The sequence below is a fragment of the Burkholderia sp. MSMB1078WGS genome (assembly GCF_001528895.1).
Classification (GTDB): domain Bacteria; phylum Pseudomonadota; class Gammaproteobacteria; order Burkholderiales; family Burkholderiaceae; genus Burkholderia.
Window position 1 is genome coordinate 1 of record NZ_LPDI01000009.1, and the last position, 115343, is coordinate 115343.

Consider the following 115343-nt stretch of genomic DNA (forward strand, 5'->3'; position numbering starts at 1 on the left):
ACCGGTCGAAGTCGAGGTCGACAGCGACGTAATCGAGCTGTTAGCCGTCGACAGGCCTGTCGAGGTCGAGGTCGACAACGACGTGATCGAGCTGTTGGCCGTCGACAGACCCGTCGAGGTCGAGGTCGACAGGGACGTGATCGAGCTGTTGGCCGTCGACAGACCCGTCGAAGTCGAAGTCGACAGCGACGTGATCGAGCTGTTGGCCGTGGACAGGCCGGTCGAGGTCGAAGTCGACAGGGACGTGATGGAGCTATTGGCCGTGGACAGGCCAGTCGAGGTCGAAGTCGACAGCGAGGTGATCGAGCTGTTGGCCGTCGACAAGCCAGTCGAAGTCGACGTGGACAGCGACGAAATGGCGCTGGTCGCAGTACCGACTTGTTGAGCGACCGAATACAGCTGGCTGCCGTTGATCGCATCGGTACTGGTCGGAGTCACCTGGCCTGCGGCAACGTTGGTGACTTGTCGTTCCTTGCCGCTATCACCCACGCTGACGACGCCGACCGGATTGGCGCCAGCGAATCCGCTGAACGTCACGCCGTTGACGGTGGCGCTGCTCGTGGCGGTTGCCGCGGTGGTCTTCGAGTTGGCGCCGAGCGCGACGGAGTTGTCCGTGCTGGCGACAGCGCCGGAGCCAATGGCGACAGCGTCGGCACCCGTTGCGGTGCTGTCGGGGCCGGTAGAGTTCGCGTGGAAGTACTTGATGCCCTGACTGTTGATGTTGTCGATCGCCGAGCCCACGCTGTTGGCGGTCGACGTCGTGCCATTCGCGTTGTACGTGGTGTACGACGGGGCCGAGACCTTGCCCGTCGTCGGGTCGTACGTCGAACCGCCGCCAAGTGCCGAGGCGGTGCTATTACCGAGGTTGTCCGTCTTCGTCGAGACCGAGCTCAGGCCGGTGGACAGCGAGTTGATGCCCGTCGAGGTCGAAGTCGAAAGCGACGTGATGGAGCTGTTGGCCGTGGACAGGCCCGTCGAGGTCGACGTGGACAGCGACGTGATGGAGCTGTTGGCCGTCGACAGACCCGTCGAGGTCGAGGTCGACAACGACGTGATGGAGCTGTTCGCCGTGGACAGGCCAGTCGAAGTCGAGGTCGAGAGCGACGTGATCGAGCTGTTAGCCGTGGACAGACCCGTCGAGGTCGAGGTCGACAACGACGTGATGGAGCTGTTAGCCGTGGACAGACCCGTCGAGGTCGAGGTCGAGAGCGACGTGATCGAGCTGTTAGCCGTGGACAGGCCCGTCGAAGTCGAGGTCGACAGCGACGTGATCGAGCTGTTGGCCGTGGACAGGCCAGTCGAGGTCGAGGTCGAGAGCGACGTGATCGAGCTGTTGGCCGACGAGAGACCCGTCGATGTGGAAGACGAAAGCGACGTGACGGAGCTGTTAGCCGAGCTCAGGCCGGTAGACAGCGAGTTGATGCCGCTCGAGGTCGACGTGGACAGCGACGCGATCGAGCTGTTGGCCGACGAGAGGCCCGTCGACGTGGAAGACGAAAGCGACGTGACGGAGCTGTTAGCCGAGCTCAGACCGGTAGACAGCGAGTTGATGCCGCTCGAGGTCGACGTGGACAGCGACGAGATCGAGCTGTTGGCCGACGAGAGGCCCGTCGACGTGGAAGACGAAAGCGACGTGATGGAGCTGTTAGCCGAGCTGAGGCCGGTGGACAGCGAATTGATACCCGTCGAAGTCGAAGTCGACAACGACGCGATCGAGCTGTTGGCCGACGAGAGACCCGTCGACGCCGAAGTCGACAGGCTGCCGATCGCGCTCGTGGTCGTGCTCATGCCGGTGCTGAGCTGCGCGACGGTGACGGCGTCCTGCGGAGCCGAGCCGTCGGCGACATTCGTGATGCGGCGCAGCGCGCTCGCGCTGCCGACCGACACTTCCGACAGCGGCGCGGCGCTGCCCGTCAGATAGCCCGTTCCGGTCGGCGCAGCCGTCCCGGTGACGCTTCCCGCGCCGAGCGCGACGCTGGACGCATACTTCGCGTTGCTGCCTGCGCCGAGCGCAAGCGCACCGGTACCAGTCGCCGTTGAGCCCGTGCCGAACGTCGTCGCGTTCGTGCCGCTGGCCGTGGAGCCGACGCCGATGACTTGCGCGCCCGTGCCGGTGGCGAGCGTGCCATTGTTGCCGATGGCGATCGAGTTCATGCCGTTGGCGGCAGTTTGGGCGCCGATCGCCGTCGAGTCTTGGCCCGTGGCCGCCGCACTGGTGCCGAGTGCCAGCGAATCGCCGGACCCCGACGGCGACGTCGCGGTTGCGCCGTTCCCGATTGCGATCGTGGTGCCGGAGAAAGCGGTGCCTGCGTTCGCGCTGTTGCCGATCGCGATGCCGCCACCCGTGCCCGTATTCGAACCGGCGGTTGCCGATTGACCCAGGGCGACCGACGAGACGCCGCTTGCCGTCGCGCCATCGCCTTGCGCGATGCCGTACGCACCGTTGACGGTCGCACCACGGCCAACAGCAATACCCGACGTGGCGCCCGACGCGACGGACGACTGCCCGCCGATCGCGATACCGTCCGACGCGGCGGACTGCGCGCCCTTCGTCGCGTTGCTGCCGATGGCGACTGCGCCCGCGCCCGAAGCGATGGTCGAGTTTGCTTGCGACAGCGGCGTCGTTCCGTTGCCGCCCGCGCCGCCGATCGCGACGGAGTTCAGCGCATTTGCAGTCGAGCCGAAGCCGAGTGCGGTCGCACCGGCGCCGCTGGCGGTCGTTTCGAGGCCGGCCGCGACGCCCCAGAGTCCAGCCGACGACTGCATGCCGGTGGCGACGGCGCCGTTGCCGGTCGCCTGCGCGAACGACCCATATACCGTGACGCCCGTCCAGCCGTTGCCGTTGGAGTTACAGCCAGCCACGACCGAGTACGTTCCGGAGCCGTCGCCGGCCTGGTTTTGCGTGCCGCCCGGGTTGACGCGGCCGACCGCGCCGTTGCTTCCCGTGAAGCAGGTTTGCTGTGTGTTGAGCGTATTGGCTTCGGCCAGCCCGGGCAGGCCGATCGCCAGAGCTGCGACGGCGGCGATCACCACGGCCGACTTGTTCGGCTTGCCCCGTGCCGAATCGTTTTCCGATGCCGCGACCCAGGCGCCAAGGGCTTCGTTCCAGATCGAGCGGTATGTGCGGTTCATGTCCTGCTACCTCCAAATGTGCACGCAACACACCGGTCTCTTTCGTTAGAGGATTACTCCGTGCGCTCGCGCGAATCTCAAAATTGATGGACGGAGTTTATTGGAGGTGGATTTTAAAGATTGACAAACAGTGATAAATGAGGTGTTTTTAAAGTTAAAGAATGGTTAATGCATCGTGTTTTGATGCGTCTGGCGTGAATGAATTTGAAAGATGGTCGAACGTTCGATGTAGGGGGCGTAAGTGGCTGCCACGTCAAAAAATTTACCTTTTAAATCAATGACTTAATGGACTTTTGTGCGGTGGGTTACACACCGGATCGCTCAAAAAGTAAGACAAATGAAATAGCAAACGTTTGCGAGGTGCCGAAGTCTTTCATATTTGTAATGTAAGTCGATGTGCCGAGATATAATGCTGCAGGCATTTAATTAACTTGTTAATGTTTTGGTTTTGACGGGATTTGAGTTTGTATTTTGTGGTTATCTGATAATTGAATTTATCCGACTCGGAGGGAATTGAATTATGCCGATATGCGCATCCCGGCCGGCGCAGTGGCCCGCGCGGCGGGCATTCCGGGCCGCCCGGTCGGTGGAAGTTGTAAAAAAGTGCTACGGAGCGCAGAGACGAAACAATTCGCGTCAATTTATCGGATTTGTCCTATTGACGATTGCATCAAAGTCGGCGTCAAGGCGGAATAGGCGCACATGCCGGAGTCGAGCTGGCGCGCTCGCGGCAGGCGTTTCGCGTGATGGCGCCAGGACGTCAGATATCGCGGGTCAGCGTCGGGTCGGCGGCGCCTGAAATGTCAGATCCGGGCGCGGCAATTTGCCGCCCATGCCGTGTGTGTGCTGGCGTGGCGAAGAAAAATAGGGATGGATTGAATGTGTCGGACACGCCACATTCGGTCCCGGGGCGTGGACCGAATCAGGCGCTTGCCGCATGACCGGCGGCAAGCGCCCGACTTTACTTCTTCATGAACCGCAGCGCGAACCGCGCCATCCGCGGCACGAACATCGGGCGCAGCAGGCGCTCGTCGTAACCGGCCATTCGCCGGTCGTTCTCCGCGAGACACAACTCGATCAGTTCGCGCGGATTCAGCGCATCGCCGATGTCGGCGGTGCTCGTTGCCGGGAAGTTCGCGTCGTGCGCGACGCCATCGGCGTCAATGCCGCGCGCAATGCCGATGCGTTCGCGGATCAGGTGCGCCCATACGGCCGCGACACGTACGAAGAACCACGGCCGGCGCCACCACGGCAGGTTGCGCCAGTGCCACGCGAACCAGTTCACGAAGAACAGGATGTGGCGGCCTTCTTCCTGGATCACCGGTTCGAAGGTTTCGACGAGCTCGGGCGGGAAATAGCCGGAGCGCTGCGCGGAACGGAACAGGCCGAACGCGAAGAAGCTGTCGATGCACTCGCTGAAGCCCGTGACCATCCATGCCCATTCGGCATGCTTCGGCGCCGGGTAGGCCGGCTCCGGCGCGAGCGCGATGCCGTACGCCTCGACGAGCTTCGACAGCACGACCTTGTGGCGGGCTTCCTCGCCGCCGTCCATCTCGAGCGCGCGGCGCAGCAGCGGATCGTCGACCGTCGCGGCGTAGGTCGCCACGCGGATCGACGCGCGGCCTTCGGTTTGCACCGCGATGTCCCAGATCGGCAGCGACGTGAGCCGCCTGAGTTCGGCCGGCTGGAGCGCCGGCCAGTCGATCACGGCCGGCTTGTACGGGTTGTGTGTGTCGAGCAGCATCCGACAGAACATCTGCTTGTGCGCATCGGAACCGATTCGGACCGGGCCTTGCCTCTCGAAGGTCCAGTTGCGCATCGCGTGATCTGCGGCTGCATGCTCTTCGTGCAGCGTGTCGGTCATGGCTATTGTTATGCGATTACGGATCGAAAGATTCTTGCACAGCTTCCGTCATCGCGTATTTTCGAGTGGCCATGGGCACGCCGGCCCCGCGCGCGTCGCGGTCACGCGTTCGTGTCGACCCAGAGGCGGCCCCAGCGTGACGCGTAGGCGAGGGCGTGTTCTTCCTCGAAGAAGAAATCGATTGCGTCGAACGACACGGAGCGCGGCGACGGCCCGCCGCTCGCGCGTTCGATCGTCAGGTTGGCGGCGAACAGCCCGTTCGGCAACCGGGCGGCAGCGGGAGCGACTTCGTAGCCCTTGTAGCGGATCGTACGGTTCATGGGGTGGCGCGCAAAAAAGTTCGGACTTTCAGCGTACGAAAACGGGCCGCCTGCGTGAACCAATCTTTCGGCCAATGCAAATTACGCGGGGGGCTGAATCGTTATCGGGGCGGTGCGCGGGAAGAGGGCTTTCGGCAGGGGCGGCGACACGCCCGGCACATCGCCGCGCGTCGGAAGACGCGCCGCGCGACCCCGTCGAATCCTGTCGACCGAAGGCGCGCGGCGGAATGCGGAGGTTACTGGTTGGCGACTTTCAGCACGGGGGCGAGCGCATCGACCGATGCCGCATGCGAGGCCGCACGATGCGACGCGAACGCGAGCGCGAATTCGGCGGCTTGCGCGCCGACCGTCTCGAGTTGTGCGACGACCTTCGGATCCGAGCAGCTATCGGCGCTTTCGAAGCGGGTTTCGAGCGTGTTGACGGTGGCGCCGAACGGCGTCGGCCAGCCGCGCAGCGCATGGACGATCGAGCGCAGCGACGTCAGTACGGTGCCGGCCGCCTGCCAGCCGTACGCGGTGACGATCAGGCCGACCGCACGGCCGTCGAGATACGGGCGATCGTCCGCGCGCAGCTCCTCGAGCGTGTCGAGCGCGTTCTTCACGAGACCGGACACGCCGCCGTGATAGCCGGGCGTGGCGATGATGATCGCGTCGGCCTGGCGCACGGCGTCGATCAGCTCGCGCTGCGCGTCGGTCAGCGTTTTATGTTCGGGCGCGTAGTGCGGCAGCGTATGCAGGAACGGGCCGTCGAACAGGCGCGTGCGCGCGCCGGCGGCTTGCGCGCCGCGCAGTGCGAACGACAGCGCGCGTTCGGTGGACGACGCGGCTCGGGTGGTCCCGCCGATGCCGACGACGAACGGGCGGCGGTGTTGATCGAATGCAGTCAAGGGGCGCTCCTCGGGAATGGCTTGCCCGGCTAAGCACAGGCTTAAAACCAGATGGTAACGACCCGGTCGCCACTCTGAAAACGACTTTTCGTTCTATCGATATGCCGCGCGGCGACGGCAAGCGTGTGCGCGGCCCCGCAGATCGATAGCAGAAATGCTTGGTTGGGACGGTGCGCCACGGTCGATAAGATGGGCTCGTCTCCTCCATGATGTCTCTACTGACATGGGTTGGCCCCGCCGCGCGGATGCTGGCGGGGCTTTTTTTCGTCCTCGGCCGGAAAACGGGGCGCGATGCGCAGGGGCGCGGCCCGTTACTCGAACACCGGCCGGAAGAAGCTGCGTTCGTAGCTGACGATGCACCGCGTTTGCTCCGCGTAGCGGAACGCGGCCTGGCAGGCGGGATCGTCCTTCGAGCGTTCGCGGTAGCGCTCGTAGTCGGCGAGGCTCGGGAACGAGAACATCGCGAGCGCGATGTTGCTCGCGCCTTCGGACGGCAGGAAGTAGCCGTGATGCGTGCCGCCGAACTGCTCGACGAGCGGAATCCACATCTTGCCGTAGGTTTCGAATTCGACGAGTTTGTACGGATCGACGACGTAGCGAAGGAAGCAGGTGATCATGGGCGCTCGCGGGGGTGACGGAGCGGCGAGTCTGGAGCGCGGGGCGGCACGTGTCAACGGCGAGCGCGCCGGACAGGCCCATCATCACGCGACTTCATCGCACGACGCGTTGCTTGCGCGGGCAACGATCGATGCTTCGATGCGCTTGCCGTGATGTGCACGCGGCATCGGCGCGAACGATATTCGTTCCGTCCGCCAGCCGCGTTACCCCGGGATTTACTCGTCGCGGCTGTGCGTCTCGCCGCCGCCTTTCGCGAGGCGCCATGCGATCGCGCCGAGCACGCCGACCGCGACGATCAGCGCGCCCCACAGCACGTAGCGGCGCCCGGCATCCGCATCGGCGGCTGCCGCCGGCACGACCGCCGACGGCAGCGCCGCGCCGACGCGGGCGGGCCGCACTTCCGGCACCATGCCGACCAGCAGTGCGTCGCGGCTCACGGCCGACGATGCGAGCGACGCGTCGCCGACGCCGAGCGTAAACGGCGGCGTGCCACGCGCGACGAAGGTCAGTGCGGCCGGATGCCAGCCGAGCGCGACGGCCGGCTGGCCGCCGCCGAGCCCGCCGTTGCGCATGTCGACGACGATTCGCCATGCGCGATCCGTGTTCGCGACGAACTCGAGCGGCGGATTGCGTTGCTCGCCGCCCTTGCCCTGCAGCCGGAACAGCACGGCGGCCGCGACGTCGCGCCACGGCGCCCGCGCATCGGCGCGGCTTTGCAGCGTCGCGCGCGCGACGGTGTTCGGCTGCGGCAGGTCGATGCGCACGCGGTCGACCGGATACGCGCCGTCGGTGTCGAACAGATACTCGCCCGGCGCAGCGCCGGCGCGTATCCGCACGGCGTCGCGCCACTGGCGCGGCACGGACGCCGTGTCGGTGCCGCGCGCGTCGCGCGGATGCGTCTCGACGTCGACCGACGCGATCGACGGCGCGCCGTCGGGCCAGTCCAGCCGAAGGTAGCGCGGCGCCGCGCCGTCGAGCGCGATGCGCTCCTGCACCAGCATGTCGTTGCCGCGGCCGACCTTCAGCAACTGCGTGCTGCCGAGCGGCCGCCAGGTGCGCAGGTCGTCGCTGGCTTCGACGGACACACGCCCCTGGTAGCTGTCGTCGCCCACGTGTACGAGCAGCGCGTCGATGCTGCCGTCGGCATGCGACAGGTCGACGAGGTCCGCGCCGTGCCGGGTGCGCGAAGGCGTCGCGATGGCCGCGCGCAGCGCGCCGTCCGGGCCGACCGTCACGCCGGGCGGCGCGTTGCCGTTCTCGGCGCGCGCGGGCGGCAGCGGGAACCAATGCACCGGCGTGCGGGACGGCGGCACGGCGGCCGCAGCCGCGGCGGGTGCGTCGAGCGAGTACGGCACCGGCTCGCCCGCGCCGTTGAAGATGCGCACATCGCCGAGATCGTCGCGCCGGCTCGCCGCATACACGGGCTGAGGCACGGTGAGCTGGTAATACGCGGCGCTGCCGTCGAGGTCGAGCGCGAAGCGCTGCATCGCGCGTCCGGCGTTCGGTGCGCCGTCGGCTGCCGCGAACGACGCGAGCAGGCTCAGCCCGAGCAGGGCGGCGCGTCGTTTCATGGCCGGCCGCCTTGTTGCGCGGCGGCCTTCGGCGGCAGCGGCGAGAAATAGCCGATCAACAGCAGCAGCACGCCGATGCCGATGAACGACACGATGCGCTCGATGCCGGTGACGTGCGACAGGTCGAACAGGAACAGTTTGACGACCGTGAGCGCGAGCAGCGCGGCGCCGACGAACCACAGCGGGCGCAGCCCGCGGCGCGTGGCCCAGATCGTGATGGCGAGCGCGCAGACCGTCCAGTACACGGACACCGACGCCTGCACGAGCGTCGATTCGGCCATCGCGCCGAATGCGTACGGCACGCCGGCCCAGTGATGCAGCGTGCGCAGCATCAGCACGTTGAACCACAGGAACACGGTCGCGATCGCCAGATAGCCGACGACGCGCGGATGCCACGCGATGCCGAGCGCTTTCAGGCGACGCAGCCACGCGGCGAACGCGACGAAGACGAGACCCTGCGCGACGTCGAGCGGATTGAGCAGCGGCAGCCAGAAGAGCGGCGCTGCGTCGCCGTCGCTCACCGTGCTGGCGAGGCTCCACAGCCACAGCAGCGCGGCGAGCGGCGCGGCCCCCCACACCTGATAGGCGCGCGGGAATGCCGCGACGGGCCAGCGCAGGCGCGAGCCCGGGCCCGACACGACCAGGAGCAGCGCGCCGAAGCCGTACGCCCATGCGCTCCAGCTCCATGCGCCTTCCGGGACGAACGCGCGCAGGCGCCAGAACCCTTCGAGCGCCAGCAGCCCGCCCAGGGTCCAGAACGTCAGCGTATGCAGCGGCGCGAGCATGCGTGCTGCAACGGAGGGCGTCACACCGCGCGCGTCGGCGGCGTCGGTCGTGCCGCGCGACTGGCGCCACAGCAGCGCAAGTCCCGCGCCGATGGTCACGGGCCACGCGAACGCGCCCATGCCCGACAGCGGCGCTTCGTGCGCATCGAACACACGCAGCGCGAGCAGCGCCAGCACCGGTGCGAGCGCGAGCGCGGGCCATTCGGCGAGCGGCCACGCGAGCCGGCGGCGCGCGGCGTGCGCGAGCCATGCGGTGCCGGCCGCGAACAGCGCGGTCGTATCGACGACGAAGCGCTCGGCATGCAGGTCGACGTGTCGGCTCGCATGGACGAGGATCTCGTGCAGCCCGCCGCTGACCCACCACAGCAGCCCCCACGCGGCGGCCGCGACGCCGATCTCGGGCATCCATGCATGCCATGCGCGCGCTTCGCCGCGCCCGTGCAGCCACCAGCCGGTGAACAGGCCGGCGAGCGCGATCAGCAGCATCGCGATATACGGGCTGTTGAGCACCGGCAGCGCGGCCGTGTCGGCCGGGCCAAGCAGGCTCGTGAAGAACGCGCCGGCCGCGGCGACCTGCATCAGCAGCCCGAAGCCGAACGGCAGCAGGCGTTTCTGGCGCACGCCGAGCCACACGACGGCTGCGCCTTCGATGGCCCACGCGGCGCTGGTCGTCGGCCCCGAGAACGCGAACGGCACCGCGAGCGTCGCGAAGATGACCGCGAGCGCGAGCATCGATTCGAACAGCAGACCGAGGCGATCGCGGCGCCGCGCGAGCCATGCGGCCACCGCGACGTAGAACGCCGACAGCGCGACCGCGCTCCATGCAAGCCCGAACGGCATGCCTTTCACGAGCGACGCCTGCAGCGCGGTCGCGACGATCGGCGTGCCGAACACGAGCGTGCCGTCCACATAGTGTCGCAGCGCGAGTTCGCGTTTCACCGCATACAGCAGCGCGATGCCGACATACATCAGGAAGAACAGGACGAGGAACGGCTCGGTGCTCGCGAACAGCGCGGGGCGATAGGCCGTCACGCCCCACGCGGAGCCGATCGTGAACGTGAACACGAAGCCGAGCAGGTTCAGCGGGCGCCAGGCCTTGAACCACGCGATCGCGAAGATGCCCGCGTTCAGCAGTGCGTAGTAGCCGAACAGCGCGACGTGGTTGCCCTGGCCGGTCGACAGCAGGATCGGTGCGAGGAAGCCGCCCGCACTGCCCATGAACACGAGCGGCAGCGCGTTCTGCCGCACCGCGAGGAATGCGCTCAGCGCGCAGACCGCGACCATCAACGGGAACGCGGCGCCGACGGGCAGCAACGCATCGAGCCTGGTCGCGGCGAAGATCGTCAGGTACAGGATGCCGATGCCGCCGCCTTGCAGCACGAGGCCGTATGCGGCGCGGCGCGCACGCACGCGCCAGCCGATCGCGAGCAGCGCGGCCGCCGCGAGCGCCGTGCCCGCGAGACGGAATTCGATCGGCAGCATGTCGTTGTCGGCCGCGTACTTGAGCAGGAACGCGACGCCGAAGAACAGTACGACGATCCCGACACGCACGACCGTGTTGCCGCCGAGCAGCCAGTCGCGCGCGGCGCCGAACGCGCGTTCGGCGATGCCGGGTGCGCGCGGCGCGGGCGGTTCGGGCGGAGTGGCAGGTGCGCTGGCGGTGGTGTCGGCTTGAACGGACGCAGCCGCGGCGCGTGCCGCGGTGGCCGATGCGGGCGGTGTAGTGGGCGCCGGCGTCGAAGGGGATGCCGGCGTGCCTACGCGTGCGGCGGCAGGTCGTGGCGCGGGCGGTGTCGGGAAGTGCGTCGGCAGCGGCGCGGAGGCGGCGTCGGCCGAAGCCGTTGGCGCGATGCCACCGGATGTCGCCGTCCCGGCTTTCGCGCCCGACAGTTGAGCGCGCAGCGCGTCGAGTTCGCGCGTGAGCGTGTCGACGGTGGCTTCGAGGCGCGCGACGCGATCGGCGAGCGGTAACGGGGTGGGAGGCGGCGCGGAGCTGGCCCATGCGTCGGGCACGGCGCGCCGGCTCTGCAGCTTGCGTTGCCGCAGCGCGTGCCCGACCCAGAACCCGGCGGCGGCCCCGAGCAGCGCGCCGCTCGCGGCCGGGAAATCCCCGATCAGGGCGGCGATGCCGCCCACGACGAAACCGATTACGGCGAATGCCCAGTTCAACGCCTTGCTCCCTCTCACTATCGTTATCGTCCTTCGATCGGGATCGCACCGGATCGAGGCGGTTTCAGCACGGCCGGCAGGCGAACCGGCATGTGCGCGCCGTGCGGCTGGCGCCCTCGTGCGGAAGGCCCGCGGCAACGTCGCGATCGGCGTGTTTGCGGCGAATGTATCACAGCGTGCCTGCCCGGATTTCCGCGGTTGGCGCGGTATCGCGGCGTGCGCCGTTCGGTGTCGCCATACGGCTTTTTGCACGGTCATGCTTTTTATTGACGAATGCGATGCGCGTTTTCGTCTGAGTAGATGCGCGCCGGAACGGACGTCAACTTGTCGGAAAGCGACGCGTGCCGAATGCGGCCTGGCGCAAAATCCCATGTGCCGTTCGCCGCGCTGCTGCGCACAAGTCCGAAGGGCGATGCCCGTCGCAGCAGGCCGAGCGCGTATTGCGCCGCCGCAAAGGGCGGCGCGGCCCGCCGGACGGGGCTGGCGGCCGTGTCGTATTTGCGCAAGCGTTTGTCGTAATTCGTCGGCAGGCCGGGGTTTTTTCTGGCAACTATGTAGGCACGCTATGACAAGCGCGAGTCCCCGCTACACGAGGAGAAGGTTTCGATGGATGCCCCCAAGGTTGTGGTCGAAGGTCTGTGCAAGGTGTTTGGAAGCAATCCGCAGCAGGCGCTCGACATGCTCGCCGCCGGCGCGACGAAGGACGATGTGCTCAAGCGCACCGGTCAGGTCGTCGGCGTGCACAACGTCTCCTTCGATGTGCAGGAAGGCGAAATTTTCGTGCTGATGGGCCTGTCCGGTTCCGGCAAGTCCACGCTGATCCGCCTCGTGAACCGGCTGGTCGATCCGAGCGCCGGCAAGGTGCTGATCGACGGGCTCGACGTCGCGTCGGCGCGCCGCTCGGCGCTGACCGCGCTGCGTCGCAAGGACATGAGCATGGTGTTCCAGTCGTTCGCGCTGATGCCGCATCGCACCGTGGTGTCGAATGCCGCGTTCGGGCTGGAAGTCGCGGGCATGGGCAAGAAGGAGCGCGAGCGCCGTGCGATGGAAGTGCTCGAGCAGGTCGGCCTCGCACCGTTTTCGCACAAGCTGCCGTCCGAGCTGTCGGGCGGCATGCAGCAGCGCGTCGGCCTTGCCCGCGCGCTGGCCGTGAACCCGTCGCTGATGATCATGGACGAGGCGTTCTCCGCGCTCGATCCGCTCAAGCGCCGCGAAATGCAGGACGTGCTGCTGCAACTGCAGAAGGACCAGCGCCGCACGATCATGTTCGTGTCGCACGATCTGGAGGAGGCGCTGCGCATCGGCAACCGCATCGCGATCATGGAAGGCGGCCGCCTCGTGCAGGTCGGCACGCCGCAGGACATCATCGCGAACCCGGCCGACGATTACGTGCGCGCGTTCTTCGACGGCATCGACACCAGCCGCTACCTCACCGCGGGCGACCTGATGCAGACGGGCGCCGTGCCTACCATGTCGAAGTGCGATGCCGCGAACGTCGCCGCGTCGCTGAACGGCAGCGCCGAATACGCGTTCGTGCTCGATGCGCAACGCAAGATCCGCGGTTTCGTCACGCGCGATGCGATCGGTCAGGACACGCCGTCCGTGCGGCCGATCGAAAGCATCCGGCGCGATGCGTCGCTCGAACACGTCGTCGCGCGCGTGGTCGCGAGCCCGAATGCACTGCCCGTCGTCGACGACGACGGCTGCTACTGCGGCTCGGTCGATCGCGCGCTCATCCTGAAGGCCATCACGCGTTCGCGAGGTTCCCATGTCTGAAATGATTCCGCTCGGTACCTGGGTCGACCAGTCCGTTCACTACCTGCTCGACCACGACGCGAAGACGTTCGACGCGATCGGTCGAGCGATCGAGGGGCTCGCGGCATTCGTCGAGCATGGCCTGCAGGCGATCCCGATGTGGCTGATGATGGCGATCTTCATCGGCGTCGGGCTGTGGCGGGTGGGCTGGCGCTTCGCGCTGTTCACCACCGCGTCGCTGCTGCTGATCTTCGCGACCGGCTTCTGGGATCAGACGGTCATCACGCTCGGCCTCACGCTGTCGTCGACGATCATCAGCCTCGTACTCGGCATCCCACTCGGCATCTGGGCCGCGAAGAGCAAGTGGGTCGCCGCGATCGTGCGCCCGATTCTCGACCTGATGCAGACGATGCCCGCCTTCGTCTACCTGATTCCGGCCGCGATGCTGTTCGGTCTCGGCCGCGTGCCGGGGATCCTGTCGACGGTGATCTTCGCGATGCCGCCCGCGGTGCGTCTCACGAGCCTCGGCATCCGCCACGTGAACCGCGAGATCGTCGAAGCCGGGCAGGCGTTCGGCTGCACGCCGTGGCAACTGCTGTACAAGGTGCAGTTCCCGAACGCGCTGCCGTCGATCATGCAGGGCGTGAACCAGACGATCATGATGGCGCTGTCGATGGTGATCATCGCGTCGATGGTCGGCGCGGGCGGCCTCGGCAACGACGTGCTCGCGAGTATCCAGCGCCTCGACATCGGCCTCGGCTTCGAAAGCGGTCTGTCGGTCGTGCTGCTCGCGATCATTCTCGACCGCATCACCGAGAGCTTCGGCCGCGCGCCGGGCACCGCGAAAGCGCCGCTGTTCTCGGGCCTCAAGCAGCTCTTTCGCGTGAAGGCCGAGCCCGCGCAGGCCTGATCCCCGGCGGCCGGGCACGCTCCGGCCGCTCACCCTCGTCGAATAACGGCTCCCGCGGCTTGCGCCGCGGGGCTGGCTCCCTGCAACCTCCTTGCCAGGAGACCGATGTGACGTCCGCCGTCGCTGTCGCGCCCGTTGCCTGCGTTTCACCGGTTTCGTCCCTCGCCCATTTCGGCTTCCTGACGCTGCCGAACTTCTCGATGATCGCGTTCTCGAGCGCGGTCGAAGTACTTCGGATGGCGAACTATGTCGGACGGGCGGAACACTACAAGTGGTCGATCTACTCGCTCGACGGCGCGCCCGCGCATGCCAGCAACGGCATCGCGGTGCGGCCCACGCAGCCGCTCGATTACGACGACCTGCCCGACGTGATGATCGTGTGCGGCGGCATCCGCATCCGCGACATGGTCGACGAACGCGCGCGCGATACGCTCGCGGCGCTTGCCGCACGCGGGCTGCCGCTCGGCGGCATCTGCACCGGCGCCTACGCGCTGATGGCGAGCGGGCTGCTCGACGGCTATCGTTGCACCGTGCACTGGGAGAACCTGTCCGCGCTGCATTCCGAATTTCCGCAGGTCGGGTTCGCCGACGAGTTGTTCGTCGTCGATCGCGACCGGCTGACCTGCACCGGCGGCACCGCGCCGCTCGATCTGATGCTGAACCTCGTCGGCATGCGGTTCGGCCAGCAACTGGCCGCGCAGGTATCCGAGCAGTTCATCCTGGAGCGCATCCGCAGTTCGACCGATACGCAGCCGATTCCGGTCGATGCGCGGGTCGGTTTCTCGCGCGCGGAGCTGATCGAGGTCGTGCGGTTGATGGAGGCGAACATCGAGGAACCGCTGTCGCTCGAGGAGCTCGCGCGGCTCGTGCGGCTGTCGCAGCGGCATCTGCAGCGCATGTTCAAGGTGTACCTGAACGTATCGCCGACCCACTATTACCTGACGTTGCGCCTGAAACGCGCACGCGACCTGCTGCGTACGACCGACGCATCGATCGCGCGCGTGACGACGGTCTGCGGCTTTCACTCGCCGTGTCATTTCAGCAAGGCATACCGCGCGCAGTTCGGCCATGCGCCGAGCTACGAGCGCCGGCTGCCGGGGCGCTGAACGGGGCGATCAATCGGTCCGCGACGTCGCCGGGATCGCGGCGCGCGGCTTCAATAAACGATCCCGCATTCGAGCAAACGACATCACTTTGAGGAGAAGCAAGATGAAGCGCCTATTGATCGCAGCGGTGTGCGGGATCGGGATAACCGCGCCGATGTCGGCCGTTTATGCGGCCGATCCGCCCGTTTGCAAGAACGTGCGCTTCGCCGATGTCGGCTGGTCCGACATCGCGGCGACCACGGGCCTCGCGTCGACGATGCTGCAGGGGCTCGGTTACAACCCGACGAAGACGATCGCGTCGGTGCCGATCACGTTCGCGGGGATCAAGAGCAAGCAGATCGACGTGTTCCTCGGCTACTGGTCGCCGACGATGGACCCGATCATCCAGCCGTTCACGAAAGCCGGCACGATCAAGGTGCTCGCGACGCCCAATCTGACCGGTGCGAAATACACGCTCGCGGTGCCCGACTACGTGTACCAGGGCGGCCTGAAGTCGTTCGCGGACATCCAGAAGTTCGCGGACAAGCTCAACGGCAAGATCTACGGGATCGAGCCGGGCAACGACGGCAACGCGCTGATCAAGAAGATGATCGACGGCAACCAGTTCGGCCTCGGCAAGTTCAAGCTGGTCGAGTCGAGCGAGGCCGGGATGCTGGTCGAGGTGAACCGCGCGGCTCGCGACAAGCAGTGGATCGTGTTCCTCGGCTGGGAACCGCATCCGATGAACGTGCAGATGAAGATCGACTACCTGAGCGGCGGCGACGACGTGTTCGGCCCGAACTACGGCGAAGCGAAAGTGCTGACGGCCACGCCGCCCGACTACGCGCAGCGCTGCCCGAACGTCGCGAAGTTCGTGTCGAACCTGCAGTTCACGACGTCGATCGAGAACCACGTGATGGTGCCGATCATGAACAAGCAGGATCCGAACAAGGCCGCCGCCGAATGGCTGAAGACGAATCCGCAATCGCTCGACAAATGGCTGGCCGGCGTGACGACGATCGACGGCAAGCCGGGCCTGCCGGCGGTGAAGGCATACCTCGGCGTGCATTGAGCGCGACGCGTCGGGCTTTGCGGCCGCGGCACGGAGCCTGGCGTGAATGTCGAGCCGGCGCAAGCAGGGCGACCTGCTTGCGCCGGCTTTTTGCTGCGCGCAGCGCGTAGCGTGCTGCGTACTCGCGCCAACGGCCGGCGGGCGATGCGCTAGACTGCTCGATCCCCGCCAAGGAGACGGCAATGACCCGCAACCCCCTCGATGCATCCCGGCGGCTGTACGCAGCCGGCACGCGGCCGAATGGCGCGATCGCTTCGGTCGACGCAGGCTGCAGCCGGACGATCCGGTACGTCGGCCGTTCATTCGCATGAAGCGCATCGAGCAAGTGGTGCTCGCCGCCGATCTCGCGGGCACGGCGGTGTTCGCGATCGAAGGCGCTAATGCGGCGATCGGCGCCGGACTCGATCTGTTCGGGGTGATGGTGCTGTCGCTCGTCGTCGCGCTCGGCGGCGGCGTGATTCGCGACCTGTTGATCGGCGCCCGCCCGCCGAGCGCCGTGAGCGACTGGCGTTATCCGGCGCTCGCGTTCGCCGCGGGACTGTTCGCGTTCGTGTTTCATGCACGGGTCGCGTCGTTCTCGCCGTCGCTGCTGACGACGCTCGATGCGGCCGGCCTCGCATTGTTCGCGGTCGCGGGCGCGGTGAAGGCGCTCGAATTCCGTGTCCATCCGTTCATTGCGACGCTGATGGGCGCCGTGACCGGCTGCGGGGGTGGCGTCGTGCGCGATCTGCTGCTTGCGCGGATACCGGTCGTGCTGGTCACGGATATCTATGCGAGTGCGGCGCTGCTCGGCGCGGTCGTCGTCGTGTCGTGCCGGCGACTCGGTTGCCCGCCCGTCGTCGCGGCCGTGCTCGGCGGCGCCGCGTGCTTTGCGCTGCGGATGGCGGCGGTGCGCTTCGGCTGGCAGTTGCCGAAAATTGCCGCGGGGGCGTAGAGCCTGTTCACGACCCCTTCGTCGCCGCCGGCACGTCGAACACGCGATCGAACGCCCACTGGAACACGAACGCGTAGCAGAAGAAGAACGCGAACAGCCCGATATCGACGACGAACGCATCGAACCACGTGATGTCGAGCCACCACGACACGACCGGCACGAGGATGAAGATCAGCCCGCCTTCGAATCCGGTGGCATGCAGGATCCGCCGCCCGAGCGTACGCGCCGGCTGCCGCCGCGACGCTTCCCAGCGTTCGAACAGCGCGTTGAAGATCATGTTCCACAGCATCGCGATCGCCGACATCGTCGCCGACAATGCGCCCGAATAGACGAGGTCCTGCTTGAAGATCGCCGCGATCGCGGGCGAAATGCAGGAAATGGCGATCGCTTCGTAGAGCACCGCCTGCGTGATCCTGCGCGGTAGGCCTTGCACGGGGTTCCTCCGGTTCGACGGCGGCGCCATGCCGCAACGTCCCGCAAGGCTAGCCGCGTTGCGCGCCCGTTTCAATTCACCTAATCTCACCCCGATTGAACCGAATTCAACCCGGCCGCATTCGATCCGCGAGGCTCCGTGTTCTCGAAAATCCCCCTGACCGCTTTGCGTGTATTCGAATCGTCGGCACGGCTCGGCACGTTCAAGGCCGCCGCGGACGAGCTGTCCGTGACGCCGGCTGCCGTGTCGCACCAGATCAAGTCGCTGGAGAGCCGCGTCGGCGTGCTGCTGTTCGAGCGCGGCGCAGGCGGCGTGCGGCTGACGGAAGAAGGCGAGCGACTGTTTCGCGCGAGCCACGAAGCGTTGCTGGCATTGAGCCGCGGGCTCGACGCCGTGCGGCCGGACGCGGCCGACGAGCGCCCGCTCGTGCTGACCACCACGCCGGCCTTTGCGGCGATGTGGCTGATTCCCCGGCTCGGTGCGTTTCGCCGTGTCGATCCGCATCTGCACATCAAGGTCGAAACGGGGAACGCGCTCGTCGATCTCGAGCGCGAGGCGCGGATCGATCTCGCGATTCGCGCGACGTCGCGCAAGTTTCCCGCGCTGCACGAGATTGCGTTGATCGACGAGTATTTCGGCGCGTATGCGGCCGCCGGGTTCGATGCGGATCGCACCGACGAGCCGCTCGACCTGATCGAGACCGTGTGGGATACGCCGCTGCCCGTGTCGGTCGACTGGGCGTCGTGGTGTCGTGCGGCGGGCCGGCAAGCATGGCTCGAGCGCGCGGTGTTTCGCCATTACGACGACGAGCACTACGCATTGCAGGCCGTGCTGCACGGGCAGGGTATCGCGTTGCTCAGCTCGGTGCTGGCCGCCGAGCATGTGGAGCGCGGTGCGTTGATGCCGATCGAGCCCGCGGTGCGGCTCGACGGTGCGCGCTTCGTCGCGCTGTGCCGGCCGGGGCGGGAGCGCGAGCCGCAGGTCAGGCGGTTTCTCGACTGGCTCGAAGCGGAAATCGCACGGACGCGCGATGCGGTGGCGCGGATGGCGCCCGGCGCGTCTCGCGCCGCTAACCGAACCTGACGCAATACACCGGCGGCAAATGCGCCGATACCTGTCGCCAATGGTCGCCGCCATCGACGGACGTCCATAACCCGCCCGTCGTCGACGCCATCGCGAGGCGCGTGCCGGAATCGTCGACCGCGAGCCCATGCCGGTACACGAGGTCGTACGCGGGCGCGGTCGGCAACCCGTTCGACAGGCTCTCGAAACTGCGGCCGCCGTCGCGCGTGCGCGTGACGACGAACCGGCCGTTCACCGGAATCCGGCACGCATCCTTCACGGCCGGCACGAACCACGCGGTATCCGGTTCGTGCGGATGCACGGCCACCGCGAAACCGAAGCTCGACGGTTGCGCTTCGATGCGGCGCCAGTGTTCGCCGCCGTCGGTCGAGCGGAAGATCGCGCAGTGATGCTGCGTCCACAGCACGTCGGGATTGGCCGCGCACTGCACGACGCGGTGCGGATCCTGCATGTTCGGCTCGCCGCGTCGCTCGGGCGGCATGTAGTCGGCTTCCATGCCTTCCGCGGTCACACGCCATGTCGCGCCGCCGTCGACGGTCTGCCAGACGCCGCCGCACGAGATGCCGACGGCGACGTGTCGGCTGTCGCGCGGATCGACCATCACCGAATGGATGCCCGGCGCGTCGTACCCGCCGCCGCCCCATTCGGCGCGTTCGGGGCGATCCCACAGCGCGCGGTTGAGTACCCATGAATCGCCGTAGTCGCCGGAGCGGAACAGGCCGCCGGGAATCGTGCCGGCCCACAGTACGCCGGGCTCGTCCGCACCGCCGGCTTCGAGCGACCAGATCTGCTGAAGGGTCCACGGCGGCTGCGGCGCCCCCGCAGGCGCGTCGTCGGCGTCGCCGCTGCCCGTGTGCGTGTCGGTACGGGCGGCCGACGCATCGGCGGGCTGCGGCGGATAAACCGGGGCCGCACATTCCTCCCAGTCGGTGGCGCCCGCGCGCAGCCGGTGGAGCTTCACGCCGAAATGGCCGAGATTGAGCGCCGCATACAGCGTGCCGTCGCGCGGGTCGGCGAGCGCCATGCTGACGGGCTCGCCGATGAAATGCGGTTCGCCGAGCGTCCAGCCGCCGTTACCGTCGGGTTGCAGGACGAACAGGCCCTTGCGGGTGGCGACGAGCAGTCGATCGTTCATATGCGGTGTCTCCGGATGGTCCGCCTTGGCGCGACGGCACTTGGTATGGAGGGATGCGCCCGTGCGTCCCTTTATCCGCCGGTCAGCGCCTGCACGACATACACGCGGCTGGCGTCGCCGAGCGCGTCGGACAGGCGCTGCCGGTCGCGGATCGGCTGGCCGTCGATGAACACCGACAGGTGCTTTCGCAGCGCGCCCTGGTCGTCGACGATGTAGCCGCGCAGCCGCGGTTGCTCGCTGAAAATGGTGTCGAATGCTTCGCCGACCGTGCGCGCGTCGATGTCGCGCTCGGGCGTTTCGACATGCCGCTGGATCGATGCGGCGAAGAAGAGGTGCGCCATGGCGGTAGCTGGCAGGAGCCGCACGAAGGGATGGCTTGTAGTTTAGGCGATCCGGCGGGCGCCGAAAGGGGAAACGGCACTGCCGTGCGCGGCGCGGCTGCTAGACCGGAATCGACCGCCCCCTGATCCGGATCCCGAGCCGCACGACGCCGATCACCGCATTCGACAGCCATGTGAGCCAGCGCGGCATCCCGCGCCGCCGGATATCGAGCAGCAGCACGATCCGCACGGCGTCGCTGTCGTTCCATACCTCGTGCGTGAACGTGTCGTCCCACAGCAGGAAGCGGCCTTCGTCGAGTCGGTATTCGCGGCCGTCGACCTTCAGCACGGCGGCCGGCGTGCCGTCCGCGCGCCTGGGCATCGACAGCACGAGATAGCCGCGCAGGATGCCGCGGAACGGCCCGCGATGCGGCGGGATGTGCTTGCCGGGCGCGAGGAACGACAGCGACGCGGACAGCACGTCCGGCGACGTCGCGACGAGCGACGCGACGGTCGGGCAGCGCGACAGGTTGCGCGCAAACGGCTGGCCGTACGCCTGCATGATGAACATGCGCCAGTCGCGCGCGTCGTTGGCCGAGATGTCGTACTGCTCGCGCATGATGTCGTGAAAGCGCGGGATGCGCGGCATGTCGCGTGCTACGTCGAGCGCCTCCGCGCGGATCGCGGGCCACGCGCGCACGAATCGCTCGGCATCCGGGAATGCGGCCGTGTCGAGCACCGCGCCGCTGTCGATATGGCGGTCGTACAGCGTGCGCAGCAGGGCGGCTGCATGGTCGTAAGCGGCGGACATGGTCGATCGATGGGTGGTCCGGATGAAGTGGTGGTCAGTCTGCCCGAAGCACGACGGGCGTTGCGTTACGTCAGGTTACGCCGGCTGACGAACGAATGACAATTCGATGAAGGTCCGGCAAGGGTGGCCCGGCAGGCCGGGAATAAACATGCCTCCTCCGTCGTCATACGGGTGTAGCACATCGTCTCGTTGACTTCTGAAGGAGTGGAACATGAACAAGCACTGGCTGTTGGCCGCCACGATGGTGGCGATGTCTGTCACAGGTGTCGCGACGCAAGCGTCCGCACAGGCACTCACGCGCGCGCAGGTCCGGCAGGAATTGATCGACGCCGAAAACGGCGGGTTGCGCTTCGTGACCGATACGTCGTATCCGGACGTGAGCCCGTTGTTCCAGAACCAAGCCGAGCGGATGCCGCAGCGGCAGGCCAGCACGGCGGTCGGCAGCGATCCGGCCATGTCGTCCGAAGCGGGCAAGCCGGCGGCGATGTCGCGGCGTCCGGGCGCCGCCGCATGCGTCGGCCCCGCGAGCTTCTGCACGATCTATTTCGGCAGCTGATCCCACCCGCCTGCATGCGCAGGTCACGCCTGTCCCGTGGTTGATCGTTACGTCCCATTGAAGGAGCTCATGATGAAAACATATATCGCACTACTGACGATGATCGGAGCGCTCGTCGGTCAGTCGGCATTCGCGCAAGCGGCCGCGCCGCTGACGCGTGCGCAGGTTCGCGAGGAGTTGATGCGTCTGGAAGCGGCCGGGTACGACCCGGCGAAGGGCGACGACGGCGAGTATCCGGCCGACATCCAGGCCGCGGAAGCGAAGCTCGCCGAGCAGGAACGGGCGCGCATGGCGGCGTCGACGACGCGGGCGGCCGAACCCGGCATGCCGGCGCAGAGCGGCAACTAGGGGCCGATATGTACCCGTGCTGCGAGAGACCGTCGGCATCGCGGCAGACACGCGCGCTGGGGGGCGCACGGATACGAATCGTATGGCGTGGTGGTGCGATGTTGTCCCGGCGCCGATGCGCGCGTCATGCAGGCGCTCGCGTTCGACGTGACGCGTCCGGACAGGCAGGCGGGCGGGACGCAACGCGCGTCGTGGCGCGTCGGAAAATCGGCCGGGCCGCGGCGGTGCAGCCCGGCCCGGCGCACATCAGCGCCGCTCGTCGGCGAGATGGCTGCGGATCACGTCCGCGAACGACGTGTCGCCCTTCAGCCCGAGTGCTTCCGCGCGCGACGTATCCCAGCGGCCCGGCCAGCTGCCGACGATCTTCTCGACGCGTTCGTCGGGCGCATGGCGGATCAGCTTGACGACCGCGTCGCCCGCGACTTCGCGCAGCGCCGCGATCATCTCGTCGACAGATACCGACAGCCCCGGCAGGTTGATCACGCGCTTGTTGCCGAGCTGCGCGGCGTCGATCTCGCAACCGGCGACCAGCGCGTCGATCGCGCCGCGCGGCGACAGCAGCCACAGCCGCGTCGAGCCGGGCACCGGGCACACGCTTTCCTCGCCGTTCAGCGGCTCGCGGATGATGCCGCTCGCGAACGACGACGCGGCCGCGTTCGGGCGGCCGGGCCGCACGCTGATGGTCGGCAGCCGCAGCACGCGGCCGTCGACGAAGCCGCGTCGCGCGTAGTCGCACAGCAGCAGTTCCGCGATGGCCTTCTCGGCGCCGTACGACGATTGCGGGTTCAGCGCGGTGTCGTCCTGCACGACGTCGGGCAGCGCGCCGCCGTACACCGCGACGGAGCTCGTGAACACGACGCGCGGCCGGTGGCCGCGCGCGCGGCACACTTCGAGCAGCGTGCGCGATGCGTCGAGGTTGATCCGCATGCCGAGATCGAAATCGGCTTCGGCTTGCCCGCTGACGATCGCCGCGAGGTGGAAGATCGCGCCCGTGCGCGTGTCGATCGCGCGTTCGAGCACCGCGCGATCGGCGATGTCGCCGACGATCGACGTCACGCGCGCATCGCCGAAATCGTTGCCCTGGACGACGTCGAGCAGCACCAGCTCGTCGATTGTCTCGACACGGCCGTCGGGGCCGGTCAGTTCGCCGCGCTCGAGCAGCTTGCGCGCGAGACGCTGGCCGAGAAAGCCGGCGCCGCCGGTGATCAGTACTTTCATGTTCTTCATCCTTTCGGGAATACGGGAATCACAGGTACGGCCTGAGCCAGCCGAGGCCTTCGGACGTGCCGGCCTTCGGCCGATATTCGCAGCCGATCCAGCCGTCGTAGCCGAGCGCGTCGATCAGCGCGAACAGGTACGGGTAGTTGAGTTCGCCGACGTCCGGCTCGTGGCGTTCCGGCACGCTCGCGATCTGGATATGGCCGATGCCCGCGAAATCGCGCTGGAGTTTCATCGCGAGATCGCCTTCGACGATCTGGCAGTGATAGCAGTCGAACTGCACCTTCAGGTTCGGCGCGCCGACTTCCGCGCAGATCGCCTGCGCGTCGTCCTGGCGATTCAGGAAATAGCCGGGCATGTCGCGCGGGTTGATCGGCTCGATCAGGATCGTGATGCCGTGCGCGGCCCCCGCCTGCGCCGCATGCCGCAGGTTCGACAGATAGGTGTCGCGATGGCGCGCGCGATCGGCGCCCGGCGGCACCATGCCGGCCATCACGTGCAGCTTCCTGTTGCCGATCGTGCGTGCATAGTCGAGCGCCTGGTCGATACCGCGGCGGAACTCGTCCTCGCGGCCCGGCAGCGATGCGATGCCGCGTTCGCCCGCGGCCCAGTCGCCCGGCGGCGCGTTGAACAGCGCCTGTTCGAGGCCGTGCGCGTCGAGACGTGAACGGATGTCCTCGGCGGCGAAGTCGTACGGGAACAGGTACTCGACGGCCTTGAAGCCGTCGCGAGCGGCAGCGGCGAAGCGTTCGAGAAACGCATGCTCGGTGTACATCATCGAGAGGTTGGCGGCGAAGCGTGGCATGACGGAGCGTCCTGTGAATGAATGGCGCGGAGCGCCGTGCGCTCCGCGTCGAATGATGAATCGGCCGGCGGCGTATCAGCGGTTCACGAGTTTCGCGGGCGTGAGCCACACGGCGATCGCGCCGATCACGAGCATCGCGGCCAGCACGTACATGCCGGACGACGTGCTGTGCGTGACGTCCTTCAGGTAGCCGATCACGTACGGGCTCGCGAAACCGGCGAGGTTGCCGACCGAGTTGATGATCGCGATCCCGGCCGCGGCCGCGGAGCCTGCGAGGAACGCGGTCGGCAGCGACCAGAACAGCGGGGCGCAGGTCAGCACGCCGCCTGCCGCGAGCGACAGGAACACGATCGACACGGCCGTATTGTGCGAGTACGACGCGGCGACCGCAAACCCGAGCGCGCCCATCAGCGCCGGCACGATCAGGTGCCAGCGGCGTTCGCGGCGCTTGTCCGCGCTGTGGCCGAACAGGTTCATCACGACGATCGCGACGACGAACGGAATCGCCGACAGCAGGCCGATCTGCAGCGTATCGGTGATGCCGGTCGATTTCACGAGCGTCGGCATCCAGAACGTGAGCCCGTACTGGCCGGTGACGAACGCGAAGTAGATCAGCGACATCCACCACATGCGCGGGTCCGAGAACACGGCCTTCAGCGAATGGCCGTGGTTCTGCTGTTCCTGTGGCTGCGCGGCGATTTCGTCTTCGAGCAGTTGCTTCTCGCGCTCGTCGAGCCATTTCGCGCTGCGGATGCCGTTGTCGAGATACAGGATCGTCGCGATGCCGACGAGCACGGCCGGCACGGCTTCGATCATGAACATCCATTGCCAGCCGTGGAAGCCCGAGCCGCCGTGGAAGCGCTCCATGATCCAGCCCGACAGCGGGTTGCCGAAGATGCCCGACACCGGAATCGCGGACATGAACACCGCGATGATCTTCGCGCGGCGATGGGACGGGAACCAGTACGTGAGGTACAGGATCACGCCCGGATAGAAGCCGGCTTCCGCGAGGCCGAGCAGGAAGCGCAGCACGTAGAACTGCGTCGGCGTCTTCACGAACGCGAACAGCGCGGACAGCACGCCCCACGTGATCATGATCCGCGCGATCCAGATGCGCGCGCCGAGACGGTGCATCAGCAGGTTGCTCGGCAGTTCGAACAGAAAGTAGCCGAGGAAGAAAATCCCCGCGCCGAGCCCGAACACGGTTTCGCTGAACGCGAGATCCTGCGACATCTGCAGCTTGGCAAAGCCGACGTTCACGCGGTCGAGATACGCGACCACGTAGCAGAGCATCAGGAACGGCACGATGCGCCAGAACACTTTCCTGTAGGTGCGGTCGAGTTCGCCCGACTGGGCGGCCGCGGCGGGCGAGCGGCTTGCGGCCGCGTCGAGAGCAGTCATCGTCGTGTCTCCAAGGACGTCGTGTGCCGGCGGCGCGTAGGCTGCCGGTTCGTATGTGTGTGCTGACGGAAGGGCCCGCGCACACAGCGGGCATGTGAATCGGTATCGGATGCGCGGTGCGTCACCAGCGCGCGCCGAAGGTCTGGCGCAATTCGTCGAGCGCGGCGTCGGACAGCGGTTCGGGCTTCGGCTGCGTCATCAGCCACAGCCGCGCCGTTTCCTCGAGTTCCTCGAGCGCATACGACGCGTGCGACACCGACGGCCCCCACATCACGGGGCCGAGGCGATCGAGCAGCACGCCGCGCACCTGGTCGGCCAGCGCCGCGACTTCGGCCGCGACGGCCGGGTCGCCGGGGCGGCGGTAACGGATCAGCGGGATGTGGCCGACCTTCATCACGTAGTACGGCGTGATCGGCGGCAGCACGTCGGTGTCGCGCCACACGCCCGCGAGCGTCAATGCGACGAGATGCGTCGAATGCGTGTGGACGACGCCATGCGCGTCCGCGTTGCGCGCGTAGATGCCGCGATGCAGCGCGAGCGTCTTCGACGGCTTGCCGCCCGATACGGGCTGGCCGTCGGCGCCGACCTTCGCAATGTCGTTCGGGTCGAGCCGGCCGAGGCACGCGTCGGTCGGCGTGATCAGCCAGCCGTCCGCGAGACGCGCGCTGATGTTGCCGGCGCTGCCGACCGCATGGCCGCGCGCATACAGGCTCGCGCCGACCACGCAGATCTCTTCGCGCAGTTTCGCTTCGTCGCTCATCGTGCGGCTCCGTCCAGCGCGCGCAGCGCCTTGTCGAAAAAGTCCGTCGCGCCGAAGTTGCCGGATTTCAGCGCGAGGCCGAGCGGCTGCGCGTCGATGGTGGCCGTGGCCGGCACGCCCGGGTCGATCTGCGCGCCGATCTGCAGCGACTTCACGTCGAGCGCCTGCACGACCGCGCCGGACGTCTCGCCGCCCGCGACGACGAACTTGCGCACGCCGAGTTCGCGCAGCCCGCGGGCAATCGCCGCGAGCGTGCTTTCGACGAGATGGCCGGCCGCGTCGACGCCGAGCGCCTGCTGCACGGCCTTCACTTCGTCGGGCGTGGCCGTTGCATAGATCAGCACGGGTTGCGGCAGGTGCGTGCGCGCAAAGGCGAGCGCCTGCTCGACGACGGGCTCGCCGCGCGATGCCGCGAGCGGATCGATGCGGAAGCTCGGCCGCGTCGCGCGCCACGCGGCGACCTGCGCGTTGGTCGCCTTCGACGCGCTGCCGGCGAGCACGGCCGACAGGCCGTCGATGCGCGGCAGCGACGCCGCGTTGTCGCGCTCGGGCAGTTGCTCCGCGCGGCGGAAATTCGCGGGCAGGCCGAGCGCGATGCCCGAGCCGCCGGTAACGAGCGGCAAGCCCGCGCACGCTTCGCCGAGGACGTAGAGGTCGCGGTCCGACAGCGCGTCTGCGATCGCGAAGCGCACACCTTCCGCGCGCAACTGGTCGATCCGCGCACGCACGGCGGCCGCGCCGAGCGCGATCGTGTCGTAGCGGATCAGGCCGACCGGTGACTTCGTTTGCTGCTGCAGCACGCGTACGAGGTTCGCATCCTTCATCGGCGTGAGCGGATGATGCTCCATCCCCGATTCGTTCAGCAGCACGTCGCCGACGAACAGGTGGCCGCGATAGATCGTGCGGCCGTTCTCGGGGAACGCCGGGCACGCGATCGTGAAGTCGCCGCCGGCCGCATCGAGCAGCGCGTCGGCCACCGGCCCGATGTTGCCTGCGTCGGTCGAATCGAACGTCGAGCAGTACTTGAAGAAGAACTGGCGGCACCCTTGCGCGCGCAACCATTCGTACGCGGCGAGCGATTGCGCGACGGCGTCGGCGGCGGGAATCGTGCGCGATTTCAGCGCGACGACGATCGCGTCGGCGTCGACGATCGTGTCGGCAGCCTCGCCGTCGGCGGGCACGCCGATCGTCTGTACGGTGCGCATGCCGCTCTTGACGAGCATGTTCGCGAGATCGGTCGCGCCGGTGAAATCGTCGGCGATGCAGCCGAGCAGGGGACGGGAAGCGGAAGCGGTCATGGCAGGAACGTCGTTCGAATCAGCGGGCGGGCGGCAGCGTGATGCCGGGGAAAGTCTTGATCACGGCGGAATCGTCCTCGCCGCCGTGGCCGGCGCTCGACGCGCTCATGAACATCTGGTGCGCGGTGGCCGACAGCGGCAGCGGGAATTTGCTGCGGCGCGCGGTGTCGAGCACGAGGCCGAGATCCTTCACGAAGATGTCGACGGCCGACAGCGGCGTGTAGTCGCCGTTCAGGATGTGCGGCACGCGGTTCTCGAACATCCACGAATTGCCGGCGCTGTGCGTGATCACGTCGTACAGCGCGTCGGCATCGACGCCTTCGCGCAGGCCGAGCGCCATCGCTTCGGCCGCCGCCGCGATATGCACGCCGGCCAGCAATTGATTGATGATCTTCACTTTCGAGCCGATGCCGTGTGCGTCGCCGAGGCGGTACACCTTGCCGGCGATCGCCGCGAGCACGTCCTCGCAGCCCGCATACGCGGCGGCCGGGCCGGACGTCATCATCGTCATCTCGCCGGAGGCCGCGCGCGCGGCGCCGCCCGACACGGGCGCGTCGAGCATCTGCAGGCCGGCCGCTTCGATGCGCGCGCCGAGCGCGACCGCGAATTCAGGCGCGACGGTCGCGCTCGCGATCACGATGCCGCCGGGCTTCATCGCCGCGACCGCACCGTGTTCGCCGAACAGCACCGTTTCCGTCTGCGCGGCATTGACGACGAGCGTGACGACGACGTCGCACTGCGCACCGAGTTCGGCCGGCGTCGCGCACGCGATGCCGCCTTCGGCGGCGAATGCCTGCAGCACGGTGTCGCGCACGTCGCATGCATGGACGCGCAGGCCGGCGCGCAGCAGCGAGCGTGCGACGCCGAGGCCCATCGCGCCGAGGCCGATGACTCCAACATTTCTTGACATGGTCAACCTTGATCGATTCGGGAGAGGTTCCGGACAGCGGCGGCGGGCGCCGCCGGCTTCAGCAGATGCCGGCTTCCGCGAGGCGGCGGGCGGCGTTGTACATGTGCGTGCGCGCCGCGTTGCGGGCGGCCATCGGGTCGCGCGCGCGGATCGCATCGGCGATCGCCGCGTGTTCGTCGCGCACCTGCCGCGAGAAATCGTCGCGCGTCGCTTCGTTGCCCCGCGTGACCTTCACGCCGGCTTCGAGGTACTGGTTCAGGAACTGCAGCGTCTTCAGGAAATACGGGTTGCCGGTGACGGCCGCGATCGTGCGGTGGAACGCGACGTCTTCCGCCACGCCGTCGCGCCCTTCGGCCACTGCTGCATCGATCTTGCGCAGCGCGTCGTCGATGTCGGCCATGTCGTCGTCGGTGTGGTGCAGCGCGGCTTCGGCCGCGACTTCGGCCTCGATCGCGCGGCGCACCGCGAGCAGGTGCGGCAGCGAGCTCGCCTCGACGGCTTCCGCGTAGTCGATGCGCAGCGGCCGGATCGCGCCGTGCTGGTTCACGAACACGCCGCTGCCCTGGCGCGGCTCGACCACGCCTTCGTTCTTCAGCCGCGAGATCGCCTCGCGGATCACGGTGCGGCTCACGCCGAATTCCTGCGCGAGCACGGCTTCGGTCGGCAGCTTGCCGGTGGCCGCGAAACTGCCCACTTCGATCTGCTTGAGCAGTTGCTGCGCGACATGGTCGCTCATCGCGCGGGCCGGAATTTTTTCGAACATGATGCTCAAGTTTGTAGGGTGATGTGGTCATCATACAAATTTGAGTGCGCATCAGCATCCGGGATAACCCTCGTTTTATGGAGGACAACGTCGGTTAAATTGATTGGAACCGGTTCCAAAAGCGCCGAAACCGATGCGAACGTGTGCGGTTCTGCCATCGGCCAACGAAGAGGGCGGACGCCTCTGGGCCGTCAGTCGGCGAGGTCCTCGACGGCGTCGGCCGACGCATCGGGCATCGCATCGACTTCGGCCACGTCGCCGCCGCGCTCGCGATACGTCGCCGGCGGCACGCCGAACTGCTTGCGGAATTCGCGCCCGAGGTGCGATGCATCGGCGAATCCGCAACTCGACGCGATATCGGCGACGGTGCGGTCCGAGCTCGTCAGCAGCCACGCGGCCGTGCGCAGCCGCACCTGTTTCGCGAAGGCCTGCGGGCTCTTGCCGGTCTCGGCCTTGAAGAGCCGCTCGAGCTGCCGCGTCGACAGGTCGAGCTTGCACGCCAGTTCCTCGAGCGGCAGCGCGCGCCCCACGTGCTGTTCCATCAGAAGAATCGCGCGCTTGACCTTCGGATGCGTCGCCGGTTCGAGGCCCGGCGGATGCGGCTGTGGCGCGTTGCCTTTCTGCATCTCGCCGACGAGCAGGATGCGTAGCGCCTTCTGCACGGTGGCGTGATCGAAATGGCGCAGCAGGATCGCGGCGGCGACGTCGATCGACGCGCGGCCGCCCGAACACGTGATCCGGCGCCGGTCGATCACGAACAGCCGGTCGGCGATCAGCAGGTCGGGATCGGCGGACGGAAAGCGCTCGATGAAGTCCCAGTAATGGAACCAGCTCACGCAGGTGCGGTAGCCGTCGAGCACGCCGGCGCGCATCAGCGTGAACACGCCGGTGCAGATGCCGACGACCGTCGCGCCGCCCGTCGCCGCGCGGCGGATGAAGTCGAGCGTTTCAGGGCCGGCCTGCGGCCCCGAATGCAGCAGCCCGCCAACCACCACCACATAGTCGAACGGCTCGGCCGCGTCGAACGTCTCCCACGGCGTGATCTGGATCCCGCAGCTCGCGCGCACCGGCGCGAGCGTCTCGCCGATCACGCTCCATGCGCAGCGCACGGGCTTGCTGTAGTCGCCGTCGTCGGCCGACAGCCGCAGCATGTCGACGAAGCCCGAGAAGGCCGTCAGCGTGAAGTTCGGCAGCAGCACGATGCCGAAGCGGATGCGCCGCGGCGCGGGTTCTGCGAGGGGGGAAGCGGGTACGTCGGGGGTCATCGCGGCCAATCTCGTCACGCCGGTAAGGCGGTCTCACTCGTTTCACTCTGTTTGCGGGCTACGGCTGCCGGAGGGCGGCACGGATGCAGCCAGCGTCGCCGATCGGCCGTGGCCGGACTTGTGGTTTTTCGTCGCGAACCATCGCCAAAACGCACTTTCCGGGCGGCCGGCGCGGCGCTTGGCGGCGCTATCCCACGCCGATGCCGTTTTTGTTCTATCGGCCGATTTTACGCCCTGATGTACTGAGGCCCAACGACATTTCACGCATGCAACCCAAAGGAAGCCAGATGAACGTCAGCGCGTTCGACCTGTTCAAGATCGGCATCGGCCCGTCCAGTTCGCATACGGTCGGCCCGATGATCGCCGCGTGCCGCTTCGCGTCGCACGTCGAGGACGCGAACCTGCTCGGCTTCGTGCGCCGCGTGCGGGTCGAGCTGTACGGCTCGCTCGGCGCGACCGGCAAGGGCCACGGCACCGACAAGGCCGTGCTGCTCGGCCTCGAGGGCCACCTGCCCGACACGATCGATCCCGACCTGATCGAGCCGCGGCTCGCCGCGATCCGTGCGGAGAAGTCGCTGACGCTGCTCGGCAAGCAGACGGTCCGCTTCGACGAGAAGGAACACATCGGCTTCTATCGCAAGCTGATGAGCGGCACCGGCATCGTGCACCCGAACGGGATGCGCTTCCAGGCATTCGACGAACACGGCCAGTTGCTCGTCGAGAAAGAGTATTACTCGGTCGGCGGCGGCTTCGTCGTGAATCGCGACGGCGATCGCGTGAACGGCGTGCGCGCGGCGGTCGACGTGCCGTATCCGTTCCGCACCGGCGACGACCTGATGCGCCAGTGCCGCGAACACGGGCTGTCGATCGCCGAGCTGATGCTGCGCAACGAATCCGCGCTGCGTCCGGCCGACGAAGTGCGCGCCGGGCTGATGGCGATCTGGCGCACGATGGCCGCGTGCGTCGAGCGCGGCTGCAAGGTCGAGGGCGACCTGCCGGGCCCGATGCGCGTGAAGCGCCGCGCGGCCGAACTGAACGGCCGCCTGCGCGCGCGTTCGGAAGAGTCGCTGCGCGACCCGCTGTCGATGCTCGACTGGGTCAACCTGTATGCGATGGCCGTGAACGAAGAGAACGCGGCCGGCGGCCGGGTGGTCACCGCACCCACCAACGGCGCGGCCGGCGTGATCCCCGCGGTGCTGCACTACTACGTGAAGTTCGTGCCGGGCTCGAACGAAGCCGGCATCGTCGAATTCCTGCTGACGGCCGCGGCGATCGGGATCATCTACAAGGAAACCGCGTCGATCTCCGGCGCGGAAGTCGGTTGCCAGGGCGAAGTGGGCGTCGCGTGCTCGATGGCCGCCGCCGCGCTCGCCGCCGTGATGGGCGGCACGCCCGACCAGGTCGAGAACGCGGCCGAGATCGGCATGGAGCACAACCTCGGGATGACCTGCGATCCCGTGGGCGGGCTCGTGCAGATCCCGTGCATCGAGCGCAACGCGATGGGTGCGATCAAGGCGCTGAACGCGTCGCGCATGGCGCTCAAGGGCAACGGCCAGCACTACGTATCGCTCGATTCCGTGATCAAGACGATGCGCGAAACCGGCGCTGACATGAAGACGAAATACAAGGAAACGTCGCGCGGCGGCCTCGCCGTGAACGTCATCGAATGCTAACGAAGGATCCAAACATGAGCCGCTACTCGATATTCAGCCTGTTCCGCAACGGCCTCTCGTATCACGAGAACTGGGAGAAGCAGTGGAAGAGCCCGGAGCCGAAGAAGGAATACGACGTCGTGATCGTCGGCGGCGGCGGCCACGGCCTCGCGACCGCGTACTACCTCGCGAAGGAGCACGGGATCACGAACGTCGCGATCCTGGAGAAGGGCTGGATCGGCGGCGGCAACACCGCGCGCAACACGACGATCGTGCGCTCGAACTACCTGTGGGACGAATCGGCCGCGCTGTACGAGAAGGCGATGAAGCTGTGGGAAGGGCTGTCGCAGGACCTGAACTACAACGTGATGTTCAGCCAGCGCGGCGTGATGAACCTCGCGCACACGCTGCAGGACGTGCGCGACACCGAGCGCCGCGTGAACGCGAACCGGCTGAACGGCGTCGACGCCGAATTCCTGACGCCCGCGCAGATCAAGGAAATCGAGCCGACGATCAACCTGAACAGTCGCTACCCGGTGCTCGGCGCATCGATCCAGCGCCGTGCGGGCGTCGCGCGTCACGATGCGGTGGCCTGGGGCTTCGCACGCGGCGCGGACCGCGCCGGCGTCGACATCATCCAGAACTGCCAGGTGACGGGCATTCGCCGCGAAGGCGGCGCGGTGGTCGGCGTCGACACGGTGAAGGGGTTCATCAAGGCGAAGAAGGTCGCGGTGGTGGCCGCCGGCAACACGACGACGCTCGCCGACATGGCCGGCATCCGCCTGCCGATCGAAAGCCACCCGCTGCAGGCGCTGGTGTCCGAGCCGATCAAGCCGGTGGTGAACTCGGTGATCATGTCGAACGCGGTGCACGCGTACATCAGCCAGTCCGACAAGGGCGACCTCGTGATCGGCGCCGGTATCGACCAGTACACGGGCTTCGGCCAGCGCGGCAGCTTCCATATCATCGAAAGCACGCTGCAGGCGATCGTCGAGATGTTCCCGGTGTTCTCGCGCGTGCGGATGAACCGCCAGTGGGGCGGCATCGTCGACGTGTCGCCGGACGCGTGCCCGATCATCACCAAGACCGACGTGAAGGGCCTGTATTTCAACTGCGGCTGGGGCACCGGCGGCTTCAAGGCGACGCCAGGCTCGGGCTGGGTGTTCGCGCACACGATCGCCCGCGACGAACCGCATCCGCTGAACGCACCGTTCGCGCTCGACCGCTTCTACACGGGCCATCTGATCGACGAGCACGGCGCCGCCGCCGTCGCGCACTAACCCCCGCATTGAAGGAGAAACAAACATGTTGCTGATCGAATGTCCGTGGTGCGGGCCGCGCGCCGAATCCGAATTCACGTGCGGCGGCGAAGCCGACATCGTGCGCCCGGTGGCGAACGAGACCATGACCGACCGCGAATGGGGCGAATACGTGTTCATGCGCGAGAACAAGCGCGGGCTGCACAAGGAGCAATGGCTTCACACGCAGGGTTGCCGCCGCTGGTTCAAGGTCACGCGCGACACGGTGACCTACGATATCAAGGGCTACGAAAAGTTCGGCGGGGCTGCCATCAGTGGCGCGGCCGCCGGCAACGCAAACGAAGAGGGCACGAGCAAATGAGCCAGAAAGACCGCCTCGGCACCGGTGGCCGGATCAATCGCGCGATTCCGTTGACGTTCACGTTCAACGGCCGCACGTACCAGGGCTTCCAGGGCGACACGCTCGCGTCCGCGCTGCTCGCGAACGGCGTGCATTTCGTCGCGCGCAGTTTCAAGTATCACCGTCCGCGCGGGATCGTGACGGCGGACGTGGCGGAACCGAATGCCGTCGTGCAGCTCGAAACCGGTCCGTACACCGTGCCGAACGCACGCGCGACCGAGATCGAGCTGTACCAGGGGCTCGTCGCGACGAGCGTGAACGCCGAGCCGACGCTCGAGAACGACAAGTACGCGATCAACCAGAAGTTCTCGCGCTTCATGCCGGCCGGGTTCTACTACAAGACGTTCATGTGGCCGCGCAAGATGTGGCCGAAGTACGAAGAGAAGATCCGCGAAGCGGCCGGCCTCGGCAAGGCGCCCGAAGTGCTCGACGCCGATCGCTACGACAAGTGCTACGCGCACTGCGACGTGCTCGTGGTCGGCGGTGGCCCGTCGGGCCTCGCCGCCGCGCATGCGGCCGCCACGGCCGGCGCGCGCGTGACCCTCGTCGACGACCAGCGCGAACTCGGCGGCAGCCTGCTGTCGTGCCGCGCGGAGATCGACGCGAAGCCCGCGCTGCAATGGGTCGAGAAGATCGAGGCGGAACTGCGCAAGCTGCCCGACGTGACGATCCTGTCGCGGAGCACCGCGTTCGGTTATCAGGACCACAACCTCGTGACGGTCACGCAGCGCCTGACCGATCATCTGCCGGTGTCGATGCGCAAGGGCACGCGCGAGCTGCTGTGGAAGATCCGCGCGAAGCGCGTGATCCTCGCGACCGGCGCGCACGAGCGGCCGATCGTATTCGGCAACAACGACCTGCCGGGCGTGATGCTGGCGGGCGCGGTGTCCACCTACGTGCATCGCTTCGGCGTGCTGCCGGGCCGCAACGTGGTCGTGTTCACGAACAACGACCGTGCATACCAGACCGCGCTCGACCTGAAGGCATGCGGGGCGAAGGTGACGGTCGTCGATTCGCGCGCGTCGTCGAACGGCGCGCTGCCGGCCGCGGCCAAGCGGCAGGGCGTGACGGTGATGAGCGGCGCGGTCGTCACGGCCGCATCGGGCAAGTGGCGCGTATCGTCGGTCGACGTCGCGTCCTACTCGAACGGCCAGACCGGCGGCAAGCTGCAGACGCTGCCGTGCGACCTCGTCGCGATGTCGGGCGGCTTCAGCCCGGTGCTGCACCTGTTCGCGCAATCGGGCGGCAAGGCGTGCTGGAACGACGAGAAGGCGTGCTTCCTGCCGGGCAAGCCCGTGCAGGCGGAAGCGAGCATCGGTGCGGCGGCCGGCGAATTGGGGCTGGCCCGTGCGCTGCGGCTCGCGGTCGATGCGGGCGTGGAAGCGGCGAAGGCCGCCGGCTTCACCGCCGCGCAGCGCCCGGCCGTACCGCAGGTCGCCGAAGCCGTCGAAGGCGCGCTGCAGCCGTTGTGGCTCGTCGGCAGCCGCGAGGCGGCCGCGCGCGGCCCCAAGCAGTTCGTCGACTTCCAGAACGACGTGGCGGCCGCCGACATCCTGCTCGCCGCGCGCGAAGGCTTCGAGTCGGTCGAGCACGTGAAGCGCTATACGGCGATGGGCTTCGGCACCGACCAGGGCAAGCTCGGCAACATCAACGGGATGGCGATCCTCGCGGGCGCGCTCGGCAAGACGATTCCGGAAACGGGTACGACGACGTTCCGCCCGAACTACACGCCCGTGTCGTTCGGCACGTTCGCGGGCCGCGAGACGGGCGATTTCCTCGACCCGATCCGCAAGACGGCCGTGCACGAATGGCACGTCGAGCACGGCGCGATGTTCGAGGACGTCGGCAACTGGAAGCGGCCGTGGTATTTCCCGAAGAACGGCGAGGATCTCCATGCGGCCGTGAAGCGCGAATGCCTCGCGGTGCGTAATGGCGTCGGCATTCTCGACGCGTCGACGCTCGGCAAGATCGACATCCAGGGCCCGGACGCGGTGAAGCTGCTGAACTGGATGTACACGAATCCGTGGAACAAGCTCGAAATCGGCAAATGCCGCTACGGGTTGATGCTCGACGAAAACGGGATGGTGTTCGACGACGGCGTGACCGTGCGCCTCGCCGACCAGCATTTCATGATGACGACCACCACCGGCGGCGCGGCGCGCGTGCTGACGTGGCTCGAGCGCTGGCTGCAGACCGAATGGCCCGACATGAAGGTGCGGCTCGCGTCCGTCACCGATCACTGGGCGACGTTTGCGGTGGTCGGCCCGAAGAGCCGCAAGGTCGTGCAGAAGGTGTGCCAGGACATCGACTTCGGCAACGAAGCGTTCCCGTTCATGAGCTACCGCAACGGCACCGTCGCCGGCGCGAAGGCGCGCGTGATGCGGATCAGCTTCTCGGGCGAGCTGGCCTACGAAGTGAACGTGCCGGCGAATGCGGGCCGCGCGGTGTGGGAAGCTCTGATGGCGGCCGGCGCCGAGTTCGACATCACGCCGTACGGCACCGAGACGATGCACGTGCTGCGCGCGGAGAAGGGCTACATCATCGTCGGCCAGGATACCGACGGCTCGATCACGCCGTACGACCTCGGGATGGGCGGGCTCGTCGCGAAGTCGAAGGACTTCCTCGGCAAGCGTTCGCTGACGCGCTCGGATACCGCGAAGGAAGGCCGCAAGCAGTTCGTCGGCCTGCTGACCGAGGACGAACAGTTCGTGCTGCCGGAAGGCGCGCAGATCATCGCGAAGGACACGCAGGTGTCGGCGGTCGATCCGACGCCGATGATCGGCCACGTGACGTCGAGCTACTACAGCCCGATCCTGAAGCGCTCGATCGCGCTCGCGGTGGTGAAGGGCGGCCTGAACAAGATGGGCGAGAGCGTCGTGATTCCGCTGGCCAACGGCAAGCGTGTCACCGCGAAGATCTCGAGCCCGGTTTTCTACGATACCGAAGGGGTGCGTCAGCATGTGGAATGAAACGAGAAACCAGACGCAGGTGGCGGGTGCGGGCGGCGTGACGCTCGAGTCGCCGTTCGTCGGCGCGGCCGACGTGCTGAAGGCGCACCAGGCGCGCGCATCGAAGAAGTTCGCGCTGCGCGAGCGGCCGTTCCTCGATCTCGTCAACGTGCGCGGCGAGTTGAGCGACCCGGCATTCGTCGCCGCGTTCGAGCGTGTGGTCGGCTGCCGGCCGCCCGCGGAGCCGAACACGGTGGCGCGCGGCGCCGAGTACGACGTGCTGTGGCTCGGCCCTGACGAATGGCTCGTGCGGTCGAACGGGCCGGTTCAGGCCGGCGTGCTCGAAGCGAAGCTGGCGGAGGCCGTGCAGGGCTCGTATGCGGCGGCCGTCGACGTCGGCAGCGGCTACACGGTCGTCGAGGTCAGCGGCGAACGCGTGCGCGACGTGATCGCGCGCGGCTGCCCGCTCGATCTGCATCCGCGCGTGTTCAAGCCGGGCCAGTGCGCGCAGTCGCACTACTTCAAGTCGCCGATCACGCTGATCCCGACCGGCGACGCGTCGTTCGAGATCGTCCTGCGTCGCAGCTTCGCCGACTATTTCGCGCGCATCATGCTCGACGCCGCGGCGCCGCTCGCATCATGAAGCCGTTCGACGAACCGTTCGTGGCGATCGACGCGCCGCGCCTGCGCGGGTGCGGCTGGAGCGTGTTCGTCGACGAACTGAAGGTGCCCGCACGCATCGGCATCCATGCGCACGAGCATGAAGCGCCGCAGCCGATCGTGATCGATGCGCGGCTCGGGTATCGCTGCGAGCCGAGCGAGCAGGGCGAGTGGATCGATTACGACGGCTATTGCGCGCGTGTCGCGTCGTTCCTGTCGCACAAGCCGCATACGCGGCTGCTGGAGACGCTCGTCGCCGATCTCGCGGTGCTGTCGTTTCGCGAATGGCCGGCGCTGGAATCGCTGACGCTGTCGGTGCACAAGCCGAAGATCCGGCCGGGGACGAAGCGCGTGGGCGTGTCGCTCGACTGGACGCGCGGCGATTATCTGCGGTGGACGGGGGCGGCGGGGCAGCTTTGATCGGAGGGGGCTGGATCGAGGCACGAGGGAGGTGATCCGGCGACTCCATGGGACGGCGGCGCGAATGCGCCGCCGTACTCGTCTATAGTTCCTGAAATATGAGAATAATGATTCAATGGCGGCCTTTGGTGTGTTTATTCCTGAAATAACAGAACAATTGGCCATCTGGCCGACGAATCGCTATAATTCCGATATTCTCGTAACTATGCTGTCGATCGACCTCGATGGCGCGTTGTTCCTGAAATTTCGGAATTATGGCCCGCACCCTACCGCGACCCGTCGCGATACCTGACCCGCTCGCACTGGATCTCGCCGCCTTGGGGGCGCTCGTGCGCAACCGGCGCGCGCAGACCCAGATGCGGATTGACGATGCTGCCGACATGCTTGGCGTCTCCAAGGACGTGCTGTCACGCCTCGAAAACGGGCGCGCGGTGAGTCTCGACAAGCTGTTCAAGGTGCTCGACGGTTTTGGCCTGAATTTGCTCGTCGTGCCGAAACGCGACGTTCAGGTGGCGCGCAAGGCAGTGCGCGATCACGCGACGATACGTGCCGCTTCGCCCGGTTCGCCCGAGGGCACATGATGATCCATCGCCTGCGAATTTCGGCTGACGGCTCGCCGGTCGGGGAACTGACTTACGATGCCCGCCGCGACGACTACGGTTTTTCCTACGATCCGGCGTGGCTCGCACGATCAGACGCGTTTGCGTTGTCGCCGTGCATTCCGCTCGATGGCAAGCTGACGACGGGCGCGATCCAGCGCTTCGTGGGCAATCTGCTTCCCGAGGGCCGCGCACTCGATGTGGCCGCATCGATGTATCAGATATCGAAGGACAACGTTTTCGGCCTGATCCGGATGCTCGGCAAGGAGCCCGTCGGTGCGTTGAGCTTCGTTCCGGACGACGAGGCAGGGCAGCCGACTGAACCTCTCGAACCCGTGCGCCGACCGATCTCAGCGGAGGAACTGGCCGACCGTATTCGCAAGCGCGATGCGATCCCGTTTCCCGTCTGGGACGATCGGGTGCGCCTATCGATCGCCGGCCATCAGGACAAGCTGCAGGTGCTTGTCGAAGGCGAGCAGTTCGCGCTCGTGGACGGGGCGCTGAGCAGCTCGCATATTCTGAAGCCCGACTCGCGCAGCCCGAACGCGCCGTGCATGGTCGCCAACGAGCATTTCTGCATGACGCTGGCGGCCCGCATGGGTTTGCCGGTCGCGCATGTCGAGATTCGACGTATCCCCGAGCCCATTCTGCTGATCGAACGATTCGACCGGCTCGTGACGACCGACCCGGACGATCCGCGGCGCGTGAGCGCTGTGCGGCGGCTTCATGTCATCGATGGATGTCAGGCCCTCGATTTGCCGGCGACGCTCAAATACGAACGCAATCTCGGCAACAACGCGGACGTGCGCAATATTCGCGAAGGCGTGAGCTTCGAGAAGCTGTTTTCGCTGACATCGTCGCTGGAGACACCGGTCGCCGCGCGCACGATCATGCTGCGCTGGGCGTTGCTGCAACTGCTGATCGGCAACAGCGACGCGCATGGCAAGAACATTTCGTTTTTCGTCAGCAGCACCGGGCTCGAGCCGGCGCCGTTTTACGATCTGGTCTGTGTGAACGTGTACGGCGACGCTTATGTGCAGGACATGGCGATGGCGTACGGAGATGTGTTCCGCACCGAGGAACTGACCGCTTTCGCGCTCGCGGACTTCGCGCATCGCGTGCGGATCCGGCCGGCGCTCGTTGCGCGTGAAATGGCGCGGATGGCCACGCTGGCTGCGAAACTGGCTCCTGGGCTGGCGGAGTCGGCCGTCTATGTGGGCGACGAGCGCGCGTGGGTGCATCGTATCGCCGAGTACGTGCGAGCGCAGGCCGAACGCGTCAGGCGTATTGCGCCTATGGTGCCAAAGGTCGACGCTGCGCTGCTCTGAGCGTGTGCTTCATCGACCGTCGGCACGCCACGTCTGCGCGCGCGTTGCGCGCAGGAATGACGGGCGCCACGGAATGGGCGACAGTTCAGTTCGGCAGTGTCAACTGGGCTTCCCACTTCTTCAGGATGCGCACGCGTGCCTGACTGAAATCCACCCAACAGTTGAGCCAAGCGTCATTCGGAATCGTCTGCTGCGGATTGGCGATCTTCACGTAGTTACAAGTATCGCCGGCAAAGCCGGCCCAACTCGTCTGCGATTTCGCGAGTTGGGCGGCAGCGTCGGGGTTGCGTTGGCGTAGCTTGCGAGCGAGCGACCGGTATGCGCTGTCGACTTGCTGCTGCTGCTGATCGAGCACGCAGCGTCGCACGGCGTCCATCGTCGGCCCTGCCTGTTCGCAGTCGACGACAGCGAAAGCCGATACAGGGGCGGCCGACAGCGCGACAATGGCGAACAGCCGGGCCGCGCAGCGTCGGGCCGGAGCCGTGCGAACGCGGGTGCCCATTACTTACTTCGCGTTGCGGTTCGCGGCGTGCGCCGGGCCGGACGGATCGCCGACCGGCACCATGTGCGCCTTCCCGTCGTTCGCGGTACTCGCGCTTTTCGCGTCGTCCTCGGGTTCGAGCACGAACCGGAACGAATCGACCCGCTGCATCACCTTCGCCGCATATGCACTGGATCCGCCGCTGTAGCTCTTCAGCCCGGCCTGCACGTTGCCGCCGGCCGCTTTCACGTAGCCCGACAGAATGCGCGAGCCGGCATCGACGTTCGCATTCGGCTCGGTGAGATCCTTCACGTTGCGCAGCATGCCGCGGTGCGCGGACGGCACGACCTGCATCAACCCGGTCGCGCCGTGCTGGCCGCGTGCCTTTTCCTGGAAGCGCGATTCGATCGAAATGATCGCGTAAACGAGTGCCGGCGGCAGCGAATATTTCGTCGCAGTCACGCTCACGATATCGGCGAGCTTCGCAGCCTTTTCTCTTGCGACGCCGAATTTCTTCGTCAGGTAGGACGTGATGCGGCGGTTTGCTTCGTTCGGCTGATCGTTGGCGTTCGCGAGCGGCGCGGACGCGACAGTCGGCGCGGATGCCGGTACGTCGGGCGCGGAGGCGGGCAATGCGGGCGCCTGCTGCGCCGCGGCCTGTTGCGCAATGCCGAGCGAAAGCACGATCAGCCAGAAGAACCGTCGTCGCATGGTCGAGTGCGGGAAAATGGGAGGCGCATAGTATATCGACCAATCGAGGAAGACGGTCGAGCGCCCGCTCGAATGAAAGCGACGTGTAGGCTTGTGACGTCCACAACGATCGACGCGCCGATCGTTGCGCGGACACGCATCGGAGTCCGGACGAAACGCTAGTTGATGATCTCGCCGATGCCGGTTTCGATGCGGCTTCTGAGTTGCTGGATGAACTCGGGATCGTAGGGTTCCCAGCTATCGAGTTCGCCGACGATTTTCAACGGCAGTGTGCTTCGATACGATCGCGTCGGATTGCCGGGGAATTTCTTGTCCGTGACGTTCGGGTCGTTTTCGAATTCGCCGGTGGGCTCGACGATGTAGACGCGCGGTCGGCCCTCGCCTTTGGCCATTTCGGCAGCCAGGCCCGCGCCTTTGGGCAGCGCCGTGAAATAAACATGATTCATGACGACGTCGTCCCGATAATTCGATCTGAAGCCCGCCGTCAGCAAATCGCCGATCCGCAAATTCGCTTTCGTGCCATGAAAAAACGGGCCGGCGTCCAGGACTGGCATGGTGGCTCCTTCGAAAAAATTGCGTGACCGATGCTAAGCGCGCCGCGCGCTCGCCACCCGCGCAATCGCGCCGATCGCGTCGCTGACGAGTACTGCGAGCAAGCCGACGATCACGCCGCCTTGCAGCACGAACGCGGTGTTCGACGTCTGCAGGCCCGCGATGATCACGTCGCCGAGCCCGCGCGCGGCGACCGTCGAGCCGATCGTCGCGGTGCCGAGATTGATCACGACCGCAAGGCGGACGCCGTTGACGATCACCGGGAACGCGAGCGGCAGCTCGACGGACACCAGTTGCTGCCAGCCGCTCATGCCCATCCCCCGCGCGGCATCGACGACGTCGCGCGGCACGTCCTCGAGCCCGGCGATCGTGCTTTCGAAAATCGGCAGGAGCCCGTACAGCACGAGCGCGATCAGCACGGGTTTCAATCCGAAGCCGACTGCCGGCACGGCAAGCGCGAGCACGGCGACCGGCGGGAAGGTCTGGCCGATATCGACGACGCTGCGCGCGACCGGCAGGAAATCCGCGCCGAACCGCCGCGTGACCGCGATGCCGGCCGCGACCGCGACGATCGTGCCGATCAGGCTCGACAGCGCGACCGTGCCGAGATGCGCGAGCGTGAGATCGAGCAGGCTCGCGCGATCGTAGATCACCGGCGCGCCGTTGTCCGCGAACGGCGCGAACAGGCCGTGCAGCCACGCGGGGCGCAACAGCAGCACGAGCAGCAGCGCGAGCGCGGCCGCGCGGGCGACGTACGCGGCAAGCGAAGACCGCCTGGGCCGCACGCTGCTGCGCGTCGTCATGCGGGCTGCCTCGCGTGCGAACGGATCGCGTCGAGCGTGATGCGGCGGGGGCCGTGCGCGTTGCCGCTGGCCGTATCGTCGACGGGCAGCGCGTCGACACCGCGCCACAATAATTCGGACACCGCATCGCGCAGCGTGCGTGTCGCCGCGATCGGCTCGCCGTCGGCGCGGCCGGCTTCGGCCACTGCATCGATCGGCGTCAGCGCGAGCAGGCGCAGCGGCCGGTCGACGCCCGCGACGAGCTGCTCGACGACACCCGCTGCCGGCTTGCCGAGAATTTCGGCGGGCGGCGCGACCTGCAACAGCCGGCCGCCGTCCATCACCGCGATCGTGTCGCCGAGCTTCAGCGCTTCCTCGATATCGTGCGTGACGATCACGACCGTGATGCCGAGGCGGCGCTGCAGCGCGAACAGGTCGTCCTGCGCCTTGTTGCGGATGATCGGATCGAGCGCGCCGAACGGTTCGTCCATCAGCAGCATCGCGGGCTCGGCCGCGAGCGCGCGCGCAACGCCGACGCGCTGCTGCTGGCCGCCCGACAGTTCGTGCGGCAGCTTGCCCGCGAATTCGGCCGGCGCGAGATGGAACAGGTCGAGCAGTTCGTTTACGCGCGCGTCGATACGGGCGGCCGGCCAGCCGAGCAGGCGCGGCACGGTCGCGATGTTGCGCGCGACGCTCCAGTGCGGAAACAGCCCGTGCCCCTGGATCGCGTAGCCGATGCCGCGGCGCAGTTGCTCGGGCGCGACGGTCGCCGTATCGACGCCGTCGATGCGGATCGTGCCGCTGGTCGGCGCGATCAGCCGGTTGATCATGCGCAAGAGCGTCGACTTGCCGCTGCCCGATGCGCCCACGAGCGCGGTGATCGTGCCGCGCTGTATCGTCAGCGATACGTCGTCGACGGCGACCACGTCGCCGAAGCGTTTGCCGATCCGTTCGATCTCGATCATCCTGCACGCCCCTTCGCGAGCGACGTCGCGGCTTCGAACACGACGGCGGCCGCCAGTGCGAGCGCGATCGTCGGGATCGCGCCGAGCAGCACGAGATCGGCGGCCGATTGCCCGATCCCCTGGAAGATGAACGTGCCGAATCCGCCGCCGCCGATCAGCGCGGCAACCGCGGTCAGGCCGATGTTCTGCACGAGCACGATGCGCACGCCGCTCAGGATCACCGGCAGCGCGAGCACGAGATCGACGCGCAGCAGCCGCTGCGCGCGTGTCATGCCCATCGCGCGCGCCGCTTCGGTCACGTGCGGCGGCACCTGTCCGAGCCCGACCACGACGCTCGATGCGATCGGCAGCAGCGAGTAGAGGAACAGCGCGAGCGCGGCCGGCGCGACGCCGATGCCGCGGATGCCGAGTGCGGCCGCGAGCGGCACGTGCGCGGCGAGCAGGCCGAGCGGCGCCATCATCAGCCCGTACATCGCGATGCTGGGGATCGTCTGCACGATATTGAGCACGGGCATCGCGACGGTGCGCACCGCCGCGATGCGCGCGCACGCGATGCCGAGCGGCACGCCCGCGACGAGCGCGGCGGCGACCGAGCCGCCCGCGAGCGACACGTGACGGATCGCTTCGCGCCAGAAATCGTCGCTGCGCACCGCGTATTCGCGCATCACGGAGAGGCCGTCCCACCAGCCGCTCGCGAGCGGCACGGAAACCGCCGCTATCGCGACGGCGAGCGCGGCGAGGCGCCGCCACGGGCCGAACGCGAGGCGTGCGAGCGCGTCGGCGATGAGCACCGTCCACGCGAACAGCAGCAGCCAGACGCCGGCGTCGGGCGACACGCGGGCCAGCATGTCGTCGGGTGCGACGACGTGCGTCGCGGCCGCGCCGACGGCATACGCGAGCGTCGCGAGCCCCGTGCAGCCGGCCGCGAGCCGCCACGCGGGACGGCTCGCGGTCATCGCCCACAGCGCGCCGGCGGTCCATAGCGCGGCGAGCGCGGCGCCCTGCATCGCGGGCAGCGCGGCGAACACCGATAGCCCGGTGCCGGCCGCGATCCGGTTCGGCCGCAGCACCGCGAACGACAGGCCGAACACGGCGACGATCGTCAGTACGCCGATCAGGATGCCGACCTTGTCGAGCGTGACGCGCCGCGCGGACGCCGCCGCGCCCTCCGTCATTTCACGAAACCCTTCGATTTCAGATAGCTTTTCGCGACGCCGGCAGCCGGCTCGCCGTTGAGCTGGATGCGCGCGTTCAGCGATTGCAGCGTCTTCAGGTCGAGGCTCGCGAACACGGGCTTCAAATACTCGGCGATTTGCGGATGCGCTTTCAGCGCGGCTTCGCGGATCACCGGCGCCGGCGCATAGACGGGCTGCACGTGCTTGTCGTCGTCGAGCACCGCGAGGCCGCTCGATGCGATACCGCCGTCGGTGCCGTAGACCATCGCGGCGTTCACGCCGTCGGTCTGGTTCGCGGCGGCCTTGATCGTCGCGGCCGTGTCGCCGCCGGACAGCACGACGAGCTGCTCGGGCTTCAGCTTGAAGCCGTACGCTTTCTCGAACGACGGTAGCGCGGACGCGCTGTTCACGAATTCGGCCGACGCCGCGAGCTTCACCTTGCCGCCGCCGGCCACCCACTTGCCGAAGTCGGAGAAGGTCTTCAGGTGCTGCGACTGCGCGATGGGCGCGAGCAGCGCGACGCCCCACGTGTTGTTCGCGGGCGCCGGTGCGAGCCACACGAGATGGTTCGCCGCGTAGTCGAGCTTCTTCGCGGTGTCGTAGCCCTGGCTCGAGTTCTTCCACAACGGGTCGTCGGCCTTGTTGAAGAAGAACGCGGCGTTGCCCGTGTATTCGGGGTAGATGTCGATCTCGCCGCTCGTGAGCGCCTTGCGCACGATCGGCGTCGTGCCGAGCGCGATCTTTTCGGTGACGGGAATGCCGTGGGCCTTCAGCACCTGTGAAATGAGGTTGCCGAGCAGGTTGCCTTCGGTGTCGATCTTCGACGACACCACGACGGGCGTGTCGGCGTGCGCGCCGGGCGCCGCGATGGCGGCGGCGAACGCGAGGCCCAGAATCCGGGCGGGCAGGGCGAGCTTCATCGGGGCCAATCTCCAGGACGGGGGCGTACGCCGAAAGTTACTTGACTGAGCCGGCTTTGGCAAACCGCGTGCGGCGGCGTGCCCACAGCCGGTGTGGGGATAACCCGCACCCGTCATACGGGCTTGTTACACTGAAATTCGTTCCCGCCTGCGGACATTTGCTGACATGAAGCCCGAGCTGCTGGTCCTCATCGCGCTGCGCGCCGACGCGCATCGCGAGATCGCCGCGTCGTTCGACGTGCACTACGCCCCGACGCCCGACGAGCGCGAACGCGCGATCGCCGCACACGGCAGCACGATTCGCGCGGTGCTGACCAACGGCAGCACGGGGTTGACCGCCGCCGAAATCGATCGGCTGCCGCGGCTCACGTTCGTCAGCGCGCTCGGCGCGGGCTACGAGCACATCGACGTCGCGCACGCGAAGGCGCGCGGCATTACCGTGGTCACGGGCGCCGGCACCAACGACGACTGCGTCGCCGATCACGCGTTCGCGCTGCTGCTCGCGGCGGTGCGCAACGTCGTGCAACTCGATGCGAAAACCCGCGCGGGCGTGTGGCGCGACGGGCTGTCGACGCCGCCGAACGTGTCGGGCAAGAAGCTCGGCATCGTCGGGCTCGGCAAGATCGGCGAGAAATGCGCGCGCCGCGCGGCCGGCTTCGACATCGAGATCGGCTATCACAACCGGTCGGAGAAGCCGGGGCCGTACCGTTATTTCGACCGGATCGACGCACTCGCGCAGTGGGCCGATTTCCTGATCGTCGCGACGCCGGGCGGCGCGGGCACGCGGCACCTGATCGATCGCACCGTGCTCGACGCACTCGGCCCCGGCGGCTTTCTCGTCAACGTGTCGCGCGGCAGCGTTGTCGATACCGCTGCTTTGGCGGATGCGCTGCGCGAACGACGCATCGCGGGGGCGGGGCTCGACGTGTACGAAGGCGAACCGGAGCCGCCGCGTGCGCTGACGGATCTCGACAGCGTCGTGCTGACGCCGCACATGGGCGGCTGGTCGCCCGAGGCGCTCGATCGTTCGGTGCGGCAGTTTCTCGACAACGCGGCGCGGCATTTCGCCGGGCAACCGGTGTTGACGCCGGTGTAAGCGCCGGGCGGCGGCGTCGAGTCAGTCCGCCTGTTTGCAGAATGCCCAGTAGAAATCCGGCAGGTTCGCCGGCTTGTCGGCATCGAGATCGATCCAGCCGAACCGGTCGTGCTCGGCGCTCAGCACGATTTCACGGCGCTCGACCTGGCACGCGAAGCACACGATCAGTACGCGCCTGCCCGGCACAACCTCGCACGAACGGCTGCCCACGTAACGGATTGCCGATGCGGCGATTCCGCATTCTTCCTGCACTTCGCGCGCGACGGCGGCTTCGAGCGATTCGCCGGCCTCGGGCCAGCCGCCAGGCAGCTCCCACTCGCCGCGAGGGTTGCGCAGGAACAGGACCGAACGTCCGTCTCGGACGATGGCTTTGGCGCTGATGGGAATCATGTGGGCTCACCGCAGGCATTCGATTTCCGCAGCCTATCGCAGGTGCCTCTTTCGTGCAGCGAATCCCCGCCCGCATCGACGCGCATGCAGGCGGGGGAGGCGGTGTCGTTACGCCGGCAGCCGGCGCACGGCTACGCGCCTGTCGACGAGGACGACGACGACGCGAGCGGCACCGTCACCGACGTGCCGGCCGGATCGAGCGTCAGGCCCGTGCCGGGCGTCGGCCGCAGCGTCGCCTCGTAGTCGCTGGAGAGGACGACGAGCCCCAGCCGGTGGCCGGCTTCCAGCTTGTAGTCGCGCGGCATGAACGTCAGCTTCAGGTCGTACGGCATGCCGGGCAGCACGGGTTGCGACACCCACTCGGACAACCGGTTGCGCGGGTCGGTCCACGCACGCGTGACGATCGTCGCCGTGCCGTCCGGCGCGCGGTCGACCAACAGCGCCGTCACGTTCGCGACACCCGTGAAGGTCAGCCTGACGCGCGCGGTCGCGGCGCCGGAGAGGCGCGTCGCGGCCGTCAGCGGGGCCGTCTCGAAGCGGCTGCGGTTTTCGCCCGTCGGCGTGTTCGCCAGCGTGAGCGCGGGAATGCGCGCGTCGTCGGTGAAGCGTGCGAGCGGGCCGCCGCTCGGCAGCCGCAGCAGCGTGCCGGTGCCGGCGCCGTCGCCGCCCGCGAAGTACGTGACCGGCGTGGCGTGCCGTGCGGCCCAGTCGGCTTCCTTCAGCAGCGTGCCGTCCGCTTGCGCGATCACCGCGCGCGGATCGCGCTCGACGCCGTTGTCATAGCCGATCAGGTAGCGCGTGAACCACCGGTTCACCTCCGCGGTCCATGCGTCGGCCATCGCCGGCACACGGGTCGGATCGGTGTGTTTCAGGCGATGCAGCCACAGCTGGGTCGGCACGCCCTGGCGTCGCATCGCCAGATACCACGACGTCGACTGGTCGACGCGCACGTTGTCGTCGGTGAGCCCCTGCGCGACGAGCGCCGGTGCGACCGCGAACGCGGTCGGAATGTCGCGCGCGGCCCAGAACGGCGAATAGTCGCCGGTCTTGCGGTCCTCCTGCTGCAGCGCTTCGTCGATCAGGTGCGTGCAGCGCTCCGGATGCGCGTTCGTCAGCAGCGCCTTGATGTACACGTCGACATCCTCGCCCTGGTAGCCTTCCGGAGCGCGCACGAGCCCGCCCGAGCGGTAGTAGCCGTACATGTTCGACAGCCCGGCCACCGGCACGATCGCGTCGAGCCCGCGCGTGCGCAGGCTCGCGACCATCTTCGGCAGCGTGCCGTCGTACGACACGCCGTACATGCCGACGTGGCCCGTCGACCAGTTCGCGACGACCGTCTTGCCGTTCGCGTCCTTCGCGGTCGCGTCGCGGCCGAGCCAGCGGATCACCGACGCCATCGCAACCGATTCGTCGCGCGTCAGGATCGTCGGGCAGCCGTCCGAGCCGGCGGTGCCGAGCGAATCCGCATAGACGATCGTGAAGCCGCGCGGCACGAAGTAGCTTTCGATCCACGAGCGGCCGGCGGCGGCCGCCTCGACCTGCTGCAGCATCCGCGATTGCGGCGCGGCGGCCAGGATGCGGGTGGACGCCGATGCCGCGGCGCCGGCCGCCGCGGCCGGATGCGGCGTGCCGTCGAGTTCGACGTCGACGTCGTGGTCGGGGCTGTCGGCGAGCCCTGCGTAATACGGGCTCGCGAGCACGATGACGGGCGTGCGCGCGCCGTTCGCGGTCTCGGACGGCCGCACGATGCGCACGTGGATGCGGTCGCGCGTGCCGTCGCCGTCGGAGTCGACCGGCGTGTCGACCCACGCGTTCTCCTCGATCGTGCCGCCCGACAGCGACGGCTGCACCTGGCCGTTGCTGATCACCGGCTTGTAGCGCCCGTTGCTCGCGGGATTCGCGTAAGGAACGCCGGACGGCGAAAAGTGCGACGCGAACGATTGCGTATCGGATGTATCGGCCGCGGCGGCGGCCCCCTCCCGTTGGCCCTGCGCGAGCGCTGACACGCCCGCCGCGCCGCCGCCGCCGTCGCCGCCGCACGCGGCAAGCGTTGCGGCCGCCACGAGCGCGGGCAGCCATGCGCGCCGCACTCCGGTTCGATGAATGTTCATTGAATCGACCTCGTCTCTTGTGTTTGTCTGGAACCGGCCGGCTCGCGATACGCCCCCTGCGGCCTGGCCGGGTGCTGCGTCGGATGAAGCGGAACTGCACCATCGAACAACGACGGGCGAGACGTACGGAACGCTCGCCCGGTGCCGGCGCGAGTCAGGCGACGCGCAGCCGGCCGGCGTCGAGGCGAGCGCGTCGCCCCGAACGGAAATCGTCAGTGCGGCGGTTCGCCGCGAACGCCGTAAATACAGGAGTGCGAATCGAATATGGGCATGCCCGAGCTTCCTTCAGGTTTCGGATGAAACGGAACGGCACGACGCGATGAGGCGGGAATGTTGCGAACGGCGGTGCTGCAACGACAGGAAAGCGCGACGCGAGTCGGCACGCTGGCCGGATTGCTTTCCGGAAGCTTGCGCAAAAGTTATCTCAGTGAAATGCGCGTGTCAAACTTTTTTAGTTAGAGTCAAACAAAGTTTCGTTGCGCGGCGGCGGGCGAGCCGACTTCCCGAAGCCCGTCCGTAAACAGGGAAAGGCGGGCTGAAAAAGAGAGAGTGTGCAATGACGATTCCGGTCACGGAGGCGGCCGGTCTTTCGCCCGCGCACATGGCGCGGGCGGCGCTCGACGGGCGCCGGCTGGGGTAGGGCTGGCGCAGTAGGCGCGGCCCCGCGCCGATTCAGACGCTGTAGCCGATCCGCAGGACACCCCATGGCCGGCCGCCGACGACGATCGGCGCGGATACGTCCTTCATCAGCACGAACTGGCCGTTGCCCATGTCGCGGCGATAGGTCTGCAACAGGAACGGCTTGTTATGCGAAACGGACATGCGCGCCGTCCGGTCCGTGTAGATCCGGCGGTTCCGGCAATTCGCCGCGTTCCAGGCGGCGTCTGCGCGCTGAGGCAGCGAGAACTTCCGGTTGTGGGTCGGCAGGTAGCACTGGCGGTCGAAGCTCGCGCAATAGACGATGCGTTCGTCCACGTCGAGCACCGGCTCCTGGATGGCGGGCAGCACGCGATCGGTGAACGCGGTGAAGCGCGTCATGAACTGCTGCGGGTCGGTGCCCGGAATCGGTTCGTAGTGCGCATCGAAGAGCGCGTCGAGCGCGATATCGCCGCGGCCGACCGCCTCCTCGAAGAGTTTGCCGATCGCGGCGGCCGTGTGCCGCGCGGTGTCGATCAGCCGCGTGTCGGGCGATTCGATGCCGGTCGCGGCCGTGAGCTCGATCAGCGTCTCGGAGACGGAGAGCAGATTGCCGAGCCGGTCCTTGGCCTGCGAGAAGTTGTCGGCCGAATTCTCGACGCCGGACGCCATCTCGCCCACCTGCTCGTCGAGACGGTGGCACTGCGTCTCGATCTCGTCCGTCAGCGACGCGATCTGTTCGGCTTCTCCTGCAAGCTCGGTGATCGCGTGGCCGGTCGCATGCACGACCTCGCCGATCGTGCGCGTGCCCTCGCGCACGCGATGCGCGCGGGCGGCGTTGTCGGTACCTTCCGCGATCAGGTGTTCGGTCTGCTCGGCGAGCCGCGCGAGGGTCGTCTCGATCTGGGCCGTCGCCTGCCCGGTCTTCGCGGACAGGTTCTTGACCTCGGCCGCGACGACCGCGAAGCTGCGTCCCGACTCGCCGGCGCGTGCGGCCTCGATCGCGGCGTTCAGCGCGAGCAGGTGGGTCTGGCGCGCGATGACGGAGATTTCCTCGGATACGGCCCGCACGTGATCGAGCGCGTCGCGCAGCGCGCCCATTTGATCGCCGATCGTGGTGACGCCCTCGACGAGGCCGTGAATGTCGGCGAGCGATGCCTCGATCGTCTGCTGCGACTGCCGGACCGCATTCGACGCATTGGCGCTGACGTCGCGCACCTGCTGCGCGGCCTCGGCGATCCGGTGGTTGCCGCGCAGCGTGAGCGCGGCCGATTCGCGGAGTGTATGGCACACCTGCGCCTGCCGGGCGACGCGGGCCGCCACTTCCTCGACGTGGCCCGACACGTCGCAGATCTCGATGCCGAGCCTGCCGGCCTGCTCGGCGATGTCGCCGACGAGCGCGCGCGACGAACGGCGGCCGCGGCCGATTCCGAAGAAGTTCACGTTGGTGGGCCTCCTTGAGGGCATGCGCGCCGGTTTCCCGGCGAATGTTGGGCGTGCGTTCCTGACTTGACGGCCCCACGGCCGCGGACTTGAGGTCGGGTAAACATCGAGATCGGCATGCTGGATGGTCGGACCGATGCCGGCCGGGATGCGTTTGCGCCACGTTTCCGTGGCGGCGCCCCCGCGGTGCGGAGCCGGACGGGCGGCGTGCGGCGGCCGCCCGTGCGCAGGCGTTGCGTCAGAACACGTGATGGATGCCTGTGTTGACGCCGACCGTCGTGCCCGGCAACCCGTACAACGCGCCGCCCGTGATGCCGAGGCCCGTATTCATCGCACCGTGGTTGTTGACCACGCCAACCTGCGCATACAGGCCCGTTCGTTTCGACAGGCTGTAGTCGGCGCCGATCGCGGCAAGCAGCGAATGATTGTGCGAATCGTTGCGGTCGGTCGTGTACCACGCACCGGTGTTCAGGTCGAGGGCGGGCGTGATGCGATAGTCGAGGCCGGCGCTGTACACGTTGTTGCTGGACGAGCCGGCGACCTTGTAGCTCGTGAACGACGCCTTGCCGGTCACCGGCCCGAACGTATAGGCGGTGCCGATCGTGCGGCCGACGAACGCGACCGTGCTCGGCACCGGCGTCGGCGACGTGCCGCCGTTGCCGTCGTAGAGCGCCGCGTTGAGCATGAAGCCGCCGTTCGTATAGGTGAGGCTGCCGGAATACTGGCGTCCCGCCTGGAAGTCGCCGGCCTTGCCGCCGAAACCGAACATCGCGCTGGCCGTCAGCCCGGCGATCGTGGGGCTCGTGTACGAAATCGCGTTCGGGTTGAACAGGCCCGTGACGAGCACGTTGTCGACATACGGCACCAGCGCGGCGCCGAAGTGCGAGACGTTGCGCGGATCCGATCCGAGTATCGCGAGCACGAACGGCGAGAACTGCAGGCCGACCTTCGTTTCGCCGAAGCCGCCGTCGATTCCGACCCACGCCTGGCGGCCGAAGAAGTTGCCGTTCGAATGGCCGAACGCGCCGTCCGTGACGTTGAAGCCGCTTTCCAGCTTGAATCTCGCGTGCAGCCCGCCGCCGAGATCCTCGGTGCCCGCGATGCCGAAGTTGGTCGGCGTCATGCCCGTGTCGGTCAGCGCGAACTGTCGGCCGGCGTTGCCGCCGGTTGCCGAATCGAGCGATCGGTTCGTATAGAGCAATGCGGCGTCGAGATCGCCATACAGCGTGACGCTGCTCTGCGCGAAACCGTTCGGGCTTGCCGCCGCGCCGAGCAGCGCCGCGCAAATCGTCCATGTCCTGCTCTTCATCGTGTGTCTCCGTTTTTGTGAATGTTGTAATACGTATAACTAATTAAAGATTCGATGGCGAAAGCGATGCGAGCCGCCTGCATGCCGTGCCGTCGGGGAACGCACGGCGCCGCGCCGCGACGCGCCGTCGCGCGCGGGCCCGGCCTCAGGCGTGCTTGGCATAGACGTTGCACCAGCCTTCGGCGGCAACCGTCTTGCCCGCGAACATCGGGCAAGTACCGAAGGATTCGCCCGCGGCGGCCTTGTAGAAGCGGCAGTTCGAACAGGTCTGTCCGGCCTGATACTTCGGGAACTTGCCGGCATCGACGGCCGTGACCTTTGCGCGGTAGCCGAGCGTCTTCGCTGCGGCGTCGTTCTCGTCGACGGGCGGTGCGGCTGCGAATGCGCGCGTGCCGGCCGCGAGCGCGGCGCACAGGCCGGCGGCCTGTACGAAGAAGGTTCTGCGATGTCGGGAGATCATGATGTATTCCTGAATGAAATGACGAGAAAAGTCCGACCCGCGCGCCGGGCATGCTGCCGGGCACGAAGGTCGACCGAAACGAAAGCGGGCGGGAAGTTATTTGCGCGGGCCGGCGACGAGCGGCGCCTTCGACGCGTTGGCGATATCGGCGGTCAGCTTGGTCTTCGACGCGTCGTAGCCGTTCGAGTACAGCAGGAACGCCATCAGGTCCTCGTATTCCTGGGCAGTCATCTTGCCGGGGCGATCGGCCGGCATGTTGCTCGACATGTACAGGAAGATGCCGCCGACCGTGATGTGCGACTTGCCCTCGGGCGCGAACGATTCCCCGCTCAGCGCGGGTGCGGTATTGCCCTCGAGCTGGTCGCCGTGGCATTTCGCGCATGCATCGGTATAGAGCTTCTTGCCGTGTTGCACCTGCGCCTGGTCGAACGACGGGACGCCACTGCCTTCGCTCGTCGAAACCTTGATGAAGCCCCTTTTTGCCGGCCGCCGAGCGGCCGCGATCGCACCGTCGAGAAACCGCGCGGGCACGGGCGTGGCGGCGGCTTGCGCGATGTCGTCGGGAAGCGTCCAGCCGCGCGTGAGCGACGCGAGACGGCCGTTGCCGCTCATCCGCGACAGCGTGGCGTCGATGCGCCGTTGCAGCGCGTCCTTGCCCGGCCCGAACGCGAACGACAGTTGCCAGTCCGAGTACGGCGACGATGTCGCCGCCACCTTGAACCGTTGTCGCGGATGCGCACGCTCGTAGGCGACGACGCTCGGATACCAGACGATCGCGCGCTGCGCGCGACCCGTGGCGAGCGCGCCGATCGTCTTTTCGCTCGTGTTTTCGAGGTCGAAGCGGGCGTTCGCCTGCTGCGCGGCGATCAGTTGCGACGGGCTGCCGTACGTGGCCGCAATCGTTTCCTTCGCGCCGGTCGGCGCTTGCGCGTCGCGCAGCGACACGCTGACGTAGCCGGAGCGCAGATAGCCTTGCGAGAACGTCATTTTCGATCCCGACGCATCGGCGATCGCCGAACGCGGGAAGCCCGCGATCACGTCGCAGTCGCGTTCGAGCGATTTCGTCAGCTCGCTGGCGGAGATGCCGTCGTCGTCGCCGTTGTCGTCGACGCCGCGGGTGTTGAAGGTCGCAGCGATGCCCGCGGTGCGGAACACCTCGCGCGCAACGGAGCGGTCGAGCGCCGTGGTGGGGCTGCCGGGCAACGTGCAGACGCGCACGCCGGCCGACGCGGCTGCCGGTGTCAGCGCCACGCCCACGGCGAGCAGACTGGCGACGGTAACGGAAGTGAGGCGAGTATTCATGGTCGTGGGTCCGGTTGAAGCGGGTGGGGCGTCGCGCCCGCATCGGGCGCATGCGGGCGCGATTCGGGCGCGATTCGGGCGTGGCGCCGGTTCAGTCGAGCGCGAACACGTAGAGCGTGCCGCCGCGCGGAACGTCCTTCGCGATGTCGGCCATCGGGCCGCCCCAGATCGGGTTCGCGCCGCCGTAGCCGGCGAGCACGGCGACATACTCCTTGCCGTCGACCTCGTACACCGACGGCTGCGAAATGATGCCGCTCGCCAGTTGCGGGCTTTCCCACAGCACCTTGCCGGTCGCCGTATCGAACGCGTACAGGTGGCCGTCGAGCGAGCCGCTGAACGCGAGGCCGCTCGCCGTGGTCGCGACGCCGCCGTTCCACGGCTTCTTCGACCAGTGGCTCCACAGCTTCTTGCCGGTGTTCACGTCGATGGCCGTCAGTTCGCCGTAGCCTTCGCTGCCCGGCTCGGGCTTGATCTCGAAGCCTTCGCCGAGATACGGCAGGCCTTCCATGTAGCTGACCGATTTGCCGGTCAGGCTCATGCACGCATGCAGCGCGGGTACGACCGCGATGTTGCGTTCCTGGTCATACGAGATCGACCACCAGTTCTTGCCGCCGAGGAAGCTCGGGCACGTTTCGATCGTCGTGCCGGCCTTCGGGAACTTCGATGCGTCCTGGATCGGCTTGCCGTCGGCGGTGTAGCCGGTGACCGACAACGCCTTCACGAACGGCGTCGCGTAGATCAGCTTGCCGGTCGTGCGGTCGATCGCGTGGAAGAAGCCGTTGCGGTCGGCGTGGATGATCGCGTCGTAGTCCTTGCCCTTGTACTTGATGTCCGCGAGGACGGCCGCGTTCACGCCGTCGTAGTCCCACGTGTCGTTGTTCGTGTACTGGTAATGCCACTTCAGGTTGCCGCTCTTCGCATCGAGCGCGAGCAGCGAGTCGGAATACAGGTTGTCGCCGGGACGCAGCGCCGCGAGCCATGGGCCGGGGTTGCCGACGCCCCAGTACAGCGTGCGCGACGCGGCGTCGTACGTGCCGGTGAGCCACGCTGCGCCGCCGCCATGGCTTTGCATGCCGTCGGGCCAGGTTTCCGCGCCCTTTTCGCCGGCGGCGGGGATCGTGTAGCGTTTCCAGATCTGCGAGCCGTCCTCCGGATTCAGCGCGGCGATGTAGCCGCGAATGCCGTATTCGCCGCCGGACGTGCCGACGACGATCGCGCCGTCGATCGCGAGCGGTGCGAGCGAGAACGCGTAGCCGAGGCCCGGCTCGAACATCTGCTTCTTCCACACGAGATTGCCGCTCTGCGCGTCGAGCGCCGCGATTTCGCCGTTCAGCATCGCGATGTAGACGTTCTTGCCGTACAGCGCGACGCCACGGTTGACGACGTCGCAGCACGCGGTCTTGAACGATGCGGCGCCGAGCTTCGGCTCGTATTTCCACAACTGCTTGCCGGTCTTCGCATCGAACGCGTAGACGTTGTCCTTCGGCGTCGTCACGAACAGGTAGTTGCCGTTGACGATCGGCGTGGCCTCGAAGCCTTGCTTCAGGTCGGCGGGGAATTTGTACGCCCACACCTGCTTGAGATCCTTCGCGTTCGACGTGTCGATCTGCTTGAGCGGCGAATGCGAGCGGCCGTCGTAGGTGCGGTAGTAAGTCAGCCAGCCCGGGTCGCCGTGTGCATCGTTCAGGCGCTGGTAGGTCACGGCAGGGTAGTCCGCGGCCGCTTCGACGAGGCCTGGGTTCAGCGCGACGGCGGCCGCCACCGCGATTCCGATCGTCGCCAGCCGGCTCGCTGAAGCCGAGAGTTTCTTCATGGTTGTCTCCTGGGTCATTGTGGTCGCACCGCGCCGCGAACGATTCGTCGCGCCGGCACGGTTGGGGTTCCGGGCCGAGTGCACTGCCCGTCACGCAAGTCGCATGCCATCGCGGCCGGAAGCCGGTGTGGCGCGGCGCACCGGCGCATCGCAGGCGATGCGTCGCGCGACGCAGCGCGCCATCGGCTCGACGAAGGTGTTGCATTCAGGGACACCGTCGCGCGCGAAGTGTTGCCAAACATGACAGGTGGCGCAGTCCGCGGAACAGCGGGCCGTCGGTCGCGCGCATGCCGGTCCGACGCGATGGGCGGGGCAGTGCGCGCCGCTCTTGCTCGGGGGCTGGCACGGTTCTCGCACGCCGGCTTCGCGACACCCGTCGCCGCGCGGTGCATCGCACGGGCCGGCGCAATGCAAGTGCGGAGACAACGGAAATGATCAGGAGGCCAAAGACAGCCGGGCGCGACGTCGCGACGCGGCGTGGCCGGCGTGTGCGATGCGTCGGCACGACCCTCGGCGCGCTGGCGCTGTGCGGCCTGTCGCCCGGTGGCGTGCGCGCGCAGCAGCAGGCGGAGGGCGCCGCGGCCGCGCTGCCCGCCTCGACCGTCGTGCTGCCCGCGGTGGTCGTCGTCGGCACGACGCCGCTGCTCGGGATCGGCACGCCGCTGTCGAAGGTGCCGGCGAACGTGCAGACGGTGCGGGCGGCCGAGCTCGACGTGCAGCACCGTGCGACGCTCGCCGATTTCTTCGCCGCGAACCTGCAGAGCGTGACGATCTCGGACGCGCAGGGCAACCCGTACCAGACGGACGTCAACTATCGCGGCTTCGCCGCGTCGCCGCTGCTCGGCACGCCGCAGGGCTTGTCGGTGTTCGTCGACGGCGTGCGCGTGAACGAGCCGTTCGGCGACGTCGTGAACTGGGACATCCTGCCCATGCAGGCGATCGACCGCGTGCAGCTGATTCCGGGCTCCAACCCGGTGTACGGGCGCAATACGCTCGGCGGTGCGCTCGCGATCACGACGAAGAACGGCCGGTCGAACCCGGGCGGCGAAGCGGAGGTGTCGGGCGGCGCGTGGGGCCGCAAGACCGCGGGTATCGAGCAGGGCGGGACGATCGGCCCGAACCTCGATTACTACGCGAGCGCGAACGTCGCGAACGACGGCGGCTGGGCCGACCGCAACGCGAGCCGCGTGAGGCAGGCGTTCGGCAAGCTGCGCTACACCGATGCGGACACGACGCTGTCGATCGCCGCAGGCGGCGCGGACAACACGCTGTCCGGCACCCAGACGATCCCACGCTCGTTCCTCGGCAACCCGAAGCAGGCGTATACGTATCCGGACCGCAACCGCAACGGCGCCGGCTACCTGACGCTGTCGGGCGACCGCTTTTTCGGCGAGCACGTCGAGTTGAGCGGCAATGCGTACTACCGGCACCTGCGCAACGCCAACACGAGCAGCAACAACAATACGGACTACGGATCGGTGGACGACGACGGTACGGTCGACACGGTGCAGGGCCGCAACGCGCAATCGACGCTCGTCACCGACAGCTACGGCGGCAGCGTGCAGCTCACGCTGCTCGGCAAGCTCGGCGGGATGGAGAATCAACTGGTCGCGGGCGTGTCGGCCGATATCGCGAACTCGAGCTACGTCGCGTCGTCGCAGGACGCGTCTTTCACCGACGCGCGCGCGGCGATCGGCGTCGGCGATTTCGTCCGGCAGACCAGCGCGAAGACGCGCAACGCGAATGTCGGCGCATACCTGAGCGATGCGCTGTCGCTGACGCCGCACTGGACGCTGACGCTGTCGGGCCGCTACGACTGGTCGAAGGCACGGATCGGCGACGAGAGCGGCGTGCAGCCGCTGCTCGACGGCAACCATGTGTTCTCGCGCTTCAACCCGGCCGTCGGGCTCAACTGGAACCCGGTCGCGGGCTTCACCGCGTATGCGGCCTACAACGAAGGCATGCGTTCGCCGACCGCGATCGAGCTCGCCTGCGCGGACCCGGCCGCACCGTGTTCGCTGCCGAACGACTTCATCGCCGACCCGGCGCTCAAGCCCGTGATCTCGAAGACGTTCGAAGCCGGCGTGCGCGGCCGCATCGGCGCGGCGACGACCTGGAGCGCCGCCGCCTACCGCACGACGCTGACCGACGACATTCAATTCATCAGCAGCCCGGCCAGTGCGCAGGGCTATTTCCGCAACGTCGGCGACACGCGGCGGCAGGGTATCGAGCTCGCCGGCCGCACGCGGCTCGGTCCGCTCGGTGTCGGGCTGTCGTACAGCCATGTCGATGCGACTTACCGATCGTCTTGGACCGAACACAGCCCCGCGAATTCGGCGGCTGACGCGAACGGCAACGTGACGGTCAAGCCGGGCGACCGCGTGCCCGGCATTCCCGCGCATACGGTGAAGCTGCGGCTCGACTATGCGGCGACGCGCGCGTGGGACATCGGCGCGAACGTCACCTGGCGCAGCGACGTGTACGCGCGCGGCGACGAGAACAACGCCGACGCGAACGGCCGGATCGCGGGCTACGTGCTGGTCGATCTCGACATGCGTTACCGGGTCACGAAGCGGGTCGAGGTGTTCGCGAGCGTGACGAACCTGTTCGACAAGCACTACGCAAGCTTCGGCGCGCTCGGCCAGAATTTCTTCAACGGGCCGAACCACACGTTCGACGGCGCCCATCCGGTGAACGAGCAGTTCGTCGGGCCGGGCGCGCCGCGCGGCGCGTGGGTCGGCGTGCGCTATGCGTGGGATTGAGCGGCGCGCGGCCGCGTGCGTGATCGCGTCACGACGCGAATGGGCGCGGAGTCGTCACGCGAACGGCGTTGTCGCGAACATCGCATGCACGGCGCGTGCGACGCTGCGCGCCAACGCGGGCTCGCTTGCCAGATGCCCGGCCTTCACGCATTCGATCTTCGCGTCGGGAGCGGCGCGCGCGAGCCGCTCGACATTGTCGACCGGGCAAACGGGATCGTCCATCCCGTGCGCGGCGAACAGCGGCACGCGGGCTTGCGTGGCCCGTCGCGCGAGCGCGAGCACGCGGCGCTCGCCGAGCCAGCAATCGTGTTGCAGGTAGTGCGCCTGGATCCGGTATTTGTCGATCAGCCGGCCGACGGTCTTGTCCGAACGGATCGCGCGCACGGGCGAGCGGCGCGTGCGCGCCGATCCGAGGACGGCGTTTTCATACGCGCGCCACGCGAGCGCCACGGCGCGCTGCCCGCCCGCGCCCGCGCCGTGGCGCAGCCGCTGCGCGCAGCGCGACAGCAGGCGGTCCGGCCGGCCGCCGCCGGCCGCTGCATGCAGGCGTCGCCATTCGCGCGGCGCCCGCGAACGGGAAGTCGTGAAGAGTCCGCGGACTTCGCGTGGCGACGTCAGGAACAGGCCGCGCAGCACGACGCCCGTCACCCGCTCCGGATGCGTGCCGGCATACGCGAGTGCGAGCGCGGCGCCCCACGATCCGCCGACGACGCCCCAGCGTGCAATGCCGAGCTGCTCGCGCACCGCCTCCAGATCCGCGATCAACTGCGCGGTGTTGTTGTGGCGCGTGCCGCCGCGTGGAGCGGATGCGCCCGCACCGCGCTGGTCGACGAGCACGACGCGCATGCAGGTGAGATCGAACAGCCGCAGGATGCCGGCCTGGCTGCCGCTGCCCGGCCCGCCGTGCAGCACGACGACCGGATGGCCGTGCGCGGCGCCGGCCACGGCGAATGCGATCGATTGCGCGTCGCGGTGCAGGCGGCGGCGCACGGGCGCGGTCGGCGACGCTGGCGTGTCGGACAAGGCCCGCGGCGCGGGCGACGGCGTGGATCGAATCGGGCGACGTGTCATGTCGATAGGGTTCGGGCGGAATGGGAAGAGGCAACCGTCGCTCGGCTGGGCATGGCGACCGGATGGGTTCTGCGATGAAGCCAGAAACGCGCCAGCCGGAAAGCTCCGGATTCGCACGGGTAGCCGCGCGTCGGGAAATCGCGGTATCACGAAGCCTTGGCCGTCGCGCGACGCGACGCCGCCACACCCGGACGATTCATTACATCGTGCTTTCAATTCGTATCCGGGTGCCGGCGTGGCCCGATGCTTGCTTGCAATGACGGCAAAGCATCCGGCAGTTGACCGGAAGGATCCCCCGGAGGAGACAATGCGCGACGACGTAGAGCAGGCGGCCGGGTCACGGGCCGCGCATCCCGCTGGCTGGCCCGCACCATCGATCCAGAAGGCCCATGAGCGCTCGGAGACGTTCGGCCTGCGGGTGTCGGCACGGCCCGACTACGACGTGCTGTCGAACTCGGCGCTGGTGCTCAAGCGCGAGCAGAACCGTGTGCTGTGCGTGCACGCGATGCCGGTGATGGAGACGCTGCACGAGCAGATCGTCAACACGCAGAGCATGATCGTGCTGACCGATGCGGAAGGCCTGATCCTGCATTCGATCGGCGACGACGATTTCCTGCGCCGCGCGGAGAAAGTCGCGCTGCGCCCGGGCGCGAACTGGGCGGAGAACCGGCAGGGCACCAACGCGATCGGCACGGCGCTGGCCGAGCTGTGCCCGATGGTCGTCCACGGCGACCAGCACTTCCTGGCCGCGAACCGCTTCCTGACCTGTTCGAGCGTGCCGATCCTCGATCCGTACGGCGACGCGATCGGGGTGCTCGACGTGACGGGCGATCACCGCAGCTATCACCAGCACACGATGGCGCTTGCGAAGATGTCGGTGCAGATGATCGAGAATCACCTGTTTACGACGACCTTCCAGGAAACGCTGCAGGTGTCGTTCCATGGCCGCCCCGAGTTCCTCGGCACGCTGATGGAGGGGATCGTCGCGTTCACCGCGGACGGCCGCTTCCTGTCGGCCAATCGCAGCGCGCAGTTCCAGCTCGGCATGCCGCTCGCCGCGCTGCGCGCGCACACGCTGTCATCGCTGTTCGACATCACCAGTGCGCAACTGATCGACCGCATGCGCGCGAGCACCGACCGGCACCTGATGCTGAATCTCGGCAACGGCGCGGTGGTCTGCGCGCGCGTGCACTTTCGCCGCGCGACGCTCGCCGAAGGCAGCCGGCCGACCGACGTCCACGACGCGGGGGCGCCGGCCGCACACTCGAACGCGGCGCCCGCGCCGGCCGCGGGCACGTTGGCCGGCTTGTCGCGGCTCCACTATCTCGACACCGGCGACGCGCAGGTCGCGTGCGTGATCGCGAAGGTGCGCAAGGTGATCGGCAAGGACATCCCGATCCTGATCACCGGCGAGACCGGCACCGGCAAGGAACTGCTCGCGCAGGCGATCCACAACGACTCGCCGCGCCGCGCCGCGCCGTTCGTCGCGGTCAACTGCGCGTCGATTCCGGAGACGCTGATCGAGTCCGAGCTGTTCGGTTACGAGGAGGGCGCGTTCACCGGTGCGCGCCGCAAGGGGGCGATCGGCAAGCTGCTGCAGGCGAACGGCGGCACGCTGTTCCTCGACGAGATCGGCGACATGCCGTATCCGCTGCAGGTGCGGCTGCTGCGCGTGCTGCAGGAGCGCCTCGTGAATCCGCTCGGGTCGACGAAGACGATCGCCGTGGACATCGCGATCATCTGCGCGACCCACCGCGATTTGCGCGAGATGATCGCGCAGAACCGCTTTCGCGAGGATCTGTACTACCGGCTCAACGGCCTCGTGGTGCGCCTGCCGCCGTTGCGCGACCGCACGGATCTCGCGGTCGTCGTGCAGAAAATGCTGCAACGCGAGGCGTTCGCGGGCCCCGGCCGGCCGCCGTTGTCCGTCGCGCCGGACGTGATGGCGCTGTTCGTGCGCTGCACGTGGCCGGGCAATTTCCGCCAGCTCGGCAACCTGCTGCGCACGGCGGCGGCCATGGTCGACGACGACGGCGAAATCCGGCGCGAGCACCTGCCGGACGACTTCTTCGACGACCTGCGGCGCGCCGACGCGCAGGCCGTGCAGACCACGCCCGATGCGCTCGCCGCGGCGGGCGGCGGGGCCCGCATCGCGGACGCGTCGCTACCCGCCGACGCGCGTCTCCAGGATGTCGCCGCGTCCGCGATCGCCGCCGCGCTCGCGCGTCATGGCGGCAACGTATCCGCCGCGGCGCGCGCGCTCGGCGTCTCGCGCAACACGATCTACCGGAAGATGCCGGCCGCCGACGCGGGGCGCCATCCATCCGACGGCGACTGACGCGCGGCCGTCGCACGGTGCCCGACCTGTCACAGCCGGTGTGTCAAGTTGCAACACCGGTGTTCAACGATTCAACACTTGTGACCACTCGCGGACAGCGTGCCGCCGGGGCGGCGGCACGCATTCGCGGGAATCGTGTCGGCTATTCGTAAGGATTGCGTTCCGATGCCCGGATGACGGCCGTCGAGGGCCGCCGTGCCGCCGAAGTACGGCTTCGGCACGCTCCTTGCTAAACAGGAACCGACCGCTCGATTGCCGCGGTCGTTCGATCCATCCAGCAACGCTTCAATCATCAACTCGACAGGAGACACACCATGCAGTGGACGACACCGTCTTACACCGACCTGCGCTTCGGCTTCGAAATCACGATGTACATCGCCAACCGCTGATCGCCGTGCGCGCCGCCCGTTTCGCCGTGGTCGGCGCGGGCGGCCTCGGGAATTGACGCCCATGAAGATCAAGATACTCGGCTCGGGAGCCGGCGGCGGCCTGCCGCAATGGAACTGCAATTGCGCGAACTGCCGCCGTGCGCGCAGCGGAAGCGGCCACGTGCTGCCGCGCACGCAATCGTCGATCGCGGTCAGCGACGACGGCGTCGACTGGGTCCTCGTCAACGCGTCGCCCGACATTCTTTCCCAGTTGCGCGCGGATCCGGACTTGCAACCGGCGCGCGCGATCCGCGACAGCGGCGTCGCCGCCGTCGTGCTGTGCGATGCGCAGATCGATCACGTGACGGGCCTGCTGATGCTGCGCGAGCGCTCGACGCCGCTGCCGGTCTACGCGAGCGCGCCGGTGCTCGACGACCTGTCGACCGGCTTGCCGCTCGTGCCGCTGCTCGGCCATTACTGCGGCGTCGCCGCGCACACGATCGTGCCCGGCGAGCCGTTCGCGGTGCCGGCGGCGGGCGGGATCCGTTTCACCGCGATCGCCGTCGACAGCAAGCCGCCGCCTTATTCGCCGCGGCGCGCGGCGGCCGCGCCCGGCGACAACATCGCGCTGTCGATCGAAGACGTCGGGAGCGGGCGGCGCGCGTTCTATGCGCCGGGGCTCGCGTCGGTCACCGACGACGTGCGCGCGGCAATGGACGGCGCCGATCTCGTGCTGGTGGACGGCACGTTCTGGACCGGGACCGAGATGATCGACCTCGGCCTGTCGGGCAAGCACGCGGCCGACATGGGGCATCTCGCGCAGTGCGCGGAAGGCGGGCGGCCCGGCATGATCGACTGGCTCGACCTGCTGCCCGCACGAACGCGCAAGGTGCTCACGCACATCAACAACACGAACCCGATTCTCGATCCGCATTCCATCGAACACGCGCACCTGCGTGCGCATGGCATCGACGTCGCACACGACGGCATGCAATTCCAGGTCTGACGATGAACGCACCGATCCCCGCTACGGCGTTGCACGCGACGCCCTGGACCGCGACCGAATTCGAGGCGCGCCTGCGTGCGCTCGAATCGCGCTATCACATCCATCATCCGTTCAACCGGCGGCTCAACAGCGGCGCCTGTTCGCCCGCGCAGATCCGCGGCTGGGTCGCGAACCGCTTCTACTACCAGATCTGCATTCCGCTCAAGGATGCAGCGATCCTGTCGAACTGCGCCGATCGCGATACGCGGCGCCGCTGGATCCAGCGGCTGATCGACCACGACGGGCAGGGCGACAACGAGGGCGGCATCGAGGCGTGGGTGCGGCTCGGCGAGGCGTGCGGCCTCACGCGTGCCGAACTGTGGTCGCTCGAACACGTGCTGCCCGGCGTGCGTTTCGCGGTGGATGCGTATGTGAATTTCGCGCGCCGTGCGCCGTGGCAGGAAGCCGTGTGCTCGTCGCTGACCGAGATGTTCGCACCGCAGATTCATCTCGACCGGCTCGCGGGCTGGCCGTCGCATTACCCGTGGATCGAGCCGGCCGGGCTGCATTACTTCCGCAGCCGCGTGCCGCTCGCGCAGCGCGACGTCGAGCATGGGCTCGCGGTCACGTTGCAGCATTTCACGACACCGGACGCCCAGCAGCGCGCGCTCGGCATTCTGCAATTCAAGCTCGACATCCTGTGGTCGATGCTCGACGCCGTCGAAAAGGCCTACCCCCAATGAACGCGATCGAAGCCGCCAGCGGCGTGCCGCTGCGCCCCTGCCTCAGGGGCATGTACCGCCTGCAATGGGAGGCGGCCCAGGATGCGTACGTACTTCTCTATCCGGAGGGCATGGTCAAGCTCAATCCGAGTGCCGGCGAGATTCTCGCGCGCTGCGACGGCACGCGCGAACTGGACGACATCATCGGCGAACTCGAGCGCCTGTTCATGCAATCGGATCTCGCGACCGACGTCTACCGTTTTCTCGATCATGCGCGACTGCGCGGCTGGCTGGACTGACATGACGCCCGACACGCCCCGTCCGTCCGCGCCGCTGTGGCTGCTCGCGGAACTCACGTACCGCTGCCCGTTGCACTGCGCGTTCTGCTACAACCCGGTCGATTTCGCGACTCACGGCGCGGAACTCGATACCGACGCATGGCGCACGGTCATCGGCGATGCGCGCGCGCTCGGCGCCGCGCAAATCGGCTTCTCGGGCGGCGAGCCGCTGCAGCGCGGCGACCTCGAGACGCTCGTCGCGCATGCGCGCGGCCTTGGCTTCTATACGAACCTGATCACGTCGGGCATCGGGCTGAACGTCGCGCGCATCGAGCGGCTCAAGGCCGCCGGGCTCGACCACATCCAGTTGTCGCTGCAGGATTCGACGCGCGAGCTGAACGATTTCCTGACCAGCACGCGCACGTTCGAGCTGAAGCGCGACGTGGCGCGGCTGATCAAGGCGCACGGCTACCCGATGGTGCTCAACTGCGTGCTGCATCGCTACAACCTGCCGCACGTGGGGCAGATCATCGAGATGGCGCTCGATCTCGGCGCCGATTACCTGGAACTGGCGAACACGCAGTACTACGGCTGGGCGATGCTCAATCGCGACCAACTGATGCCGACCGTCGAGCAGGTGCGCGAGGCCGAGGAAACGGTCAACCGCTATCGCAAGCTGATCGGCGAGCGCTGCAAGATCCTGTTCGTCGTGCCCGACTATTTCGAGCGCCGCCCGAAGGCCTGCATGAACGGCTGGGGCTCGGTGTTCCTCGGCGTCGCACCGGACGGCACCGCGCTGCCGTGTCATGCCGCGCGGTCGCTGCCGGGGCTCGCGTTGCCGAACGTGCGCGACCGCGCGCTGCGGGAAATCTGGTACGACAGCGATGCGTTCAACGCGTTTCGCGGCGAAGACTGGATGAGAGCGCCGTGCCGCACGTGCGACGAGCGTCATGCGGATCACGGCGGTTGCCGGTGCCAGGCCTACCTGCTGGCCGGCGACCCGAAAGAGGCCGATCCGGTGTGCGCGAAGTCCGCGCATCACGACCGGATCGAACAGGCCGTGCAGTTCGCACGACGTCGTGCGCCGCGCGACGAACAGCCGCTGGTATTTCGCAGCAAGGAGAATTCGCTCGCGCAATGCGGCGCGGCGTGCGACGGCTGACGGGGTACGGCCGGGGACAGTGGCAGGGCGAGCGACACAGCGCGACGCGATGGATATCGGGACGATCGCTACGCAGTCCTCTTCATATCGTTGGCGACGCGCGATTTTCGCGTGCGAGGACGGCTGAACGCCGGACAGGGACCCGATGCGGCAGGCCGGGTGGTCGCCGCACGTGTCGCGCCGGCAGCGGCTATCCGCGCCTCGATGCCGCGGCGCGCGACGCGGGGCTGGCGAGCTGCTGCGCGACGCACGCGAAAAACGGTGCGCCGTCGCCGATGCGGGCGCGCGCACCGATCACGTTCAATCTCGACGAATGACCGGGCACGTCGGCGACATCACCCGTCGTCGGCCTTTGCCTGCAAATCCTTCAGCCCTTGAATCACGACCAGCAGCGCCCGGCCGTGCTCGTCCGAGCCATCCCACGCGTCGACGATCGCGTCGCGCAGCAGGTCGTTGTACCGGCGGCGCGACGGCTCCGTCTCGACACCATAGAAACTGCATAGCTTGTTGAATGGCGCGCTGCGGCGCAGCCGGCGCCCGTTCGACAGCCGAAGGCGCGACACGGTTGGCTGGCTGACCCCGGAAAGTCGCGCGATTTCGCTGGACGAGCGCGTATCTGCCATCAGGCGGCGCAACAGGTCTTGAACGGGAAAATCTTGGTCCGGGGCTTCCATGCGATGCATTATACCTATACAGTTACGGCTATTGAATGGGCTTGCTGTCGACAGCGAGGCTGTATCCCGAGAAAGTTGATGACACTGAAACACCTCCCACCCACGTTCTGCTGGACCAAGATCGGTACCGAGTCCGGCGAGGAACTGCCGACCGTCGTGCTCCGCAAGGAATGGGAGCGCCGGCTCGGGGGCGGGCGCTTTCTGTGGGGCATCAACCAGCCGCTCGGCAACAGCGCGCAAGTCGCCGCGCATCGCACGGGCTCGCTGCTCGCGCTGTTTTCGCCGGTCGCGTCGCGCTCGCGCGCGGGCGAGCGCAAGGACGCGCTGCTGTGGAATGCGTGGGTCGACGCAAGCGGGCAGGTGCGGCCTTTGCCGCCGCACACGTTCATCGCCAGCCGTTCGACGTTGCCGTCGGGCCGGCGCCGCGAGCAGCACTACGCGCTCGTGTGCGCATCGTCCACCGCGCTGACGGTCGGCACGCAGTTGCGCGTGTTTCCCGACCACCTGCGCAGCGTGAGCACCGGCAGGCCGCTGGGCGCCGCGCAGGGAGCGGCCGTGGTCGACTGCATCGGGCGTGCGAAGGAGCAGACGGGCAAGAGCTATCCGCTCGCGCTGTCGGTGGAGCTCGAAGCACCGTATTTCGTGCGGCTCGCGCAGCCGTGCGTGCTGAAGGCGCGCGATCTCGCGGAAGTGAACAAGGCCACGCGCGCGGGCGATTTCGATCGCTTCGTCGAGCTGGTCGCGCGCTTGCGCGGCCGTTCGCCGACGGACGCCGTGCGCGGCGTCACGCGCGATCTGTTCGATGTGCCGCCGATCGAAACGGCGGCCGCGTATGTGGCGCCCACGCACGTCGCGCGCATGCGCAACCGGCCGGCGGTCGAGCATCCGCGCGATCTCACCGGCGATCTGTTCGACCTGTCGCCGGGTGAAGCTGCTGCGTTCGCCGGGCTCACCCAACCGCGCATCGGGCGCGCGTGACGCCACGCGCGAAATCGTTCGCGCAAGAATTTGTTGCAATCTCGCCGTAGCGGATCGGCGAACGCGGAGCGACAATCGGCACGAAGCGCGCGGTGCCGCGGCCGATACGTCGCCACGCGACGGGGCGTGGTTCACGCCGCCGACATGCGTATCACGCACAGTGAGCGTCGGCGTGCTTCACACTGCAATCCTGAGGGAGAAGTGTCGATGTCGACCCACATCTGTTCGCGGGAAGCGCGAGCCGCACAACGCTTCGTCGAAGCGACGCGCAACGTGGATCGGGCGTTTCGCGCGGTGCGCGGCGAAAGCGACGACGACGGCTCGTCGGCCGAATACGCACGCGCGATGTCGCGTCTCGATCGCGCGCTCGACGAGCTGGCGCGTGCACAGGAATTCTTCGATCGCATCGTCGGCGCGAGTGCCGCGCACGACAACTGACGGCTTCGTCGTTTCTCTGGTGTCGCGCGTCGAGCGGCGCGCATTCATCTTCTTGTCGGGCATTCATGCCCGGCATGCCGGTTCGTCATCCCGTTTCGATTTCCGGCGTCGGGCAGGCGTCGGCCGGATCGCCGCCGTAACGGAAGCCGCGCGTCAGCCCGCGCGTGTCATGCCGGGCGCGGACGGCGCGGCACGAGACGCGTAGCCGCGATGCTGGAACGAGGTCGCGAAAAACCGCATCTGATAGCGGATCGCATTCGCCCAGTAATCCCACGTATGGCCGCCCGGCCGCTCCGCATAGTCGTGCGGCACGCCGAGCGCGACGAGCCGTTCGTGCAGCGTGCGGTTCGAGCCGACGAAGGCATCGTCGCGGCCGCAATCGATCGTCAGGTCGAGATGCGCGCGCACGAACGCCCGCGCGCTTTCGACGATCACGTTGCGATTCCAGAATGACGGATGGCGATCGGGATCGCCGAACACGTGGGCGATCCCCGGCTCGTCCGTGCAGCAGCGCGGATCGACCGCGCCGCTGATGCTGCCGACCGCGCCGAACGTGTCGGGCCGGTCGAGCGCGATGCGCAGGGCGCCGAAGCCGCCCATGCTGAGCCCGGTGATCGCGCGCGCGTGCTGGGCCGCGATCGTGCGGAAATGCAGGTCGACATAGGACACGACTTCGTCGCCGACGAAGGTCTCGTAGCGGCTGCCCGAATCGAACGGGCTGTCGATGTACCAGCTTTCGTGTCCGCCGTCGGGCATCACGAGGATCACGCGATAGCGGTCGGCCAGCGCGGCGATGTGCGTGTTCGACGTCCAGTCGGTATGGTCGCCGCCCGAGCCGTGCAGCAGATAGACGACGGGGTAACGTTCGCCGTGGTTGTCGCGCGCGTAGTCGTCGGGCAGCACGATGGTGGCCTTCAGCGTCTCGCTCATCGCGGCGCTCGGGATCGCGACGACCCGCGCATGGAAGGCGAAAGCAGGGCTCGTGACGGCGAGCAGCAGAAGGAGCCAGAAGGTACGTGCCAGGCGCATCGATCCTTGCATATGTCGACCCAGTCCGGCCGGAGGCCGGGAAAACCCTGTTCCGGCGACTCTAGCAACCGCGCCTTTCAACCATATTTCGGCGAATCCTACGGGTTGTCAGGCGGACGGCTTGCATACGATGCGCGCGATGGCGGCGCGCAACGCATCGGGCTGCTCGGCCGCGACCAGGTGCCCGCTGCCGGCGATCGTGTCGAAGCCGGCGCAGCGCGCGAGCGCGTGTTCGGGCACGTGCCAGCCCGCGCGCGAGCGTTCGCCGGCGATCAGCCAGACGGGGTGACGCTCGAACACCTGCGCGAGCGCCGGCAGGTAGCCCGCGGCGCCGGTCGTCTCGATCACCGAGCGGCCCATCGCACGCAGCGTCGATGCCGGCTGATGCGCGAGCCAGCGGCGGGCGTCGTCGAGCTGGCGCGGCGACGGTGCGTCGATCGTGCCGCGCAGCCAGTCGAGCGGAGCCGCACGCAGGCCGTCGAGCATCGCATCGGCTTCGCCCGGCGTCATGCGGCCGACCGATGCCGACCAGAACGCATCGTCGAGCGTGAAATTGCCTTCGACGTTGACGATACGCCGCACCCGTTCGGGGTGCGCCTGCGCGAACAGCATCGCGATCGCGCCGCCGACCGAATGGCCGACGACATCGACCGGCTGCATGCCGAAGTACGTATCGACGGTTTGCCGCACGTGTTCGACCTGCGCGGCAAGCGAGATCGCGTCGGGCGGTGTGGCGCGATGCGAGCCGTAGCCGAGCAGGTCGGGGCAGAGATGCGGGCCGTTCCATCCGCGCACGTCGAACGTGCCGATGAAACCGTGAATGAAGACGACGGGGGTGGACGGGATCATGCGGCGTGCATCGAAGGAAGCGGCGGCAATTCGAGTTCGGCGAGCAGTTCGTCGAGTTCGAGCACGTGCGTGCGGTCGTGGTCGAGCAGCTCGCGCACGAGTTCGTCGAGCGACATGCGGCGGATGCCGTCGCGCAGCCCGCAGCGTGCGAGTTGCGACGGTTCCAGCGCGGCCGCGGTGGCGCACAGCGCGGCGCGGCCGCGGCCGAACGCTGCCACCGCGAGATCGAGCGGCTGCGCGAGATAGTCGCGTTGCGCGGCGAGCGCGGTGCCGTCGACGGATTCGATCATGGGCAACTCGGCAGTACACACGGCGTCGATGCGCGCGGCGAACACCGCATCGAGATCGCGCAGGTGGCATGCGTGTTCGACGAGCGAGAAGCCGGTGCCGGCCGGGCGGCGCACGGCCAGCGCCGCCGGCACATGCGCCGCATAGGCGGCGAGCCGGGCGGGCATGCGAGCCAGCGCGGCGACGACGTCGGCGAACGGCAGCCGGTGCGGGTACGCGCTGAATACCGCGCCATAGCTGAACGGCGCACCGCCGAGCCGCCCGCGCGCCTGCACGACCTCATGGCCGTGGCGGCGCATGACGTCGGCGACCATCGCACCGCAGAACTGGCGGGCCGTCGTGTCGGCTTCGACTTCGGGGAACGTGCGCGCGATCTCGTCCTGGATCGCGCCGATCGCGGCGACGCCGACACGCGACAGCGCCGCGAACTCGAGATAGCGCTCGGGCCGATCGATCAACGCTTCGAGCTGGGCGCCGAGCGCGGTCGAGCGGAAACGGTCGAAACGGGAATGCATGACGAAGCCCTGCCTAGTAACGTGTCAAAACGATACGTTACTAGGCAGGGCTTCGTCAACCGTCACGTTTGACGCTTATGGCTTCTGCAGCCCGGGGGTGAATGCGGGGCTGAAATCCTCGGCCTCGAACAGCGGGCGGATCTCGATATCGGAGTCGCCGGGCATCGGGTTCGGGCAGCGCTTCACCCATTCGACGGCTTCCTCCATCGATTTCACCTGCCACAGCCAGTAGCCGGCGACGAGTTCCTTCGTTTCGGCGAACGGGCCGTCGATGACCGCGCGGCTTTTGCCCGAAAAATGCACGCGCTTGCCGTGGCTGCTCGGGCGCAACCCGTCGGCCGCGAGCAGGATGCCGGCTTTCATCAGTTCCTCGTTGAACTGGCCCATCGCGGCCAGCATGTCGGGGTCGGGCATTCGGCCGGATTCGGAATCGGCGGTGGCTTTGACGATGACCATGACGCGCATTGTCGTATCTCCTCGAACGTGAATAGGGCGCTTGCCGGCGGTGCGACGGCAAAACGATCGGTTACGACAATACGACGCGCGACGGCGACGCGAATCGACATCGCGGGCGAAAATTATTCTGGCGCGATCGAAGCGGTGGGGCGCGCTGCGCGGCCGCTGTCACGGAGCGCATCGGCAAAACTGGTATGCTGGCCCGCATCACGTGTACGTGGAGGGTGCCATGGCTGCCAAGGAAGTCTCGAAGAAGAAGTACCTGAAAATCCTGAACAAACGCCTGCGCGCGGAGCCGGCGGCCCCGGCCGGCGCGTCGTTCGTCTTTTTCCCGCTGGGTGCGAAGGCGAAGCATGCGACGGGCGTCGTGTCCGGCGACGCGCGCAGCAAGCGTGAACTGGCCGTGATGGCCGCGGTCCAGCGCAAGGCGGCCGAAGAATTCATCGTCGCCGACGCCTGACCGGCCCCGGCCGCACCGCTGCCGGATGACCGCCGCCGCGGCTCACGCGGCGGCGGCTTCGTAGTGAGCGATCGTGCCGGCGAGCACGTGCGGAACGTCGTGCGCGATCGCCGGGCCGTGCGTCGACGGGACGATGTCGAGATCGAGCGTCCGGATCCGGCGCAGCGCGCTCGTCGTGTGCGCGAGCCATCGATGCGATCCTCGAGCGGGAGTGAAAGCGGCGGCGCCGTCACGCGATCGTCGCGATATATCGAACCGGCGCGTCGATTCGGTCCAGCAGCGTCGCGCCGGATGCGAAGCGCGTCGATTCATGCAGCCCGCCGGGCGGTACCGAACGCTCGCCTCGCCCGAAACGGCTTGAAAACCGACTGCGGCGATCAGGACGCCTCGTCCGCCGCCGCCGGATACCGGCCGCTGCCGCCCGTCTCGTCGCCTGCCGCCAGTTGCTCCAGCGCGAGCCCCTTCGTCTCGATCCCGAGCGTCCATACGGCGACGGCCGCCGCGACGAACGACAGCGCACCGAGCGTGAACACGCCGCCCTGGCCGAACACCGGCAACACGACGCCGACCACGTAAGGCCCGATCAGCGAGCCGATCCGGCCGACCGCCGACGCGAAGCCCGAACCCGTCGCGCGTGCGCCGGTGCCGTACAGCTCGGGCGTGTACGTGTACAGCGCCGCCCACATCCCGAACAGGAAGAACTGCATCGCGAGGCCCGTGACGATCAGCAGCGTCGTGCTGTCGCCGTACAGCGCGCTCTGGCCGTACGCGTACGCCATCGCGCCGCCGCCGATCAGCGATGCGATGCAGGTCGGCTTGCGGCCCCAGCGTTCGACGAGCCACGCGGCGCACAGGAAGCCCGGCACGCCGCCGAGCGAGATCAGCACCGTGTAGAACACCGATTTCGTGACTTCGAAGCCGGCCTGCTGCAGCAGTGCGCCGAGCCACGACGTGAGGCCGTAGAAGCCGAGCAGCGCGAAGAACCACAGCAGCCATACCATCACCGTGCGGCGGCGGTACACGCCGCTCCAGATCTCGCGCAATGCGCCGCGGCCACGGGCGGCGGCCGGCTCCGCAAGCCGCGACGGCGGCGGCAGCGTCGCGACGCCGGCCGAGCGCATCACCTTTGCCTCGATCGACTGCAGTACCGTGTCGGCTTGCGCGTGCCGGCCCGCATGTTCGAGCCAGCGCGGCGATTCCGGCACGATACGGCGCACGACGAGCACGAACACGGCCGGAATCGCGAGCAGCGCGAACACGGTGCGCCAGCCGAATTGCGGCAGCACGAAATACGCGACGATGCCGGCCGTGATGAAGCCGAGCGGCCAGAAGCCGTCCATCAGTGCGATCAGGCGGCCGCGCTTCTCGGTCGGCACGAATTCCGACAGCAGCGTCTGCGCGACCGGAAACTCCATGCCCATCCCGATGCCGAGCAGCACGCGGTAGACGATCAGCGCGTCGACGCTCTGCGCGGTCGAGCACAGGTACGACGCGACGCCCCACAGCACCATGCTCCACTGGAAAACGGGCCGGCGGCCGAAGCGGTCGGCGAGCAGGCCGGCGACGGCCGCGCCGAGCACCATCCCGAAGAAGCTCGCGCTCGCGACGAGGCCGGCGGCCGCGGTCGACAGGCCGAACTCCTTGCGGATCGAGCCGAGCACGAACGTCATCGTGCCGAGGTCGACCGAATCGAAGAAGAACGCGATCGCGATGATGAAGAAGATGCGCTTGTGATAGCCGGAGAACGGCAGGCGTTCGAGCCGGGCGGCGGCGGAGGCGGGAGCGGTGGCGGCGGGCATGGCGTCCTCTGAAATGAAAAAGGGGCCGCGCAGCGCATGCTCCAGGGCCCCGATGCTTCGTATTCAGTAGACGCGACCACAAACTGCCGCATCAGAGGAAAAGCGCCGCCTGCTTGCCCAAATGCGTCATCGGCGGGCGGCGCGCGTGACGCCGGCCGTCGTCAATTCTTCAGTTTGTAGCCGGTGCGGAACATCCACGCGACGATCGCGAGCAGGATCACGAGGAACAGCGTGGTTGCAGCGAGACTGATCCACACGTGCACGTCGGCGATCCCGTAGAACGACCAGCGGAAGCCGCTGATCAGGTAGACGATCGGATTGAACAGCGTGATCACGCGCCACGCGGGCGGCAGCATGTCGACCGAATAGAAGCTGCCGCCGAGGAACGTGAGCGGCGTGATGATCAGCAGCGGCACGAGCTGCAGTTTCTCGAAGCTGTCGGCCCAGATGCCGATCACGAAGCCGAACAGGCTGAAGGTGACGGCCGTCAGCACCAGGAACAGCACCATCCAGAACGGATGCAGGATGTGCAGCGGCACGAACAGGCCGGCCGTGGCGAGGATGATCACGCCGAGCAGGATCGACTTCGACGCGGCCGCGCCGACGTACGCGATCACGATTTCCCAGTACGACACGGGCGCGGACAGGATCTCGTAGATCGTCCCCGTGAAGCGCGGGAAGTAGATGCCGAACGACGCGTTCGAGATGCTCTGCGACAGCAGCGACAGCATCACGAGGCCCGGCACGATGAACGACCCGTAGCCGATGCCGTTCACGTCGCTGATGCGCGAGCCGATCGCCGAGCCGAACACGACGAAATACAGCGACGTCGAGATCACCGGCGCGATGATGCTCTGCATCAGCGTACGGCGCGTGCGGGCCATTTCTGCGCGATAGATCGCGCGGATGCCGTGAAAATTCCAGTTCGCCATGTGCGTTAGGCCCCTTGTGCGCCGTTGCGGCGGTTGTCGATTAGGCTGACGAAAATGTCTTCCAGCGAGCTCTGCGTCGTATGCAGGTCGCGAAAGCCGATGCCGGCCGAGCCGAGCGCATTGATGAGCTTCGCGATGCTCGCGTCGTCGCGCTGCGAGTCGTACGTATAGACGAGCGCGGCGCCGTCCTCCGCGCGTTCGAGCCCGAACGGCGCGAGCGCGGGCGGCACGTCGGCGAGCGGCTGCTCGAGCTGCACGGTCAGCTGTTTCTTGCCGAGCTTGCGCATCAGTTCGCGCTTTTCCTCGACGAGCACGAGTTCGCCGCCGAGGATGATGCCGATCCGGTCGGCCATCTCTTCGGCCTCCTCGATGTAGTGCGTGGTCAGCAGGATCGTCACGCCGCTTTCGCGCAGCGAATCGACGAGCTTCCACATGTCGCGGCGCAGCTCGACGTCGACGCCGGCCGTCGGCTCGTCGAGGAACAGGATGCGCGGTTCGTGCGACAGCGCCTTCGCGATCATCACGCGGCGCTTCATGCCGCCCGACAGCGTCATCAGCTTGTTGTCGCGCTTGTCCCACAGCGACAGCGCCTTCAGCGTCTTCTCGATGTAGGCGGGATCGGGCGCCTTGCCGAACAGGCCGCGGCTGAACGACACGGTGGCCCAGACGGTTTCGAACGCGTCGGTGGTCAGCTCCTGCGGCACGAGGCCGATCATTTCGCGGGCCGCGCGGTATTGATCGCGGATGTTGTGGCCGCCGACCGTCACGCGGCCTTCGGTCGGCGTGACGATGCCGCAGATCGAGCCGATCAGCGTCGTCTTGCCGGCGCCGTTCGGCCCGAGCAGCGCGAAGATCTCGCCGGGGCGGATGTCGAGGGTCACGTGCTTCAGCGCCTGGAAGCCGGACGCGTAAGTCTTGGAGAGGTCTGAGACGGAAAGGATCGGTTGCATGCTCACGGATGGCACGGCCGCCCGGCGCGACGGCGGGCGCCGCGCGTGCCCGGCGCCGCCGCGAAGCGGCCGGGACCGGGGACGGCATGGCGAACGGGCGTCATGTCGAACGGTATTGTGGTGCGGGATCGCGGGACCGCCATATTAGCAATCGGCAGATCGAAATGCATTTCGGTGGAAAGGCCGGGTCGTGCCGGTGCCGGATTTGCGTGAATGGCGGCGATATCGACCAACGATTCGGTGCTTTATTCGAGCGACGCGAACAATGAGGGCAGTTTTCCGCGAACCGGCCGCGACCGCGTGCCCGCTTGGCGGCCCGGCCGACTGTGCTGCCTGCCGGCCCGCGTGCCGTACCGGGACGGCACGCGTGGCGCTCGCGATAATGCGTTCCTTTCACGGTGATACGGAGCGGGCGCATGTCCTTGATCGATTTCAAATCCGTGGCGGATGCACAGGCTGCCGCCTGAAAATCCACGATCGTCGGCGAAGTCGGGCCGGCCCGGATCAAGGTGCTGCGCATGGATGCGCAGCCTTACGAAGCGGAAGTGCATGACTACGACGAGGGGCTGCTGGTGCTCGACGGCACGCTGATGCTGGAAGTCGACGCGGAAACGGTCGCGGTCGGGGCCGGACAGATGTATCTCGCGCGCGCCGGCACGCGCCATGCGGTGCTGCCCGGCAGCCACGGCACACTCGCGATCATCGACGTCTGAGGTTGCGGCGCAGCATGCGTGCGGGCCGCCGAAGGCCGGCCGGCCTGGCTCAGCGCGGATCGGCGGTTGCCGTTCAAACGCGTGTTCCACAGCCCGGTATTTGTCTGAGCAAATAAAATGAAGGCCGTTTGAAAAACTGTCAAATACCGTGCACGCGCTAGGATCGCGCGGTTTCATCCGTTTGGAACTCTGCATCCATTTACTTGTGGGAAGCGTCCGATCATAGTCTCGACAAACGACGCATCACGATAACGAATCAAGCGTACGTATGGAGACCACGCCATGAGACGCCTATCCGCAGGGCCAGCGGGACTGCCGTTTTCCGATATTTCGCTGAATGCAGGCGCGACGCAGCTCGCGCGGCTGCATCGTCACCTCGCCGTGTAGCGGCAAGCCGTAGCGGCAAGCCACTTTCCGTTTCGATCGTTCCGACGGCGCCGTGCCGCATGACGGCGCTGCGGGAGCGCGCTCGTCTGCTGCATGTGCCCGACCGGCATCGCGGCCGCCTTGCGTGCATCGTCATGCGCCGCGCCTTTCGGGCGGCGGCGCGATACCAACCGGCGGGCCATGCAGCCGGCCGGACGAGACTTGTCGTACCTGAAAAGGAGGGGTAGATGATTTGCATTCCTGAATGGCGGAAGGCGATCCTGGCGTGCGCGGTGCTGGCGCTGCCGTTCGTCGCCGGTTGCGGCGGCGGCGACGATCCGGGGCCGATCACCGTGCCGCAGTGCTCGGGCAGCGCATGCGGGCCGAGCGGCGCGGAAACGACGCCGCCCGTCGTGACGAAGCTGTGCCCCGACGCGCTCGATTACACGACGACGTATACGGGCGGCGCCGGCAGCGGCGAGTACGTGAAGGTGAAATTCGATACGACGAAGCTCACCTATCAGATGCAGTTCATCGAATCGTCGGTACCGACGTCGGCAGGGCAGGTCAACACTACGCGCGCGGGCTTGACGATCAGCGGTGCGTTCCATCATCCGACCAATCTCCCGACGGCCGAGCAGAACCGCTGCGCGTTCGTGCTCGACAGCGGCGCGACGAGCGACGGCGCGTATTCGGTGACGATCAATCGCGCGGATCCGCCGATGCTGTTCGTCGGCAACGGCGTGGTGGGCGGCGGAATTCCGGGCGCGACGATCGCGTTCAAGGGCCTCGAGCCGATTCCGGGTCTGGTGCTCGGGGTCGTGCCGTCGCGCACGTTCGATTTTTATCCGTTCATCGGCTTCATCGAAACGGAAACCGACTTCACGAAGGTCGCAGGCAACTACAACGAGGTCGGCATTCACCTGTCGCCGGTCGGCTCCAACTATCAGAATTTTCTCGGGCCCGTCGGCTGGCAGCCCGACGTCATCAACTGGAACCAGACGCTCAACGCGGACGGATCGTGCACGATCACGCAGGGCAGCGACTACTCGTGTCAGACCACCGGAACGCCATGGGCATTACGCAAGAACGCGGACGGATCGGCCGACAATGTCTTCGTGAGCAATGCGAAGGCCAGCGCGCTCGGCTCGGTCGTCTATCCGTTTGCCGGACAGGGGTCGGCCATCGTGATCCTGGCTCCCAGCCAAGCGAAGGGGATCATGATCGTCGGCAAGCTGAATGGCGTGCTGGTGCCGGTGGTGATTCGTGTCGGTTACACGCACGTCGACGAGAGCAACGTCCTTGCGTCGGTTGCCGATGCCGAAGTCGGTATCTCGATGCTCTCGTCGACCAAGGCGATCGCGGCGAATTCGCTGAAAGGCGGGTACATCGGCGCAACCAGCGCGTCGGCGTGCGGTATCGTGACTTCCGACGGCCCCACGGGTGCCATTGCGACAGGCGGCCCGAGCTTCGACATCAATGTTCCGCATCCGGACTTGCCGGGTACCTTCAACGGCGGTTTCTTCATGCCTGAAGCCGGCACCTGCAACGACGGCACCGCCGTGTCGACGATCGCCGCGAACTATACGTCCACGCTGTTCCAGGGCAATACCGCGGCGTTCATCGATCCGCAGACGTCGTCGGTCACCTCGCAGTTCTCGCTCGACTATACGCAGGCCACGCCCGGCAAGATCAAGGTCACGGCCACGCAGGGCTTCAACGCGAAGGGTGCGACCGGCGACGTGGCGATCTTCAGCAAGGGCGACACGGGCTGGCTCGTGACGGCCGGCAACGTCTACGCGATGGTCGTCGACAACAACAAGGTCAACCCGTTCTTCACGGTCGGCGCGTTCGTCCAGTAACCCTGCATTGAACACGTAACACCGGCGGCGCATGCGTCGCCGCCGGCGAATCGAATTTCAAGAGGATTCCTATGAATGTGAAACAGTGGATGGCCGCGGCGTCGCTCGCGCCCGTGCTGGCCGCATGCGGCGACGGCGACCCGCCGCCCGCGCCGGCGGTGCGGCTGTGCCCGCAGACGATCGACTACAACACGGTGTTCATCGGCGGCTCCGGGTCGGGCGAGCTCGTGAAGGTGCAGCTCGACACGACGAAGATGACGTACCGGATGACCTACCTCACGTCGCCGGTGCCGACCGCGACGGGCACCGTGCAGCCGACCCGCGACACGGCGCCCGCCAATGTGGTCGACGGCACGCTGGCCGACGAAACGGGACTGCCGACGGTGAAGCTGAACCAGTGCACGTTCCGGATGCAGAACGCAAGCCTCGCCCCGAGCCGGCCCGCGCGGCTGTTCCTCGGCGAAGGCGTGCTGGGCGGCGCGATTCCCGGCGCGACGATCCAGTTCGACGGCGTGATCGGCGTCGGCAAGATTCCGAAGACGACGTTCCCGTACTACCCGTTCATCAGCTTCTCGTCGCTCGAAACCGACCTGACGAAGATCGCCGGCACGTACAACCAGCTCGGCTATCACCAGGTGCCGTCGCAGAACTTCCAGCCGGTGGCGCTCGACCAGAAGGTGACGATCAACGCGGACGGCAGCTATACGGAAACCGACAACTTTGGCAAGAAGAACGGCGGGCAGCCGCTTGCGTCGAGCGCGACCGTGAACCAGCCGTTCACGCTGCGTCCCGATGCGCCGGCATTCCAGTCGCTCAACTACCAGCCGCAGATTCCGCCGACGCTCGCCGCGCTGGATCCGGCGAAGGCCGGCAAGGGGATCCTGATCGTCGGCAAGCTGCGCAACCAGCTCGTGCCGATCTTCATCCGTACCGGCGCCGCGAATGCGGACCTCACGCAAGGCCCGCCGAGCGCGGACGACGAATCGGGCATCTCGTTCCTGAGCCCGCAGATGGCGATCGCGCAGGGCTCGCAGGACGGCGAGTACACGGGTGTCGACAGCGCGTTCAACTACCGCGCGACCGCGCTCGTCGGCGCACAGGCCACGCTGCTCGATCCGTTCAACGCGTCGCAGGCCGCACTCACGCGCGCGCTGAACCTCGACTACACGCAGACGGTGCCGGGCGTCGTGACGACCGTGCATGCGGATGCGGCGTCGGGGCCGGCGACCGGCAAGTTCGTGTTCACCGGCGGCGTGTTCGGGTTCCTCGACATGGCCGATACGAGCAACCCGTACTTCACGGTCGGCGCGTTCGTGCAGTGACCGCGCGTGGATGGAGACACGGCGGCGCCGCGCGCGAATGCGCGGCGCCCGGACGGAATGAGGGGAGACTTCATGAAGAAGCTGATTGTCGCGGGTGTCGTCGCAGGCGTATCGACGCTCGCATCGGCCCAGCAGGCGGGCGACAACGTCGCGACGCTGGGCTGGCTGCACATCATGCCGCAGGATTCGACCAACGGGCTGACGACGAATCTCGCGAACATGCCGATCAACGGACCGTTGCGCCTGCCCGGTTCGTTCACGTCGCCGGGCACGAGCCTGACGGTCAACAACGCCGATACGGTCGGCCTCACGCTCACGCACTTCTTCACCGACCACATCGCGGTGACGTCGGTGCTCGGCGTGCCGCCCGAGTTCACGCTCACCGGGCACGGCGTGATCAAGCCGCCGGGGCCGGCCGGCGCGCTCGGCAACGTCGACATGGACAAGTCGGCGAACCAGCCGGCCGTGAAGAACGCGCGGCAGTGGAGCCCGACAATCATTCTGCAGTACTACTTCAATTCGTCGACGGCGAAGTTCCGCCCGTTCGTCGGGATCGGCGTGGCCTACAGCTGGTTCAGCAACATCGAACTGAACGGCAACTTCGCGAAGGACATCAACGAGAACCTCGGCAGCGTGCTCGCCGCTGGCGCCGGCAAGCCGGGGGCGACGTCGGTGGAGGGCAAGGCGTCGTCGTCGTTCACGCCGGTCTACAACATCGGCGCGAGCTATGCGATCGACAAGCACTGGGGGCTCACGGCGACGCTGACGTACATGCCGCTGAAGACCTACTCGTCGCTCGTGATCAAGGCGGCCGACGGGTCGACGCTCGCGACCACGCGCACGAAGTTGAAGGCCGATCCGCTGATCACGTTCGTCGGGATTTCCTACAAGTTCTGAGCCGACCGGCGCGCATGACGCGTGCAGGCGGCTTCCTGCGACCGGCCGGCTGGCTCGTTCCGGCCGGAAGGTTGCGTTCCTGGCGGCGTGCCGCCATTCGTGAAGAGAGGGGCAGTTCAAATGAGCATTCGCACAATCGTATCGCTTGTTGCTGCAGTGGCTTTCACCGCGGTCTCGGCCGCGCCTGCTTTCGCCGTCACCGTTTCGCGCGCCGATGGCCAGCCGATGAATCCGAACGGCGAGCCGTTCTCGGCGACGGGGCTGACGACCCTTGCCAAGGGATCGATCAACGCAAACTGCAACGCGACCTTCAACGGCACGATCACGTCGACCGGTATCGTCAACATCACGTCGACGACGTTCTCGGGCGGCGCGACGTGCGGCCTGATCAGCGGCAGCGCGAGCAGCACGTCGCCATGGACGGGTCAAGCCGACAGCACGACGCAACTGTCGATCAACAACGTGAAGGTGAACGTCACGCTGCTCGGCACCTGCGGGCCGAGCAAGGTCGTGACGGCGTGGAGCGATGCGAACTCGTCGCTGACGTTCAACAACGCCACGCTGACGCCGGACTGTACGGTGGGCGGTACCGTCCTGACGTCGCCGAAGTTCCACGTGCAGTAAGCGTCGCGCGAGCGGAACCGGGCGTCCGCCATGGACGAGGGCCGTGCAACGACGCACGGCGGGCGATCCGGTTTCGCGATGCATTTCGCGTCGTCGCGCGTATCGGCGTGACGACCGGCTGGCCGCCTGCTTCGCGATCCGATGCGGGCGGCCATGCAGGGGGCCGGTGAGACGCACCGTGCCACTTGCGTCGATGGACATAGAACGATATTTCGATTTGCCAGAACCATTCCGGACGACCCATGCTCACCGACCCAGCGAAGTATGGCGATGCCCGCGCTGCGACGCCCGACCGGCTGCGCACGGCCGCGTGGCTGCAGTACCTGATCGACTACCTGAACGAAGCGACTTGCGTGGCGACGGGCGACATCTGCGCGCCGGCCGCTACGCCGACGCACGCGGCACGTGTGCGCGCCGGCGCGAATCTGTCGCATGAAGCGATCGGTGTCCTGCACGAACTCGCGCCGTGGATTGCAACGGACGGTGGCGGTTGCGCATGCGATGCGACCGATGTGTGCATGCACGTTCCCGACGCACGGCAGCTCGCGCGTGCGGAACGATACTGCCCGGGATCGCGCGCGGCATTCGATGCGGCGCATGGCTTCATCGATGCGTGGGCCTTCGACGATCCGAACGACGGCTGGGCCGCGCTCGAGCGGATTGCCGACGGTGTCGCGCCCGACAGCGACGAGGTCGACACGGACGAAATGCGGGAGCGGCTCGCGAACGGTGAAGTGCCGCCGCTGGCGAAGAACCTGAGAGAACGACGCGCCACCGCCGCGGCGGCCTGCGTGGAGCCGTCGGCCCGGCCGGGGGGCGTCATCGATGCGATCGTGCTGCGCGTCTGCGGGCCGCGCGACGATGCAGCGCGCGTCGACGAGATGGCCGCGCTCGCGATGTTCTGCGCGGAGCTTGCGGCCGGCAAGGAGATATCCTTCGCCGCGTACGGCGGTCAGCACAATCTGGTGGCACGGGCGATCCGCGAACGACGCACCGATCTCGCGTCGGTGGACGGGCTGCTCGCGGCGGTGGCCGTGTGCCGGCTCGACCGGCTCGTCGGCGCGGGCAGTTTCTGGGCGTATTACCTGCTCGCGGGCATCGTGATCGCGGCGCCGGGCTTGGTGCGCGAGTTCGCGCGGCGTTTTCATGGAGACGCGTGGCAAGCTTGGCTCGACGAAGCGCTCGCGTGGCCGGCGGTCGACCGCTTCGGGACGAAGGAGGATGTCGCGTTCGATCGGCTACGCGGCGCGATGAGCCTGACGTCGCGATCGAATCCGATCGTGCGCGCGAAACGCGTGCGGTCCGCTACGCGGGTACGGTTTTCCGGAGACTGAATGAATATGGCATCGCACGCCATACCTTCGGTCGATGCGGCGATCGTGCCGCTCGACCGCCTTCACTTCGCGGATCTCGAAGCCGGCGCTTCCGGATCCGACAACTGGCTGCAGTCGGTCAGCAGCGGATACGTCGCCTGTCGGGCCTCGGCTCCGGCTCCGGCGGCGAAGTGCGGTTCCTGCCAACGTTCGCGCCGGTCGGCAAGGCGACGGTCGCGAGTGTGTGGCCGCGATTCGGTGAATGGTGCGCTCGCGCCGACACGGTGACGAACGCAAGTTCGATCGACGGCGTCTCAGCGTTCCGGTTCGTTTGTCGGCCTGCCGCTATCGAGTTCGAACTTCCTGCGATCCTTGCCGCGAATCCAGTGAGGTTCTCTTCCACGCCCGCTCCACGTTGCTCCGCTGACCGGATCGAAGTAGCGTGGACGAGCCTTGCGCTTCCGGATGTCCGGGAACAGTTCGTCCAGGGTGAATTGAAATTCCACGACCGCCCTCAGAATCTCCGCCAACACTTTCTTTCGACAGGGAAATTTATTCTCATTGATATTTTCCTCTGGCGCGGATTTTCTCGCCGGGCAATCCGAAGGCTCGTTCATCTTGGTCTCGTGTGGCGAATCGATATTGAAATTGGGTATGGAGTAACGTCATGTCCGGATCGGAAATTGTCGAGCCGAATTTGACTATTCCTCGATTCTCCGTAATGGCAGGTTTCGATATTTCAGCGCTTGTCGAAAGTGTGATTCCATAAGTTCCCGTATGTAATTTCGTCGTGAATTTTTATGAAATGGCGAACTTCCCGTGGGCTGTATGAAATTGTATCGACGGCGGGCTGGGGTTGGTTATTTAAATAAATATCTTTACATGATTTGCAGTTGTCGTTTTATTTAATTGATTTATTTTCCAATCCTGAGTGTCGCTGGATTTTCACGATATTGGTGCATAGGTGAGTTGGACGATGACGCGCCTGGGGCGATGTATCGCGGGCGCGGGCGGAACGAGGGGGGCCGATCTGATCGCCACGTGGTGTATCGGCGCGATGTCGATCGAATAGTCCACGTAACACCGGAGCGTCGCGTGTGAATCGGCGTGCATGAAAATTCGACTGGCGACCGGCTACAGGTTGCCGAAGGCGAGTGCGGATGCTGATGACAAACGATGTCTGGAACGCATCGGTCGGTGCCGGCAGGCCGTGCTCACGCGAGCGGCAGACGCGAGGCAAGGGATTGCAGTCGGCGTGACGGTGGTGCACTGCGAGCCGGTCTCATGCGGCCCGTCGTTTGGCGGAGCAGTTTCCGACGGCCGAGGAAGTGGCGATCCCGTTCCCGTCTCCTTCATGCAATAGCGCCCCGAGCGCCAGTCGCAACTGCGACGCCCGGGGCATTGCGACTTACCACTGGTAGGACACGCCTCCGCCGTAGGTGCTGCCATTGCCGCTGATCCCGACGCCGAGCTTTGCCTTCAGGTTGTCGCTGAAGCGGACGGACACGCCGATCGCCGACGCCGCGTACCCTTGGTAGCTGCCGCCGCCGATCCCTACCGCGATCGTTTTGCCCGGGTCGACTTCCGGAATCATCGTCAACGCGGTTGCCGCGGCGACGCCTGAGTACGCACGACGGGCCACCTCGTTGACGGTGGATTGGACGCCCCACAGTTGATTCATGTTCGCGGCGTCCGTGCCGTTGATGCCAGGCGCCACGTTCGTCAGCCGCCGTTCGTTGCCCGGGGATCCGAACGAAACGGTATTCGGCGCCGAGGCCACCGAGCCCGTGCCGATCGCAACGGAGTTCGGAGCGCTTGCCATGCTACCCTGGCCCACCGCGGTCGTATTGAGTCCCGAAGCCGTCGATCCTTGCCCCAGTGCCGTTGAATTGTTGCCCGTTGCAGCTGCGGCCTGGCCGTCGGCCTTCGAGTTTTTTCCCGAAGCGATTGCCCCTTGGCCCACGGCGGTCGAGTTCTGTCCCGAGGCCGTTGCCCCTTGGCCCACCGCGGTCGAATTCGTGCCCGACGCGGTCGCATTCTGGCCGACCGCCGTCGAATTCGCGGCTGCCGACGATCCTGAACCGATTGTGGTGCTGCCATCCGTCGTCTGCGTTTTGATCGAGATCAGCGGCGCGACCGCGGTCGAGAGAGACGCCAGGTTGGCGTTGGTCGTGGAAAGCCCGGTCGACAGCGATGCGACGTTGCTGTTTGTCGAGCTGAGGCCGGTCGAGGTCGACGTGGAAAGCGACGAGACGGCGCTGTTGGTCGAGCTCAGACCCGTCGACAGCGACGAGACATTGCTGTTGGTGGAACTCAGACCGGTGGACAGCGACGAGACATTGCTGTTGGTGGAACTCAGACCGGTAGACAGCGACGAGACGTTGTTGGTAATGGAGCTCAGCCCAGTAGACAGCGACGAGACGTTGTTGGTAATGGAGCTCAGCCCAGTGGACAGCGACGAGACGTTGTTGGTGATGGAGCTCAGTCCAGTGGACAGCGACGAGACATTGCTGTTGGTGGAGCTCAGACCCGTCGACAGCGAATTGATGCTGGTCGAGGTCGACGTGGACAACGAGCTGATCGAGCTGGTGGCCGAGGAGAGGCCGGTCGACGTGGAGGTCGACAGCGAAGCCACCGAGCTATCGGTCGAGCTGAGACCGGTCGAGAGCGAGTTGATGCCCGTCGAAGTCGACGTGGATAGCGAGCTGATCGAGCTGGTGGCCGACGAGAGGCCCGTCGACGTGGAAGTCGACAGCGAAGCCACGGTGCTGTCGGTCGAGCTGAGGCCGGTCGACAACGAGTTGATACCCGTCGAGGTCGAGGTGGACAGCGAGCTGATCGAGCTATTCGCCGACGAGAGGCCCGTCGACGTGGAAGTCGACAGCGAAGCCACCGTGCTATCGGTCGAGCTGAGGCCGGTCGAGAGCGAGTTGATGCCCGTCGAAGTCGACGTGGATAGCGAGCTGATCGAGCTGGTGGCCGACGAGAGGCCCGTCGACGTGGAAGTCGACAGCGAAGCCACGGTGCTGTCGGTCGAGCTGAGGCCGGTCGACAGCGAGTTGATACCCGTCGAGGTCGAGGTGGACAGCGAGCTGATCGAGCTCGTTGCCGACGAGAGACCGGTCGACGTCGAAGTCGAGAGCGACGAAATCGAGCTGGTAGCCGACGAGAGACCCGTCGACGTAGAAGTCGACAGCGAAGCGACGGTGCTGTCGGTCGAGCTCAGACCGGTCGACAGCGAGTTGATACCGGTCGAGGTCGACGTGGACAGCGAACTGATCGAGCTGGTCGCCGACGAGAGACCGGTCGACGTGGAGGTCGACAGCGAGGCCACCGTGCTGTTGGTCGAGCTGAGGCCCGTCGAGGTCGACGTGGACAGCGAGCTGATCGAGCTGGTCGCCGAGGACAGGCCCGTCGACGTGGAGGTCGACAGCGAAGCGACGGTGCTGTCGGTCGAGCTGAGGCCCGTTGACAGCGAGCTGATGCCGGTCGAAGTCGACGTGGACAGTGAGCTGATCGAGCTGGCGGTCGACGACAGGCCGGTCGACGTGGAAGTCGACAGCGAGGCAACCGAGCTATCGGTCGAGCTCAGGCCGGTCGACAGCGAGTTGATGCCCGTCGAGGTCGACGTGGATAGCGAGCTGATCGAGCTGGTCGCCGAGGACAGGCCCGTCGACGTGGAGGTCGAGAGCGAAGCGACGGTGCTATCCGTCGAGCTGAGGCCCGTCGACAGCGAGTTGATGCCCGTCGAAGTCGACGTGGACAGCGAGCTGATCGAGCTGGTGGCCGACGACAGACCCGTCGACGTGGAAGTCGAGAGCGAAGCGACGGTGCTATCGGTCGAGCTGAGGCCGGTCGACAGCGAGTTGATGCCCGTCGAAGTCGACGTGGACAGCGAGCTGATCGAGCTGGTGGCCGACGACAGACCCGTCGACGTGGAAGTCGAGAGCGAAGCGACGGTGCTATCGGTCGAGCTGAGGCCGGTCGACAACGAGTTGATGCCCGTCGAGGTCGAGGTGGACAGCGAGCTGATCGAGCTGGTCGCCGACGAGAGACCCGTCGACGTGGAGGTCGACAGCGAAGCGACGGTGCTGTCGGTCGAGCTGAGGCCCGTCGACAGGGAGTTGATACCCGTCGAAGTCGAGGTGGACAGCGAGCTGATCGAGCTGGTTGCCGACGACAGACCCGTCGACGTCGAAGTCGACAGCGACGCCACGGTGCTGTCGGTCGAGCTGAGGCCCGTGGACAGCGAATTGATGCCGGTCGAAGTCGACGTGGACAGCGAGCTGATCGAGCTGGTTGCCGACGACAGGCCGGTCGATGTGGAGGTCGACAGCGAAGTCACGGTGCTGTCGGTCGAGCTGAGGCCCGTCGACAGCGAGTTGATGCCGGTCGAAGTCGACGTGGACAACGAGCTGATCGAGCTGGTTGCCGACGAGAGGCCAGTCGACGTCGAAGTCGACAGCGAAGCCACCGTGCTGTTGGTCGAGATGAGGCCCGTCGACAACGAGTTGATGCCCGTCGAAGTCGACGTGGACAGCGAGCTGATCGAGCTGGTGGCCGACGAAAGGCCAGCCGACGTGGAGGTCGACAGCGAATTGATACCTGTCGAAGTCGAGGTGGACAACGAGCTGATCGAGCTGTTAGCCGACGACAGGCCGGTCGACGTCGAAGTCGACAGCGAAGCGACGGTGCTGTTGGTCGAGCTGAGGCCGGTCGACAACGAGTTGATGCCCGTCGAAGTCGAAGTGGACAACGAGCTGATGGAGCTGTTGGTCGACGACAGACCCGTCGACGTGGAAGTCGACAGCGAAGCGACCGTGCTGTTGGTCGAGCTGAGGCCCGTGGACAGCGAATTGATGCCGGTCGAAGTCGACGTAGACAGCGAGCTGATCGAGCTCGTTGCTGACGAGAGGCCCGTCGACGTGGAAGTCGATAGCGAAGCCACCGAACTGTTGGTCGAGCTGAGGCCCGTCGACAGCGAGCTGATCGAGCTGGTTGCCGACGACAGGCCGGTTGACAGGGAGTTGATCCCCGTCGAAGTCGAAGTGGACAGCGAGCTGATCGAGCTGGTTGCCGACGACAGACCGGTCGACGTGGAGGTTGACAGCGAAGCGACGGTGCTATCGGTCGAACTGAGGCCCGTCGACAGCGAGTTGATCCCCGTCGAGGTCGACGTGGACAGGCTTGCAATGTTCGACGTGGTGACGCTCGCAACTGCGTACAGTTGGCTGCCATTGATTGTGTCGGTGCTGCTTGGGCTCACGAGGCCCGCCGCGACATTCTGGATACGACGCTCGAGGTTCGGTTGGCCGACGCTGACAAGGCCGCCTGCTGGCGTCCCGGCCGCGTAGTTTCCGAATAACTGTCCGCCGATCGTCGTGCCGGTGACAGCGGTGCTACCACCGGTGGTCGGCGACAGCGCATTGGTCGTCACGGAACTGGAGCCGAGCGCGACTGAATTCGCCACGTTCGCGACCGAACCATTGCCGAGCGCGACGGCGTTGGTTCCGCTCGCAGCCGCTCCGCCGGTCGATCCAAATCCGCCTGTTGCTCCTCCGAGCGCCAGAGATCCGGATCCGGTCGCCGATGCACTTTGCCCCATTGCAATGGCGCCATTTTGATTCGATACCGCCTGCCGACCGAGCGCAATGGATGTGATCGCAGTTGCCGAGGCGGAATTGCCCATTGCGATGGCTCCGTCTCCGGATGCGATAGTCGAAAAACCGGCCCTCATGCCAATAGCAATCGAGTTTGCTCCTGTCGCACTTGCTCCGGCGCCAAGAGCTGTCGCACCATTGACCGCGCCATTGGATGCTGCTGCGACTGAGCCGAGACCGATCGCCGTATTGTCGCCCCGGGGACCTGCCGATGCCGACTGACCGATGGCGATGCCGTTGTTTCCGGCGGCCGAGGCGTTTACACCAAGTGCAATAGAGGAATTCCCGCCTGCACTTGCCCCATTTCCCATCTGAATACGCCCGGCGTTTACGCGGAACAGCGAAACGTTGTTGGTGTCGCCCGTGCTGTCACCGATAATGGTATTGACGAGTCCGTTACTGTCGGTGTATCCGTAAAAATAGTTCAGGATCGGTGTTCCATTTCCGTATCCACTTAACAAAATGCCCTCGGGGGTGCCCTGGAGTATGCCGTCGCTGTTGGCAATGATCTGATAAGTCGCTATGTACGAATTGCTGTTCAAACTATTCGTCTGAACCAGTCCTGACAGCACCGCGGGAATTTGCTGTGCAAATACGTTCGGCGAGAATACGGAAAGAAGCAGCAATGGGATAATGCCCAGTTTGCCGGCCCAAACCGCGTGGTGAAATTCCCTGCTCAGCTGCGGTGCTTCCTTGATCGAAGCGGTCTTGCCTCGCTGCTTTGCCCCTTCCGACACGACCACCCATCCGGATGTGACGTGCGACCATATGATCTTGTAAATCTTATTCATGTTAACGATGCGGTGGATATTAATTGTAAGAAATCGACAAATAAATTTCTTCGACGTAAAAAGCCATCAACATCGGCATGTGCCGAAGTTGATGGTTAATCTCGCAATGGTTTGTATTGACTGTCTCTGCGCTATGAGGGCACTTCTGGTAGTGCCTTCAGATATTTTTAATTAATTTGAAGATCGGTAATTATTCACTTCATTTGCAGCGAATCGCTTTCCAGTTCGAACATCCGGCGATCTTTGCCACGAATCCAGTGCGGCTCTTTCCCTCTGCCGCTCCAGATTGCGCCAGTCTTGGGATCGAAATAGCGCGGTCGCACCTTGCGCTTTTCGGTGCGCGGGAACACTTCGTCCGGGACGAACTTGAACTCTTCAATAGCGTTCAGAATTTCTGACAACACTTTATTGCGGCAGAGAAATCGCTCTTCGTTGATCTGCGCCTCGAGCGAGGCCTTTCTGTTCAAGTAATTGTAGAATTCAGTCATTTGGACCTCACTCGGCAACTTAACGTAACGAACATCGTTGCGCTTCCGACGGAGCGGGCTCGGCAATTTCGTTTCGATGTTCGCGGTATATCTGGTCTGAGCTATTAATCCGTCGCTTTCCGGTTGTGCTGCATGTCGAAAGTATAGCGACGGTCTCGCGTATTTTTTGGATTATGTTTTTGATATTTCTATTGTTGACCATTCCCCGTGTGATTAATTTATTAAATTAGCTTGGGCGCGGAATCTGTCCGCCCAGCGCGCCGGCCGCGAGCAAGGTGAGGGGGCGCACGCCGATACGATTGGCAGGCTCCCGCGAAGCGTCGCTGTAGCGCTCGCATGGTTTCCGGCGCGTATCCGTGCTTTCGGACGCGGAACGAGCCGGTACCGGTCTATTGAAGCAGCCGGAGCATCGCGCCAAACAGTCCGAGCTTGGCGAGTCGCAGTCGGCCATACCCGCGGCCGCCACAGGCCGAGCTCGCCTGCTTGCTCGGCGGCGCCAATGCGGATGATGAAGATGCGTGTGCCGAAATCTGGATGCATGACCTGAACAAAATCCTGTTTTCCTGATGCGATCACCGACGGGCGATTTCCCGGGAACGGCGCCCGATCGAGCTTGGGACGAGATTAACGACGAAGCGACATCAGCAAAATTGCTGCCAGATGACAATCCGTTCATCTTCGTTGTCTGGAAAATTGCCGTCTTTGGCGTTATCTTTTCGATGTGCAGCGCCCGCGCCGCATAAATTCCGGTCAACCAAACCCGGGCACGCTCGAGACCATGCGCATCCTGATTGTCGAAGACGAAGAAAAAATGCGGTCGTACTTGCACAAGGGCCTGACCGAGGCGAGCTACGGCGTCGCCACCGCGAGCAACGGCGAGGACGGGCTGTTTCTGGCATTGAGCGAGGATTTCGATCTGGTGATCCTCGACGTGATGTTGCCCGTCGTCGACGGCTTCGAAGTGTTGCGTCGATTGCGGAAACAGAAACACACACCGGTGCTGCTGCTCACCGCGCGCGACAAGATCACCGACAAGGTGGAGGGACTCGAACTCGGCGCCGACGATTACCTGCCGAAGCCTTTCGACTACGCCGAATTGCTCGCGCGCATTCGTTCGTTATTGCGCCGGACGCGCCACGACAATCGCACCATGCTGAAAATCTCGAATCTCGAGATCGACATCGTCAAGCGACGTGTGACGCGTGGCGGCGCGCGCATTGAATTGACCGCACAGGAATTCGCGCTGCTGCAGTTGCTGGCCGAGCGCGAGGGCGAGACCCTGACGCGCGCGTTCATCACGTCGCAGGTCTGGGACATGAATTTCGACAGCGACACGAACGTCGTCGACGTCGCGATCCGCCGGCTGCGCCTGAAGATCGACGATCAGGATCCGAAGCTGCTGCACACGGTGCGTGGCATGGGGTACGTGCTGGAAGATCGATCTTCATGACGCGCCCGCAGTCTTATTCGCTGCTCGGCCGGTTGACCATGGCGTTCGCGCTGGCTGGCGTCGTCGTGCTGTTCCTGCTCGGCACGTTTCTGTACCAGGCGCTGTCCACGGAACTCCGACAACGCGATGACGGCGAGATTTCCGACAAGCTGAAGCAGATCGGGCAGATCTTGCATGAGTCCCGGACGCTCGATGGCGTCCGGCAGGCGGGGCCGTTGTTTCACGAAGCGTTGCAGTCGCATTCGGGCTTGTTCGTCGCGGTGTTCGATGCAAACGGCGAGTCGGTCATCCAGCATTCGGAGTCGGTGGGCGTGGCGCTGGACGCGGGCATCGCCAGCGAGCATGAACCGAACCGGGCATACGCGTGTGCGCCGCCCGGCATCGGTCCGGCCGAATGCACGCATGGCCCGGTGCTGCTGGCGGATGGCAATGCCGTGACGGTCGCGATCGTGCGAAGCGCGGGTGACCGGACTGCACTCATGCACGCCTATCTGATCCATGTCGTGGTTGCGGTCGCGGCCGGTGCGCTGTCGATCGCCGTGCTCGGTTACGCGATCATGCGTAGCGGGCTGCATCCGGTCCGCGAAATCGGCCGGCACGCGGCGCGCATCGAAGCAAGCCGACTCGACGAACGGCTGAACATGGACCATGCCCCCGTGGAACTCGTCGAGATTACCCGATCGATCAACCGAATGCTGGATCGTCTGCAGCTCGCATTCGATCAATTGTCGCGCTTCTCGTCGGATGTCGCGCATGACATGCGCACGCCGCTCGCGAACATCATCGGCGCATCGCAAGTGATCCTGTCACGCGATCGGGAACGCGCCGAATACGAAACGCTGATCGAATCCAATGTGGAGGAATGCAAACGGCTTCAGAGAATGCTCGACAACATGCTGTTTCTCGCGCGCTCCGATCACGCGACGCAGCATGTCACGCTCGAACGCTTCGATGTCGGCGGGGCGCTCGCGAAGATCGTCATGTACTACAACGAGGTCGCGAGCGACCGGAATGTCCGGATCGTTTTCGATGGCGCCGCTACCGTCGTCGCGGATGAAATGCTGTTCCAGCGAGCGGTCGCGAATCTGCTGTCGAATGCGGTCGAGCATGCGCGGCCCGGCACGATCGTTCGTATCGCCATTGCCGGGCACGGAGGATCGACGTCGATCGGTGTCCGAAACGAAGGAGACGATATACCGGCCGAACATGCGGCCCGCCTGTTCGAGCGCTTTTATCGAGCCGATCCGTCGCGCCACGGCTCGTCGAAGAATGCCGGCCTCGGGCTGGCCATCGTCAAGTCGATCATGGAACTCCATCGCGGCACGGTCGGTGTCGTCAGCGCCGACGGAGAGACCATCTTCACGCTTACATTTCCGACGCCGGATTCGCACGATTAAGTGCGCGTGTTTTCGACTGTCAAATTTGGTTGTTGCAGCCACGCGGAGGCGCTTTTTGCTCTAATGTCGATGCTCGGTTCGATGGTTGGCAAGATCTTTCATATCGGAGGAGCAGTGGGGAATCACGACATCAAGGGCAAGGTCGTCCTTATCGCAGGCGGCGCAAAGAATCTCGGCGGGCTGATCGCGCGAGACCTGGCAAGCCGTGGCGCAAAGGCGATAGCGATTCACTACAACAGCGCGAGTTCGAAGGCAGAGGCCGATGCGACGGTCGCGGCAATCGAGGCGGCGGGGTGCGAAGCCGCCACCTTCCAGGCGGATCTGACGAGCGCGGCTGCGGTGGAAGCGCTGTTCTTGGACACGATCGCGACGTTCGGGCGCCCGGACGTCGCGATCAATACGGTCGGCAAGGTGCTGAAAAAGCCGTTCACGGAGATCACCGAGGCCGAGTACGACGAAATGGCGGCAGTGAACGCGAAGTCCGCGTTCTTCTTCCTGCGCGAGGCGGGCAGGCACGTCAACGACAATGGCAAGATCGTCACGCTGGTGACGTCGCTGCTCGGCGCGTTCACGCCGTTCTACGCGGCCTACGCGGGAACCAAGGCGCCCGTCGAGCACTTTACGCGGGCGGCGGCGAAGGAGTTCGGCGCGCGCGGAATCTCCGTAACGGCGGTCGGCCCTGGCCCGATGGATACACCGTTCTTCTATCCGGCCGAAGGCGCCGATGCGGTCGCGTATCACAAGACCGCCGCCGCGCTGTCACCGTTCAGCAAGACGGGCCTGACCGACATCGAGGATGTCGTGCCGTTCATCCGCCATCTCGTGACCGACGGCTGGTGGATCACCGGCCAGACGATACTGATCAACGGTGGCTATACGACGAAGTAGCGTAGGTCCAGGAAGCGATTCATATCCTTTTCTCACTGTGGGCGACGACGGTGGCGTGGACAAAGAGAAATTGCCACGCCACTGCGGGATCAGCATCACCGCTACGGGGCGCGCTTTATCGGAATCGCAGGAGGCTAGATGTTTCGCGATACAGAGCGATTATGAAACATCGAGAGAAGAAAAGTCCTGCCGATGGGGCGTCTCTGTTCTTCTCGACCGGTTCTAGCGGAATGACGTCGTATTCATCGAACGTCAATCTGCGCGCCATATGCAGTACAGCTTGTACTCTTCGCCGAGCGTATCGGCCCATGTGAGGATTGCAGTCTCCACGTCTTCCGTGGCCGGCTGCGGCGTGAGCGGGCACATCGTCCACGAATGATGACGCCGGTGCGAGTCGATCGAGTACGGTAGCCAGGTCCGATCCGAGCGTGCCTCGATCGTATAGGCGATGGTGGGCGTCACGACTCGCCAGATCGAGACGACTTCCGCCGGGGCGGTACGAGGCGGCGCGGCGCTCATGTTACGGGCGGGCGAGGTGATCCGGATCGGATGAGACAGCCGCGTCCGTCTCTGCTCACCGTGGGATGAGTCTGACGACCGTCGCTGCGGCAGCGCTGGGAGCGAATCACTCAAAGTCCAGGATATATGTCACGGAAGTATTGAAGGTTCCCGCAATGACCGGAAGCGACGTAGCAACATATCCGCCCCAGTACACGAGAGTGGCGGAGCCGTCCACGATGTCGACCTGCTGCGAGTTTTGCGCACCGCGGGCCGCTGCGAGATTGATCTTCGAGAAATCGCTGTTCATGAGCGATAGCTCGATATTCTGGGCCGTTCCCGTGTTGATGAGTTGACCCGTGTTCTGATTGATGGTCGGACCAGGTTCGAAATAGACCGATACGCGTCCCGACGGCGGCGTGCAATCGGTCAACGTGATCGTATATCGCCGCGTGGTGGCGATTTCACCGACTTTGCGAAATGCCGAAATCGGAAGCGAACCGATCTTGACCGTGAACGACCCTTGGTCACCTTCCTCGCCATTGATCTTGCAAGTCGATCCTTCAACGTTTCCTTGAAAGTTTGCCACCCCGTCTTCCGCGCGAACGGCGGGCAGCAAGTAGAAAGCGGTCGGAATGGCGACCGTGAGCGCGACGACAAACAGCAAGCGACGCATCGAACTTCCCTCCATGTGGCATCGAATGACTCTGCGGCAGTGACGGATGTTCATGATCATTGATAGGACAACGTATAGGTCAGGATTCCGTTCGCGGTTCCCGGAACGATCTTGGCTTCGGTCTGAACGTAGCGTGCGCGCAATTTGACGTCGACCCGTCCGATATCCGATTGGCGCCCAAGGGTTGCGACGAGCTGCTGATTGATCGCACCGGACTCCGGGCCGAATGCGATCGGGTAGGAGACCCCGGTTGCGCTGTCGGGCAGGATCTGGATCCCGATCCCGCGCGCGGTCGAATCGCCGGTGAGCGGCAGGACATTGCCGGTGTTGCCGGGATTCGTGTTGTCGGTAAACGTCATGTAGACATTGCGCGTGACGCCGGTGCAATCGATCGGAATCGAGAAATTCACCGGATTGCTTGTCGAGCCGGGGCCGGTGAATTTCCGCTGCGGCACGCTGCCCAACGGCACGCGAATCGACGATGACATGACTTTGCACGACGCGTATTGAACAACGATGTTGCCGGAAAGATAAAATCGCCTCAATACGACCCCGCCGGCAGCAACCTCTCCGATTTCAGCGCTGAAAACTGTTCCGGGTTGAATTTCGCCCGTTTTAATGATTTCCAGTGTAAATGTTCCACCGTATGCGGTCCATTGAAATGGACCCCAAAAATTTCCTGGGAAGGCCGTTAGGGTGGCGCCGTTATCCAGATCCTCGTAATACTCTTGCCCGCGGGAGTTTCCATTTTGCCATGCCGGGGCGTCGACGATCGTTTTTAATCTAATTCCAATTCCAGGCGCGTTCGTCTGGTAAATATTGTTGCCAAGGCTCTTGAGATTTCCATTGTGGGTGACATCCATCGGTACCTGTGGCGCGCTGCATCGGAAATCGTTCGGACGTCGCGTCGGAAGAAATACCGTGATTGTGTCGAGAACGGTGCCGACCGCGGCGTTACGATCCGGGTTGATCGTTTTCCCCGGGAAATTGATTAAATTCGTACTGAATCCGGGCAAGCCGAAGCAGAATGCGGCGTGTGCGATGGATGGCGACCACAGTACCGCTACCAGAGGTATCAAACAAAAATAATTGATCAGACGCTTCATTGCTAACCTCGCCATCCGTGTTCATGAAATGTATTTCGGTCTCTGGTGTGTGCTTCGTGACTGGACGCGCACGTTGCGTAACGTGTTACTTGCTGGAAGCGTCGGGTGAACCATCGATATGCGCCGCCTCGGTCACGTGTTTCGTCCAGGGTGCTTCTGCCGTGCAAATCGAATCGAGCGTCGTGTAGACCAACTGCTTGCGGTCTCGCGGCGGCAGGCTGTAGGAAAACTCGCATGTCTCGTCCGGCGCGCTGCCCCACTTCACGGTGAGCCGACCGCTGTCGGTCGCACCTTGCAAGAAGAACTTTCCGCCTTGCCCGATGATTCCGATGTCGCTGCCTTTTTCGTCCTGCACCGCCGCGCCAAACGGCGGCGACGTTCCATTCGGCAGGTGGACGGTCACCAACGCCGTGCGGCCGCTCACCGTCTTGAAATGGAGCATGACGACCGAGTTCGCTCTCGGCGCGATCTGTTGAGCGGTCGTATCTAGCTGCACGTCCAGCGGCAAGCCGCGAGGATCGAGCGAGACGGTATTCAGGCTGTACGGCGTGAGGAAAGGCACGATTGCGTATCCGAGCCCGTCGACCGCCACGCCGGGCGCGTTCTCGACACGCGCGCCGGCGGCGTCCGGCGCGTCGATCACGCCGACGGTGTCGCCCATGCTCGGCGCCAGCGTCACACCGCCCGGGTGCGCGACCACGGCACCGGACAGGCCGGCCGTCATCCGGCTATACCCGTTGCCGCGGCTGACGCCGCCGCTGATCGTCGTATACGGGCTCGCATATTGCGCATGCGCGTCAGCGCTCGATCCCGGGCGGGCGCGCGTCGCGTTCAGCCCGTAGTTGAACTCGTTGTAGTCGCCCGCGCTGCCGTTGTACATGACCTGCAGCGTCGAGCCCGCGACATCGTCGCGCGTGAAGGTCGTGGTCAGCGTCGACGTGTGCCCGTTACCGCCGAGTGGCACGGAAATGCTCGCAAAAATCTGGTTGCTCATGGCCGACGTCGTGCCCACGCGCTGCCGCGAGACCGACACGGAGTAGCCGATGCTGCGGAACGAATTGCTATAGCCAGCGTTGTAGTACGTGTCGTTGCCGCCACGCCCCCAATAGTCGACGCGGTTGCCCGACATGAAGACGGTACCCCAGCGTTGTCCGAACGATTGCGACAGCGATACCTGCAAGCGCGAGCGAGGCCGACCGGTCCACTGTATGTCGTTGCCGCGTTCGATTGCCTGCCGCGCAAGCATCGCGTCGCGAAACGTCCAGAATCCGCTGGACGAGTATCGAGAAGCCGATGCGTTCACGAGCGTTTGGGTGATCGGCACGGATTTGCTGAAACTCACGCGGAAGCTTTGTCCGCTGCTGTTGTTCGCCGGGCCGATCTCGACGTGTGCGTGGGTGACGTCGAAGGCGACCGCGCCGAAATCCGTGTTGACGGCCACGCCCACGAGCGCCGAGTAATAATTCTGCGCAAGAATCGCGCCCGTATATCCCGTCAGCAGATTGGTGAACCCGCGCTGGACGGTCGACTGCAGCACCTTCACCTTCGATGTGATTTGCTGGTCACGCAACTCGCCCGCGGAGGCCGTGACGCGATAGATTCCCGGGCGCAGCAGCTGCACGACCGACGCGTACGGCACGGCGAAACTTCGCTGGCTTCCGTCCGCCTCGGTGATCGTCACCAGCAGATTGCCGCCGTATCCCGTCGCATAGAGATCCTTGATTTCGAACGTACCGGGCGGCACGATCGTTTCGTAAAGCTTGATGCCGTTCTGCGTGACGGTCACACGGGCATTGGAGTTCGCGACGCCACGAATGATCGGCGCATAGCCGCGCATCGATTCCGGCAGCATCTGGTCGTCGGTGGCCAGTTGAATGCCGCGCACACCGAAACTGTCGAAGAACTGCCCGTCGGTATACGTGTCGCCGATCTTCACCTGGCTCCTCAGCGACGGCACGTCGTGCTGCAGGTACGTGACGATGCTTTGATACTCGCGCGTTCGCCCCGTCGACCACGACATCGAGCCGTTGTGCCTGATATGCCAGCTGCCGATGTTGATTCCCGCGTTCAGTCCGAGGTAGCCGTGGGAGTCGGTCGATTCGCCTCCTGTCGCACGCTCGCCCGTGAAGTTGTAGGCCAGTGTCGCCGACGGCACGCCGGCATCCCAAAGCTCCGGGTTCACGTAGCCTTGCGGGTTCTGCTTCACAGCGACTTGCGGCACGGTGAGATCCAGCCTGAGGTCGGATGGGTCGAAATCGACGCTGGCGTCGCCCACCATCGATCTCGGGTCCAGGCACTCGTCGACGTTCGCCGACGCGAGTCGCGCACGATTCTCAGGCGACAGCACATCGAAGTTCAGGCCGATGCGCTCGGCGAGCTTGCGGTCGAAGCACAGCGCGGCATTCAAGCCGTTGCGGGCACCAAACTTTACCGCCTGACGGCCCACCCAGTTTCCGTTCACGATCACGTCGACCAGATATTGACCGGGGACCACCGGATTGCCTTTCTCGAACCGGCTCACGTCGATCGAGCGTCCGTCCGGCCCCAGCAGGAATTGACTGTCGAACTGGACGTCCTTCGTCGTCGTGTCGCCGTTCGCTCGAGCCGGCTGCATCACGCTGGCTGCGCATAGCGTGAGCAACGCCACCAACGGTCTCATGACGAAGCGTTTGCTTCCGGATTCAAGCGAATACGAATACATGATGATGGGAGAACCTGGGTGATCCGCGAACATGATCGGGAGAGCGGCTTGAAGCTCCGCATGCGTGGTCGCTAGAGCAGCGAGCGACGGAGGGCACGACGCGCGTCGCTACTTGCTCTTTGGGAATGTCGCGTTGGTCTCCGCGCCGTAGTCGTTGATATAGCGATACTTGACTTCGAATGGCCCGGCGGCAGGCGTGACGGCGGACTTCTTCAGGAGGAACGTCATGCTCCCCCCTGGGTCGACCATGCCGCCCACGCTGTCCGAATACGACTTGCCGTCGATTCCGGCGTCGATGTTCACGATCGTCACGTGATAGGCGGAGGGATTGTCGACCCGCACTTTCATTTCGCCGCCTTCCGGCACGGGCGTCCATTTCAGCTGAGTGGCGGCTGCGTCCGGGTTGTCCGGCAGCGCCTTCGGCCGGAAAAATATCTTGATGCGGTATCGGAATGCCAATTGCATCAGGTTCTCGTTTTCCGTCGACACCTGCGCCTTGGGCGGAACTTCGAGCACGTTCAGCCAGAAGACGGACTCCTTGTCCTGAGGCAGCGGCTCTCCGGTGTAAATGAGGCGGAGCGTCTGACCTTTCCTGGGTTCCATGCGGAACAGCGGCGGCATCAACGTGAACGGCAGCTGGACGGCCCCAGGTTGCGCTTTGGGATCGCCTTTATCGAGCCACGTCTGCACCAGTGCGGGCGACGATCCTTCGTTGCTGAGCTTGATGGAGACCTCGCGCTCTCCGGCGGGGTAGATCACACGTGTGCCCATGATCACGACACTGCCGTACGCCGTCGAAACGCACGTCAGCAACACCGCGACGGCGGAACGCGCTGCTGTCTTCCATGGGAACATGTCTGAGAATCCGATTCTGATGATTAGGAATGCGAAGGCCCCCTGACAAGGGGGCGGGGTTCATGCCGATGTGTTTCGATCAGCTGAAGTTCAGCGTGTACATGACCTGGGCTTGCACCGGGCCGGGCGTTGCCGCTCCGCCCGTTGCCACATACTGTGCGTAGAACTTCAGCGTGGCCGTCCCGTCCGCGCCGATCGCCACGACGTCGGCACCCTGAGTGCTAGGATCATTACCCAACGTGATCGGCTGGAACCCGCTGTTCAGCAAGCCCACTTCGACGTTGGTGGCATACGCCTTGCCGTTGGTAGCCGTGCCGGTATTGTTCTTGAGCCGACCGGTGTTGAAGTCGACCTGCGGGCCGGGTTCGAAGTAGACCGTCACGTTGCCCGATGCGGGCGTGCAATTGGTCAGCGCAATGGTCCACGGCGTACGCTCGGCGGTATCGCCGTCCTTCTTGAGCGCCGACGTCGGCACCGATTTGAGCGTGACGGTGAAGTCGCTCTTGCCGGTGTTGTTGCCATTGATCGTGCAGGTCTGCGAGACGACTTCGCCGTTGAAATTGACCGTGCCGTCCGCCGCATGCGAAATGCCCGGCATGGCGATGGCCAATGCCACCGCACTCGCCGATAACGGTCCAAGGATTTTTTTGCTCATCTGGAACTCCTTCGCTGGTTGAGGCACTGCGCCTCTGATTAGTATGCCGAGCCTGCCCACGCCAATAACGAGTCGAATATGCCGGACAAGTGGGGTTGTCTCGTCGAGTACGAGGTGATTTCGGGCGACCACGCACACGGCCAGGAAATCTTATGTGCCGATTCCCCGTTGGCTGGATTCAATGGTCCCGTTCGGTCGCTATTGGCGTGAACAGGCTCGGATCTCGCAGAGTCACGTCAGCTGCTCAATTTGCTTCGTCGGAAGCAGATTGTTTTTTGGGAGAAAGCTGATCGGTGACAACGCACCAGCATTCTATCCAGTCTGATTTTTGAGAATACTTATCGTGACAAAGATTGACAGAGTTATTTATTATTTATCGATTAACTGGTTAATATGGGTATTAAAAAAATATTAATCAGGGCGCTTCCCGTATTCCGCAGGCCACGCGAATCGACGCCGGATCGAGTTATAGCGGTGACGATACCCTGGCCCTGATCCGAGAAAGAGCCGGGTTCAAAAGTGGAGAAATCCGGCGCGATGTGGCCAGGCGGGACGAAGGCCATGCCACGAAGAGGAGCAAGTCTACGGAGGAGCAGATCGCATTCGCACTGACGCTAGCCGAGCTGGGTACGACGATCGAGGAGATCTGCCGCAAGCTCGGAATAAGCGACGCGACTTTCGACGACTGGAAGAAGAAATTCGGAGGGCTGTGACAGACGACGGGCGCTACTCAACCCAGCCGGAATTTTTGCTTCCGACCGGGACCGAATCTGGTTCAGAGTCGAACGCCGAGCGTTTGGGGTCGGATATCGACAATCGCCAATCCGGAAACGAAAAACGCTGCTGAAGGCAATCGTCAGCAGCGTTACACGAGGGGCGCAAAGACCGCGCAGAATACCCGCTTGCGTCAGACCGTTTCCGGTTGCCGCACGGCCTTCGCGACATTGCGCGCCGGTGCGCCATTCGCGACGAAGTACGGCACGTCGACACGGGCGAGCGGCGTGCGGCCGCGGATCTTGTCGGCGATCTTCTCGGCGATCATGATCGTCGGCGCGTTCAGGTTGCCGGTCGTGATGATCGGCATGATCGACGCATCGACGACGCGCAGCCCGTCGAGCCCGTGTACACGGCCTTCTTCGTCGACCACCGCCATGTCGTCGTAACCCATCTTGCACGAGCACGACGGATGGAACGCGGTTTCCGCGCGAGCGCGCACGAATGCGTCGAGCTCCTTGTCGGTCTTGCAGTCGGCGCCCGGATTCAACTCGCGGCCGCGATAGCGATCGAGCGCCGGCTGCCGCATGATCTCGCGCGTCGCGCGAATCGCATCGCGGAACTCGCGCCAGTCGAGCGCTTCGGCCATGTAGTTGAACCGGATGCTCGGATGGTCGTTCGGATCGCGCGAGCGCAGCTTCACGCGGCCGCGGCTCGGCGAGCGCATCGAGCCGACGTGCGCCTGGAAGCCGTGCATCTCGATCGCGTTCGAGCCGTTGTAGTTGATCGCCACCGGCAGGAAGTGATACTGGATGTTCGGCCACAGGTCGTCGTCGCGCGTGCGGATGAAGCCGCCGGCTTCGAAGTGATTGCTCGCGCCGAGGCCGGTGCCGTTCAGCATCCATTCGAGGCCGATCTTCGGCTGGTTCCACCACTTGAGCGCCGGATACAGCGAGACCGGCTCCTTGCACTCGTACTGGATGTACATCTCCAGGTGATCCTGAAGATTCTGGCCGACGCCGGGCAGGTCGAGCACGACGGGAATGTCGAGTTCCTTCAGCCATGCGCCGGGGCCGATGCCCGAGCGTTGCAGCAGTTGCGGCGACGCGATCGCGCCGCTGCACACGAGCACTTCGCGGCGGGCGTGCGCGGTCGCGCGTTCGCTGCCGCGCAGGTAGGTGACGCCCGACGCGCGCTTGCCGTCGAACAGGATGCGGTCGGCGAGCGCGTGCGTGACGATCTCGAGATTCGGTCGCACCTTCGCCTGATCGAGGTAGCCGCGCGCGGTGCTCGCGCGGCGGCCCTTCGGCGTGACGGTGCGGTCCATCGGGCCGAAGCCTTCCTGCTGATACCCGTTCAGGTCGTCGGTGCGCGGATAACCGGCCTGCGCGCCCGCATCGACCATCGCCTCGAACAGCGGGTTCACGCCCGGCTTGCTGGTCGTGACCGACACGGGGCCGCTGCCGCCGTGATAGTCGTTCGGACCGATGTCGCGCGTCTCGGCTTTCTTGAAGTACGGCAGGCAGTCGAGATACGTCCAGTTCTCGAGGCCCTTGTGCGTCGACCAGTTGTCGTAGTCGAGCGCGTTGCCGCGGATGTAGCACATCCCGTTGATCAGCGACGAGCCGCCAAGCCCCTTGCCGCGGCCGCACTCCATCCGGCGGTTGTCCATGTGCGGCTCGGGGTCGGTCTCGTACGCCCAGTTGTAACGGCGGCCCTGCAGCGGATAGGCGAGGGCGGCCGGCATCTGCGTGCGGAAGTCGAAGCGGTAGTCGGGGCCGCCCGCTTCGAGCAGCAGCACCGTGACGTCCGGATCTTCCGTCAGCCGCGTGGCGAGCACGTTGCCCGCGGAACCCGCGCCGCAGATGATGTAGTCGTATTCGCGTGTCGTCATGACGGATCTCCTTCTCAGAACACCGGGTTGTAGCGGCCGAGCTCGACCTGCACCGACTTGATTCGAGTGTAGTGCTCGAGCGTCGTGATGCCGTTCTCGCGTCCGACACCGGATTGCTTGTATCCGCCAACCGGCATTTCGGCCGGCGATTCGCCCCAGGTATTGATCCAGCAGATGCCGGCTTCGAGGCGATGGATCGCGCGGTGCGCGCGCGACAGGTTCTCGGTCACGACGCCGGCCGCGAGGCCGTAGTGCGTGTCGTTCGCGCGGGCGATCACTTCGTCCTCCGATTCGAAATCGAGGATGCTCATCACCGGCCCGAAGATTTCCTCGCGCACGATCTTCATGTCGTCTCGGCAATCGCCGAACACGGTCGGCGCGACGTACTGGCCGCTGCCGAAGTGGCCGTCGGTCAGGCGCGTGCCGCCCGCGAGCAGCTTCGCGCCTTCGGCCTTGCCGCTTTCGATGAAGCCGAGCACCTTGTCGAGTTGCGCGGCCGACACGAGCGGGCCGAAGTTGGTGTCGGCATCGGTCGGCTTGCCGACGCGGATGCGCTTCACGCGTTCGAGCACCTTCTGCGTGAAGGCATCCTTGATCGAGCGGTGCACGAACACGCGCGTGCCGTTCGTGCACACCTGGCCCGAGCTGAAGAAGTTGGCGGTCACCGCGATGTCGGCCGCGCGGTCGAGGTCCGCATCGTCAAACACGATCAGCGGCGACTTGCCGCCGAGCTCCATCGTCACTTCCTTCAGCGACGACGCGCCCGCGAGCGACATCACCTTCTTGCCCGTCTCGACGCCGCCTGTGAACGACACCTTCGCGATGTCCGGGTGACCGGTGAGCAGCGCGCCGACCGAGCCGTCGCCCTGCACGACGTTGAACACGCCGGCCGGCACGCCGGCTTCCGTATAGATTTCCGCGAGTTTCAGCGCGGTGAGCGGCGTGACTTCGCTCGGCTTGAACACCATCGCATTGCCGGCCGCGAGCGCGGGTGCGGTCTTCCAGCAGGCGATCTGGATCGGGTAGTTCCACGCGCCGATACCGGCGCACACGCCGAGCGGCTCGCGGCGCGTGTACACGAACGACTCGGCGCGCAGCGGCACCTGCAGCCCTTCGATCGCGGTCGCGAGGCCCGCGTAGTACTCGATCACGTCCGCGCCGGTGACGATGTCGACCGCGAGCGTCTCGCCGATCGGCTTGCCGGTGTCGCGCGTCTCGATGGCCGCGAGTTCGTCGTTGCGCTCGCGCAGCAGGTCGACCGCGCGGCGCAGGATGCGCGAGCGCTGCATCGCGGTCATCGCCGCCCATTCCCGCTGGCCTTCCTGCGCGGACGCAACCGCGCGATCGACGTCGGCCGCGCTCGCCTGCTGCACCTGCGCGAGCAGTTCGCCGGTGGCCGGATCGAAGGTGTCGAAAGTCTTGCCGCTCGTGGCGTCGACGTAACCGCCGCCGATGTAGAGGCGCTGCAAACCGTATACGGACATGAGGATCTCCTTGAGGGCGACTGCGTGACGCGTCAGTCGGACGCGAGCAGCAGGTCGATGTAATCGTGGGCGAGCTTCAAAGCGGCTCGGGTGTCGATCGGGCCGCCGGCGAGCGCGCCGCGCAGCCACAGGCCGTCGATCAGCGCGGCGAGGCCGCTGGCGGCTTCGCGCGATTTGGTGCGCGGCAATGCCTTCGCGAACTCGGCGCACAGGTTCGAATGGAGGCGCCGCGTGTTGACGTGCTGCAGGCGCTTGAGCATCGGGTCGTGCATGCTCTGCGACCAGAACGCGAGCCACGTCTTCATCACGGGCGCGCTGACCTGCGTGTCGTCGAAGTTCGCGGCGACGATTGCGCGCAGCCGCGAACGCGGATCCTTGCGCGCGGCGACGCGGCGGCGCGTGGTGGCCGACCACAGGTCGCGCAGCACGTGCCGCATCGTCGCTTCGAGCAGGCCGTCCTTGTCGCCGAAGTAATGGCTGACGATGCCCGTCGAGATGTTCGCGCGTTGCGCGACCGATGCGAGCGTCGTGCCGGGGAGACCCGCTTCGTCGATCGAGCGCAACGTCGCATCGATCAACTGGGCGCGGCGTATCTCCCGCATTCCGACTTTCGGCATCGTGACTCCCTTCGCCCGGGCGGGCCGTCCATGGAAGTCGGAATCCTAGCGGTTTTTTATTGAACGATCAATCAACAAAAAATCGGGGGCGAACGGAATGCCGTGTTCCAAACGGGAGGATTCGTCACGTCTGGAGCCCATGTGCAGGTGCGGAAAAACGAGTTGAAAGAAGGTTAATTAAGTTTGAATCTGTTTAAAACGGTTCACGGAAATTCGACGCAATCGGAAGCACCGTTTCCATGTTCGATTTCATTACGAAACGAAAGAATGTCGAAATCTGCAACATCGTTCACGATATGAAATCGTCAAACCGGATCGTGAAGCTGGCTGGCTTTCTGAAATCCGTTTCAATTGACCGATTGAAATCGATCAAGCCATTGAATAGAAAAGAGAAATTTGTGAAATTTAGCATCGGAAAGGGTGGCTCGCAAACGATTGCAGTCACCTCTTCCCGGATTCCTCATACCACGAAAATCGATAAATAAATTTGAATCCGGTGTATTTCCGGTCCGGGTAGAGGGATTTTTGGAATCGCTTGAGTAAGTAATATCGGCCGTATTAGTATGGCGCCGCACCATGAGGAATGAATGGCGCCGCGGGAAATTGCTGCGGTGCGTCGGCAACGAGCGCGTCGAGCGACCGCGCACGGGGCCGGCGTCAGCCATTGCGCACTTGCAGCATGCCGCGACCTCGAGACGCCGCATCCACCGGAGAACGACGATGCCGACCGAAAAACACGTGGTCCCGCTACCGAATGGGCTGAAGGTATACGTCGAGCGGAACGTGTTCGACCCGGCCTTCGACACGGCGATGCTCGTCAACGGCGCGCTCGCGACGACCGCGTCGTTCGGCCAGACGGTCCAGTATCTCGGCGAGCGGATGAACACGATCTGCTTCGACCTGCCGTATGCGGGGCAGTCGCGCCAGCACAATCCAGGCTGCTCCATCCTGACCAAGGACGACGAAGCCGCGATCCTCCAGTACCTGGTCGAGCGCTTCGCGCCGGCGTTCCTCGTGTCGGTGTCGTGGGGCGGCGTCGCGTCGCTGTTCGCGCTCGCGCGCGGCTGCCCGAGTGTGCGGCGCGCGGCGATCTGCTCGTTCTCGCCGTTCCTGAACGATGCGATGGTCGACTACGTGACACGTGCGCGCGACCACATCGCGGCCGGCGAGAACCTGAAGGCCGCGCAGTTGCTGAACGACACCGTCGGTCGCTATCTGCCGCGCATCATGAAGCTGTACAACTACCGGTATCTCACGCGCCTGCCGCGCGACGAGCAGGACCAGGTCGCCTTCCACGTCGACCAGATCCTGTCGTTGCAGCCCGAGCGCTACTTCAGCGAGTTCTCGAACATCGGCTGCGAGCTGCTGTTCCTGAACGGCGAGCGCGACGAATACACGACGCCGGCCGACGTGCGTCGGCTCGGCGCGCACGTAGCGCGCGCGCGGTTCGCGACGGTGCCGGACGCCGGCCACTTCCTCGACATCGAAGGTCGTGCGCAGCGCGAATGCACCCGTGCCGCGCTGCTCGATTTTTTTTGTGGCGAGACAACCCTCGCGACCGGCATCGCACGTGCCGCCGCGCACGCGTGCGTGCCCGCGCCGATGCCTGCGCTGTCGTCGTGACGTCGTCCGTCGTGCATCGGGCTCGTCCCGCGCATCCGAATTCCCATCCCAACGAGGCAGGCCAGCCGTGAATATCGTTCAGACCATCGCCATCGTCGTTCCGTGGGCCGCGTGGCTCGCGTACTGGATCGCCACGTCGCGGGGCGTCAAGACGACCGTGCGCAAGGAAGCGTCGCGCTCGCGCACGCTGCAGTCGATTCCGCTGATCGTCGGCGGCGCGTTGATCATCCTGCCCGATCCGACGTGGCAGGCGCTCGCGCCCGACTGGCAGCGCTTCGGGCTGCAGGCGCAGTGCGGGCTCGCGGTGCTGGTGGCCGGCCTGCTGTTCTCGGTGTGGGCGCGGCTGCATCTGGGCACGAACTGGAGCGTATCGGTCACGCTGAAGGAAGATCACGAGCTCGTGCGCACGGGGCCGTATGCGCTCGTGCGTCACCCGATCTACACCGGCTGCCTGGTCGCACTGGTCGGCGCCGCGTTGATCGGCGGCGAATGGCGCGGCGCGATCGGCGTGCTGCTCGTGTTCGCGTCGCTCGCGTACAAGGTGCGCGTCGAGGAGAGCTGGCTGACCGGATATTTCGGGCCGGCCTACGTGCAGTACCGCCGCGAAGTGGCGGCGCTGATCCCCGGCTTTTACTGATCTGCGCGAGGCGCGCGATGGCGAAGATGATCGTGACCGCGATCGGCTCGGCGGGCGACGTGCATCCGATGCTCGGGATCGCGCGCACGCTCGCGGCGCGCGGTCACGAGGTCGTGTTCTGTACGCATGCGCCGTTCGAGGCGGCCGTGCGCCGCTGCGGGTTCGCGTTCGTGCCGGTCGGCACCGCGGCCGACTACGACGCGGCGATGGCGAACCCGGCGCTGTGGGATCCGCGCACGTCGTTCCGCACGCTGTGGCAGGTGATCGCGCCGACGCTGCGCCCGCATTACGACGCACTGCGCGCGCTGACCGATGCCGACACGGTGCTGGTCGGCACGCTGTGGGCATTTTCCGCGCGCTTCATGCAGGAACTGCACGGCACGCCGTACGTGTCGGTGCAGGTGTCGCCGTCGACGCTGCTGTCCGCGCATGCGCCGCCGACCCACCCGCGCCTGACGATTCCCGCACGCTGGCCGTTGCCGCTGAAGTCGGCGCTGATGACGCTGATCGAGCGGCAGGTGCTCGACCGCGTGTGCGGTCCGGCGCTCGACGCGGTGCGCCGCGAGCTCGGGCTCGCGCCCGCGCGGCGCGTGCTCGGCCGCTGGCTGCATTCGACCGACGGCGTGCTGTGCCTGTTTCCCCGCTGGTTCGCGCCGCCGCAGCCCGACTGGCCGTCGAACCATCTGCAAAGCGGTTTTCCGTTGTTCAACGATATCGCGACGCCCGACGACGATGCGGCACTCGATGCCTTTCTCGCGGCGGGCGAGCCCCCGGTCGTGTTCACGGCCGGTTCGACGCGCGTCGATCACGTCGCGTATGCACGCGCAGTGACGGAAGCGCTGCGCGCGACCGGTGCGCGCGGCATCCTGCTGACGCCGGACGAGCGCGCGACGGACGGCGACCAGCTGCTCGTGCGCCGTTTCGTGCCGATGCGCACGCTGCTGCCGCGTTGCCGCGCGCTCGTGCATCACGGCGGGATCGGCACGGCGGCGCTCGCGTGCGAAGCCGGCATCGTACAGGTCGTCACGCCGTTCGCGCACGACCAGTTCGACAACGCGCAACGCGTCGTCGCGAACGGCTGCGGCGTGCGGGTCGACGGCCCGCTCGACGGCGCACGGCTCGGCGCGGGGCTCGCGCGCGCGCTCGAAGAACCCGCGTTCGCGGTACACGCGGAGCGTACGCGCGCGCTGCTCGCAGCCGCGCCGGACGGCTGCGGCGCGGCCGCCGATTTCATCGAACGGTTCGTGCCCAGGCGCGGGCGGCCGGCCGTACGGGCCGATGTCGCGGTGGCCGGCGCATGAGCACCGCGTCGCCGCTTCACGACGGACCGGTTGCGCCGTCCGCGTTCGACGTGCCGGCGCCCGTGCCGGCCGCGCAGCCGGTGCGCGGCATCCGCCTCGCGCTGCTGACGTTCGCGCTGTCGCTCGCGACCTTTATCGAAGTGCTCGACTCGACCGTGACGAACGTCGCGGTGCCGGCGATCTCCGGCAGTCTCGGCGTATCCAACAGCCAGGGCACGTGGGTGATCAGTTCGTATTCGGTCGCGGCCGCGATCGCGGTGCCGCTGACCGGCTGGCTCGCACGGCGCGTCGGCGAGCTGCGGCTGTTCGTCGGCGCGGTGCTGTTGTTTACGCTGACGTCGCTGCTGTGCGGGATGGCGCGCGACCTGCACGTGCTCGTGATCTGCCGCGCGCTGCAGGGATTGTGTTCGGGGCCGATGGTGCCGCTGTCGCAGACGATCCTGCTGCGCACGTTCCCGCCCGACAAACGCACGATCGCGCTCGCGCTGTGGGCGATGACGGTGCTGCTCGCGCCGATCTTCGGGCCAGTGGTCGGCGGCTGGATCGTCGACAACTTCTCTTGGCCGTGGATCTTCCTGATCAATTTGCCAATCGGGCTGTTCTCGTTCGCGGTGTGCACCGCGATGCTGCGGCCCGACGCGCAGCGCGGCGCGGCCGGCCCGATCGACGTGCCGGGCATCGTGCTGCTCGTGATCGGCGTCGGCTCGCTGCAGGCGATGCTCGATCTCGGCCACGACCGCGGCTGGTTCGATTCGCCGCTGATCGTCACGCTCGCGGTGGTCGCGGCGCTCGCGATCGTATCGCTGCTGATCTGGGAGGCGGGCGAAGCGCATCCCGTCGTCGATCTGAGCCTGTTTCGCGACCGCACGTTCTCGTTCTGCGTGCTGATCATCTCGCTCGGGATGATGAGCTTCTCCGTGGTCGGCGTCGTGTTTCCGCTGTGGATGCAGGCCGTGATGGGCTACAACGCGTTTCATGCGGGGCTCGCGACCGCGTCGCTCGGCGTGCTCGCACTCGTGTTCTCGATCCTCGTCGGGCTGCATGCGCACCGCTTCGACGCGCGCGCGCTCGCGACGTTCGGCTTCCTCGTCTTCGCGGCCGTGCTCGCATGGGACGCGCATTTCACGCTGAAGATGACGTTCGCGCAGATCGCCGCGCCGGGGCTGATCCAGGGTATCGGCCTGCCGTGCTTCTTCATTCCGCTCACTGCCGCCACGCTGTCGCGCATTCCGGACGACCGGCTCGCCGCCGCATCGAGCCTGTCGAATTTCCTGCGCACGCTGTCGGCCGCATTCGGCACGGCGATGAGCGTGACGCTGTGGGACAACCGCGCGACCTATCACTACGACGTCGTGTCGCAATCGGTCACGCATGCATCGGCGAACACGCAACGCTTCGTGCATGCGTTGAACACGATGGGCGTGGACGGCGTGCGCGAGCTGACGACGCTGCATCAGGTCGTGATGCAGCAGGCGTACATGATGGCGACCAACGACATGTTCTGGATGGCGAGCATGACGTGCCTCGCACTCGCGGCGATGATGTGGCTGACGCGGCCCAGGCGCGGCGCGGCAGCATCGTTCGGGCATTGAGGAACGGACCATGACGACACTCGGCGCACTCGTGATCCTGTATCACCCGAGCGATGCACAGCTCGACGCGCTGCGCGGATGGCGGCACGCGTGCGACGCGCTGCTCGTCGTCGACAACACGCCGCAGCCCGATATGCGGGCCCGCGCGCTGTGCGCGCGCGAAGGTATCGCGTGGCTGCATCACGGCAATCGCGGCGGTATCGCGGGCGCGTACAACGCGGGGCTCGCGGCGCTGTTTCGCGACCGCGTCGACGCGGTCGCGCTGTTCGACCAGGATTCGTCGGTGCCGGCCGCGTATTTCCCGACGATGCGCGAGATCTGCGCGGCGCGCGCGGGGCGTGCGTTCATGGCCGGCCCGCGCATCTTCGACGAGAACGCGCGCAGTTTCCTGCCCGAACTCGCGACGAACGGCATCGGCTTGCGCCGCCTGCGCATCGAAGCGGGCACGCCGATGCAGCGCTGCGCATTCCTGATCTCGTCGGGCTGCGTCGTGTCGCGCGATGCGTTCGCCGTGCTCGGCCGCTTCGACGAGACGCTGTTCATCGATCACGTCGACACCGAATACAGTTTCCGCGCACTGTCGCGCAACGTGCCGCTCTATGTCGTGCCGTCGCTGGTGCTGCCGCACCGGATCGGCGCGAAACGGCGACATGCGATCGGTCCTTTCCAAATGACGTCGATGAATCACTCGTGGCAACGGCGCTACTACAGCGCACGCAATGCGGTGCAGCTCGGGATGCAGTACGGGCTGCGCTTTCCGGTGGCGCTCGTGCCGAACCTGCTGACCGTGTGGCAGGTCGTGCAGATCGCGCTTGTCGAGCGCGACAAGCGCGCGAAGCTAGCGGGCATCCTGTTCGGCGTCGCGGACGGCCTGTTCGGCCGGCTCGGCCCGCTCGAGCGCACGCGGCCGCGTCTGGCCGCGCGGGCGCAGCGCGTTCGGCAGGGGTGAGGCGCGATGCGGCGTATGACGAAACTCGCGAGGATGAAGGGCCGCGCAACGATCGCGGCGGCGGCCGTGCTGCTGGCGTTGGGCGGATGCGTGCCGTCGGGCTTCCTGCCTTCGCTGTCGCTGCGCGCGCCGGCCGACGATGCGCTTGCGCGCACGGCCGGCGCCGGCGCCGGCGCGAACGGCGCGTGGCCGGCGCCCGATTGGGTGAAACAGCTACAGGATCCGCAACTCGACGACCTGGTCGCCGAGGCGTCGCAGCACAATCCCGATCTGCAGGTCGCGCAGGCGCGGCTGCGGATCGCGCAGGCGCAGCTTCAGCAGTTCGATTCGCTGACGGGTTTGACGGGCACGGCCGGCGCGATGATCAGCCGCGCGCGGATGCCGAAGCCCGGCGATATCGCCGACGTCACGGCCGGCGGCTATCGCGTGCCGGTGCAGATCTTCGGCGATCCGAACGTGTCGCCGTCGTCGATCTTCGTCGGGCTGAACTATCAGCTCGACCTGTGGGGCAAGAACCGCGCGGCGACGAAGAGCCTGCTGTCGTTGCGCGACGCGGCCGGCGTCGAGGCAGAACAGGCGCGGCTCACGCTCGCCGTCGCGATCGTCACCGTGTATTGCCAGCTCGACCAGGCGTACGCGGTGCGCGACCTGTTGCAGCAGAAACTGAAGATCAGCCAGCGCGTGACGGCCGTGCTGCGCGAGCGCACCGCGCGCGGCCTCGACAACGCGTACGACGCGAGCGATGCGTCGATCAAGCGCAGCCGCCTGCTCGAGCAGATCGCGCTGAACGACGAGCAGATCAAGCTCGCGCAATTGCAACTCGGCGTGCTGTCCGGCCGCGGCCCGGAGCGCGGGCTCGCGCTGCAGCGGCCGCGCGTCGGCGCGTTCGCGGGCGGCGCGCTGCCGGCGCGGCTACCGGCCGACCTGCTCGGCCGCCGGCCCGACATCGTCGCCGCGCGGCTGCGGGTCGAAGCCGCGTTCGCGAATGCCGACTCGACGCGCGCGCAGTTCTATCCGGACGTGAATCTCGTGGCGCTCGGCGGCTTGTTCGCGTTGACGCCCGCGTCGCTGTTCTCGCGCGATTCGCTTGCGGGCTCCGTCGGCCCCGCGATCTCGCTGCCGATCTTCGATCGCGGCCGGCTGAAGGCGAAGCTCGGCGCAGACATCGCGCAGGCCGACGTCGCGATCGGGTTGTACAACAAGACCGTCGACGATGCGCTCGGGCAGGTCGCGCAACTCGTCACGTCGCTGCAGACGTCGCAGACGCTCGTCGCGCAGCAGCAGGACGCGGTCGCGGCCGCGCAGAAGATCGTGCAGATCGCGGCGGATCGGCATCGGCGCGGCGTGCTGATGCAGAAGGACGTCGATGTCGCTGATCTCACGCTGATCGACGAGCGCGCGCAGATGATCGCGTTGCTCGGCAAGCAACGGACGCTGCGGGTCGGGTTGATCGGCGCGCTGGGCGGCGGCTTCGATGCGGGCGGCGGGGCGTCGGCGCCCGCTTCGGCATCGATGCCGGCCGTTCATCAAGCGCGCGGCGGCGCGGCGAAGCGAGGACCGGCGACGACGGCGGCGACCTTGAGCCGGGCGACCGCGACGGCGGCGCCGCCCGATGCGCGTTCGGCGGCCGGGACCGCGCGGCAGGCTGCCGGATCCGGCAGCACGTCGACCGACGGTGTCGCATCGCGCGATGCGGCGGCCCGTACGTCGAATGCAGCCGCGGCGAGCAACGACCCGGTGCGCCGCGGCGTGCCCGATCCGACTCGTACCGCGTCCGCGAGCTCGGCGGCCAACCAACCCGGCACGCCGGCCATTCCGCTGTTTCAGCATGACCGCCTGATCGTTACGCAAAGCGACTGATGCATCACGACAACCTTCATACCGCCGCGCCGCCGGCCGCACTCGACGGCGATCCGACTCTCGACGCGCGCCGCGCGACGCGCCGCAAGCGCTTCATGGTGTTCTTCGCGATCGTGCTCGCGGCCGCGCTCGCATGGCTCGCGTTCTGGCTTTTGAGCCAGCGTTACTACGAAGACACCGACGACGCGTATGTCGCGGGCAGCATCGTGCAGGTCGCCGCACAGATTCCGGGCACCGTGACCGACGTGCTGGCCGCCGATACGCAGACGGTGCGCGCTGGGCAGCCACTCGTGCGGCTCGACGATGCCGAGGCGTCGGTCGCGTTCGCGCAGGCGAAGGCGCAACTCGTGCAGGCCGTGCGGCAGGTCGCGAACGCGAAGATTTCGAACACGATGTACGTCGAAGCGGTGAACGCCCGGCGGGCCGACCTGCAGCTCGCGCAACGCGCGCTGGCCGCGCGATCGGGCGCGTCGGTCGAGATCGTCGCGCCCGAGGAACTGGCGCGCGCCCGCGCGGCGGTAGCCGGCGCGCAGGCCAACCTGGCGGCCGCGCAGGCGCAGCTCGATGCGGCGCGTGCGCTCGGCACTCGGCTGCCCGTCGACGAGAGCCCGGCCGTCGTGCAGGCGGCCGCGCAGTTCAAGCTCGCGTACCGGAACCTGAAGCGCACGACGATCGTCGCGCCGGTCGACGGCACGGTCGGGCAGCGCTCGGTGCAGGTCGGCCAGCAGGTCGGGCCCGGCGTGCCGCTGCTGTCGATCGTGCAGTTGAACCGGTTGTGGATCGACGCGAATTTCAAGGAAGGGCAGATCCGCCACATGCGCATCGGGCAGCCGGTCGAGGTCGTGTCGGATCTCTACGGCTCGCGCGTCGTCTATCGCGGCCGCGTGCAGGGATTTTCGGCGGGCACGGGCAGCGCGTTCTCGATGCTGCCGTCGCAGAATGCCGCCGGCAACTGGATCAAGGTCGTGCAGCGCGTGCCGGTTGTGATCGCGATCGATCCGCGCGATCTCGCCGCGCATCCGCTGCGGGTCGGGCTGTCGATGCGCGCGACGGTCGACACGCACGATCGCAACGGCCACGCACTCGACAGCGAGCCGCCGACGCCGGCGGTCAGCACGCGCGTGCACGACGGCGTGGCGAGCGAGGCCGAGGCAGCCGCTGCGGCGATCATTCGGGAGAATCGGGGAGGGTAGCGGCAGGGTAGCGGCGCGGCTCGTCGTGCATCGCCGCCGATGCGGGGGAACGAACGAGCGCGTCGTCGTTCCCCCGCGCGCAGGCGGTCACATTCCCTCCCCGCCTGCGCCGGGTCATGGTCAGAAGAACGCGAACTGGCCGCCGATCAGCGGCACCTGCGCCGCGTCGCCGGACGCCGTGTTGCCCTTCATCGACGTCATCGCGAAGCCCGCGAGCCCGCCGTAGCGCTGGCCGTAGCCCGGCGTGTAAGCGATCCGGCTGGTGGTCGACGATGCTTGCGTGGTCCCGAAGTCGGTGCCCACGATGCCGCCGAGCGTGGCGTTCAGGCCGCCGCTTACGGTGCCGGACGACGACGATCGGTCGATCGTGCCGCCGTTGAGGCCGACCAGGCCGCCGATCTTCGCGCGTGCGCCGCCGCTGACGCTGCCGCTTGCGTCGGACAGCACGATCGAGCCGCGCGTGTGGTTGCCGACGAGCCCGCCCGCATTGCTGTCGGCGCCGGCGGAAACGGCGCCTTGCGCATGCGACGAGGCGACCGTACCGATGTTGCGGCCGATCAGGCCGCCGGCGTCGCTATTGGCGAGAACCGATACCTTGCCGGACGCGTTGCCGTACTCGACGTGGCCGCTGTTCATGCCGACGAGGCCGCCTGCGGTGCCGTTCGCGCCGACGGAAGCGTTGCCGGATGCGCTGGACCTCGACACGCGACCGTTGTTGCGGCCGACGAGCCCGCCCGCCGTCGCATCGTTGCCCGCGACGGTGACCGTACCCGTGGTGTTCGATTTGTCGATCGTACCGGTGGCGGCGTTGATGCCGACGAGGCCGCCCGCCGTGCCGCGCGCACCGCTTGCGACGTCGCCGCTCGCGCGCGATGCGGCGATCGTGCCCGCGTTGATGCCGACCAGCGCGCCGACGGTGCTTGCCGCGCCGGCAGCGACGCGGCCGGACGCGCCGGATCCGCGAACCGTGCCGTCATTGCGCCCGACGAGGCCGCCGACGGCCGTGCTGGTGCCCGCGACGTAGACCTGCCCGGTGCTCGTCGAATCGAGAACGTCGCCGGTGTTGATGCCGACAAGGCCGCCGATTCCGTTGGACCCGTTGTCGGGCAGCGTGCCCGCGGCGCCGATGGAGACGCTTGCGTCGGCGCGGCTGCGCGAGATCGTCGCTGTGTCGAGCCGGCTGTCCGGCGACGTGATGTTTTCGCCGACGAGCCCGCCGAGTGCAGTCGTGAAGCGGTCGCCCTGCACGCGGCCCGACACCGACGCGCGATCGATCGTGCCGCTCAGATTCAGGCCGACGAGGCCGCCGGCGACGTTGGTCGGCGAGCCGCCGCTCGTCACCGACACGTTGCGCGCGTGCACGTTCGATAGCGTGCCCTGCACGTTCGCGCCCACCAGCGTACCGACCATCGCGGGGCCTCGGCTGTAGTTCGCCGTGCCGCGTGCCGATACCGAATCGAGCGTCAGGTTCGCGATCGTGCCGACGTTGGACGCGAACAGGCCGACGAGCGGTCCGTTGTTGTAGACCGAGAACCCCGAGATGGTGTTGCCGAGGCCGTCGAACGTGCCGGCGAACGCCGTGTCGCCGCCGATGCTGCGGAACGCGCCGCTGCCCTTGATCGTATTGCCGAGCACGTAGCGGCCTTTCAGGTTCGCATCGACCGCACGCAGTTGTTCGACGTTGTGGATCACGCGATAGGCGTGCCCGTTTGCGCTGAACGACGCATTCGCGCCCGACAGCGTGACGGCTGCATTGTCGTTCAACACATGGCCGTTGCCCGAGTTCAGCGGGAGCGCGGCGTTCGCGCCGGTCAGCGCGAGCGGGCCGTCGATGTCGATACGCTTCGCGGCGTCGACCGCCAGTCCCGCACGGTCGCCGTGCGCATTCAACGCGCGTTGCAGCTTCACGTTGCCGAGCTGCGATGCGAGCGACAGCGTGTGGTCGCTGCTCCAGTCGACCGCGCCGTCGGCCGACAGGTCGCCTGCCGTGCTGGTCAATGCGACGTCGGTCGTGCCGAGGTTGCGCGACAGCGTAGCCGCGCCGATCGTTGCGTTCGCATCGTCGGCGACGCGCGCGTTGGCCGTGTCGATCTTCCACGTGCCCGAGCGGCCGTTCGCACCGCGCGTGTCGACCGTGGCATCGTTGGCAACGCGGACGTTCGTGCCGCGCGTCGCAATTTCGCCGCCGTTGCCGGCCGTGGCGCTCGCGTCGAGCGTGCCGCCGGCCAGCACCGTGCCGCCGTCGAGCGTGATGCGCCCGCCGTGGCTGTTCAGCCCGCGCGCCTCGATGGTGCCGGTGTTGTTGACCACTGCGCCGAGCAGATCGCCCGCGGCGCGGGCGGTCATCAGCACGTCGCCGCCGTCGGCCTTCAGCAGGCCGCCGTTGCTTGCCTGCGCGTCGACGGCGCCGCCTTCGACCTGTACGCTGAGCAGGTCGCTGCCGTCGAAGTTGACCTTGAATGCGTTGCCGGCGCCGAGCGCGACGCGGCCCATCTTCGCCTGGATCACGCCGGTGTTGGACACGCGCGCGCCGAGCAGCGCGA

Annotated in this window: 100 protein-coding genes and 2 pseudogenes (1 of these 102 running past the window's edge); 46 read left to right on the forward strand and 56 right to left on the reverse strand. The window is 66.4% G+C overall.

Features of this window, described 5'->3' with window-relative positions; translation table 11 throughout:
* The 7 genes from WT24_RS34090 to WT24_RS02120 form a co-directional block, all read right to left on the reverse strand.
* On the reverse strand, positions 1 to 3132 hold a 3132-nt coding region (locus tag WT24_RS34090), incomplete at its 3' end, for an ESPR-type extended signal peptide-containing protein (RefSeq protein WP_257127410.1).
* Between the two features lie 961 nt (positions 3133 to 4093).
* A complete protein-coding gene (locus WT24_RS02095; RefSeq protein ID WP_059502140.1) occupies positions 4094 to 4996 on the reverse strand; it encodes a hypothetical protein in 903 nt (300 codons plus the stop codon).
* A gap of 101 nt (positions 4997 to 5097) precedes the next feature.
* The gene (locus tag WT24_RS02100) at positions 5098 to 5316 is read right to left on the reverse strand and encodes a hypothetical protein (protein ID WP_006480563.1); all 219 of its coding nucleotides are present in this window, start codon (positions 5314 to 5316) and stop codon (positions 5098 to 5100) included.
* Positions 5317 to 5552: 236 nt separating this feature from the next.
* Positions 5553 to 6203 (reverse strand): NADPH-dependent FMN reductase, encoded by a 651-nt coding sequence (locus WT24_RS02105; RefSeq protein WP_059502143.1) that lies wholly within the window; start codon positions 6201 to 6203, stop codon positions 5553 to 5555.
* Between the two features lie 311 nt (positions 6204 to 6514).
* Positions 6515 to 6820 carry an NIPSNAP family protein gene (locus WT24_RS02110; RefSeq protein WP_059502145.1) on the reverse strand — a complete coding sequence of 102 codons (306 nt, stop codon included), beginning with the start codon at positions 6818 to 6820 and terminating at the stop codon, positions 6515 to 6517.
* Between the two features lie 216 nt (positions 6821 to 7036).
* Positions 7037 to 8392: a DUF3999 domain-containing protein gene (locus tag WT24_RS02115; protein WP_060030825.1), complete on the reverse strand. Its 1356-nt coding sequence runs from the start codon at positions 8390 to 8392 to the stop codon at positions 7037 to 7039.
* A complete protein-coding gene (locus WT24_RS02120) occupies positions 8389 to 11346 on the reverse strand; it encodes a DUF2339 domain-containing protein (protein WP_060030828.1) in 2958 nt (985 codons plus the stop codon). Before WT24_RS02120 ends, WT24_RS02115 begins: the two co-directional genes overlap by 4 nt.
* Before the next feature lie 376 nt (positions 11347 to 11722).
* Here WT24_RS02120 and WT24_RS02130 point away from each other — a divergent pair.
* From WT24_RS02130 to WT24_RS02150, 6 genes and pseudogenes are all read left to right on the forward strand, one after another.
* Positions 11723 to 13122: pseudogene (locus WT24_RS02130) on the forward strand (glycine betaine/L-proline ABC transporter ATP-binding protein); the annotation flags it as partial.
* Positions 13115 to 14011, forward strand: a complete 897-nt coding sequence (gene choW / locus WT24_RS02135) for a choline ABC transporter permease subunit (protein ID WP_059502151.1) — start codon at positions 13115 to 13117, stop codon at positions 14009 to 14011. The pseudogene WT24_RS02130 and the gene choW, both read left to right, overlap by 8 nt.
* Before the next feature lie 107 nt (positions 14012 to 14118).
* Positions 14119 to 15117, forward strand: coding sequence for a GlxA family transcriptional regulator (locus WT24_RS02140; protein WP_059502153.1), 999 nt, complete (start codon positions 14119 to 14121; stop codon positions 15115 to 15117).
* Positions 15118 to 15220: 103 nt separating this feature from the next.
* On the forward strand, positions 15221 to 16168 hold the full coding sequence (locus WT24_RS02145) for a choline ABC transporter substrate-binding protein (protein ID WP_060030831.1): 948 nt from the start codon (positions 15221 to 15223) through the stop codon (positions 16166 to 16168).
* A 182-nt stretch (positions 16169 to 16350) separates the two neighbouring features.
* Positions 16351 to 16479: a hypothetical protein gene (locus tag WT24_RS35160; RefSeq protein WP_257127290.1), complete on the forward strand. Its 129-nt coding sequence runs from the start codon at positions 16351 to 16353 to the stop codon at positions 16477 to 16479.
* A complete protein-coding gene (locus WT24_RS02150; RefSeq protein WP_059789981.1) occupies positions 16476 to 17102 on the forward strand; it encodes a trimeric intracellular cation channel family protein in 627 nt (208 codons plus the stop codon). Before WT24_RS35160 ends, WT24_RS02150 begins: the two co-directional genes overlap by 4 nt.
* A 7-nt stretch (positions 17103 to 17109) precedes the next feature.
* On the opposite strand, the gene WT24_RS02155 is transcribed toward WT24_RS02150, so the two are convergent.
* Positions 17110 to 17535 (reverse strand): PACE efflux transporter, encoded by a 426-nt coding sequence (locus WT24_RS02155; RefSeq protein ID WP_059790071.1) that lies wholly within the window; start codon positions 17533 to 17535, stop codon positions 17110 to 17112.
* Between the two features lie 138 nt (positions 17536 to 17673).
* On the opposite strand from WT24_RS02155, the gene WT24_RS02160 reads away from it, so the two are divergent.
* Entirely contained in the window at positions 17674 to 18618 is a 945-nt protein-coding gene (locus WT24_RS02160; protein ID WP_060030834.1) for a LysR substrate-binding domain-containing protein, read from the forward strand.
* Here WT24_RS02160 and WT24_RS02165 read toward each other — a convergent pair.
* From WT24_RS02165 to WT24_RS02175, 3 genes are all read right to left on the reverse strand, one after another.
* On the reverse strand, positions 18605 to 19753 hold the full coding sequence (locus WT24_RS02165) for a hypothetical protein (protein ID WP_060030838.1): 1149 nt from the start codon (positions 19751 to 19753) through the stop codon (positions 18605 to 18607). The two genes, WT24_RS02160 and WT24_RS02165, sit on opposite strands and share 14 nt — an antisense overlap.
* Positions 19754 to 19824: 71 nt before the next feature.
* Entirely contained in the window at positions 19825 to 20094 is a 270-nt protein-coding gene (locus WT24_RS02170; RefSeq protein WP_059502162.1) for a MoaD/ThiS family protein, read from the reverse strand.
* 100 nt (positions 20095 to 20194) lie between these two features.
* Positions 20195 to 20884: an aspartyl/asparaginyl beta-hydroxylase domain-containing protein gene (locus WT24_RS02175; protein WP_059502164.1), complete on the reverse strand. Its 690-nt coding sequence runs from the start codon at positions 20882 to 20884 to the stop codon at positions 20195 to 20197.
* 211 nt (positions 20885 to 21095) lie between these two features.
* On the opposite strand from WT24_RS02175, the gene WT24_RS02180 reads away from it, so the two are divergent.
* Positions 21096 to 21440 (forward strand): DUF4148 domain-containing protein, encoded by a 345-nt coding sequence (locus WT24_RS02180; protein ID WP_060030841.1) that lies wholly within the window; start codon positions 21096 to 21098, stop codon positions 21438 to 21440.
* A gap of 72 nt (positions 21441 to 21512) precedes the next feature.
* On the forward strand, positions 21513 to 21788 hold the full coding sequence (locus tag WT24_RS02185) for a DUF4148 domain-containing protein (RefSeq protein WP_060031113.1): 276 nt from the start codon (positions 21513 to 21515) through the stop codon (positions 21786 to 21788).
* Between the two features lie 246 nt (positions 21789 to 22034).
* On the opposite strand, the gene denD is transcribed toward WT24_RS02185, so the two are convergent.
* From denD to WT24_RS02225, 8 genes are all read right to left on the reverse strand, one after another.
* Positions 22035 to 23006 (reverse strand): D-erythronate dehydrogenase, encoded by a 972-nt coding sequence (gene denD, locus WT24_RS02190; RefSeq protein ID WP_060031116.1) that lies wholly within the window; start codon positions 23004 to 23006, stop codon positions 22035 to 22037.
* Between the two features lie 28 nt (positions 23007 to 23034).
* Positions 23035 to 23811 carry a 2-oxo-tetronate isomerase gene (gene otnI, locus WT24_RS02195; protein ID WP_060030844.1) on the reverse strand — a complete coding sequence of 259 codons (777 nt, stop codon included), beginning with the start codon at positions 23809 to 23811 and terminating at the stop codon, positions 23035 to 23037.
* A 75-nt stretch (positions 23812 to 23886) separates the two neighbouring features.
* Positions 23887 to 25212: an MFS transporter gene (locus WT24_RS02200; RefSeq protein ID WP_060030845.1), complete on the reverse strand. Its 1326-nt coding sequence runs from the start codon at positions 25210 to 25212 to the stop codon at positions 23887 to 23889.
* Between the two features lie 121 nt (positions 25213 to 25333).
* Positions 25334 to 25972, reverse strand: a complete 639-nt coding sequence (locus WT24_RS02205) for an aldolase (RefSeq protein ID WP_059502174.1) — start codon at positions 25970 to 25972, stop codon at positions 25334 to 25336.
* Complete coding sequence (gene otnK / locus WT24_RS02210) at positions 25969 to 27270, reverse strand: 3-oxo-tetronate kinase (protein WP_060030848.1); 1302 nt, start codon at positions 27268 to 27270, stop codon at positions 25969 to 25971. The genes WT24_RS02205 and otnK overlap by 4 nt, the downstream gene beginning before the upstream one ends.
* Positions 27271 to 27289: 19 nt before the next feature.
* On the reverse strand, positions 27290 to 28180 hold the full coding sequence (gene ltnD, locus WT24_RS02215) for an L-threonate dehydrogenase (protein ID WP_012339469.1): 891 nt from the start codon (positions 28178 to 28180) through the stop codon (positions 27290 to 27292).
* Positions 28181 to 28238: 58 nt separating this feature from the next.
* The gene (locus tag WT24_RS02220; RefSeq protein WP_059502178.1) at positions 28239 to 28943 is read right to left on the reverse strand and encodes a FadR/GntR family transcriptional regulator; all 705 of its coding nucleotides are present in this window, start codon (positions 28941 to 28943) and stop codon (positions 28239 to 28241) included.
* A gap of 191 nt (positions 28944 to 29134) precedes the next feature.
* The gene (locus WT24_RS02225; RefSeq protein ID WP_059502747.1) at positions 29135 to 30208 is read right to left on the reverse strand and encodes a GlxA family transcriptional regulator; all 1074 of its coding nucleotides are present in this window, start codon (positions 30206 to 30208) and stop codon (positions 29135 to 29137) included.
* 287 nt (positions 30209 to 30495) lie between these two features.
* Between WT24_RS02225 and WT24_RS02230 the strand changes: the two genes are divergently transcribed.
* From WT24_RS02230 to WT24_RS02265, 9 genes are all read left to right on the forward strand, one after another.
* The gene (locus tag WT24_RS02230) at positions 30496 to 31881 is read left to right on the forward strand and encodes an L-serine ammonia-lyase (RefSeq protein ID WP_059790007.1); all 1386 of its coding nucleotides are present in this window, start codon (positions 30496 to 30498) and stop codon (positions 31879 to 31881) included.
* A gap of 14 nt (positions 31882 to 31895) precedes the next feature.
* The gene (locus tag WT24_RS02235; protein ID WP_059502182.1) at positions 31896 to 33140 is read left to right on the forward strand and encodes a sarcosine oxidase subunit beta family protein; all 1245 of its coding nucleotides are present in this window, start codon (positions 31896 to 31898) and stop codon (positions 33138 to 33140) included.
* Between the two features lie 25 nt (positions 33141 to 33165).
* Entirely contained in the window at positions 33166 to 33480 is a 315-nt protein-coding gene (locus tag WT24_RS02240) for a sarcosine oxidase subunit delta (protein ID WP_059502184.1), read from the forward strand.
* On the forward strand, positions 33477 to 36488 hold the full coding sequence (locus WT24_RS02245) for a sarcosine oxidase subunit alpha family protein (protein WP_060030851.1): 3012 nt from the start codon (positions 33477 to 33479) through the stop codon (positions 36486 to 36488). Before WT24_RS02240 ends, WT24_RS02245 begins: the two co-directional genes overlap by 4 nt.
* On the forward strand, positions 36478 to 37110 hold the full coding sequence (locus tag WT24_RS02250) for a sarcosine oxidase subunit gamma (RefSeq protein WP_060030854.1): 633 nt from the start codon (positions 36478 to 36480) through the stop codon (positions 37108 to 37110). The genes WT24_RS02245 and WT24_RS02250 overlap by 11 nt, the downstream gene beginning before the upstream one ends.
* Positions 37107 to 37547, forward strand: coding sequence for a dihydroneopterin aldolase (locus WT24_RS02255; protein ID WP_060030856.1), 441 nt, complete (start codon positions 37107 to 37109; stop codon positions 37545 to 37547). The genes WT24_RS02250 and WT24_RS02255 overlap by 4 nt, the downstream gene beginning before the upstream one ends.
* A 115-nt stretch (positions 37548 to 37662) precedes the next feature.
* Complete coding sequence (locus WT24_RS34790; RefSeq protein ID WP_179949299.1) at positions 37663 to 37839, forward strand: hypothetical protein; 177 nt, start codon at positions 37663 to 37665, stop codon at positions 37837 to 37839.
* Positions 37802 to 38128 (forward strand): helix-turn-helix transcriptional regulator, encoded by a 327-nt coding sequence (locus WT24_RS02260; protein ID WP_060030859.1) that lies wholly within the window; start codon positions 37802 to 37804, stop codon positions 38126 to 38128. The genes WT24_RS34790 and WT24_RS02260 overlap by 38 nt, the downstream gene beginning before the upstream one ends.
* The gene (locus WT24_RS02265; protein ID WP_060031118.1) at positions 38128 to 39474 is read left to right on the forward strand and encodes a HipA domain-containing protein; all 1347 of its coding nucleotides are present in this window, start codon (positions 38128 to 38130) and stop codon (positions 39472 to 39474) included. Before WT24_RS02260 ends, WT24_RS02265 begins: the two co-directional genes overlap by 1 nt.
* Before the next feature lie 85 nt (positions 39475 to 39559).
* On the opposite strand, the gene WT24_RS02270 is transcribed toward WT24_RS02265, so the two are convergent.
* From WT24_RS02270 to WT24_RS02300, 7 genes are all read right to left on the reverse strand, one after another.
* On the reverse strand, positions 39560 to 39976 hold the full coding sequence (locus WT24_RS02270; RefSeq protein WP_082742060.1) for a lysozyme inhibitor LprI family protein: 417 nt from the start codon (positions 39974 to 39976) through the stop codon (positions 39560 to 39562).
* Between the two features lie 3 nt (positions 39977 to 39979).
* Positions 39980 to 40666 carry a lytic transglycosylase domain-containing protein gene (locus WT24_RS02275; RefSeq protein ID WP_060030864.1) on the reverse strand — a complete coding sequence of 229 codons (687 nt, stop codon included), beginning with the start codon at positions 40664 to 40666 and terminating at the stop codon, positions 39980 to 39982.
* A gap of 158 nt (positions 40667 to 40824) precedes the next feature.
* Positions 40825 to 41220 carry an NAD(+)--rifampin ADP-ribosyltransferase gene (gene arr / locus WT24_RS02280; protein WP_059502194.1) on the reverse strand — a complete coding sequence of 132 codons (396 nt, stop codon included), beginning with the start codon at positions 41218 to 41220 and terminating at the stop codon, positions 40825 to 40827.
* A gap of 33 nt (positions 41221 to 41253) precedes the next feature.
* Entirely contained in the window at positions 41254 to 42021 is a 768-nt protein-coding gene (locus WT24_RS02285) for an ABC transporter permease (protein WP_060030867.1), read from the reverse strand.
* Positions 42018 to 42965: an ABC transporter ATP-binding protein gene (locus WT24_RS02290; protein ID WP_060030870.1), complete on the reverse strand. Its 948-nt coding sequence runs from the start codon at positions 42963 to 42965 to the stop codon at positions 42018 to 42020. Before WT24_RS02290 ends, WT24_RS02285 begins: the two co-directional genes overlap by 4 nt.
* Complete coding sequence (locus WT24_RS02295) at positions 42962 to 44140, reverse strand: ABC transporter permease (protein WP_060030873.1); 1179 nt, start codon at positions 44138 to 44140, stop codon at positions 42962 to 42964. The genes WT24_RS02290 and WT24_RS02295 overlap by 4 nt, the downstream gene beginning before the upstream one ends.
* Positions 44137 to 45060 carry an ABC transporter substrate-binding protein gene (locus tag WT24_RS02300; RefSeq protein WP_060030876.1) on the reverse strand — a complete coding sequence of 308 codons (924 nt, stop codon included), beginning with the start codon at positions 45058 to 45060 and terminating at the stop codon, positions 44137 to 44139. Before WT24_RS02300 ends, WT24_RS02295 begins: the two co-directional genes overlap by 4 nt.
* Before the next feature lie 166 nt (positions 45061 to 45226).
* On the opposite strand from WT24_RS02300, the gene WT24_RS02305 reads away from it, so the two are divergent.
* A complete protein-coding gene (locus WT24_RS02305; RefSeq protein ID WP_060030879.1) occupies positions 45227 to 46156 on the forward strand; it encodes a 2-hydroxyacid dehydrogenase in 930 nt (309 codons plus the stop codon).
* Positions 46157 to 46177: 21 nt separating this feature from the next.
* Here the strand turns inward: WT24_RS02305 and WT24_RS02310 are convergent, their stop codons facing one another.
* From WT24_RS02310 to WT24_RS02340, 7 genes are all read right to left on the reverse strand, one after another.
* Complete coding sequence (locus tag WT24_RS02310; RefSeq protein ID WP_059790023.1) at positions 46178 to 46546, reverse strand: NUDIX domain-containing protein; 369 nt, start codon at positions 46544 to 46546, stop codon at positions 46178 to 46180.
* Between the two features lie 131 nt (positions 46547 to 46677).
* A complete protein-coding gene (locus WT24_RS02315; RefSeq protein ID WP_060030882.1) occupies positions 46678 to 48657 on the reverse strand; it encodes a Xaa-Pro dipeptidyl-peptidase in 1980 nt (659 codons plus the stop codon).
* Positions 48658 to 49329: 672 nt separating this feature from the next.
* The gene (locus WT24_RS02320) at positions 49330 to 50736 is read right to left on the reverse strand and encodes a methyl-accepting chemotaxis protein (protein WP_060030886.1); all 1407 of its coding nucleotides are present in this window, start codon (positions 50734 to 50736) and stop codon (positions 49330 to 49332) included.
* A 238-nt stretch (positions 50737 to 50974) separates the two neighbouring features.
* Positions 50975 to 52045, reverse strand: coding sequence for a porin (locus tag WT24_RS02325; RefSeq protein WP_060030888.1), 1071 nt, complete (start codon positions 52043 to 52045; stop codon positions 50975 to 50977).
* Positions 52046 to 52190: 145 nt separating this feature from the next.
* Positions 52191 to 52505 (reverse strand): high-potential iron-sulfur protein, encoded by a 315-nt coding sequence (locus tag WT24_RS02330; protein ID WP_060030890.1) that lies wholly within the window; start codon positions 52503 to 52505, stop codon positions 52191 to 52193.
* A gap of 96 nt (positions 52506 to 52601) precedes the next feature.
* Positions 52602 to 53807, reverse strand: a complete 1206-nt coding sequence (locus tag WT24_RS02335; RefSeq protein ID WP_060030893.1) for a c-type cytochrome — start codon at positions 53805 to 53807, stop codon at positions 52602 to 52604.
* A 91-nt stretch (positions 53808 to 53898) separates the two neighbouring features.
* Positions 53899 to 55620, reverse strand: coding sequence for a methanol/ethanol family PQQ-dependent dehydrogenase (locus WT24_RS02340; protein ID WP_060031121.1), 1722 nt, complete (start codon positions 55618 to 55620; stop codon positions 53899 to 53901).
* Between the two features lie 431 nt (positions 55621 to 56051).
* Here WT24_RS02340 and WT24_RS02345 point away from each other — a divergent pair, with 431 nt between their 5' ends.
* On the forward strand, positions 56052 to 58382 hold the full coding sequence (locus WT24_RS02345) for a TonB-dependent receptor (RefSeq protein WP_060030896.1): 2331 nt from the start codon (positions 56052 to 56054) through the stop codon (positions 58380 to 58382).
* Positions 58383 to 58436: 54 nt separating this feature from the next.
* Here the strand turns inward: WT24_RS02345 and WT24_RS02350 are convergent, their stop codons facing one another.
* Entirely contained in the window at positions 58437 to 59453 is a 1017-nt protein-coding gene (locus WT24_RS02350; protein ID WP_060030899.1) for an alpha/beta fold hydrolase, read from the reverse strand.
* A gap of 307 nt (positions 59454 to 59760) precedes the next feature.
* On the opposite strand from WT24_RS02350, the gene WT24_RS02355 reads away from it, so the two are divergent.
* From WT24_RS02355 to pqqE, 6 genes are all read left to right on the forward strand, one after another.
* Positions 59761 to 61791 carry a sigma-54-dependent Fis family transcriptional regulator gene (locus WT24_RS02355; RefSeq protein WP_060030902.1) on the forward strand — a complete coding sequence of 677 codons (2031 nt, stop codon included), beginning with the start codon at positions 59761 to 59763 and terminating at the stop codon, positions 61789 to 61791.
* 314 nt (positions 61792 to 62105) lie between these two features.
* A complete protein-coding gene (pqqA, locus tag WT24_RS31965) occupies positions 62106 to 62180 on the forward strand; it encodes a pyrroloquinoline quinone precursor peptide PqqA (RefSeq protein WP_006485436.1) in 75 nt (24 codons plus the stop codon).
* Between the two features lie 61 nt (positions 62181 to 62241).
* Positions 62242 to 63165 (forward strand): pyrroloquinoline quinone biosynthesis protein PqqB, encoded by a 924-nt coding sequence (gene pqqB, locus WT24_RS02360; protein WP_060030905.1) that lies wholly within the window; start codon positions 62242 to 62244, stop codon positions 63163 to 63165.
* Between the two features lie 2 nt (positions 63166 to 63167).
* Positions 63168 to 63887, forward strand: coding sequence for a pyrroloquinoline-quinone synthase PqqC (gene pqqC, locus WT24_RS02365; protein ID WP_059790080.1), 720 nt, complete (start codon positions 63168 to 63170; stop codon positions 63885 to 63887).
* On the forward strand, positions 63884 to 64165 hold the full coding sequence (gene pqqD / locus WT24_RS02370; RefSeq protein ID WP_006480620.1) for a pyrroloquinoline quinone biosynthesis peptide chaperone PqqD: 282 nt from the start codon (positions 63884 to 63886) through the stop codon (positions 64163 to 64165). Before pqqC ends, pqqD begins: the two co-directional genes overlap by 4 nt.
* A 1-nt stretch (position 64166) precedes the next feature.
* Positions 64167 to 65306 carry a pyrroloquinoline quinone biosynthesis protein PqqE gene (gene pqqE, locus WT24_RS02375; protein ID WP_060030907.1) on the forward strand — a complete coding sequence of 380 codons (1140 nt, stop codon included), beginning with the start codon at positions 64167 to 64169 and terminating at the stop codon, positions 65304 to 65306.
* Positions 65307 to 65641: 335 nt separating this feature from the next.
* On the opposite strand, the gene WT24_RS02380 is transcribed toward pqqE, so the two are convergent.
* Complete coding sequence (locus WT24_RS02380; RefSeq protein ID WP_059502228.1) at positions 65642 to 65980, reverse strand: helix-turn-helix transcriptional regulator; 339 nt, start codon at positions 65978 to 65980, stop codon at positions 65642 to 65644.
* A 78-nt stretch (positions 65981 to 66058) separates the two neighbouring features.
* Between WT24_RS02380 and WT24_RS02385 the strand changes: the two genes are divergently transcribed.
* Together WT24_RS02385 and WT24_RS02390 are read left to right on the forward strand one after the other, a co-directional pair.
* Entirely contained in the window at positions 66059 to 66958 is a 900-nt protein-coding gene (locus WT24_RS02385; RefSeq protein ID WP_060030910.1) for a hypothetical protein, read from the forward strand.
* 207 nt (positions 66959 to 67165) lie between these two features.
* Complete coding sequence (locus WT24_RS02390; RefSeq protein ID WP_059502751.1) at positions 67166 to 67396, forward strand: hypothetical protein; 231 nt, start codon at positions 67166 to 67168, stop codon at positions 67394 to 67396.
* 153 nt (positions 67397 to 67549) lie between these two features.
* On the opposite strand, the gene WT24_RS02395 is transcribed toward WT24_RS02390, so the two are convergent.
* The 4 genes from WT24_RS02395 to WT24_RS02410 form a co-directional block, all read right to left on the reverse strand.
* Positions 67550 to 68425 carry an alpha/beta hydrolase family protein gene (locus WT24_RS02395; protein WP_179949300.1) on the reverse strand — a complete coding sequence of 292 codons (876 nt, stop codon included), beginning with the start codon at positions 68423 to 68425 and terminating at the stop codon, positions 67550 to 67552.
* A 108-nt stretch (positions 68426 to 68533) separates the two neighbouring features.
* Positions 68534 to 69274: an alpha/beta fold hydrolase gene (locus tag WT24_RS02400; protein ID WP_060030916.1), complete on the reverse strand. Its 741-nt coding sequence runs from the start codon at positions 69272 to 69274 to the stop codon at positions 68534 to 68536.
* Entirely contained in the window at positions 69271 to 70077 is an 807-nt protein-coding gene (locus WT24_RS02405) for a DinB family protein (RefSeq protein ID WP_060030919.1), read from the reverse strand. Before WT24_RS02405 ends, WT24_RS02400 begins: the two co-directional genes overlap by 4 nt.
* 75 nt (positions 70078 to 70152) lie before the next feature.
* Positions 70153 to 70542 (reverse strand): YciI family protein, encoded by a 390-nt coding sequence (locus WT24_RS02410; protein ID WP_060030922.1) that lies wholly within the window; start codon positions 70540 to 70542, stop codon positions 70153 to 70155.
* A gap of 220 nt (positions 70543 to 70762) precedes the next feature.
* Here WT24_RS02410 and WT24_RS02415 point away from each other — a divergent pair, with 220 nt between their 5' ends.
* Complete coding sequence (locus WT24_RS02415) at positions 70763 to 70993, forward strand: hypothetical protein (RefSeq protein WP_059790049.1); 231 nt, start codon at positions 70763 to 70765, stop codon at positions 70991 to 70993.
* A gap of 42 nt (positions 70994 to 71035) precedes the next feature.
* Here the strand turns inward: WT24_RS02415 and WT24_RS34795 are convergent, their stop codons facing one another.
* The 4 genes from WT24_RS34795 to WT24_RS02435 form a co-directional block, all read right to left on the reverse strand.
* Positions 71036 to 71305 (reverse strand): hypothetical protein, encoded by a 270-nt coding sequence (locus tag WT24_RS34795; RefSeq protein WP_060030925.1) that lies wholly within the window; start codon positions 71303 to 71305, stop codon positions 71036 to 71038.
* Between the two features lie 65 nt (positions 71306 to 71370).
* Positions 71371 to 72792 carry an MFS transporter gene (locus WT24_RS02425; RefSeq protein ID WP_060030928.1) on the reverse strand — a complete coding sequence of 474 codons (1422 nt, stop codon included), beginning with the start codon at positions 72790 to 72792 and terminating at the stop codon, positions 71371 to 71373.
* Between the two features lie 161 nt (positions 72793 to 72953).
* Positions 72954 to 73724, reverse strand: a complete 771-nt coding sequence (locus WT24_RS02430; protein ID WP_060030931.1) for an ABC transporter permease — start codon at positions 73722 to 73724, stop codon at positions 72954 to 72956.
* A 5-nt stretch (positions 73725 to 73729) separates the two neighbouring features.
* The gene (locus WT24_RS02435; RefSeq protein ID WP_060030934.1) at positions 73730 to 74674 is read right to left on the reverse strand and encodes an ABC transporter ATP-binding protein; all 945 of its coding nucleotides are present in this window, start codon (positions 74672 to 74674) and stop codon (positions 73730 to 73732) included.
* A gap of 476 nt (positions 74675 to 75150) precedes the next feature.
* Between WT24_RS02435 and WT24_RS02440 the strand changes: the two genes are divergently transcribed.
* The 6 genes from WT24_RS02440 to WT24_RS02465 all read left to right on the forward strand — a co-directional run bounded on the left by WT24_RS02440 (position 75151) and on the right by WT24_RS02465 (position 81792).
* Positions 75151 to 75387: a cupin domain-containing protein gene (locus WT24_RS02440; protein ID WP_257127414.1), complete on the forward strand. Its 237-nt coding sequence runs from the start codon at positions 75151 to 75153 to the stop codon at positions 75385 to 75387.
* Positions 75388 to 76001: 614 nt separating this feature from the next.
* On the forward strand, positions 76002 to 77615 hold the full coding sequence (locus WT24_RS02445; protein ID WP_060030937.1) for a DUF2957 domain-containing protein: 1614 nt from the start codon (positions 76002 to 76004) through the stop codon (positions 77613 to 77615).
* Positions 77616 to 77686: 71 nt separating this feature from the next.
* Entirely contained in the window at positions 77687 to 78937 is a 1251-nt protein-coding gene (locus WT24_RS02450; RefSeq protein WP_060030941.1) for a DUF2957 domain-containing protein, read from the forward strand.
* Between the two features lie 72 nt (positions 78938 to 79009).
* Entirely contained in the window at positions 79010 to 79834 is an 825-nt protein-coding gene (locus WT24_RS02455) for an OmpW family protein (RefSeq protein ID WP_060030944.1), read from the forward strand.
* A 120-nt stretch (positions 79835 to 79954) separates the two neighbouring features.
* Positions 79955 to 80458 (forward strand): hypothetical protein, encoded by a 504-nt coding sequence (locus WT24_RS02460; RefSeq protein WP_060030946.1) that lies wholly within the window; start codon positions 79955 to 79957, stop codon positions 80456 to 80458.
* Positions 80459 to 80700: 242 nt separating this feature from the next.
* Positions 80701 to 81792, forward strand: coding sequence for a hypothetical protein (locus WT24_RS02465; protein ID WP_060030949.1), 1092 nt, complete (start codon positions 80701 to 80703; stop codon positions 81790 to 81792).
* A gap of 293 nt (positions 81793 to 82085) precedes the next feature.
* On the opposite strand, the gene WT24_RS31980 is transcribed toward WT24_RS02465, so the two are convergent.
* From WT24_RS31980 to WT24_RS02480, 3 genes are all read right to left on the reverse strand, one after another.
* Positions 82086 to 82388, reverse strand: coding sequence for an H-NS histone family protein (locus tag WT24_RS31980; protein WP_082742063.1), 303 nt, complete (start codon positions 82386 to 82388; stop codon positions 82086 to 82088).
* Positions 82389 to 83179: 791 nt separating this feature from the next.
* Positions 83180 to 88222, reverse strand: a complete 5043-nt coding sequence (locus WT24_RS34100) for a YadA-like family protein (protein WP_156441731.1) — start codon at positions 88220 to 88222, stop codon at positions 83180 to 83182.
* A gap of 194 nt (positions 88223 to 88416) precedes the next feature.
* Complete coding sequence (locus WT24_RS02480; RefSeq protein WP_060030952.1) at positions 88417 to 88710, reverse strand: H-NS histone family protein; 294 nt, start codon at positions 88708 to 88710, stop codon at positions 88417 to 88419.
* A gap of 778 nt (positions 88711 to 89488) precedes the next feature.
* On the opposite strand from WT24_RS02480, the gene WT24_RS02485 reads away from it, so the two are divergent.
* The 3 genes from WT24_RS02485 to WT24_RS02495 all read left to right on the forward strand — a co-directional run bounded on the left by WT24_RS02485 (position 89489) and on the right by WT24_RS02495 (position 92445).
* The gene (locus WT24_RS02485) at positions 89489 to 90160 is read left to right on the forward strand and encodes a heavy metal response regulator transcription factor (RefSeq protein ID WP_060030955.1); all 672 of its coding nucleotides are present in this window, start codon (positions 89489 to 89491) and stop codon (positions 90158 to 90160) included.
* Positions 90157 to 91557 carry a heavy metal sensor histidine kinase gene (locus WT24_RS02490; RefSeq protein ID WP_060030958.1) on the forward strand — a complete coding sequence of 467 codons (1401 nt, stop codon included), beginning with the start codon at positions 90157 to 90159 and terminating at the stop codon, positions 91555 to 91557. The genes WT24_RS02485 and WT24_RS02490 overlap by 4 nt, the downstream gene beginning before the upstream one ends.
* A 114-nt stretch (positions 91558 to 91671) precedes the next feature.
* Positions 91672 to 92445 carry an SDR family oxidoreductase gene (locus WT24_RS02495; RefSeq protein WP_060030961.1) on the forward strand — a complete coding sequence of 258 codons (774 nt, stop codon included), beginning with the start codon at positions 91672 to 91674 and terminating at the stop codon, positions 92443 to 92445.
* A gap of 252 nt (positions 92446 to 92697) precedes the next feature.
* Here the strand turns inward: WT24_RS02495 and WT24_RS02500 are convergent, their stop codons facing one another.
* The 6 genes from WT24_RS02500 to WT24_RS02525 all read right to left on the reverse strand — a co-directional run bounded on the left by WT24_RS02500 (position 92698) and on the right by WT24_RS02525 (position 98936).
* On the reverse strand, positions 92698 to 92907 hold the full coding sequence (locus WT24_RS02500) for a hypothetical protein (protein WP_156441730.1): 210 nt from the start codon (positions 92905 to 92907) through the stop codon (positions 92698 to 92700).
* Positions 92908 to 93070: 163 nt separating this feature from the next.
* Complete coding sequence (locus WT24_RS02505) at positions 93071 to 93619, reverse strand: fimbrial protein (protein WP_060030968.1); 549 nt, start codon at positions 93617 to 93619, stop codon at positions 93071 to 93073.
* A 56-nt stretch (positions 93620 to 93675) separates the two neighbouring features.
* Positions 93676 to 94725: a fimbrial protein gene (locus WT24_RS31995; protein WP_179949301.1), complete on the reverse strand. Its 1050-nt coding sequence runs from the start codon at positions 94723 to 94725 to the stop codon at positions 93676 to 93678.
* Between the two features lie 85 nt (positions 94726 to 94810).
* Positions 94811 to 97459 (reverse strand): fimbria/pilus outer membrane usher protein, encoded by a 2649-nt coding sequence (locus WT24_RS02515; RefSeq protein WP_082742066.1) that lies wholly within the window; start codon positions 97457 to 97459, stop codon positions 94811 to 94813.
* Between the two features lie 75 nt (positions 97460 to 97534).
* Positions 97535 to 98281 carry a molecular chaperone gene (locus WT24_RS02520; RefSeq protein ID WP_060030977.1) on the reverse strand — a complete coding sequence of 249 codons (747 nt, stop codon included), beginning with the start codon at positions 98279 to 98281 and terminating at the stop codon, positions 97535 to 97537.
* 79 nt (positions 98282 to 98360) lie between these two features.
* Positions 98361 to 98936, reverse strand: coding sequence for a fimbrial protein (locus WT24_RS02525; RefSeq protein ID WP_060030980.1), 576 nt, complete (start codon positions 98934 to 98936; stop codon positions 98361 to 98363).
* 539 nt (positions 98937 to 99475) lie between these two features.
* On the opposite strand from WT24_RS02525, the pseudogene WT24_RS34800 reads away from it, so the two are divergent.
* Positions 99476 to 99646 (forward strand): annotated as a pseudogene (locus tag WT24_RS34800) (transposase); the annotation flags it as partial.
* Between the two features lie 197 nt (positions 99647 to 99843).
* On the opposite strand, the gene betA reads toward WT24_RS34800, so the two are convergent.
* The 3 genes from betA to betI are packed head-to-tail and all read right to left on the reverse strand — an operon-like array spanning position 99844 to position 103645.
* Positions 99844 to 101544 (reverse strand): choline dehydrogenase, encoded by a 1701-nt coding sequence (gene betA, locus WT24_RS02530; protein WP_060030983.1) that lies wholly within the window; start codon positions 101542 to 101544, stop codon positions 99844 to 99846.
* A 14-nt stretch (positions 101545 to 101558) separates the two neighbouring features.
* Positions 101559 to 103028, reverse strand: a complete 1470-nt coding sequence (betB, locus tag WT24_RS02535) for a betaine-aldehyde dehydrogenase (protein WP_027807479.1) — start codon at positions 103026 to 103028, stop codon at positions 101559 to 101561.
* Positions 103029 to 103060: 32 nt separating this feature from the next.
* Entirely contained in the window at positions 103061 to 103645 is a 585-nt protein-coding gene (gene betI / locus WT24_RS02540; RefSeq protein ID WP_060030986.1) for a transcriptional regulator BetI, read from the reverse strand.
* A 720-nt stretch (positions 103646 to 104365) separates the two neighbouring features.
* Between betI and WT24_RS02545 the strand changes: the two genes are divergently transcribed.
* The 7 genes from WT24_RS02545 to WT24_RS02575 all read left to right on the forward strand — a co-directional run bounded on the left by WT24_RS02545 (position 104366) and on the right by WT24_RS02575 (position 112800).
* Complete coding sequence (locus WT24_RS02545) at positions 104366 to 105268, forward strand: alpha/beta fold hydrolase (protein ID WP_060030989.1); 903 nt, start codon at positions 104366 to 104368, stop codon at positions 105266 to 105268.
* A 67-nt stretch (positions 105269 to 105335) separates the two neighbouring features.
* Positions 105336 to 105905, forward strand: coding sequence for an isoprenylcysteine carboxylmethyltransferase family protein (locus tag WT24_RS02550; protein WP_059502271.1), 570 nt, complete (start codon positions 105336 to 105338; stop codon positions 105903 to 105905).
* Between the two features lie 17 nt (positions 105906 to 105922).
* The gene (locus WT24_RS02555; RefSeq protein ID WP_060030992.1) at positions 105923 to 107206 is read left to right on the forward strand and encodes a glycosyltransferase; all 1284 of its coding nucleotides are present in this window, start codon (positions 105923 to 105925) and stop codon (positions 107204 to 107206) included.
* Positions 107203 to 108798, forward strand: a complete 1596-nt coding sequence (locus WT24_RS02560) for a DHA2 family efflux MFS transporter permease subunit (protein WP_060030996.1) — start codon at positions 107203 to 107205, stop codon at positions 108796 to 108798. The genes WT24_RS02555 and WT24_RS02560 overlap by 4 nt, the downstream gene beginning before the upstream one ends.
* A gap of 10 nt (positions 108799 to 108808) precedes the next feature.
* A complete protein-coding gene (locus WT24_RS02565; protein ID WP_060030999.1) occupies positions 108809 to 109747 on the forward strand; it encodes a glycosyltransferase family 2 protein in 939 nt (312 codons plus the stop codon).
* Between the two features lie 6 nt (positions 109748 to 109753).
* Complete coding sequence (locus tag WT24_RS02570; RefSeq protein WP_060031002.1) at positions 109754 to 111607, forward strand: efflux transporter outer membrane subunit; 1854 nt, start codon at positions 109754 to 109756, stop codon at positions 111605 to 111607.
* Positions 111607 to 112800 (forward strand): efflux RND transporter periplasmic adaptor subunit, encoded by a 1194-nt coding sequence (locus WT24_RS02575; RefSeq protein WP_060031005.1) that lies wholly within the window; start codon positions 111607 to 111609, stop codon positions 112798 to 112800. Before WT24_RS02570 ends, WT24_RS02575 begins: the two co-directional genes overlap by 1 nt.
* A gap of 120 nt (positions 112801 to 112920) precedes the next feature.
* Here WT24_RS02575 and WT24_RS02580 read toward each other — a convergent pair whose 3' ends face one another.
* Positions 112921 to 115343, reverse strand: the 3' portion of a protein-coding gene (locus tag WT24_RS02580; protein WP_060031008.1) for a filamentous hemagglutinin N-terminal domain-containing protein. Its footprint extends 580 nt past the window's final position; 2423 of the gene's 3003 nt are visible here — the last part of the coding sequence; the start codon falls outside the window, past its right edge — the gene reads right to left on this strand; it ends in the stop codon at positions 112921 to 112923.

Coding starts and splice junctions, on each gene's coding strand:
- WT24_RS02095 (WP_059502140.1), bottom strand. CDS start 4,996: ATGACCGACACGCTGCACGAAGAGCATGCAGCCGCAGATCACGCGATG.
- WT24_RS02100 (WP_006480563.1), bottom strand. CDS start 5,316: ATGAACCGTACGATCCGCTACAAGGGCTACGAAGTCGCTCCCGCTGCC.
- WT24_RS02110 (WP_059502145.1), bottom strand. CDS start 6,820: ATGATCACCTGCTTCCTTCGCTACGTCGTCGATCCGTACAAACTCGTC.
- WT24_RS02115 (WP_060030825.1), bottom strand. CDS start 8,392: ATGAAACGACGCGCCGCCCTGCTCGGGCTGAGCCTGCTCGCGTCGTTC.
- choW (WP_059502151.1), top strand. CDS start 13,115: ATGTCTGAAATGATTCCGCTCGGTACCTGGGTCGACCAGTCCGTTCAC.
- WT24_RS02145 (WP_060030831.1), top strand. CDS start 15,221: ATGAAGCGCCTATTGATCGCAGCGGTGTGCGGGATCGGGATAACCGCG.
- WT24_RS35160 (WP_257127290.1), top strand. CDS start 16,351: ATGACCCGCAACCCCCTCGATGCATCCCGGCGGCTGTACGCAGCCGGC.
- WT24_RS02150 (WP_059789981.1), top strand. CDS start 16,476: ATGAAGCGCATCGAGCAAGTGGTGCTCGCCGCCGATCTCGCGGGCACG.
- WT24_RS02165 (WP_060030838.1), bottom strand. CDS start 19,753: ATGAACGATCGACTGCTCGTCGCCACCCGCAAGGGCCTGTTCGTCCTG.
- WT24_RS02170 (WP_059502162.1), bottom strand. CDS start 20,094: ATGGCGCACCTCTTCTTCGCCGCATCGATCCAGCGGCATGTCGAAACG.
- WT24_RS02175 (WP_059502164.1), bottom strand. CDS start 20,884: ATGTCCGCCGCTTACGACCATGCAGCCGCCCTGCTGCGCACGCTGTAC.
- WT24_RS02180 (WP_060030841.1), top strand. CDS start 21,096: ATGAACAAGCACTGGCTGTTGGCCGCCACGATGGTGGCGATGTCTGTC.
- WT24_RS02185 (WP_060031113.1), top strand. CDS start 21,513: ATGAAAACATATATCGCACTACTGACGATGATCGGAGCGCTCGTCGGT.
- denD (WP_060031116.1), bottom strand. CDS start 23,006: ATGAAAGTACTGATCACCGGCGGCGCCGGCTTTCTCGGCCAGCGTCTC.
- otnI (WP_060030844.1), bottom strand. CDS start 23,811: ATGCCACGCTTCGCCGCCAACCTCTCGATGATGTACACCGAGCATGCG.
- WT24_RS02200 (WP_060030845.1), bottom strand. CDS start 25,212: ATGACTGCTCTCGACGCGGCCGCAAGCCGCTCGCCCGCCGCGGCCGCC.
- WT24_RS02205 (WP_059502174.1), bottom strand. CDS start 25,972: ATGAGCGACGAAGCGAAACTGCGCGAAGAGATCTGCGTGGTCGGCGCG.
- otnK (WP_060030848.1), bottom strand. CDS start 27,270: ATGACCGCTTCCGCTTCCCGTCCCCTGCTCGGCTGCATCGCCGACGAT.
- ltnD (WP_012339469.1), bottom strand. CDS start 28,180: ATGTCAAGAAATGTTGGAGTCATCGGCCTCGGCGCGATGGGCCTCGGC.
- WT24_RS02220 (WP_059502178.1), bottom strand. CDS start 28,943: ATGTTCGAAAAAATTCCGGCCCGCGCGATGAGCGACCATGTCGCGCAG.
- WT24_RS02225 (WP_059502747.1), bottom strand. CDS start 30,208: ATGACCCCCGACGTACCCGCTTCCCCCCTCGCAGAACCCGCGCCGCGG.
- WT24_RS02230 (WP_059790007.1), top strand. CDS start 30,496: ATGAACGTCAGCGCGTTCGACCTGTTCAAGATCGGCATCGGCCCGTCC.
- WT24_RS02235 (WP_059502182.1), top strand. CDS start 31,896: ATGAGCCGCTACTCGATATTCAGCCTGTTCCGCAACGGCCTCTCGTAT.
- WT24_RS02240 (WP_059502184.1), top strand. CDS start 33,166: ATGTTGCTGATCGAATGTCCGTGGTGCGGGCCGCGCGCCGAATCCGAA.
- WT24_RS02245 (WP_060030851.1), top strand. CDS start 33,477: ATGAGCCAGAAAGACCGCCTCGGCACCGGTGGCCGGATCAATCGCGCG.
- WT24_RS02250 (WP_060030854.1), top strand. CDS start 36,478: ATGTGGAATGAAACGAGAAACCAGACGCAGGTGGCGGGTGCGGGCGGC.
- WT24_RS02255 (WP_060030856.1), top strand. CDS start 37,107: ATGAAGCCGTTCGACGAACCGTTCGTGGCGATCGACGCGCCGCGCCTG.
- WT24_RS34790 (WP_179949299.1), top strand. CDS start 37,663: ATGGCGGCCTTTGGTGTGTTTATTCCTGAAATAACAGAACAATTGGCC.
- WT24_RS02260 (WP_060030859.1), top strand. CDS start 37,802: ATGGCCCGCACCCTACCGCGACCCGTCGCGATACCTGACCCGCTCGCA.
- WT24_RS02265 (WP_060031118.1), top strand. CDS start 38,128: ATGATCCATCGCCTGCGAATTTCGGCTGACGGCTCGCCGGTCGGGGAA.
- WT24_RS02270 (WP_082742060.1), bottom strand. CDS start 39,976: ATGGGCACCCGCGTTCGCACGGCTCCGGCCCGACGCTGCGCGGCCCGG.
- WT24_RS02275 (WP_060030864.1), bottom strand. CDS start 40,666: ATGCGACGACGGTTCTTCTGGCTGATCGTGCTTTCGCTCGGCATTGCG.
- arr (WP_059502194.1), bottom strand. CDS start 41,220: ATGCCAGTCCTGGACGCCGGCCCGTTTTTTCATGGCACGAAAGCGAAT.
- WT24_RS02285 (WP_060030867.1), bottom strand. CDS start 42,021: ATGACGACGCGCAGCAGCGTGCGGCCCAGGCGGTCTTCGCTTGCCGCG.
- WT24_RS02290 (WP_060030870.1), bottom strand. CDS start 42,965: ATGATCGAGATCGAACGGATCGGCAAACGCTTCGGCGACGTGGTCGCC.
- WT24_RS02295 (WP_060030873.1), bottom strand. CDS start 44,140: ATGACGGAGGGCGCGGCGGCGTCCGCGCGGCGCGTCACGCTCGACAAG.
- WT24_RS02300 (WP_060030876.1), bottom strand. CDS start 45,060: ATGAAGCTCGCCCTGCCCGCCCGGATTCTGGGCCTCGCGTTCGCCGCC.
- WT24_RS02305 (WP_060030879.1), top strand. CDS start 45,227: ATGAAGCCCGAGCTGCTGGTCCTCATCGCGCTGCGCGCCGACGCGCAT.
- WT24_RS02310 (WP_059790023.1), bottom strand. CDS start 46,546: ATGATTCCCATCAGCGCCAAAGCCATCGTCCGAGACGGACGTTCGGTC.
- WT24_RS02315 (WP_060030882.1), bottom strand. CDS start 48,657: ATGAACATTCATCGAACCGGAGTGCGGCGCGCATGGCTGCCCGCGCTC.
- WT24_RS02325 (WP_060030888.1), bottom strand. CDS start 52,045: ATGAAGAGCAGGACATGGACGATTTGCGCGGCGCTGCTCGGCGCGGCG.
- WT24_RS02330 (WP_060030890.1), bottom strand. CDS start 52,505: ATGATCTCCCGACATCGCAGAACCTTCTTCGTACAGGCCGCCGGCCTG.
- WT24_RS02335 (WP_060030893.1), bottom strand. CDS start 53,807: ATGAATACTCGCCTCACTTCCGTTACCGTCGCCAGTCTGCTCGCCGTG.
- WT24_RS02340 (WP_060031121.1), bottom strand. CDS start 55,620: ATGAAGAAACTCTCGGCTTCAGCGAGCCGGCTGGCGACGATCGGAATC.
- WT24_RS02345 (WP_060030896.1), top strand. CDS start 56,052: ATGATCAGGAGGCCAAAGACAGCCGGGCGCGACGTCGCGACGCGGCGT.
- WT24_RS02350 (WP_060030899.1), bottom strand. CDS start 59,453: ATGACACGTCGCCCGATTCGATCCACGCCGTCGCCCGCGCCGCGGGCC.
- WT24_RS02355 (WP_060030902.1), top strand. CDS start 59,761: ATGCGCGACGACGTAGAGCAGGCGGCCGGGTCACGGGCCGCGCATCCC.
- pqqB (WP_060030905.1), top strand. CDS start 62,242: ATGAAGATCAAGATACTCGGCTCGGGAGCCGGCGGCGGCCTGCCGCAA.
- pqqC (WP_059790080.1), top strand. CDS start 63,168: ATGAACGCACCGATCCCCGCTACGGCGTTGCACGCGACGCCCTGGACC.
- pqqD (WP_006480620.1), top strand. CDS start 63,884: ATGAACGCGATCGAAGCCGCCAGCGGCGTGCCGCTGCGCCCCTGCCTC.
- pqqE (WP_060030907.1), top strand. CDS start 64,167: ATGACGCCCGACACGCCCCGTCCGTCCGCGCCGCTGTGGCTGCTCGCG.
- WT24_RS02380 (WP_059502228.1), bottom strand. CDS start 65,980: ATGGAAGCCCCGGACCAAGATTTTCCCGTTCAAGACCTGTTGCGCCGC.
- WT24_RS02385 (WP_060030910.1), top strand. CDS start 66,059: ATGACACTGAAACACCTCCCACCCACGTTCTGCTGGACCAAGATCGGT.
- WT24_RS02390 (WP_059502751.1), top strand. CDS start 67,166: ATGTCGACCCACATCTGTTCGCGGGAAGCGCGAGCCGCACAACGCTTC.
- WT24_RS02395 (WP_179949300.1), bottom strand. CDS start 68,425: ATGCGCCTGGCACGTACCTTCTGGCTCCTTCTGCTGCTCGCCGTCACG.
- WT24_RS02400 (WP_060030916.1), bottom strand. CDS start 69,274: ATGATCCCGTCCACCCCCGTCGTCTTCATTCACGGTTTCATCGGCACG.
- WT24_RS02405 (WP_060030919.1), bottom strand. CDS start 70,077: ATGCATTCCCGTTTCGACCGTTTCCGCTCGACCGCGCTCGGCGCCCAG.
- WT24_RS02410 (WP_060030922.1), bottom strand. CDS start 70,542: ATGCGCGTCATGGTCATCGTCAAAGCCACCGCCGATTCCGAATCCGGC.
- WT24_RS02415 (WP_059790049.1), top strand. CDS start 70,763: ATGGCTGCCAAGGAAGTCTCGAAGAAGAAGTACCTGAAAATCCTGAAC.
- WT24_RS34795 (WP_060030925.1), bottom strand. CDS start 71,305: ATGAATCGACGCGCTTCGCATCCGGCGCGACGCTGCTGGACCGAATCG.
- WT24_RS02425 (WP_060030928.1), bottom strand. CDS start 72,792: ATGCCCGCCGCCACCGCTCCCGCCTCCGCCGCCGCCCGGCTCGAACGC.
- WT24_RS02430 (WP_060030931.1), bottom strand. CDS start 73,724: ATGGCGAACTGGAATTTTCACGGCATCCGCGCGATCTATCGCGCAGAA.
- WT24_RS02435 (WP_060030934.1), bottom strand. CDS start 74,674: ATGCAACCGATCCTTTCCGTCTCAGACCTCTCCAAGACTTACGCGTCC.
- WT24_RS02445 (WP_060030937.1), top strand. CDS start 76,002: ATGATTTGCATTCCTGAATGGCGGAAGGCGATCCTGGCGTGCGCGGTG.
- WT24_RS02450 (WP_060030941.1), top strand. CDS start 77,687: ATGAATGTGAAACAGTGGATGGCCGCGGCGTCGCTCGCGCCCGTGCTG.
- WT24_RS02455 (WP_060030944.1), top strand. CDS start 79,010: ATGAAGAAGCTGATTGTCGCGGGTGTCGTCGCAGGCGTATCGACGCTC.
- WT24_RS02460 (WP_060030946.1), top strand. CDS start 79,955: ATGAGCATTCGCACAATCGTATCGCTTGTTGCTGCAGTGGCTTTCACC.
- WT24_RS02465 (WP_060030949.1), top strand. CDS start 80,701: ATGCTCACCGACCCAGCGAAGTATGGCGATGCCCGCGCTGCGACGCCC.
- WT24_RS31980 (WP_082742063.1), bottom strand. CDS start 82,388: ATGAACGAGCCTTCGGATTGCCCGGCGAGAAAATCCGCGCCAGAGGAA.
- WT24_RS34100 (WP_156441731.1), bottom strand. CDS start 88,222: ATGAATAAGATTTACAAGATCATATGGTCGCACGTCACATCCGGATGG.
- WT24_RS02480 (WP_060030952.1), bottom strand. CDS start 88,710: ATGACTGAATTCTACAATTACTTGAACAGAAAGGCCTCGCTCGAGGCG.
- WT24_RS02485 (WP_060030955.1), top strand. CDS start 89,489: ATGCGCATCCTGATTGTCGAAGACGAAGAAAAAATGCGGTCGTACTTG.
- WT24_RS02490 (WP_060030958.1), top strand. CDS start 90,157: ATGACGCGCCCGCAGTCTTATTCGCTGCTCGGCCGGTTGACCATGGCG.
- WT24_RS02505 (WP_060030968.1), bottom strand. CDS start 93,619: ATGCGTCGCTTGCTGTTTGTCGTCGCGCTCACGGTCGCCATTCCGACC.
- WT24_RS31995 (WP_179949301.1), bottom strand. CDS start 94,725: ATGAAGCGTCTGATCAATTATTTTTGTTTGATACCTCTGGTAGCGGTA.
- WT24_RS02515 (WP_082742066.1), bottom strand. CDS start 97,459: ATGTTCGCGGATCACCCAGGTTCTCCCATCATCATGTATTCGTATTCG.
- WT24_RS02520 (WP_060030977.1), bottom strand. CDS start 98,281: ATGTTCCCATGGAAGACAGCAGCGCGTTCCGCCGTCGCGGTGTTGCTG.
- WT24_RS02525 (WP_060030980.1), bottom strand. CDS start 98,936: ATGAGCAAAAAAATCCTTGGACCGTTATCGGCGAGTGCGGTGGCATTG.
- betA (WP_060030983.1), bottom strand. CDS start 101,544: ATGACGACACGCGAATACGACTACATCATCTGCGGCGCGGGTTCCGCG.
- betB (WP_027807479.1), bottom strand. CDS start 103,028: ATGTCCGTATACGGTTTGCAGCGCCTCTACATCGGCGGCGGTTACGTC.
- betI (WP_060030986.1), bottom strand. CDS start 103,645: ATGCCGAAAGTCGGAATGCGGGAGATACGCCGCGCCCAGTTGATCGAT.
- WT24_RS02545 (WP_060030989.1), top strand. CDS start 104,366: ATGCCGACCGAAAAACACGTGGTCCCGCTACCGAATGGGCTGAAGGTA.
- WT24_RS02555 (WP_060030992.1), top strand. CDS start 105,923: ATGGCGAAGATGATCGTGACCGCGATCGGCTCGGCGGGCGACGTGCAT.
- WT24_RS02560 (WP_060030996.1), top strand. CDS start 107,203: ATGAGCACCGCGTCGCCGCTTCACGACGGACCGGTTGCGCCGTCCGCG.
- WT24_RS02565 (WP_060030999.1), top strand. CDS start 108,809: ATGACGACACTCGGCGCACTCGTGATCCTGTATCACCCGAGCGATGCA.
- WT24_RS02570 (WP_060031002.1), top strand. CDS start 109,754: ATGCGGCGTATGACGAAACTCGCGAGGATGAAGGGCCGCGCAACGATC.
- WT24_RS02575 (WP_060031005.1), top strand. CDS start 111,607: ATGCATCACGACAACCTTCATACCGCCGCGCCGCCGGCCGCACTCGAC.